This window comes from Aequorivita iocasae, from assembly GCF_016757735.1.
Classification (GTDB): domain Bacteria; phylum Bacteroidota; class Bacteroidia; order Flavobacteriales; family Flavobacteriaceae; genus Aequorivita; species Aequorivita iocasae.
The window spans coordinates 1,671,814-1,787,156 of record NZ_CP068439.1; the positions used below are offsets into that span (position 1 = coordinate 1,671,814).

General features: G+C 38.2%; 113 protein-coding genes (2 of these 113 only partly in view). 64 read left to right on the forward strand and 49 right to left on the reverse strand.

Annotated features, from left to right (window positions below):
- The 3 genes in view from JK629_RS07685 to JK629_RS07695 are tightly spaced (at most 12 nt apart) and all read left to right on the forward strand, a layout consistent with a single transcriptional unit that may run on beyond the window.
- A protein-coding gene (locus tag JK629_RS07685) for a DUF1572 domain-containing protein (RefSeq protein WP_202337944.1) crosses the window boundary here: on the forward strand, positions 1-62 show its 3' portion. Its footprint begins 490 nt before the window's first position; 62 of the gene's 552 nt are visible here — the last part of the coding sequence; the start codon falls outside the window, past its left edge; its stop codon occupies positions 60-62.
- Positions 63-74: 12 nt separating this feature from the next.
- On the forward strand, positions 75-611 hold the full coding sequence (locus JK629_RS07690) for a YfiT family bacillithiol transferase (RefSeq protein WP_202337945.1): 537 nt from the start codon (positions 75-77) through the stop codon (positions 609-611).
- Positions 608-1,351 carry an SDR family oxidoreductase gene (locus JK629_RS07695; RefSeq protein ID WP_202337946.1) on the forward strand — a complete coding sequence of 248 codons (744 nt, stop codon included), beginning with the start codon at positions 608-610 and terminating at the stop codon, positions 1,349-1,351. Before JK629_RS07690 ends, JK629_RS07695 begins: the two co-directional genes overlap by 4 nt.
- Before the next feature lie 291 nt (positions 1,352-1,642).
- Here JK629_RS07695 and JK629_RS07700 read toward each other — a convergent pair whose 3' ends face one another.
- The 5 genes from JK629_RS07700 to JK629_RS07720 form a co-directional block, all read right to left on the reverse strand.
- On the reverse strand, positions 1,643-2,347 hold the full coding sequence (locus JK629_RS07700; protein ID WP_202337947.1) for a hypothetical protein: 705 nt from the start codon (positions 2,345-2,347) through the stop codon (positions 1,643-1,645).
- Positions 2,348-2,745: 398 nt separating this feature from the next.
- Positions 2,746-5,193: a DUF5916 domain-containing protein gene (locus tag JK629_RS07705; protein WP_202337948.1), complete on the reverse strand. Its 2,448-nt coding sequence runs from the start codon at positions 5,191-5,193 to the stop codon at positions 2,746-2,748.
- Positions 5,194-5,300: 107 nt separating this feature from the next.
- Positions 5,301-7,166, reverse strand: a complete 1,866-nt coding sequence (locus tag JK629_RS07710) for a M61 family metallopeptidase (RefSeq protein WP_202335085.1) — start codon at positions 7,164-7,166, stop codon at positions 5,301-5,303.
- A 27-nt stretch (positions 7,167-7,193) separates the two neighbouring features.
- Positions 7,194-8,360, reverse strand: a complete 1,167-nt coding sequence (locus JK629_RS07715; RefSeq protein WP_202335086.1) for a serine hydrolase domain-containing protein — start codon at positions 8,358-8,360, stop codon at positions 7,194-7,196.
- Between the two features lie 105 nt (positions 8,361-8,465).
- Complete coding sequence (locus tag JK629_RS07720) at positions 8,466-9,662, reverse strand: C45 family autoproteolytic acyltransferase/hydolase (RefSeq protein WP_202335087.1); 1,197 nt, start codon at positions 9,660-9,662, stop codon at positions 8,466-8,468.
- 169 nt (positions 9,663-9,831) lie between these two features.
- Here JK629_RS07720 and JK629_RS07725 point away from each other — a divergent pair, with 169 nt between their 5' ends.
- Positions 9,832-10,590: a LytR/AlgR family response regulator transcription factor gene (locus JK629_RS07725; RefSeq protein ID WP_202335088.1), complete on the forward strand. Its 759-nt coding sequence runs from the start codon at positions 9,832-9,834 to the stop codon at positions 10,588-10,590.
- Positions 10,591-11,685, forward strand: a complete 1,095-nt coding sequence (locus tag JK629_RS07730; protein WP_202335089.1) for a sensor histidine kinase — start codon at positions 10,591-10,593, stop codon at positions 11,683-11,685.
- A gap of 26 nt (positions 11,686-11,711) precedes the next feature.
- On the opposite strand, the gene JK629_RS07735 is transcribed toward JK629_RS07730, so the two are convergent.
- Entirely contained in the window at positions 11,712-12,905 is a 1,194-nt protein-coding gene (locus JK629_RS07735) for an alpha/beta hydrolase family protein (protein WP_202335090.1), read from the reverse strand.
- Between the two features lie 26 nt (positions 12,906-12,931).
- Positions 12,932-14,404, reverse strand: a complete 1,473-nt coding sequence (locus JK629_RS07740; protein ID WP_202335091.1) for an aminopeptidase P family protein — start codon at positions 14,402-14,404, stop codon at positions 12,932-12,934.
- 399 nt (positions 14,405-14,803) lie between these two features.
- On the opposite strand from JK629_RS07740, the gene JK629_RS07745 reads away from it, so the two are divergent.
- From JK629_RS07745 to JK629_RS07755, 3 genes are all read left to right on the forward strand, one after another.
- Entirely contained in the window at positions 14,804-15,886 is a 1,083-nt protein-coding gene (locus JK629_RS07745) for a tetratricopeptide repeat protein (protein WP_202335092.1), read from the forward strand.
- Positions 15,870-16,250 (forward strand): helix-turn-helix transcriptional regulator, encoded by a 381-nt coding sequence (locus JK629_RS07750; protein ID WP_202335093.1) that lies wholly within the window; start codon positions 15,870-15,872, stop codon positions 16,248-16,250. Before JK629_RS07745 ends, JK629_RS07750 begins: the two co-directional genes overlap by 17 nt.
- A 105-nt stretch (positions 16,251-16,355) precedes the next feature.
- A complete protein-coding gene (locus JK629_RS07755; RefSeq protein WP_202335094.1) occupies positions 16,356-18,635 on the forward strand; it encodes a T9SS type A sorting domain-containing protein in 2,280 nt (759 codons plus the stop codon).
- A gap of 457 nt (positions 18,636-19,092) precedes the next feature.
- On the opposite strand, the gene JK629_RS07760 is transcribed toward JK629_RS07755, so the two are convergent.
- The gene (locus JK629_RS07760) at positions 19,093-19,998 is read right to left on the reverse strand and encodes an Abi family protein (RefSeq protein ID WP_202335095.1); all 906 of its coding nucleotides are present in this window, start codon (positions 19,996-19,998) and stop codon (positions 19,093-19,095) included.
- Between the two features lie 777 nt (positions 19,999-20,775).
- Between JK629_RS07760 and JK629_RS07765 the strand changes: the two genes are divergently transcribed.
- The 5 genes from JK629_RS07765 to JK629_RS07785 all read left to right on the forward strand — a co-directional run bounded on the left by JK629_RS07765 (position 20,776) and on the right by JK629_RS07785 (position 24,039).
- Positions 20,776-21,540 carry a TrkA C-terminal domain-containing protein gene (locus JK629_RS07765; protein WP_202335096.1) on the forward strand — a complete coding sequence of 255 codons (765 nt, stop codon included), beginning with the start codon at positions 20,776-20,778 and terminating at the stop codon, positions 21,538-21,540.
- A gap of 527 nt (positions 21,541-22,067) precedes the next feature.
- Positions 22,068-22,517 carry a hypothetical protein gene (locus tag JK629_RS07770; protein WP_202335097.1) on the forward strand — a complete coding sequence of 150 codons (450 nt, stop codon included), beginning with the start codon at positions 22,068-22,070 and terminating at the stop codon, positions 22,515-22,517.
- A gap of 30 nt (positions 22,518-22,547) precedes the next feature.
- Positions 22,548-23,246, forward strand: a complete 699-nt coding sequence (locus tag JK629_RS07775) for a hypothetical protein (RefSeq protein WP_202335098.1) — start codon at positions 22,548-22,550, stop codon at positions 23,244-23,246.
- Between the two features lie 249 nt (positions 23,247-23,495).
- Positions 23,496-23,747 (forward strand): type II toxin-antitoxin system ParD family antitoxin, encoded by a 252-nt coding sequence (locus tag JK629_RS07780; protein WP_202335099.1) that lies wholly within the window; start codon positions 23,496-23,498, stop codon positions 23,745-23,747.
- Positions 23,740-24,039, forward strand: coding sequence for a type II toxin-antitoxin system RelE/ParE family toxin (locus tag JK629_RS07785; RefSeq protein WP_202335100.1), 300 nt, complete (start codon positions 23,740-23,742; stop codon positions 24,037-24,039). Before JK629_RS07780 ends, JK629_RS07785 begins: the two co-directional genes overlap by 8 nt.
- A gap of 336 nt (positions 24,040-24,375) precedes the next feature.
- Here the strand turns inward: JK629_RS07785 and JK629_RS07790 are convergent, their stop codons facing one another.
- Positions 24,376-25,431 (reverse strand): IS110 family RNA-guided transposase, encoded by a 1,056-nt coding sequence (locus tag JK629_RS07790; RefSeq protein ID WP_202335101.1) that lies wholly within the window; start codon positions 25,429-25,431, stop codon positions 24,376-24,378.
- Between the two features lie 199 nt (positions 25,432-25,630).
- On the opposite strand from JK629_RS07790, the gene JK629_RS07795 reads away from it, so the two are divergent.
- The 13 genes from JK629_RS07795 (at position 25,631) to JK629_RS07855 (ending at position 35,248) form a co-directional block, all read left to right on the forward strand.
- On the forward strand, positions 25,631-27,031 hold the full coding sequence (locus tag JK629_RS07795) for a hypothetical protein (RefSeq protein WP_202335102.1): 1,401 nt from the start codon (positions 25,631-25,633) through the stop codon (positions 27,029-27,031).
- A 188-nt stretch (positions 27,032-27,219) separates the two neighbouring features.
- Positions 27,220-27,591: a transposase gene (locus JK629_RS07800; RefSeq protein ID WP_202335103.1), complete on the forward strand. Its 372-nt coding sequence runs from the start codon at positions 27,220-27,222 to the stop codon at positions 27,589-27,591.
- A gap of 193 nt (positions 27,592-27,784) precedes the next feature.
- Positions 27,785-28,432, forward strand: coding sequence for an IS3 family transposase (locus JK629_RS07805; RefSeq protein ID WP_202338021.1), 648 nt, complete (start codon positions 27,785-27,787; stop codon positions 28,430-28,432).
- Between the two features lie 64 nt (positions 28,433-28,496).
- Entirely contained in the window at positions 28,497-29,231 is a 735-nt protein-coding gene (locus tag JK629_RS07810) for a helix-turn-helix transcriptional regulator (protein WP_202335104.1), read from the forward strand.
- Positions 29,232-29,303: 72 nt separating this feature from the next.
- Positions 29,304-29,837 carry a dihydrofolate reductase family protein gene (locus JK629_RS07815; protein WP_202335105.1) on the forward strand — a complete coding sequence of 178 codons (534 nt, stop codon included), beginning with the start codon at positions 29,304-29,306 and terminating at the stop codon, positions 29,835-29,837.
- A gap of 433 nt (positions 29,838-30,270) precedes the next feature.
- Positions 30,271-30,738, forward strand: coding sequence for a DinB family protein (locus JK629_RS07820; protein ID WP_202335106.1), 468 nt, complete (start codon positions 30,271-30,273; stop codon positions 30,736-30,738).
- A gap of 290 nt (positions 30,739-31,028) precedes the next feature.
- A complete protein-coding gene (locus tag JK629_RS07825; RefSeq protein WP_394369415.1) occupies positions 31,029-31,649 on the forward strand; it encodes a Crp/Fnr family transcriptional regulator in 621 nt (206 codons plus the stop codon).
- Positions 31,650-31,725: 76 nt separating this feature from the next.
- Positions 31,726-32,346 carry a hypothetical protein gene (locus JK629_RS07830; protein ID WP_202335107.1) on the forward strand — a complete coding sequence of 207 codons (621 nt, stop codon included), beginning with the start codon at positions 31,726-31,728 and terminating at the stop codon, positions 32,344-32,346.
- A gap of 11 nt (positions 32,347-32,357) precedes the next feature.
- Entirely contained in the window at positions 32,358-32,759 is a 402-nt protein-coding gene (locus JK629_RS07835; RefSeq protein WP_202335108.1) for a DoxX family protein, read from the forward strand.
- A gap of 9 nt (positions 32,760-32,768) precedes the next feature.
- Positions 32,769-33,215, forward strand: a complete 447-nt coding sequence (locus tag JK629_RS07840) for a DMT family transporter (RefSeq protein ID WP_202335109.1) — start codon at positions 32,769-32,771, stop codon at positions 33,213-33,215.
- 6 nt (positions 33,216-33,221) lie between these two features.
- Positions 33,222-33,953, forward strand: coding sequence for a GNAT family N-acetyltransferase (locus JK629_RS07845; protein ID WP_202335110.1), 732 nt, complete (start codon positions 33,222-33,224; stop codon positions 33,951-33,953).
- Position 33,954: 1 nt separating this feature from the next.
- The gene (locus JK629_RS07850; RefSeq protein ID WP_068762494.1) at positions 33,955-34,584 is read left to right on the forward strand and encodes an NAD(P)H-dependent oxidoreductase; all 630 of its coding nucleotides are present in this window, start codon (positions 33,955-33,957) and stop codon (positions 34,582-34,584) included.
- An 88-nt stretch (positions 34,585-34,672) separates the two neighbouring features.
- The gene (locus tag JK629_RS07855) at positions 34,673-35,248 is read left to right on the forward strand and encodes a Crp/Fnr family transcriptional regulator (protein WP_202335111.1); all 576 of its coding nucleotides are present in this window, start codon (positions 34,673-34,675) and stop codon (positions 35,246-35,248) included.
- A 75-nt stretch (positions 35,249-35,323) separates the two neighbouring features.
- Here JK629_RS07855 and JK629_RS07860 read toward each other — a convergent pair whose 3' ends face one another.
- The 18 genes from JK629_RS07860 to JK629_RS07945 form a co-directional block, all read right to left on the reverse strand.
- On the reverse strand, positions 35,324-35,653 hold the full coding sequence (locus JK629_RS07860; RefSeq protein WP_202335112.1) for a hypothetical protein: 330 nt from the start codon (positions 35,651-35,653) through the stop codon (positions 35,324-35,326).
- A 189-nt stretch (positions 35,654-35,842) separates the two neighbouring features.
- The gene (locus tag JK629_RS07865; RefSeq protein ID WP_202335113.1) at positions 35,843-38,149 is read right to left on the reverse strand and encodes a VPS10 domain-containing protein; all 2,307 of its coding nucleotides are present in this window, start codon (positions 38,147-38,149) and stop codon (positions 35,843-35,845) included.
- A 114-nt stretch (positions 38,150-38,263) separates the two neighbouring features.
- Positions 38,264-39,814, reverse strand: a complete 1,551-nt coding sequence (locus JK629_RS07870; RefSeq protein ID WP_202335114.1) for a tetratricopeptide repeat protein — start codon at positions 39,812-39,814, stop codon at positions 38,264-38,266.
- A gap of 16 nt (positions 39,815-39,830) precedes the next feature.
- Positions 39,831-40,490: an SDR family NAD(P)-dependent oxidoreductase gene (locus JK629_RS07875; RefSeq protein WP_202335115.1), complete on the reverse strand. Its 660-nt coding sequence runs from the start codon at positions 40,488-40,490 to the stop codon at positions 39,831-39,833.
- Complete coding sequence (locus JK629_RS07880) at positions 40,487-41,032, reverse strand: DUF7010 family protein (protein ID WP_202335116.1); 546 nt, start codon at positions 41,030-41,032, stop codon at positions 40,487-40,489. The genes JK629_RS07875 and JK629_RS07880 overlap by 4 nt, the downstream gene beginning before the upstream one ends.
- Positions 41,033-41,057: 25 nt before the next feature.
- On the reverse strand, positions 41,058-41,519 hold the full coding sequence (locus tag JK629_RS07885; protein ID WP_202335117.1) for a DUF4440 domain-containing protein: 462 nt from the start codon (positions 41,517-41,519) through the stop codon (positions 41,058-41,060).
- Between the two features lie 5 nt (positions 41,520-41,524).
- Positions 41,525-41,968 carry a GNAT family N-acetyltransferase gene (locus tag JK629_RS07890; RefSeq protein ID WP_202335118.1) on the reverse strand — a complete coding sequence of 148 codons (444 nt, stop codon included), beginning with the start codon at positions 41,966-41,968 and terminating at the stop codon, positions 41,525-41,527.
- 59 nt (positions 41,969-42,027) lie between these two features.
- Positions 42,028-43,125 carry a type 1 glutamine amidotransferase domain-containing protein gene (locus JK629_RS07895; RefSeq protein WP_202335119.1) on the reverse strand — a complete coding sequence of 366 codons (1,098 nt, stop codon included), beginning with the start codon at positions 43,123-43,125 and terminating at the stop codon, positions 42,028-42,030.
- A 32-nt stretch (positions 43,126-43,157) separates the two neighbouring features.
- A complete protein-coding gene (locus tag JK629_RS07900) occupies positions 43,158-46,328 on the reverse strand; it encodes an ABC transporter permease/M1 family aminopeptidase (protein WP_225625974.1) in 3,171 nt (1,056 codons plus the stop codon).
- 2 nt (positions 46,329-46,330) lie between these two features.
- Complete coding sequence (locus tag JK629_RS07905; RefSeq protein ID WP_202335120.1) at positions 46,331-47,203, reverse strand: ABC transporter ATP-binding protein; 873 nt, start codon at positions 47,201-47,203, stop codon at positions 46,331-46,333.
- A gap of 65 nt (positions 47,204-47,268) precedes the next feature.
- Positions 47,269-47,613 (reverse strand): 5-carboxymethyl-2-hydroxymuconate Delta-isomerase, encoded by a 345-nt coding sequence (locus JK629_RS07910; RefSeq protein ID WP_202335121.1) that lies wholly within the window; start codon positions 47,611-47,613, stop codon positions 47,269-47,271.
- A gap of 251 nt (positions 47,614-47,864) precedes the next feature.
- Positions 47,865-48,557, reverse strand: a complete 693-nt coding sequence (locus JK629_RS07915) for a DUF4386 domain-containing protein (RefSeq protein ID WP_202335122.1) — start codon at positions 48,555-48,557, stop codon at positions 47,865-47,867.
- 320 nt (positions 48,558-48,877) lie between these two features.
- A complete protein-coding gene (locus JK629_RS07920; RefSeq protein WP_202335123.1) occupies positions 48,878-50,878 on the reverse strand; it encodes a T9SS type A sorting domain-containing protein in 2,001 nt (666 codons plus the stop codon).
- 86 nt (positions 50,879-50,964) lie between these two features.
- Positions 50,965-51,726, reverse strand: a complete 762-nt coding sequence (locus JK629_RS07925; protein ID WP_202335124.1) for a LytR/AlgR family response regulator transcription factor — start codon at positions 51,724-51,726, stop codon at positions 50,965-50,967.
- Positions 51,727-51,748: 22 nt separating this feature from the next.
- A complete protein-coding gene (locus JK629_RS07930; protein ID WP_202335125.1) occupies positions 51,749-53,710 on the reverse strand; it encodes a tetratricopeptide repeat-containing sensor histidine kinase in 1,962 nt (653 codons plus the stop codon).
- A gap of 573 nt (positions 53,711-54,283) precedes the next feature.
- Positions 54,284-54,613, reverse strand: coding sequence for a hypothetical protein (locus JK629_RS07935; RefSeq protein WP_202335126.1), 330 nt, complete (start codon positions 54,611-54,613; stop codon positions 54,284-54,286).
- Complete coding sequence (locus JK629_RS07940; RefSeq protein ID WP_202335127.1) at positions 54,567-54,746, reverse strand: hypothetical protein; 180 nt, start codon at positions 54,744-54,746, stop codon at positions 54,567-54,569. Before JK629_RS07940 ends, JK629_RS07935 begins: the two co-directional genes overlap by 47 nt.
- A 69-nt stretch (positions 54,747-54,815) precedes the next feature.
- Positions 54,816-55,373 carry a response regulator gene (locus tag JK629_RS07945; protein WP_202335128.1) on the reverse strand — a complete coding sequence of 186 codons (558 nt, stop codon included), beginning with the start codon at positions 55,371-55,373 and terminating at the stop codon, positions 54,816-54,818.
- 156 nt (positions 55,374-55,529) lie between these two features.
- Here JK629_RS07945 and JK629_RS07950 point away from each other — a divergent pair, with 156 nt between their 5' ends.
- Together JK629_RS07950 and JK629_RS07955 are read left to right on the forward strand one after the other, a co-directional pair.
- Positions 55,530-56,966 carry a sensor histidine kinase gene (locus JK629_RS07950; protein ID WP_202335129.1) on the forward strand — a complete coding sequence of 479 codons (1,437 nt, stop codon included), beginning with the start codon at positions 55,530-55,532 and terminating at the stop codon, positions 56,964-56,966.
- Between the two features lie 2 nt (positions 56,967-56,968).
- Positions 56,969-57,385 (forward strand): response regulator, encoded by a 417-nt coding sequence (locus JK629_RS07955; RefSeq protein ID WP_202335130.1) that lies wholly within the window; start codon positions 56,969-56,971, stop codon positions 57,383-57,385.
- A 107-nt stretch (positions 57,386-57,492) separates the two neighbouring features.
- Here JK629_RS07955 and JK629_RS07960 read toward each other — a convergent pair whose 3' ends face one another.
- From JK629_RS07960 to JK629_RS07970, 3 genes are all read right to left on the reverse strand, one after another.
- On the reverse strand, positions 57,493-58,086 hold the full coding sequence (locus JK629_RS07960) for a DinB family protein (protein ID WP_202335131.1): 594 nt from the start codon (positions 58,084-58,086) through the stop codon (positions 57,493-57,495).
- A gap of 232 nt (positions 58,087-58,318) precedes the next feature.
- Positions 58,319-58,564, reverse strand: a complete 246-nt coding sequence (locus JK629_RS07965) for a Kazal-type serine protease inhibitor family protein (RefSeq protein ID WP_202335132.1) — start codon at positions 58,562-58,564, stop codon at positions 58,319-58,321.
- A gap of 151 nt (positions 58,565-58,715) precedes the next feature.
- On the reverse strand, positions 58,716-59,165 hold the full coding sequence (locus tag JK629_RS07970) for a VOC family protein (RefSeq protein ID WP_202335133.1): 450 nt from the start codon (positions 59,163-59,165) through the stop codon (positions 58,716-58,718).
- 287 nt (positions 59,166-59,452) lie between these two features.
- Between JK629_RS07970 and JK629_RS07975 the strand changes: the two genes are divergently transcribed.
- Positions 59,453-60,439, forward strand: a complete 987-nt coding sequence (locus JK629_RS07975; protein WP_202335134.1) for a GlxA family transcriptional regulator — start codon at positions 59,453-59,455, stop codon at positions 60,437-60,439.
- Between the two features lie 95 nt (positions 60,440-60,534).
- On the opposite strand, the gene JK629_RS07980 is transcribed toward JK629_RS07975, so the two are convergent.
- Together JK629_RS07980 and JK629_RS07985 are read right to left on the reverse strand one after the other, a co-directional pair.
- A complete protein-coding gene (locus JK629_RS07980) occupies positions 60,535-60,759 on the reverse strand; it encodes a hypothetical protein (protein ID WP_202335135.1) in 225 nt (74 codons plus the stop codon).
- Positions 60,749-61,237, reverse strand: coding sequence for a DinB family protein (locus JK629_RS07985; protein WP_202335136.1), 489 nt, complete (start codon positions 61,235-61,237; stop codon positions 60,749-60,751). Before JK629_RS07985 ends, JK629_RS07980 begins: the two co-directional genes overlap by 11 nt.
- A gap of 231 nt (positions 61,238-61,468) precedes the next feature.
- Here JK629_RS07985 and JK629_RS07990 point away from each other — a divergent pair, with 231 nt between their 5' ends.
- The 6 genes from JK629_RS07990 (at position 61,469) to JK629_RS08015 (ending at position 69,499) form a co-directional block, all read left to right on the forward strand.
- Positions 61,469-62,431: a helix-turn-helix transcriptional regulator gene (locus tag JK629_RS07990; protein ID WP_202335137.1), complete on the forward strand. Its 963-nt coding sequence runs from the start codon at positions 61,469-61,471 to the stop codon at positions 62,429-62,431.
- 83 nt (positions 62,432-62,514) lie between these two features.
- Entirely contained in the window at positions 62,515-63,915 is a 1,401-nt protein-coding gene (locus JK629_RS07995; protein ID WP_202335138.1) for an MATE family efflux transporter, read from the forward strand.
- Positions 63,916-63,976: 61 nt separating this feature from the next.
- The gene (locus tag JK629_RS08000; RefSeq protein ID WP_202335139.1) at positions 63,977-64,489 is read left to right on the forward strand and encodes an inorganic diphosphatase; all 513 of its coding nucleotides are present in this window, start codon (positions 63,977-63,979) and stop codon (positions 64,487-64,489) included.
- Between the two features lie 169 nt (positions 64,490-64,658).
- The gene (locus JK629_RS08005) at positions 64,659-67,151 is read left to right on the forward strand and encodes a sodium-translocating pyrophosphatase (RefSeq protein ID WP_202335140.1); all 2,493 of its coding nucleotides are present in this window, start codon (positions 64,659-64,661) and stop codon (positions 67,149-67,151) included.
- 77 nt (positions 67,152-67,228) lie between these two features.
- Entirely contained in the window at positions 67,229-68,494 is a 1,266-nt protein-coding gene (locus JK629_RS08010) for an MgtC/SapB family protein (RefSeq protein WP_202335141.1), read from the forward strand.
- A gap of 6 nt (positions 68,495-68,500) precedes the next feature.
- Positions 68,501-69,499, forward strand: coding sequence for an App1 family protein (locus tag JK629_RS08015; RefSeq protein WP_202335142.1), 999 nt, complete (start codon positions 68,501-68,503; stop codon positions 69,497-69,499).
- On the opposite strand, the gene ppk1 is transcribed toward JK629_RS08015, so the two are convergent.
- The 3 genes from ppk1 to JK629_RS08030 are packed head-to-tail and all read right to left on the reverse strand — an operon-like array spanning position 69,489 to position 73,005.
- A complete protein-coding gene (ppk1, locus tag JK629_RS08020) occupies positions 69,489-71,528 on the reverse strand; it encodes a polyphosphate kinase 1 (protein ID WP_202335143.1) in 2,040 nt (679 codons plus the stop codon). The two genes, JK629_RS08015 and ppk1, sit on opposite strands and share 11 nt — an antisense overlap.
- A gap of 59 nt (positions 71,529-71,587) precedes the next feature.
- Positions 71,588-72,202, reverse strand: coding sequence for a deoxynucleoside kinase (locus JK629_RS08025; RefSeq protein ID WP_202335144.1), 615 nt, complete (start codon positions 72,200-72,202; stop codon positions 71,588-71,590).
- A gap of 2 nt (positions 72,203-72,204) precedes the next feature.
- Positions 72,205-73,005 (reverse strand): hypothetical protein, encoded by an 801-nt coding sequence (locus JK629_RS08030; RefSeq protein ID WP_202335145.1) that lies wholly within the window; start codon positions 73,003-73,005, stop codon positions 72,205-72,207.
- 261 nt (positions 73,006-73,266) lie between these two features.
- Here JK629_RS08030 and JK629_RS08035 point away from each other — a divergent pair, with 261 nt between their 5' ends.
- The 3 genes from JK629_RS08035 to JK629_RS08045 all read left to right on the forward strand — a co-directional run bounded on the left by JK629_RS08035 (position 73,267) and on the right by JK629_RS08045 (position 77,683).
- Complete coding sequence (locus JK629_RS08035) at positions 73,267-74,139, forward strand: GLPGLI family protein (protein ID WP_202335146.1); 873 nt, start codon at positions 73,267-73,269, stop codon at positions 74,137-74,139.
- Positions 74,140-74,227: 88 nt separating this feature from the next.
- Entirely contained in the window at positions 74,228-76,987 is a 2,760-nt protein-coding gene (locus JK629_RS08040; RefSeq protein WP_202335147.1) for a TonB-dependent receptor, read from the forward strand.
- An 81-nt stretch (positions 76,988-77,068) separates the two neighbouring features.
- Positions 77,069-77,683 carry a DUF4230 domain-containing protein gene (locus tag JK629_RS08045; RefSeq protein ID WP_202335148.1) on the forward strand — a complete coding sequence of 205 codons (615 nt, stop codon included), beginning with the start codon at positions 77,069-77,071 and terminating at the stop codon, positions 77,681-77,683.
- Here the strand turns inward: JK629_RS08045 and JK629_RS08050 are convergent.
- The 3 genes from JK629_RS08050 to JK629_RS08060 form a co-directional block, all read right to left on the reverse strand.
- Positions 77,678-78,004: a thermonuclease family protein gene (locus JK629_RS08050; protein WP_202335149.1), complete on the reverse strand. Its 327-nt coding sequence runs from the start codon at positions 78,002-78,004 to the stop codon at positions 77,678-77,680. The genes JK629_RS08045 and JK629_RS08050 overlap by 6 nt on opposite strands.
- A gap of 114 nt (positions 78,005-78,118) precedes the next feature.
- Positions 78,119-78,424: a rhodanese-like domain-containing protein gene (locus tag JK629_RS08055; RefSeq protein ID WP_202335150.1), complete on the reverse strand. Its 306-nt coding sequence runs from the start codon at positions 78,422-78,424 to the stop codon at positions 78,119-78,121.
- 35 nt (positions 78,425-78,459) lie between these two features.
- Positions 78,460-80,223, reverse strand: coding sequence for an aromatic amino acid hydroxylase (locus tag JK629_RS08060; protein ID WP_202335151.1), 1,764 nt, complete (start codon positions 80,221-80,223; stop codon positions 78,460-78,462).
- Between the two features lie 68 nt (positions 80,224-80,291).
- On the opposite strand from JK629_RS08060, the gene JK629_RS08065 reads away from it, so the two are divergent.
- The 21 genes from JK629_RS08065 (at position 80,292) to JK629_RS08165 (ending at position 100,402) form a co-directional block, all read left to right on the forward strand.
- The gene (locus JK629_RS08065; RefSeq protein ID WP_202335152.1) at positions 80,292-80,861 is read left to right on the forward strand and encodes a TetR/AcrR family transcriptional regulator; all 570 of its coding nucleotides are present in this window, start codon (positions 80,292-80,294) and stop codon (positions 80,859-80,861) included.
- Positions 80,862-80,944: 83 nt separating this feature from the next.
- On the forward strand, positions 80,945-82,018 hold the full coding sequence (locus JK629_RS08070; RefSeq protein ID WP_202335153.1) for a 2Fe-2S iron-sulfur cluster-binding protein: 1,074 nt from the start codon (positions 80,945-80,947) through the stop codon (positions 82,016-82,018).
- Between the two features lie 41 nt (positions 82,019-82,059).
- Positions 82,060-83,016 carry a 1,2-phenylacetyl-CoA epoxidase subunit PaaA gene (paaA, locus tag JK629_RS08075; protein ID WP_202335154.1) on the forward strand — a complete coding sequence of 319 codons (957 nt, stop codon included), beginning with the start codon at positions 82,060-82,062 and terminating at the stop codon, positions 83,014-83,016.
- A 45-nt stretch (positions 83,017-83,061) separates the two neighbouring features.
- Positions 83,062-83,415: a four helix bundle protein gene (locus JK629_RS08080; RefSeq protein ID WP_202335155.1), complete on the forward strand. Its 354-nt coding sequence runs from the start codon at positions 83,062-83,064 to the stop codon at positions 83,413-83,415.
- Between the two features lie 43 nt (positions 83,416-83,458).
- On the forward strand, positions 83,459-83,743 hold the full coding sequence (gene paaB, locus JK629_RS08085; protein ID WP_202335156.1) for a 1,2-phenylacetyl-CoA epoxidase subunit PaaB: 285 nt from the start codon (positions 83,459-83,461) through the stop codon (positions 83,741-83,743).
- A 34-nt stretch (positions 83,744-83,777) separates the two neighbouring features.
- Positions 83,778-84,152, forward strand: coding sequence for a four helix bundle protein (locus JK629_RS08090; protein WP_202335157.1), 375 nt, complete (start codon positions 83,778-83,780; stop codon positions 84,150-84,152).
- A gap of 13 nt (positions 84,153-84,165) precedes the next feature.
- Positions 84,166-84,921 (forward strand): 1,2-phenylacetyl-CoA epoxidase subunit PaaC, encoded by a 756-nt coding sequence (gene paaC, locus JK629_RS08095; RefSeq protein WP_202335158.1) that lies wholly within the window; start codon positions 84,166-84,168, stop codon positions 84,919-84,921.
- A 92-nt stretch (positions 84,922-85,013) separates the two neighbouring features.
- Positions 85,014-85,517 (forward strand): 1,2-phenylacetyl-CoA epoxidase subunit PaaD, encoded by a 504-nt coding sequence (gene paaD, locus JK629_RS08100; RefSeq protein WP_202338024.1) that lies wholly within the window; start codon positions 85,014-85,016, stop codon positions 85,515-85,517.
- 51 nt (positions 85,518-85,568) lie between these two features.
- Positions 85,569-86,351 carry an enoyl-CoA hydratase-related protein gene (locus tag JK629_RS08105; protein WP_202335159.1) on the forward strand — a complete coding sequence of 261 codons (783 nt, stop codon included), beginning with the start codon at positions 85,569-85,571 and terminating at the stop codon, positions 86,349-86,351.
- Positions 86,352-87,542, forward strand: a complete 1,191-nt coding sequence (locus JK629_RS08110) for a 3-hydroxyacyl-CoA dehydrogenase NAD-binding domain-containing protein (protein ID WP_202335160.1) — start codon at positions 86,352-86,354, stop codon at positions 87,540-87,542.
- A gap of 55 nt (positions 87,543-87,597) precedes the next feature.
- Positions 87,598-87,969 (forward strand): four helix bundle protein, encoded by a 372-nt coding sequence (locus JK629_RS08115; RefSeq protein WP_202335161.1) that lies wholly within the window; start codon positions 87,598-87,600, stop codon positions 87,967-87,969.
- A gap of 72 nt (positions 87,970-88,041) precedes the next feature.
- Positions 88,042-88,452: a PaaI family thioesterase gene (locus tag JK629_RS08120; RefSeq protein WP_202335162.1), complete on the forward strand. Its 411-nt coding sequence runs from the start codon at positions 88,042-88,044 to the stop codon at positions 88,450-88,452.
- A gap of 18 nt (positions 88,453-88,470) precedes the next feature.
- Positions 88,471-89,328: a KPN_02809 family neutral zinc metallopeptidase gene (ypfJ, locus tag JK629_RS08125; protein ID WP_202335163.1), complete on the forward strand. Its 858-nt coding sequence runs from the start codon at positions 88,471-88,473 to the stop codon at positions 89,326-89,328.
- An 80-nt stretch (positions 89,329-89,408) separates the two neighbouring features.
- Positions 89,409-90,620, forward strand: a complete 1,212-nt coding sequence (gene pcaF, locus JK629_RS08130) for a 3-oxoadipyl-CoA thiolase (RefSeq protein WP_202335164.1) — start codon at positions 89,409-89,411, stop codon at positions 90,618-90,620.
- A gap of 2 nt (positions 90,621-90,622) precedes the next feature.
- A complete protein-coding gene (gene paaZ, locus JK629_RS08135) occupies positions 90,623-93,154 on the forward strand; it encodes a phenylacetic acid degradation bifunctional protein PaaZ (RefSeq protein WP_202335165.1) in 2,532 nt (843 codons plus the stop codon).
- A gap of 71 nt (positions 93,155-93,225) precedes the next feature.
- Entirely contained in the window at positions 93,226-93,978 is a 753-nt protein-coding gene (locus JK629_RS08140; protein WP_202335166.1) for an enoyl-CoA hydratase/isomerase family protein, read from the forward strand.
- 138 nt (positions 93,979-94,116) lie between these two features.
- Entirely contained in the window at positions 94,117-94,449 is a 333-nt protein-coding gene (locus JK629_RS08145) for a four helix bundle protein (protein ID WP_237460056.1), read from the forward strand.
- A gap of 53 nt (positions 94,450-94,502) precedes the next feature.
- A complete protein-coding gene (locus JK629_RS08150) occupies positions 94,503-95,102 on the forward strand; it encodes an acyltransferase (protein WP_202335168.1) in 600 nt (199 codons plus the stop codon).
- A gap of 108 nt (positions 95,103-95,210) precedes the next feature.
- Positions 95,211-96,497, forward strand: a complete 1,287-nt coding sequence (locus tag JK629_RS08155; RefSeq protein WP_202335169.1) for a dihydrolipoamide acetyltransferase family protein — start codon at positions 95,211-95,213, stop codon at positions 96,495-96,497.
- A 78-nt stretch (positions 96,498-96,575) separates the two neighbouring features.
- Complete coding sequence (locus tag JK629_RS08160) at positions 96,576-98,654, forward strand: alpha-ketoacid dehydrogenase subunit alpha/beta (protein ID WP_202335170.1); 2,079 nt, start codon at positions 96,576-96,578, stop codon at positions 98,652-98,654.
- 146 nt (positions 98,655-98,800) lie between these two features.
- On the forward strand, positions 98,801-100,402 hold the full coding sequence (locus tag JK629_RS08165) for a T9SS type A sorting domain-containing protein (protein WP_202335171.1): 1,602 nt from the start codon (positions 98,801-98,803) through the stop codon (positions 100,400-100,402).
- Positions 100,403-100,453: 51 nt separating this feature from the next.
- Here the strand turns inward: JK629_RS08165 and JK629_RS08170 are convergent, their stop codons facing one another.
- The 4 genes from JK629_RS08170 to JK629_RS08185 all read right to left on the reverse strand — a co-directional run bounded on the left by JK629_RS08170 (position 100,454) and on the right by JK629_RS08185 (position 103,830).
- Positions 100,454-100,999: a hypothetical protein gene (locus JK629_RS08170; RefSeq protein ID WP_202335172.1), complete on the reverse strand. Its 546-nt coding sequence runs from the start codon at positions 100,997-100,999 to the stop codon at positions 100,454-100,456.
- 110 nt (positions 101,000-101,109) lie between these two features.
- A complete protein-coding gene (locus JK629_RS08175; RefSeq protein ID WP_202335173.1) occupies positions 101,110-101,649 on the reverse strand; it encodes a DUF4136 domain-containing protein in 540 nt (179 codons plus the stop codon).
- 12 nt (positions 101,650-101,661) lie between these two features.
- On the reverse strand, positions 101,662-103,644 hold the full coding sequence (locus JK629_RS08180) for a urocanate hydratase (RefSeq protein ID WP_202335174.1): 1,983 nt from the start codon (positions 103,642-103,644) through the stop codon (positions 101,662-101,664).
- Between the two features lie 15 nt (positions 103,645-103,659).
- Positions 103,660-103,830 carry a DUF5522 domain-containing protein gene (locus tag JK629_RS08185; protein ID WP_202335175.1) on the reverse strand — a complete coding sequence of 57 codons (171 nt, stop codon included), beginning with the start codon at positions 103,828-103,830 and terminating at the stop codon, positions 103,660-103,662.
- A 100-nt stretch (positions 103,831-103,930) separates the two neighbouring features.
- Here JK629_RS08185 and era point away from each other — a divergent pair, with 100 nt between their 5' ends.
- Complete coding sequence (gene era, locus JK629_RS08190; protein WP_202335176.1) at positions 103,931-104,818, forward strand: GTPase Era; 888 nt, start codon at positions 103,931-103,933, stop codon at positions 104,816-104,818.
- A 134-nt stretch (positions 104,819-104,952) separates the two neighbouring features.
- Here the strand turns inward: era and JK629_RS08195 are convergent, their stop codons facing one another.
- Positions 104,953-105,480, reverse strand: a complete 528-nt coding sequence (locus JK629_RS08195) for a GTP-binding protein (protein ID WP_202335177.1) — start codon at positions 105,478-105,480, stop codon at positions 104,953-104,955.
- Between the two features lie 81 nt (positions 105,481-105,561).
- Here JK629_RS08195 and der point away from each other — a divergent pair, with 81 nt between their 5' ends.
- On the forward strand, positions 105,562-106,869 hold the full coding sequence (gene der / locus JK629_RS08200; RefSeq protein ID WP_202338025.1) for a ribosome biogenesis GTPase Der: 1,308 nt from the start codon (positions 105,562-105,564) through the stop codon (positions 106,867-106,869).
- Positions 106,870-106,894: 25 nt separating this feature from the next.
- Here der and JK629_RS08205 read toward each other — a convergent pair whose 3' ends face one another.
- From JK629_RS08205 to JK629_RS08230, 6 genes are all read right to left on the reverse strand, one after another.
- Entirely contained in the window at positions 106,895-107,638 is a 744-nt protein-coding gene (locus JK629_RS08205) for a class I SAM-dependent methyltransferase (RefSeq protein WP_202335178.1), read from the reverse strand.
- Between the two features lie 57 nt (positions 107,639-107,695).
- Entirely contained in the window at positions 107,696-108,451 is a 756-nt protein-coding gene (locus tag JK629_RS08210) for a TPM domain-containing protein (RefSeq protein ID WP_225625976.1), read from the reverse strand.
- A gap of 111 nt (positions 108,452-108,562) precedes the next feature.
- Positions 108,563-109,024 carry a TPM domain-containing protein gene (locus JK629_RS08215; protein WP_202335179.1) on the reverse strand — a complete coding sequence of 154 codons (462 nt, stop codon included), beginning with the start codon at positions 109,022-109,024 and terminating at the stop codon, positions 108,563-108,565.
- Positions 109,024-109,635 (reverse strand): LemA family protein, encoded by a 612-nt coding sequence (locus tag JK629_RS08220; RefSeq protein WP_202335180.1) that lies wholly within the window; start codon positions 109,633-109,635, stop codon positions 109,024-109,026. Before JK629_RS08220 ends, JK629_RS08215 begins: the two co-directional genes overlap by 1 nt.
- A 13-nt stretch (positions 109,636-109,648) precedes the next feature.
- Positions 109,649-109,978 carry a MerR family transcriptional regulator gene (locus JK629_RS08225; protein ID WP_202335181.1) on the reverse strand — a complete coding sequence of 110 codons (330 nt, stop codon included), beginning with the start codon at positions 109,976-109,978 and terminating at the stop codon, positions 109,649-109,651.
- Positions 109,979-110,027: 49 nt separating this feature from the next.
- Complete coding sequence (locus tag JK629_RS08230; protein ID WP_202335182.1) at positions 110,028-111,005, reverse strand: M23 family metallopeptidase; 978 nt, start codon at positions 111,003-111,005, stop codon at positions 110,028-110,030.
- Between the two features lie 123 nt (positions 111,006-111,128).
- On the opposite strand from JK629_RS08230, the gene alaS reads away from it, so the two are divergent.
- From alaS to JK629_RS08245, 3 genes are all read left to right on the forward strand, one after another.
- The gene (gene alaS / locus JK629_RS08235; protein ID WP_202335183.1) at positions 111,129-113,741 is read left to right on the forward strand and encodes an alanine--tRNA ligase; all 2,613 of its coding nucleotides are present in this window, start codon (positions 111,129-111,131) and stop codon (positions 113,739-113,741) included.
- Position 113,742: 1 nt separating this feature from the next.
- Positions 113,743-114,705 carry a GSCFA domain-containing protein gene (locus JK629_RS08240; RefSeq protein ID WP_202335184.1) on the forward strand — a complete coding sequence of 321 codons (963 nt, stop codon included), beginning with the start codon at positions 113,743-113,745 and terminating at the stop codon, positions 114,703-114,705.
- A gap of 134 nt (positions 114,706-114,839) precedes the next feature.
- A protein-coding gene (locus tag JK629_RS08245) for a DUF6252 family protein (RefSeq protein ID WP_202335185.1) crosses the window boundary here: on the forward strand, positions 114,840-115,343 show its 5' portion. The gene runs 24 nt beyond the window's last position; 504 of the gene's 528 nt are visible here — the first part of the coding sequence; the start codon lies at positions 114,840-114,842; its stop codon lies beyond the right edge, outside the window.

Below are 115,343 nucleotides of genomic sequence, written 5' to 3' on the forward strand. Positions count from 1 at the left end.
ATTACAATTATCGTAAGTTTGCGCAGGAGAGGGACATTCGTCACTTTACAGATGATTTATAAGAATTAAATAATATGAGAGAGCATAATTTAAAATATCCGATTGGGCATTTTGTAAAGCCAGTGTTAATTTCCCGAGCGGAATTGGTAAACTGGATAGAAATTATTGAAACATTTCCTGAAGTATTACAAAGTGAAATTGAAACGTTAGCTGATAATCTTCTTGACACGCCCTATAGGGAAGGAGGTTGGACGGTAAGACAAGTAGTTCATCATTGTGCCGATAGTCATATAAATGCATTTATCCGTTTCAAACTTGCCTTAACAGAGGATAATCCCGTTATCAAACCATATAATGAAGCTTTATGGGCCGAAATTAGCGATAGTAAATCCTTACCAGTTGAATTTTCTTTATCCATTTTAAAAGGGTTGCATTATAGATGGTATTTTATTTTGAAAAATACGGATGATGACATGTTTAAAAGGAAATATACCCATCCCGAACACGGAACAGAATTTACTTTGGAAGAAGCTATTGGAATGTACGCTTGGCATTGTAGCCATCATTTGGCGCATATTAAATTAGTAAAACACCAAAGCGAAAGGCCATGAAAACCATATTGATAACAGGAGCCAGTAGAGGCATTGGGGCAGCTACAGCACGGCTTGCCGCTGAAAGAGGATTTTCGGTAGCAGTGAATTATAACAAAAGGAAAGAGGAGGCGGAAAAAGTTGTAGAGGCTATCAAACAAAAAGGAGGTCATGCAAAAGCTTTTCAGGCAGATGTTTCCAAGGAAGGAGATGTTTTACGGTTGTTTGAAGAAGTCGATACTGAATTTGGCAGTTTAACAACATTAGTGAATAATGCCGGAATACTTGAAAAACAATACCTATTGGAAAATATAACATCGCAAAGATGGCAACGAATATTTGAGGCAAATACATTGAGTGTATTTTTGTGTTGTAGGGAAGCCATCAAACGCATATCGCCAAAATACGGTGGGAGTGGGGGAACAATTGTAAATGTTTCATCGATAGCATCGAGGACCGGAGCCCCCTTCGAGTATATTGATTATGCCGCCTCAAAAGGGGCTGTTGATTCGCTGACCATTGGATTGTCAAGGGAATTGGCGGACGAAAATATACGTGTAAATGCCGTTCGTCCTGCATTCATTCATACTGACATTCACGCTTCTGGAGGCGAGCCAAACAGGATTGAACGGATAAAGGAAGCCATTCCGTTGAAAAGAGGAGGATTGTCAAGCGAAGTGGCAGAAGCTATTTTGTGGCTGGCAACAGAACAATCGTCTTATTCCACAGGAATATTTATTGATGTTTCTGGAGGCCGTTAAGTATATTTGAACTTACAATTAGCACTTAGATGGTTGGATCGTTGAATTGTTGGGTTTCGAGTTTTGGTATTTTAATTATTAGAACTTAATACACTCGACCCTTCCACAAGCTCAGGCCAGGCAGGCTCAGCACAGGCATTATTTAGTCCGCCTCGTTTTATAAAAAACACGCGGTCACCGTGATGATTTTGGCTTTTATTTTATGTGGTCAAGTTTTAAAGCTCCTAGGTTAGGACGCCTTTTGTTGGTGGTTGGTTGGGGTATTTATATAATGGATATTTGCTAAAACCATTAAGTATCACTATTTTCTTTTCTTATATTTTTGCGAACTGATTCAATTTTATTTTCAATATTGGAATAATAGGTAAGGATAAAACTTCTATTTTCTTTAATTTTAGAGAGATATACCAATAAGATTTTCTTTTTATGCTCACTAATATCCACTGGCAATTTAATCCCACTAACTATACCGTTTTCGTTAAATTGAAAATTTGGGGCTAATTCGTTGTTAATCTCTTTGAAGTAATTTACTTGAAACTGCATTTCAGAATATTCTTCTTCCAACTTTCTTAAGGCATTAAAATCATACTCATAAATGGAAATAATTTGTAATCTTAACGAATCATTGTCAATCAATCCGAGTCCTTGGGATTTTAAAGTTTCATAACCTGCAATATTTTGTATGGATATAAAATTTCTAGTGAGGTTGAAATAGTGAATCATTAACGAGTCTGTATCAACCGGTTTATCTAATAATAATTCTTTAAAGTAATTGGCAGCGGCTATTCCATTTTTATGTCCCAGTTTATTTAGCCGAATATCCTCAATATCTTTTTCCAACCCATTGGCAATTGCCACGAGTATGTTATTTTCGGAAGCTTGGGTTTTTTTGTTTTCGTTCCAATTGTTTAATGCGAAGGCTGATATTACGGCCGTGAAAATCAGGGAAAATTCAAATAGATATTTTTTCCAATTTGTAAGATTAATTCTTTTCATATTCCATTATGATAATGCAATATCTAAATAAGAGATCAGGATTAGTAAACAAGATTTAAATTGGTAATTGACCATAAATTTATAAAAAATTATCGTTTGATTTGCCATAAAAAAATATATGCCATCTTCTGGGTTATTAATTGTTGGGAGTATTGAATTGCAATTTAGAAATAAACAGTTGAAATTATTTTGATTGTGCTTAGATTATCCGCCGTGTTTTAATCGCGCAAGATGCTGTCTGACTTTTTTATTTTGTGGGTCAATGGTAATAAGCTTATTATAACTTTCTGCGGATATTTAAAGTATTGCAGATTTTATTTTCCATAATTAAAAAAAATAGTTTGGTGATAGTGTTACTGCTCTGGGTCATAATATTTACTTCTTCAGGTATAGAATTATTAAATACTTTTCAATTTGTTATAATCCAAGAAGTAAACTAACCGAACAGAAACAGTATGTTTAAAGGCTTGATTAAATAGATATTCTGTGCTGTTTAAGAAGGAGCTATCTTTTTGGGTGTCCAAGATAGAGACTGCGTTTCGATAGAGAATACTTAACTCACTGGCAGGGGCAAAGCGCCAATTATAGTGTAAGTCCAAGTTCCAAATGTTAAAGCGGGCATTGGGGTTATTTTCTTCGTTAACTTTATAATCATATGGCGTTAAAGAGCCATTCATTTTTAAGCTGCTGAATTGGTTTTCCGCAAACTGTGCTACTGTCCAAAAATTTCTAAAGCTTAGGGAAACTGCCTGCGCTATGGAAAAATTGTAAATTGCTTGAAAGGAGTTTTCCAAGCTTATTCTATCCCGATTTCCAAATATTATATGTTCGTTGAAATGTGCTGCATAAGTCTTTCGGTTCATTTCCTTTTCAAATTTAAAGGCATATTGCACAGAAATTTGATCTGTAAACCGGAAGGTGGGATTGGTTGTGAATGTAAATTTTTTAAAGTCTGAGTTTATAAATTGACTTATCAAAAAACGGGAATCTAAGACAAAACGCTTTCTGTTGTCGGTAGAAATCCACACATCGCCTATAAAATTTTCGTTATACTGAACAAAACGATCGATGGTTCGAGCCTCGAAGAAATCGCGATATTTCGTATTAAAATCCAAAAAACCTCCAAAGGAAAAGCGTTGTGTGGTTACCGCACTAAATTTGGTGCCAAAGCCTGTGCGCACAAAGGAACTGGGCCGGTACCTTCTTTGATGATTGCCATAGAATTCAATCTTATATTGGTTGAGCCTTCCCTGGGGCTCAAAAATTTGATAGGAAGTATTCCAAAAGAAGTTGTTATAATTATTTGTGAAGTTTACCCCTAAATCATTAATGTCGAACTTTCTGTCGGCAAATTCATGCGCTAGGCCATATCGAAATTTACCTTTGCTTCTCTGGATTGAGAGTTGAGAGGCGAAGCCCAATTGATTTCCTGAAGTCGTATGCAAATTACTGAATTTTGCCTCTCCTGCAATATTGAAGGCGCTACCCTTTGTGTAGAGATCGAAAAGACCCGCACTAACATTGGCATCCTTAAAATATCCATCGCGCAATACATTTGTATTGATTAAAGAAATGGAGGATTTATTTTTGAACTGTTGGTCCAAAACAAGAATGTTATAATTAGTGAGTGGGCTGGTTATCCTTTCCCGAATTTGGCCGGTTTCAAAATTTTGGTATCTTGCTTTCGCTACAGCCGTAATCGCATTGAAAAAACCTAAGCCTAAGCCTGAACTGGAGCGACCCGATATTTTAAATGCATTTAGTAGTGTGGTTTCTTCTGGATTTTCGAGTAGCTTTTCGCTTCTGTCCGTTTCCTCAATGGCGGTATTAAATTCGAGGGGAGCAGCGCCTATTCTACGTGAATAAAACAGATTTCCTTTGTTGAAGAGTTCAGTGCCTTCGGTAAAGAAGGCTCTTTTTTCTCCGAAAGTTTGTTCAAAGGGACCAAGATTTAATTCAATATTATCGTAAGCCGTTTGTCCGAAATCGGGTATTAAGGTTAGGTCTAGCGTAAATGCATCTGTAATGCCGTACTTTATATCCATTCCTGCATTGAAAAATCCGTTAAAGGTATTTTTATAATAATCTGTACCTCCAGAAATAAAAGGATAAAAGCCCAAGCGAAATGGGGGATTTATGTTTCTGATATTTCTAAGCAACCCATTATAATGAGGAATAATGCCAACGGATTTATCTACGGGGCTCCACATATAGGTTTCATTGAGGGAAGAAATTACACGTCCCAACTGAATACTCCAGATTTGCTCGTTTGCTTTTGGGAATCGAAGCGAAGCAAAAGGTATTTTGATTTCGGCATACCATCCTTGGTTATCAATACTGACAGCAGCATCCCAAATAACATTATATTCATAATCTTGATTATTGGCTTTCATTCGTGCATCTGCCATCCCTCCGGCTGTGGTAACTACAAATCTGGTCTGGTTCTCACCGTCGTTATAGGTATTAATGTCCAAAACAATATAATCAGTCTGAGGTACATTATCTCGCTGGGTATATTCCTTTCGAATGGAATTTCCCAAGGGATCATACATATATGCCGCCATATAAATGGCCTCATCGGTATATGCAATTTTAAATTTAGTGCTATGGGTATCTCTTTCGGAATCACCATTTCTTGGTGCGAGCATAGCGAAGTTTTCGCCAACGGGAATTTTCTTCCAAATTGAGTCATTCAGAACTCCATCTATTTCAGGTTCTCTTTCAATTTTGGTAGCATTGTAACTTTTTTTCAAGCTATCTATTTGCGGAATCTGGCCCCGAACAGTTAGGGTAATAAGGAATGTCCAAAAATACCAGTAGACAATACTAATTTTTCGTTTGCTCATCACTTATTTTTTTTAGAGGGTATACCACAAGAGAGAAAATACAGGGCTGTAAGAACAGCCCTGTGAAAGAGAGGCAGGTACTGCGCAACAATCAAACTATGAAAAAACTACCCTTTTAACCAAGATTTGCGCAATTGTGCCACCTTCCCATTTTCTGTAGCTTCAGATTTTACTATTTCCCATTCAGATACCGAGGGAGTATTTGTTTTACCTTTAAGTACTATTTCCTTTTCATCTCTTTTTATAAGGAATGTAACATCCATTCCCGGTTTCCATTGGCGAGTGGCCACTATAGGCTCCCGAAAATTTGTAATAGTGATTGGGGTTTCATTTATGCCCACCAAGATGTCTCCACTTTTAACTCCCATCTGCTCCAAGAAGCTGTTGAACTTAATTCTCTTGCGGAAGTAAATAGTTCCATTATCAGTATCTATATCCACATAGGGCACTTTCTCTTTAAAGAGATAGTCTGTTTTGATGGATTTTTCTCGGGCGGTCAAACCGACTTTTTCAAGAAATTCTGCATATGGAATAGGGGTTTCTCCATATACATATGTATTAAAAAACTTTTCGATATCAGGGTGTGTCAGCTTACCTATTTCCTTTACGATCTTGTTGTCATCAAAGGGTCTATCTTTACCATATTTTTTGCTTAATTCTTGCATTAAATCTAGAATACCTCGTTCGCCGTTGCTCAATTCCCGAAGTTGTATATCCAAACACATAGCTATAAGGGCTCCTTTTTGATAGACATTGTAAAAACTATTTTTATGGGTCTCGGTAAGTATATACTCACTCATTACGGTAAATGGCACTGTGTCGTCAAATTGTTTTGAAGTATTAATCTTATCGGCCATTCGCTCATAAAACTCAGTTTCATCACACAAACCTTGATTTACTTGAAAGAGTTGGGCGAAATATTCTGTAACTCCTTCATACATCCACAAGTGTTTTGACATTTTTGGGTTGTTAAAATCAAAATAGTGGATCTCTTCAGAATGTACGTTTAATGGAGTTAGGATATGGAAAAACTCATGGGATACCACATCAACGATGGATTGCTCCAGTGTTTCTAACTTAACGTCTTCAGAAAAAACCACTACAGTAGAGTTGTTGTGCTCTAGCGCTCCTGAACCACGGGCATCTAATTTTGAGGGATCTGACAGATATAGCAAAATTGCGTATTTATTGGTATTATCTATGTTGCCCAAAAAATTCTTTTGCGCGGTCATGGTCTTAACCAGGGCGGGCTTAATATCTTGTGCTTTGTATTTTCCAGTGGCCGAATAGAGCCCGAGAATGATTTCCATATTTCCGGTACGGAAGGAAAGGGTATCGGGAGCGGCATACATTATTGGGTTGTCAGTCAATTCAAAATAGCGATCTATTTTAAATAGGTCGTTAGAAGAAGCAAAATCATTTTTTTCAGAAATAAAGGGAAGGGCAGTAGTAGGATAGAAGGTAGCTGGTCTTTTTATTTCCAACTGATAAGGAACATTTTCCATACCTTCTATATATCCTACAAAGGCGTATAGGTTAAGCATGAAATTTCTACCGGTTTCAATATTGGTACCAGCAGGGGAAAAAACACCACCTTCTTTTTCAATATCATAAGTATCGTTTACCTCATAATTTACTTGTGCCAATTGACTTACAGCGGAAATTTCCCAGCGATTTTGATCCAACTGTTTCACGGCAATTGCCTCACCATCTTTGTCTGTAGCTTTAAAATTTTCAATGAATTGGCCATAGTTATTTGTAGAATAGGTGCCAGGTACGGTTTTAGGAATACAAAAAATGGTGTTTTTTTTATGGATTTTTGGAAATGTTAGAGTGACCTTTACTTTATCATTGGTCAGTTCCACTAAGTTAAGAGTTGCAGAAATACCTGAAAATTTATCAGTTTTAATTTGGTGTCCTTTACAACCTAGAAAAGCTATAATCGTGATTAATATATATAGTTTCGTTTTCATAATTGCTTATTATTAGTTTAATAATCGTTATTCTTGAATGTGGTTTGCCACCAGTTCCACAATAGTTAAAATATAGTCGTAGGGGGACATTTTTAATTGAGATAGGTCATCGGTATTGAATTGAATCGCAATTGCAATATCCTTTTTAGGGAAGTAAACCGCATCTGTTAAATACCCAGGAAACCAACCGCTATGGCCGTAGCTATCACCGTACTGCGTAGAAGGCCTAATCTGTATGCCGAGGCCATAACTGTGATCTTTGCCAGTTTTTGCAGGGACTTTAGTTCGCATTTCCGCCCGCATTGCCTCCCCTATTTTCCTAGAATTGTAAAGCTGTTTTGTCCAAGTGGCCAAATCTTTTACATTCGAAATAAAACCTCCCCCCATCCATTCAAATTGTGGGTTAAAAACAAGTAGCCCTTCCTTTACCATTTCCCCTTCAAAGGGAAACGGACTCCCCTTTCGGCTGTACCCTGTGGCGAGCTTACTCAAATATTGCGAGGTTGAAGGTTCGGTGAAAACCATTTTATTAGGTTTCAACAGGTGTTTTTCCACCAGGCTATACATGGTCTTGCCGCTTATCTTTTCCAAGATGTATCCCAAAAGGATAAAATTGGTATCGGCATAACCCCAGTCAGTGCCAGCGGGAAACAGTGGGGCTCTATCAAAAACATATTCCAATGTTTCAAGAGGTTCAAAACTGCGAGAAGGATTTTCTTTTACCAACTCCATAAAATTGCCCAATCCGTAATATTCTTCTATGCCCGAAGTATGATTCATTAACATCCTCATGGTAATGGTGTGGGCATTTGGAAGTCGGTAGAACCAAGGTTCATCCTTGAGAAATTTTTCAATTTTGTCGTCTAAATCATAGTATTCCTGGGAAGCAAGAATCAAAGCTGCAGCAATAAATAGAGTTTTGCCATTACTGCCTGATAGCATTCTATGGGTAGGTTCCATTGGCTTTAATGTTAATGAATCTGCAAGACCAGTGGCTAAGGTAAGTTGCTGTTTAGAGGGAAGAATTACCGAAAGCGTGAGGCCTGGCAAACCGTTTATTTGTTGTAGCGAATCAATTAAAACTTGCAAGTCTAGTTTTAACTTTGCCAGCTTCTGTGCGTTTTGGGCATGGGTGTCAGTTACCAATAAACAAACTAGAAAAGTCAGGGCAATGGAGGTAGTTTTGGTTCTCATAATATTGTATATGTTATTAATGCTTTTATTTGTAAAATTTATGGAGTTTAGAAAATAGACAGACTATGCTGGTTAAAGTCAGGTAGTTGGTTAGTATTATATGGGTCACCTCACATTTTCCAAAAAATATTTTTTATAGGTATTGGTGTCGGGTGGTCCCATTGTAATTTCGGCCATAGGCCTGTTGCCTAAGCTAAAAATTACCGAACTAAACGTAAATGCCACACCTTCTTCTCTATAACTAACACAAATTGGAGACTGAGAATTTTCTTTGGAACTGAGGATCTGCTTAATATTCCCAGCGTTTAGTGTTAGCGCCTGGGCGGCCAATTGCCGCTCCACACTTGAGAATCTGGTCTGGCTATTGGTCTGCTTCCCTTGCCCAGATAAAATTCTTTTGTGATATTCTTCCATCCAAGGCTTTACATCATGGTTGGTCAGGGAATGATTTGTATGATAAACCACATTGTTATCGCGGGGGTTAAATTGTACCACTTGATTTGCCGAAGCCTCAAAGGTGTAAACCTTATCTGGGGTACCTATTAAATAATTTTGACCTGTAGCATGTTTAACCTTCTGCACAAAATATAGGGCTTCATGGGGTGCCTTTTGCTGAAGAATACCTCTGGTAACAAAGGTTACAGGCAAACCTGTGATTGAATTATTCAAATCAGTAAGGGCATTAATGACTACTGCAACATTCTTGTTATTCATGCCTGCAAACCCTATAAAGCCAGCACAGCTCATAATAAATTGTTCGGGTGTTGCTTTTTCTTCTTTAATATGCAATAACACCTGATAGCCATTCATAAAGTTGTCAATATCGATGTTTTGGGCTACGAGGGTAGGGGTATTTCCATTACCTGCTATTCCAATTGCAGTACAATGGTCTTTATCTATGGAATTATGCTGAAGCCTATCTAAATAGCCCCAATATTCATCAATTAATTGAAAAGCAAACACATCGTTTATTGATTGTCCAGAACCCGCTGCCAGTCCTTCCACCTCTTCCCAAATTTCGGGAGTGTATTTTTTTATGGCCTGGCGATAATTTGAGGTTTTCAAAAAATGGGATATAATTGAATCTGGGTCGTGTTTTGTTTCCTTTTCAATGTTCTGTTTCCATTTTATATAAACTTGTTTAATTTGCTCTTTTAGCTTTTGACCGTGAGCTACCCCTCTCTCATAAGGAGTCCCGGACAAAGTAATTACAGGCAAACTATCTATTGGGGCTGCAATAGCCTTAACCTTGCCGATTAAAGTAAGGATAACCATTAAGAGATAAAAAGTGAATCTTACCATTTTTCAAATATTTTGGATTAGGGTACTGATTTGGTTTTTGATTATTGAATAAAATTATTTTAAATTGGATCCCCATTTAATGTATTTGTTCCGAAACCCTCTAAAAATGATTCAAACAACTAAACCGATAATTACTAGTAATTAATTAGACAAAATTGTATTTACTTAAATGAAAACTGTAATAGTTGACGATGAGATATTTGCGCGAAAACGCATATTAAATCTATTAAAAGACATCGCGGAAATTGAAGTAGTGGCGGAATGTAACAATGGAAGTTCGGCAATAGAGACCATTAACAATCTACAGCCGGAACTGCTTTTTCTCGACATCAACATCCGGGATATGGACGGCTTTCAAGTATTGGAAAATATTGTATCGGATAAAAAGCCGTTGGTGATTTTTGTTACAGCACATGATGATTTTGCCTTAAAAGCCTTTGAATTTGACGCTTTCGATTACTTGGTGAAACCCTTTAAGGAAGATAGGTTTTACAGAACGGTGAAGAAGGTATTGGCCCAACAACAGCTGCCAACAACTTCCGATTTTGAGGCCGAACTGCGACGTATCGTGGAAACATATGGCAAACGTTCCAACCATTATCTTCAAAAATTGGCCATAAAACAGGGTAACAAAACAAGCCTGATTGCTACCAACACCATTAAGTATATTATTGCTTCGGGGGTTTATGCCGAAATTTTCACGCCAGAGGGCAAGTACCTGCACCGGGATTCGCTCAGCAATTTGGAAACACAGTTGGACCCCGAGCATTTTTTTCGCGTGCATCGTTCCTCCATAGTAAATCTGGAGGCCGTAAAGGAAATAGTGCACAGCGATTTTTCAGAGATTGATGTGCGCATGGAGGACAATAGGTTAATAAGCGTAAGCAAACCGCTAAAAAAGGAGTTGATGGCGAAATTGGGTATTTAGATGAAATTACGAAATTATTTCAAAAAATATTTTGATGCCGAACTGGCCATCATTCTGGCCATTTTTTACCTTATTACAATTTGCCTTAATCTGATAAAAGTATTTTCCACGGCCTATCTTAAAGGTACGCCCATGTTGCAGGGAGAGAATTTTTTCTTTCAGATTTACGTTTTGGACGCCATTACCGTTGTAGGGATTATGTTTATAATTGCGATGCACACCAAACGGTTGATCCTGAAGCGTACCTCCTGGCGTAAAATCTTATTGTTCCACTTTTTTTTAGCTTTAATACTTGGGGTGGTTATCCAATTTATAACCGATGTGTACCGTCTCCAGGTGGGTTTATTGAATGCATTTGATTTCAAAAAGAGCCTCAACGTTTTTTTAAGTGTAATCGACATCAATTTCTTGGTATATTTTGCCATGCTTTTTATTATCTATACCTACTATTATTTCAGTATAATCCGGGCGAGTGAAAAACAACAGAGTCTTTTGGAAACGCAAGTGGTTACCGCACGTATGAATATGCTTACCTCCCAACTGCAGCCCCATTTTTTGTTTAACACCATTAACTGTATAATAGGGTTGATAGATGTGGATAAAAGAAAGGCGCAGGAAACCTTGGTAGATCTAAGCACATTTTTTAGGGAAGTTACAAAAAACAGCAATGTCCACTTTTTTACGGTAGCCAAGGAAATGGAAATCTTAAGCCATTATCTTGGGATTTTAAAAGTGCGTTTTCCTGAGAATCTAACTATTGTGGAACATATTGATCCCGAACTTTTGGAGGAAATGATTCCCGCGATGGTCCTTCAACCTCTGATCGAGAATTCCATAAACCACGGGTATGAAAACTCCACCCGCCCGTTGCTGATTGAAATAGCGATTTCAAAGGAAGGGGAATTTATTAATATAACGTTAAAAAACGACGGTCCTCCGATTACTGATTTTCAATCGGGCAAAAGTACAGGCGTAGGTATTTCAAATTTAAAATTGCGTTTAATTAATCTTTACGGGAATAGGGCTACCTTTACGCTAAGGAATAAGGCCGATGGATGTGGGGTAGAAAATATTCTAAAAATTCCGTTACGGTAGATTTTCTAAAGACTAGTTTTTTATAATTACCGATTTCGGTATATTTTGAGTGAAACCTCGGAATATGCCGAAACTAATTGGGTGAAGGAAATATTTTGTTGGGACCACACATTTTCCAAAAAAATATGGATTACTTCATTTATAAGTCGAAATCCGCGTTCGGCCTCAATAATCTTTCCTCCGAAGCGGGTTATCATATCGGGCAAAACAAAGGGTGCGTCTGAAAATGTCATATGAGCAGCGCCGGCAATTTTGAGTTCGTAACCGAGGGTTGCGTGCGACATTTCCGCGGCAAAAGCTTCGTCTATCTCTTGTCCCATCCTGTTCCAATCAGTTCTATTTCTCCCTCTACTTATTAATTCTTCATCAGTATATACAGGCTGGCTTCTCAAGGTAAGAATTGGAGCTTTGTAAGTGAAGTTTGTCTTGTCATCAAAAGTGCCACCATCCATATTGATAGCGGCTTTGATGCGGGTATCCTTTAGGGAGGCCAAAACTGCCGCATTTCCACCCAACGAATGACCGATGGCGGCAATGTATTGGGTACGGATGTAGGCAGCAAAAGCTTTTCCAGGTTTTGAGGTATTTGTGGTGACCATATCCAAGACTAGGGAAATGTCCATAGCCCATTGTTTTAAAATTTTCAGCAATGTACCCTTATCCTGACTGGCCAATTGCGGATCTTGACGTGAACTTGATAGTTGTCCATCCTCAAAAATGGTAAATCCGCCATAAGGGTGTTCGATAGCAATTACGATATATCCTTTGCTTGCCCATTCCTCAAAAAAAAGAAGGTAATTATTTTGGGAAACTCCGAGTCCGTGGGAAAACAAAAGCAGGGGATATTTTGAGGTTTTTGCAATTGCCGCATTTGGAATGGTTTGAGAAGTATATGCGGCCATAGCTAACAATGAGGTACTATCTTGGTGGTTATAGGCCTGTGCAATCATCTGTTTTAGCAATTCGGGATGAGCAATATAGGCTTTTTTGTTTTTTAGGTTTTCCGCAGTGGGATAATATATACTAATGGGGATACGATGCCTTTTACTTGAATCCAGCAAATCTTGGCGAAGGGGATCTTGTAGTTCAAAATGTTGTACTCCCACTGAATATTTTCCCGAATGGGAAGGCAGGATCTTTCTGGAAGATTGAGCGAAACTTGTGGGCAGTGCAAAAACAATGTTTGTAAGGAATAATATTAATAATATAAACTGTTTCATTCTATTTTAAAATTTATGGGATTTTATCAATTTGTGTTCAAATTTGGAAGTATTAATTGGTTCAAGACACTGGACTGTTTCATTAACTCCTCAATTTCCTCCACCGTTCTGGGCGCATCAACGGAAAGGTTTATAGGCCCCTTTTCGGTTATGTGTATGTCATCTTCGATACGCACGGCTATTCCGTGCCATTTTGGATCGCAATCGCTTCCTTCTGGAATATAAATGCCGGGTTCTACTGTAATGACCATATTGGGTTTAAATTTTCCCTTTAGGGAAACATCATGTACATCCAGCCCCAGATAATGCCCGACGGAATGGGGGTAATATTTTCGACCTTCTTCCTCCGATCTAATAATACCGAGCTCCATGAGGCCTTTGTTTATTATAGAACGGCTGGCATTCTCCAAGTTTGAAAAATCGTTTCCTACCACCGCGTCCGTAATGGCGGCATTTTGTGCCTTTAAGACCAGATTATAAATGGTACGCTGGGCCTCGGTAAACCTGCCGTTTGCCGGAATTGTGCGGGTCACATCGGCCGAATATCCGTGGTATTCTGCGCCTATGTCCATTAGCACCAAATCATTTCCAACGCGGGTCTTATTGTTCTCGATATAATGGAGTACGCAGCCGTTGGCGCCCGCGCCCACAATGCTGGGATATCCGACAGCTTCACTGCCATATTTTTTGTAGATGTATTCGTGTATGCCCTGAATTTCAGTTTCCGACATATTGGGGTGCATGGCTTTCATCACCTCGCATTGAGCTACGGCGGCAATTTTAATGGCTTTTCGCATAAGTTGCATTTCGTCTTCCGTTTTAATTTCCCTAAGACCGGCAACAATTTCCCAAATCACGTTTGTGTCCATTCTGGAATTCGAGTTCTGTGGTTGGTTCAGATCTGGATTGGAATCAGTTTTACGGATACTGTTAAGCGAATTCACCTTGGCTAGCAAATATTCAAACAAATCATAGGAATCGGCACTATCATTCACATTATCGGTATAGGCTCCTTTGGGTTTTGAGAGCAAGATTTTGTTATATTTTGAATAATCAATTTTATCCATCAAAAAGTCCTTATTGGTAAAAACTTCCTGAAATCCTAATTTTTTCTTTGCGTCTGCTGCCCCCAGTCTATATCCAGTCCATTGCTCCATTTTTGGATCGCGATCCTGTACGAATAGCACTTCATCAACTTCTTGATGACCAACGTACTGAGGTTCCGAAAACAGAATCAATACACCATTGGGTTCTTTATAGCCGGTGAAATAGTAAAGATTCGGGTCTTGATGAAATATATAATCCACATCATTTGATCGGTTTTGAACGGGGTTGGAAAAGAAAATAGCTATGCTGTTGGATGGCAGCAATTTTTTAAAAGCCTCGCGCCTCTCTCTATGAAATTGCGCCGAAAGATAATCGGTGGGCAAGTGGTCTTGAGAAAGAGCGAAATTTCCCCACAGCAAATAACTGAAGACAATAATGTATTTTAGGTTCATATATCAATTAGATTTAAGCATACCAAATTAATCACTTTGAAGTTCAGCTTCGGAAATATTGTTCTGAAACGCTTCAATAGCCTTGTGAAACAGTTGTTAATTTTTATTAAAATAAAATATGCTTCTAATTACTTTTTCAATTCGATAAATACGTAACATTTTTTTGTTTTTAAAACTAATTTTACTTTAATCAGTTTTAGATAAATGAGAACTTATATTTCAATATTTGTGATATGCTTACTGCCTTTTCTAACCTTGGCGCAGTTAAAAGTGGATTGTGATTCCCTTATTAAGATGGGTATCGTACAGCTTGGCAAAAAGGAACATAATGCCTCTCTGGAAAATCTTAATAAAGCTTATGTACTGGCCAAAGAAAATAGATAGCACGCCCAATCCTTTTTGGCGCTCAATAATATTGGCGCTAACTATTATGCGCTATTGAACTACGGAGAGGCGCTGCATTATTACCTTGACGCCTATCAAATTGACATACGTTATTTGGATGAGGAGCGTGAAATGATAGTTTTAAATAATATTGCAATACTTTATATGAGCGATAAGGAGTACAATAAGGCTGCCGAATATGGCCCACGCGCCTTAAGGTTGGCTACAAATATGGGGAATGCAAAACGCAGCGCACTATATGCAGTAAATTTGGGACTCATTTACAATAAACTGGGCGAATTGGAAAAGGCTTCCCACTATTTTGAGATTCTTGAGGGTGTGGCCATAACGGATTCCCATATTACATTTATCAATAAGGTTGGGAAAACGGAAAACGCTTATCTGTCTGGTGAGTATAATAAAGCAAGTGAATTGGCACGGACATTGCTAAGCGAAGCCGAAGAAAGAAAAGAATTTGATTTAGTTAACCATCTTTATTTATTGCTTTCCCAGATCGATCAACACCAGCAACGCTATTCAGAGGCTTTGGATTTCGGAAGAAAAGCCTTGGATTCCTCACCCGATTTGGAATCAAAAATTGCGGCGATGGAGCAAATGGCCAATATTCATTTTATACAGAAAAATTATAAAGATGCGCTGGTAATGAAAGAATCCATTTTAAAATATAGGGATTCCCTTCACCAAATAAAAAACGGAAAATACTTTGAAAGCCACAAGCTGAGCTTTGAAATAAAAAAGTCTCAACAAGATGTTGCCAACAGTATGCTACAACTTCAACAGGAACGAAAATTCCATTATAGCCTATTGAGTGCGTTGGGTGCTCTTTTTTTGGTTGTTCTATTGGGGTTTAGAAATATCCACTTAAAAAACAGACAAAAAAAAGTGATAGCAGAACGGGAACGGGCACAAGCCTTACTGGCCCTTAAGGAAAAGGAGGGTGAAAGATTAATCCTGGAAAAACAAATGTTGGAAAAGACCACACAACAACAATTGGAACACTCCAGATTAAAACACGAAATAGAAATTAAAAAACCGCAAGCTATCCACCAGGGCACTCTATGTGACAGAGCGCAATGAAATACTTCAAAATATTTTAAAAAAAATAGCTACTGAAACATTTGCCACAAAAAACCCGAAAGTAAAACAGGGATTGAAAAAGTTAAACGATTTAATAAAAGGCGATGAAAGTTGGAAAGATTTTACACAACATTTTGAAGCTGTAAACCACGGATTTTTGGAAAAATTAAAAAACAAGCATCCTACGCTCAACAGTAATGATCTTCGATTTATATCTTATTTGTATATGAATTTAAGCCAAAAGGAAATTGCAGCCATTCTCAATATCTCACCTGATGCCTGCCGTAAAAGAAAGGAACGTATAGCAAAGAAGATTGGACTTGCGGAAAGAACAGAAATTCACGATTATCTCTACAGCATATAGGCTATCACAAAATTTCCCGAAAACGGTCACATTATTTCCGTTTCTTAGTTTGCGTAGGCTCAGTGTATTTTGAAATATTTGAGAAATTTTAAAAACAACTTATTTATGAGAAAAATTATTTCACTATTACTGCTCACCTTATTATCATTCAAAAGTAATGGACAAATACAATTCCAAGGAGCAAAGGAATACGGAAGGTTATACAATATAACATTCGATCCCACAACTGAAAATACTTTATATGCCTTGAGTATAGGCAACCATTTAATGGTATCACATGATAAAGGCCAAGAGTGGCAAGTGCTTTACTCTTTTCCCAATAGTATCGTGATGCTAAAGGACTTGAAATACAGGACAGACCATAGTCTAACTTTTATTGTTGATGGCACTGCAGATGAAGATGGTGTATATTATTACAACCTTAGTACTGAAAGTATTGAGCAGCAATTTATAGCCCCCATCCCTTCAAATTCGTACCGAGACTGGATAAGCAGTTATAGTATTTATGAAGGTGACTCGAATATCGCTTTGGTGCATCAATCATTTATGGATCAATCCTTTAATGCTTTTTCCAAAGTATATTACACTATCGATGGCGGCAGCACCTGGCAGGAAATTTATTACAATGTCAATTATGATGGGGTACATCCAAATAACGTAGCAATCGCTCCTAATAATCCTAATAAACTCTATGTGGCTCGAGGGGCTGGCCCCAACAGCACCCAAGGAGGTTTACTAATTTCGGATGATTCTGGAAATAATTGGAGAGAAAAGATGGCTGACATAACCTTTAACCCAATCACATTTCACCCTGTCAATGCTGATATTATGTGGATGGGAACCGCCATAGGTGATGAAAGTCAAAACGAAGCTCTGTATAAAAGTTTGGATGGCGGAGAAAATTGGGAGGAAGTAAATATAAATTGGACCGCTGCCTCTCTAGATTGTATTAATTTTATTACCTATAATCCAAATAACCACGACAATATAATAGTCTTGGAGGAAAATGAAATATCAATCTCTGAAGATGCCGGGAACACGTGGACCAATTATGTTTATCCCGAAAATGAACCCGAAACCTATACCTTTGGATTCAATGCCTCTTTTAATCCATTTTCTTCAAATGAAGTATTCATCACAGCAGATTGGTATCCCATGTTTTCCTTTGATGGGGGAGCAAACTTGGATATTTTTCCTGTACCATTCCATAAGAATTCTATGGTAGGATTAGCACCTGGCCTAGAATCCCACTTGTATTATAGTTTACAGGATGGCATAGTCCACAGGGATTTTACTGCCAACCAAACCGAAAGCCATTATATTTCTCCAATAGATATATTTTCACTTTCTAATCCTACGAGGTATTTTGTGGACCCTATTACGTTTGGTCGTATTTATTCATTTTCAGATACTTTTTCAGGAGCTTTCCTTGAGGTAAGTAATAACCACGGTGCCTCCCGCGAGCTGCTATATCAAACTTTTTTTGACGACGTTAGGGCACTGAGTCCAAATCCAAACAGCCAAGATGTAGTATGGGTTTCCATGCGTGATGCCGGGTTATTCTCTTTCGATTTTTCAAACTTAAATCAAATAATCGAAACGCCTATCCAAACCCCTGGGAATGGAATTGTATATGAAATCTATTTTAGCCCCTTCCAAAATAATGAGGTATGGATATCGATTAATAATAGCCTCTATAGAAGTCTAGACGGAGGTTCGGTTTGGGAAGTACGGGATAATAGCTTAACCTTGGGTACAGATGAAATTGTTTATGATATTACCCAAAATCCAAACAATACGGATGAATATATTGCAGCTAGTAGCAATGGTATTTACAAAACCATAAATGGGGGAGATGTTTGGGAGAAGGTATATACTGCATCAAATATACAAAAGGTTGCTTATTCGCCAATATCTACTGGACAATTGGTTGCATCAATTTATTCCAGTGATGTTACGGTGGCTCAAATTATATATTCGGTTGATAACGGAGAGGAGTGGCAGGCCGTTCCTTTGGAAAATATAGTTCATTCCCTATCTTTCTCAATGGACTACTTTTTCGATCAGGATGCTGTGGATGTATATCTAGCGACCAATGACCTTGGGGTGATAAAATTAAATGTAGCATTGGACCAATTGGATAGCCCTGAATATACAACTTCAAACGAAATTATTATTTATCCAAATCCTACAAATGATGAGATAAATGTGCAAGCAGGCGACCATACGATTAAAGAACTTGTATTATATAACAATTTGGGTGGTGAGGTAAATAGGTATTCAGTTATAAAGAGAATTTCTTTATCCAATCTACAAAAGGGCATTTACTATTTAAAAATCACCACAGAAAAGGGGATTTATATTAAGCGGGTCATCAAGGATTAATTATTTATTTTTAGTTTAGTAAATATAGAAGGGCTGACTTTAGGGTTGGTCCTTTTTATTCACTTTAGATCGTGGGACTGTGAAATGGTAAGATTTTTATATACTTCCGATTAGTGACTGAAAGTTCAGAAACCATTTTTTTGATGGTTATTCTTTTTATTACTGATTATTGGATTGATTAATTTTTATTTTGTTCAGTATAGAATGCCCAGTAGCATGGAATCAATGAACAATTAGCAAAGAACAATTAGCTAATTGGATTGTTAGATTATTGGCTTATTGGATTATTGGATTGTTGGATTGTTGGACTCTTGCTTAAAGCCTAAAGCTTACTGCCTAAAGCAAAAATTATTATATTTGGTATTCTCCTTGGTTTTCAATGGACAATTAGCAATTAGATAATTGGACTGTCGGATTGCTGGATGGTTGGACTCTTGCTTACAGCGATGACTTAAAATTATTCCTTTGTTTTCCATGCAGGCTCTTCTCGCCAGTTATCTGGAAATCCCATAAAACGTGTCTTTATCAAAGGATATTCATCAATTAAGCAGACCAATTTTTCCAAGAATTTGTTGCTTGGATTTATATTATATAGTAATCTATCTAACATAGCAGTAACACCGTAGAAACTTCTATTAAAATCATTTGGTAAATTACCATGAAAACTATACTTTTTTCTGGAAGGAATGGTTGGTCTATCTGCGGTAATCCCCCTGTTCCACAAGCGGCCATGATGCGCACAAATATTTCTTACATTATTTAAATAAACAAGCCAGCTTGATAAAACGGTACTTGGAAGGCCAAAATCATTTGCAATTGCGATTTTTTCGGCATCATTACTTAATCCCTTGTATAACCGTGCTAGTTTGCCCAAACTTAAAACTTCCAAAGCCATGTTCGAGGGAGGAATACTTTCTGAGGTGTATTTTTCTTTAAACGATTTTAAAAATAGTTCTTGCGGATTTTCAAATCTCTCTGCAATTTCAGCATTTATTAGGGTGTAAATACCTTTGTCATCATATAAATCATTCTGACTGAACCAAAAGAAGCCATAATTAACGGCAAAATAATCGGTTAGCCGTGCGCGCAATGCTACTTCTATACGCTCAAGATATTCAATAGTTAGGGCTCTAAGCTTTTTATCGAACTGATAGTGAAGAATAATATCATTGAAAGATACTTTATCTTTAAATTCGTGTGAACCATCTTTTTCCTGCAAATGATACATATATCCGGATAATCGATAATAACCTATGTTTCTAAGATATTGTTTGGCGCGTTCAAAATCAGTAATATTCAGACCTCGATGGATTAAAACTTCAATATGTTCTTCGACCGTTTTGGGCGGTTTTTCATATTTCATTTTATGTTGAGTTTATTGCAAAAAAAAGCCCCGCAAATTGCGCTTGAAGCAGAGGCGTGCGGGGGATTGATGATGCAAATATAAGATGAAATTTGGTTTAAACCAACATATTTTAGCTATAATTATTTAATTACGCTCTATGGCTTATGGCTTGAAGCCTAAAGCAAAGAAGATATATTTGGTATTCTCCCCGATTTTCAATGAACAATTAGCAATGACCAATTAGCAATGAGCAATTAAAATGTTGAATTGTTTAATTGTGGAAATGTTTAATCGTTTAGTTGTTGGACTCTAGCTTACAGCATACAGCAAAAAAGATTTTTATTTGGTATTCTCCCGGTTTTCAATGAACAATAAACAATTATCAATTAGCAATGAACAATTAGCAATTAGATAATTGGATTGTTGGATTGTTGGATGGTTGGACTATATCTTAAAGTCTAAAGCAAAAAGATTTATATTTGATATTCTTACCAGTTAAAATGTACGCTGTTACGGTTTTCCGTGAATTAATAATGTATTGACTTATATTTGAGGTTATAAAAAAAATACTTGCGTACATGTGGGGGATAGCAGCAATAGTTCATGGTGTATATGCATGTTGTAGCAAATTTTGATCTGATTATTCTGCCGTTCGCAGTTATGCTCACGCAAAATCGTTATATTTATAGGAGGTTTGATTTAATAAGTTCTTAAAATCTGACGAGTGATAGACTGTAAATTTGCAGCCTGTTATATAGTTATGCTTTGAGGTCTTGTTCCAAAAAAGTAGCTGCTATGATTTCAGTCGTTTCTCTTCTCATTGTATTAGCACTTTCTATGCTGGTAATCCGGATAGGCGCCGTTGCTTTTTTGATGACAGGTCTATCGGAGGAAGTAGCACAATTCCAAGCGCTCTCAGCTTTCTCAGGTGCAGGATTCACAACCGGCGAAGCAGAGAATATCGTGAAACATCCAGCACGGCGTCGGATTGCTTCCTTGCTCATTCGGCTCGGCTCCGTCGGTGTAGTGTCTTCCATTGCAACGCTGCTGCTCTCGTTCGTTGGAGCCGGACAGGCGACACCCGAGCGTTTGCTGGTACTGGTGCTAGGAATATTCGTGCTCTTAGGACCGGCTCGAAGTCGGATCTTTAACCGAATGCTTACGCCTCTTATTGAGCGGTTACTGGCCCGCTACACCACGCTTGATTTGAGAGATTATGCTGCATTGCTGCACCTTCGAGAGGATTATCGCATCGTTGAGATTGAAATTGGAGAGTATACGTGGTTAGCGAACCACACGATTGGGGAACTTAACCTGGGAGACGAGGGTATTCTTGTACTCGGAGTGAAGCGCACTGACGAAGATTACATTGGGGCTCCTCCAAATCAACTTTGCCTTCGGCCCGGAGATCTGCTTGTCCTGTATGGTCGAAAGCATCGCCTGAATGAACTTTCTACCCGGGCGTTAAGCAATCAGGCGGCCCATCGCGAAGCAAAAGCCGAGCATAAGCGTGATCTTGATGAACAGCGGAAGCAACTTGAACGAATGAATACGGCCTAACAAGCTGTTTCACCCTCTTTGGAAACAAATTAACATATACAGTCAAGTCTATCAATCAATCCAGACCATCTTATTTATGTGATGCCTTCTGAATTTCTGTGACGTCCTTTTATCTCTTGTACTAATCACCGAAATGGCTAATGGAAGGAATGTCTGTTCATGCATTTTGTAGGCTTCCATAGATGTTCCAGCAAACAAAATGGCTTCCTTTTTTTGATATTTTTGGAACACCCATGTTTTTTCTGTCGGACCAAAAGCATGCTACAACAATATATAAAAACAATGCTTAAATTAATCTTGAATCGAAGCTCCGTGCTCCTTGCAACGCCTGATTGTCCGCAGGACAATCAAGCTCGCCAGCTCGCACTGTTTTTATACGGAACGTTGTGGTGCATTTAAAACATACGTTATGTAACAAAAATGTATTTTACCGAAGTTATTATTCATTTTATAGAAAAGTAATAATAGCTTGAGGCTTGTACTGTTGACTTTTCTTACATTTAAAACTTTTAAAAAAAATAATTTTCATGAAACAGATCATAGTTCTTTGTATTTTTTCCATAACATCTATTCATATAATTAATGCGCAAGTTGGTATCAATACTACATCACCTAGTCCCGATTCAGCATTAGATATTGATAGTGATGATAAAGGTATTTTAATACCACGTGTGGATATAACCGATCTATCAACAATTGCTCCCATTAATGGAGGTTCTACAGAAGGCTTATTGGTATATAATACCAATACGACTACCGGAAAAGGGTTTTATTATTGGGATGGTAGCCAATGGCAAATTATAGGAGAGGCTGGATGGGGTCTTTCAGGAAATGCAGGAACCAATACTACAACGGACTTTCTAGGGACAACAGATGCTACTAATTTAATAGTAAAAACTAATGATGCTACTGCGCTCACTGTAGGAAGCACCGGTAATATTGGAATACCCAATGTAATAGGTTTGGCTCGTCTTTAAATAAATGAAAATGGTACTAATAAAAATGCCATGTATATTGAAAATTCAAATACTTCCAATACGTATGGGGTAGCTCAATTTGTAAATAAAGGAAGTGGGGGCGTTATATATGCTAGATCTACAAATAATGCCATAACCGGTGTTATTAGTGTAGGAGACTTTTCATATCAAGGAGGCGATGTAGATGACCATATAGGAGTTGAAGGAAGTTCAAGGCCAGCTGCCGGCTGGGGTATTGGTGTTTTAGGTATAGGAAATTACTACGGGGTATATTCTGATGGAGATTTTGGCGCTAGCGGCACTAAAACGTTTATTGCAGATCATCCTTTAGAACCAGATACCAAGTTATTACGTCATTTTTGTATAGAATCTAATGAAGTAACCAATATGTATCGAGGCACTATAGTACTAGATTCTAATGGACGGGCGGTGGTCCACTTACCGGACTATTTTGAAAAAATAAACACCAATGTAAGTTATCAATTAACAGCTATCGGGACACCTACTCAACCCTATGTAGCAAAAGAAATACTTGATAATCAATTTACAGTAGCCGGCGCGCCTAATACAAAAGTATCCTGGACGGTATATGCAGAACGTAATGACGCATATATGCAATTACATCCGAAAAGTAAAAAAGCTGTGATAGAGAAAAAAGGATCTCGAAAAGGAAAATATATTACTCCAACTTTCTATGGAAAATCAAATAAACAAAAGATGTTTGATTAATAGGAGTATATAGACACCTGACAAGGAGGAATACTGATAATTTATAAAGAAACAATAGTAGGCTAAAAGATACTTCGCTGTGCTCGTGTCAGCATGGTGTGTACTTGCAAAGTTAAGTAGCTCTGCCTTCCTCTCGCTTCGCTCGTCGGAGGCACGACGAAAATACTCATAGCCAGGGCCGTTGTGTGCAATTTGAGAAATTTTATTTTTATACCAAATTTTGGTATATTTGATAAAATTAGTACTCAAATGAACAAAAACACATCAATATCACTAGGAAATTATTTTGACCAATTCGTTCAAAACCGAATAAGCGAAGGAAGATTTAAAAACGTTAGCGAAGTTATTCGTGCTGGATTAAGACTTTTGGAAGAAGAAGAAAGTAAAGTGATTGCTTTGAAAAAAGCAATTCAAGAAGGAATTGACAGTGGAATAGCTCACGACTTTGACCCAAAAAAGCACCTTGAATCGCTAAAAGCGAAAAAACACTCAAATGGCTAAATATAAATTAACCAATAAAGCTGTTGAGGATTTATCAAAAATTTGGGATTACACTTTTGAGGTTTGTTCTGAACAGCAAGCGGACAAATATTACGACGGACTAATATCCGCTTGTAAAGAAATCGCTGAAAATCCAGAATTAGGAAAAAATTACAATGGAATTTCAAAACAACTTTTCGGAATGAAAGCAAATCGACATATAATTTTCTACAGAACTCTGAATGAAAACTATGTTGAGATAACGAGAATATTACACGAAAGAATGGACTTAAAGACAAGAATAGCAGAATAAAAACTGCACACAACACAGCATCCTATGAAAAGCACTAATCCCGTTCTTCAAAAATAATATTTTTATTTTAATCAGCTTTTAATGATGATTTTGGGGTGTTTAACTGTTGGCAATCCTCTCCTTTTTGCTGATTGATTGTCAACAGTTAAATACTTATAACTTGCTCCGCATCCTATGTGTGATCAACTCGTATTGGTCGTCACCAGCATCTGTATGATTATAAGTTATAATAAACCTGGCCACTTGCTATAAAATGTGATTCCAATTGCTTGGATCACCCACGGTGTTTTGTGATACAGGTAAATCTACTTCTTTGTGAGCTTAGTTATCTGTTTATTATTCAATGACCCCTATTTCATAAGGAGTTTCTGTTTTTATGACTGCTAAAGTTCTGCTCAATAATTTACGGGCGACCTTGATTATTATTGATTTGACGTTTTTTCCCAAATGCCTGCGATAATAGGTCTGCATTATCGGGTCTGTCCTGATGGCCTGCCAGGAGGCTTCTATAAAATAACTGCGCATCAATCTATGTGCCCGCATGGTTATTCCCGTGCTCTTTTGGTTGTCGCCACTCTGGTGGATTCCCGGTGCCAGCCCGACATAGCCGGCCAGATGTTTTATGCTGTTAAAACGCCTGAGATCTCCAAGCTCGCAGAGGATGCCGCAGGCTACTATACCACCTATGCCCGGAACACTTTTCAGTAAATAATAATCTTTCTTGTAATGCTTGCGGCAATAGGCACGCATCTTTGTGGAGACATCTCGCAGCTCCTGGTCTATGAACCTGAAGCTGCGCATCCTGCTGTCCAGTGTCTCACGTGCCGATGGATATGCAAAGGCCACTTCGTCCACCCAATTGCGGAACTTGTGACTCCAGTGGTCATTGTCAAACTCCTCGGGAATAGCAATGCCAAAATACAGCAACTGCATTTTTATAAGGCTCTTGATGCGCCTATAGTCCTTGACAAGATCGTTTCTTCTTCTGAAGAGACTGCGCAGCTGCTCCCGCTCCACATCGGGAACGTGGATGCCTTCAAACCTGCCATCCTTTAGCTCCCTGCTTATCAGTTGGGCATCTATTCTATCTGTCTTGGTAAAACGTTCCTTTCCCTTGCGGTGGATATCGGCAGGATTGACCACTAGGGAATTCCAGCCATAGGTTTTAAAACTGCGGTGGGCGTAATACCCGCAACAGCCAGCTTCATAAGCGGTGGTAACCTGATGGTCGGGAAAATGCTTGGCTACATACTCGTATAATACTTCAGGTTTTGGGGGCATAGCAAATGACTTGCCGCCAAACAGGTCGGTGGCACAATGAACTTTCCAGCTCCGCTTGTGAATGTCGATGCCAATGTATAACTTTGGTTGGGCAGTGGGTTCTAATTTCATATCTTATTGTTTTGGTGAACTTTAAAGATACGAGACTCGCTGCTTTTTCATAAATGCTAAAAATAATTGCTTGGCTCTAGCCTACTCGGAAAATCCTACGGATTTTCCTCTGGTTTGTTCCATTTTTAGTAAGTTAGTTGCTTGCACACGCAACTATCCTTACACAAACCGTTGTGTGCCATATAAAGAAACCCGATTAATGAGAATAACAATACTTCTGACTTTACTTTTTCTAACTCAATTAGGCTTTGGACAAGAAAGCAGAAAAGAATTGGCTGAATCGAAAATCTATGTTCGAGCGACCTACTTTGACCAAAAAAATGAGTTTATCGGACTTCAAGTAAGAACGGACTTAAAAGACACATTGATAGAAAACGGACATTTTCTAAAATTCAAAACGGAAGACTTTGTTGACTACACGAACATTGAAAAGAACGAAATATATTTCGAATCCTTTAATGACGGCAATTATAGACTTCTGAACAGAAACCTTGAAACGGTTCATAATATTGACTACAACGAAACGGAAGAACAAATAGCAACACTTTTTGGAAACCAAGTAAAAACTTCACTGGAATACATTGACACAAGAAGGAGCTACCCAAGAGATAGTTTAATTGCAACCGACAAAACTCCAAGAAAATATTACAGAACTGACAATTCAGAAATTTATACTGTAATTATTCCTGACTTGAAAACATTAGCGGTTTCAAGTAATGGACAGTTTTATACAAAACAACTTTACGGAGACAATTACAATGACATTTCGGAAGGAATTAAAAACGACTTTAGAACCAGCAATCGATTTGACATTGAACCAGGAGATGAAATCCAATTGTTTTATCGCAGAAAATGGTACAACGACTCAACAGGATTAGCTGAATACGAAGACAAACAATTTAAAAACGTCAGGTACATTGGAGATACAATAGTTAACGGAAAGAAGTCTCTTAAAATGGAGATTGAAGGCTACAACTATCTAAGCGGTTCAAAAGATGGACCAGAAGAATTTTTAATGCAGGTAGCAGACAGCGGTTACTATTACGGAAATCAGTTCATTCCGTTTAAAGAATACTCAACAGAACTAAAACTTATTGAGCAAGGTGGACAAAAAGGGTTTTTCCTTCAAGGAGTGAGTAAGGACACAATCAATGGATTTACCTATGAAAAAATAGTGCAAGCTACACCTGACCCTTACCGCTATTTTATTCTTCCGTTTTTTCCAATGCCATTTGTAGAGTTTGGAAACGTTCAAGGAATAATTACCTATTCGAAGATTAAAGGAATAGAAAAAGGGACAAAACGGGAAAGAACTTACATAATAGACGAAAACAACATTAGAGATATTTACAGCATTTCGAATAATAAAGTAAAAATAGAAATCTACTTTTTAGACAAATTCGATATTGAGATTGAAATCAAAGACTATGAAAATGATGAAGTAATCGGTTCATTAAAAACAAAGTCTAAAAAAGGAATAAACTCATTCATAGTAAAGACAGAAAAGTTAGAAAAAGTAAAATCATACAGCGTTCAGATAAACTTCAAAGGAGACAGTAATTCGGGAAGTTTCTCGAACGGATTTAAATCAAAACATTAAAAAAATACGGCACACAACAATGGGTATAAAACATAGGGCGGACATTGGTTTCCGTAAGTTTTGGGTTCTTAACAAGCTTAGTCTCGGTGGACAAGTACGCAGCTCCGAAATGCCCTACGTTTCATACCCGAAACCGTTGTGTGTAATTATGACCCGTCCTGAATAAAGGCTACATAATTTTAAACATTATGTACAAAAATGACAAAGTGATCAGACGGTATTCAGAACCATTTAAACTGAAAATTCTGGACGAACTTACCACCGGAAAACTAAACAAGAACCAATTAGGAAAACTCTACGGGATCAACCCCACCACCATCAATGAATGGATCAGGAAGTACAACCGCAAGGACCTAATGAACACCAGAGTAAAAGTGGAGACAAAGGATGAGATAACAAGAATAAAAGAACTGCAGAAAGAGATAGCACAGCTCAAGAAACTTCTTTTGAAAAAGGATATGGATGCCTTGATAGAGGATTCCTATCTAGAAGTGGCAGCCGAGAAACTGGGTTACAAATCGGTACTTGAACTTAAAAAAAAACTAAGTATCAAGCCCTGATAAAGGCCAAGGAAAAATCTAAGGGATTTGCCTCTCTAAGCACTATAACAGCCTGTTTCGGACTAAAACGTGATGCTTTCTACAAATACAAACGTAGAGCAAATGAACGTTTAGAAGTTGAGAAAAAGGTAGTGGCCATAGTGAAACAAAGACGCAGATCCCTTCCTCGGGAAGGCGTGAGGAAACTTGAAAGATCACTGATGAGTTTGGCAAAGCCAACCTGAAAATTGGCAGGGATACATTGTTCAGTATCCTTAGAAAGCACGGTATGCTGACACTTAGAAAAAAATACAGCTCCAGGACAACAAACTCCTTGCACAGGTTCAGGAAATACAAAAACATCATAAAGGATGTAAAGGTCACAAGACCCAACCAAGTCTGGGCCAGTGATATTACCTATATCAGAACCATAAAAGGCTTTTGCTATCTGGCACTCATAACAGATATGCATTCCCGAAAAATCATTGGTTATGACCTTAGCAACAGTCTGGAGCTTAAAGGGTGCGTTAGGGCTAAAGCGCTGTACCAAGCTAAGGACATTGATGGGCTCGTTCACCATTCAGACAGAGGCATACAATACTGTAGCAATGTTTACACCCAAATACTTAAAAGAAACAGGATAGATATTAGTATGACCGAAGAAAATCATTGTTACGAAAATGCCCTGGCAGAAGGCGTAAACGGTATATTGAAAGATGAATTCTATCTCGACCAGACCTTTACGGACATGGCCCACCCCAAAAGAGCGACAAAAAATGCAATTAAATTATACAATGAAATAAGATTACATTTATCTTTAAATTTCAAAACACCAAATATGGTATATTTAAAAACAGCGTAAAATCAATTTTAACCTGTAGCCATATTTCAGGACAAGACATTGTAACAAAGGACACTTCTTAACAATGAAGTACAAAAAAATAAAACCTTACAAAGAATTAGAACCCTATATTCATTTCTATTGGGAGTTGAGAGGAAACGAAGTTGAAAGACAATGGGAACGGGTTTTTCCAGATGGCTGTGCCGGTATTGTAATGAATTTGGGAGATTCTTGTTTGACTGACAACGGATCGACTAATATGGAATTTGGGAAAACCTATGTGGTTGGAGCAATGACTTCATTTAAAGATAGCTTAATTGATAAGGATACACACCTAATAGGTGTTTGTTTAAAACCTGCAACTTTTTCAAATTTCTACAGCTACACTTCACAAAATGAGCTGACAAACGACACCGTAGAATTTGAAAAATCTAATTCATTTAATCTTGATAAAACAATAGAAAATCCATTTAATTATTTTGACCATTTTTACTCCGAAAGAATAATTACCAAATTCAACCAATTACAAAAGGTTATTGGGGATATTCATTTCACAAACGGGCAAATGAGTATTTACGAACTTTCTAGAAGACATTTCATAACGACGAGACAATTGGAGCGAAATTTCAAAAAATTCATTGGACTGTCACCGAAAGAATATTCAAACATAATTCGTTTTCAAAATGCTTTGAACATAATTAAAAACTCGAGTGAAAATCGCAGTTTATTGGATATTGCATTTGAGTGCGGTTATTATGACCATTCACATCTTAATTATGAAATCAAGCGAAATACAGGACTCTCACCATCACAGCTTTAAATGTCGGATTTATACAAAGTGTAAATGGTTTTCTAAAATTAATTTTGCCAAAACATTAAAAGTTTAGAACAGATGCGAAAAATATCACTTTTCATTGCCACAAGTTTAGACGGCTACATTGCAAAACCTAACGATGATTTGAGTTTCTTAAAACTCGTAGAAAAAGAAGGTGAAGATTATGGTTATGCAGCATTTACGGACACAATTGACACTTTGATTATTGGTAGAAAAACTTATGATTATGTCCTTAAGGAAATTGGCTCATCATTTTATGACAATGGACAACGAGACGTATATGTCATAACAAGAACCCCAAGACCAAGTGTTGGTAGAACAACTTTTTACACAGGAAAATTGACCGATTTGGTAGCGCAACTCAAATCTGAAAACGGAAAAAACATCTATTGTGATGGTGGTGCAGAAGTAATTAATGAATTATTAAAAAATGATTTAATTGATGAATTTATTATCTCGGTCATTCCTGTTTTGCTAGGGAGTGGTACAAGGTTATTTAAAGACGGGCGACCTGAACAAATACTCGAATTTGTAAAAGTAAAAACATTTGAAACAGGCTTAACGCAACTGCATTACAAACGGAAAAAATAAAAACGAACCGACAACAAAGAACTGAGGTAAAATACAACACTTTTCTTCATTAAATTTTGACATTATTGTGCTGTTGTCTGTTGTCTGTTGTCTGTTGTCTGTTGTCTGTTGCCTGTTGTGGTTTGTGGGTTGTTGGTTGTTGGTTGTTGGTTGTCTGTTGTGGAATGGTTGGATGGTTGGACTATAGCTTAAGGCCTAAAGCTTACAGCCTATAGCAAAAAAGATTTATATTTGGTATTCTCCCTGGTTTTAATTTGCCACTTAGGGTTTGCTATAGAAGAAGGTTTTATGTTTGTTTTATATTTGTAAAATAGGCGAAAAAAGTTATTAAATTTTGGGCTAAACCAAACTTATTGGGGGGCTAAACCTAATACAGTCGGAATTATAAACAACTTGGTTATAATTTAGAAGGGCCTTCTATAAAACAAAGAAAATGACCCAATCTGAACTCATAATTTTAAATTTTTCGGAAATAAGGCGACGAAGCATCAAACTTTGGAATGGACTTCCTGAGAGCCATTATCATTGGAAACCTGATGAAAATGCAATGACTGCCATAGAAATGGTTAGACATGTCTTGGAAGCAGATTATGGATGGAATATTATAATCAATCAAGGGGATATGAAGAATTATAAAACACCGTGGAAGAATAGACCATACGTTAGCGTTACTGACGAACTTGAATTTGCCAACCCTTACAGAGATACATTTTTAGAAAGTATTCGGAAGTTTTCGGATACAGATTTGAACAAAACTGAAATTGTTCACCCAGGCAATGGAGACAAGAAAATACTTGCGAAATATTTATTGCGAATTGGATATCATGAATCTGTTCATGCAGGACAATTTCTTTCGTATTTAAGAGCAATGAAATTAGAGCGTCCAGAGATATGGGACTGAAGAAATTAAAAATTACTATATTTTATATGCATTCCAATTAAAAAACCCCTCATTTGGTTTTCCGTTTACTGTTGTGGGTTGTCTGTTGTGGGGTTGTCTGTTGTGGGTTGTCTGTTGTCCCCACCTACGCTAAAAGCTTCGGTGGACAAGTGTTGTGGGTTGTCTGTTGTGGGTTGTCGGTTGTGGGTTGTGGGTTGTTTGTTGGTTAGTTCAAAAAAAAATCTCTTAAATTTGTGAATATTAATTGGAGCGGGTACTGCATAGTAATTGTATGTATATTTTAGTATTCTTTGAAAACTATTTTCAAAAATGTTGAATTTATAGTGGATTCCAATCAGCACATAAAATCACTCATCCATCACATCCGCCAAGATGTAACTCTTGATGAATATGCCATTGACAAACTTTCTTCTGTACTTGTAATTAAGGAGTTGAATAAAAAAGAGTTTTTACTTGAACCCGGTGAAACGGCCAATACAATGAACTTTATTGCACAAGGCTGTATGCGCAGTTATTATTTAGATGAAAATGCACAAGAACACACATTGCAATTAGGTATTGAACAGTGGTGGATAAATGATCTATACAGTTATTTGAGCAGGAAAAAATCGCGGATGTATGTTCAGGCTTTAGAGAAAACATTACTTATACAATTACCTAGAGTAGAATTAGAAAAACTCTATATTGAAGTGCCCGAGATCTCTAATTTCTTTCGTATAAAAATTCAAAGTGCTTATGTTGCCGTTCAAGAGCGCGTTATCGATAGTATGAGTGATGATGCCTATGAACGATACGATACCTTCAGAAGATCGTATCGCGATATTGAACAACGCGTGCCGCAATACATCATCGCATCTTACCTTGGGGTAACTCCAGAATTTTTAAGTTATTTACGAAAAAAGCATTCCTAAGTTTGCTTCTTAATATACCTTAAGTTTTTTCTACTAACAGCACTCTAATTTTGACCCATATACTAATTACTGGGTCATGTTACGATTGATAAACTTTATAATATTTACCATAATTGGAACTTCAGTATCCGTTGGTCAAGCTATTAGTTTCACTCCCGAAATATTTTTAGGAAATCGCGCTACAGCATATCAACATTTTATTGGATATAAATTTAATGACACTTGGTCTATTAATAATGTATCCCTTTATGATACAGAATACATTAATGATAAGAACAACATCTTTTTTATTAGAAATATGTTGTCCTATAATTTCACCCCACGGTTTAAAACCAATTTCGCTGCAGGTATAAAGAATCCTGGAAAATTTGCTACAATATCGACCCAATACGAGTATGCCACATCAAACTTTAGACTAAGTTATGCTATTGGCAGCACCTATCAAAGTGGCTTCACTTTAGAACAAAATTTAAGACTTAATTACACCCCAAGATTAAGCAAAAATATCCAGGGCTACATAAACCTCTTCGTTGTAGTCAATACCAATTTAAAGGTTTTGGATAGAGGCATTCAGCAATTACGTGTAGGGATAAAGAACAAACAGCTTATTACGGGAATAGGGGCAAATTTAGATCAGTTTACAAAAGCAGAAAAAACACTTGAAAACTTCGGAGCATTTATAAAATATAACTTTTAAACATTTTAATTATGAACACAAAACAACACATTGGATTATTATTGCTAAGAGTGAGTATTGCTTTTACCATGTTAATTTACGGGATAAGCAAATTAAACTTTGGGATTGAATACATTAATGGTTTGCTCGAACACTACGGACTTCCAACATTTTTGGGCTATGGGGTTTTTGTTGGTGAAATCATTGCGCCTCTTCTTATTATTATTGGCTTTAGAACCAAACTTGCAGGACTTGTTTTCGCTATTAATTGCTTTGTGGCAATTTTAATGGATCGGCTTCCAGACGTGTTAAGCTTAAATGAGCACGGGGGCTGGTCTATTGGGTTAATCTTTATCTATATGATGTTCGGCCTCGCTATGTTCAATACAGGCTCTGGGAAGTATGCTTTATCAACAAATAACAAATGGGACTAACTACTAGTTATGAAACTTTTGTTATACATATTAGCATTAACTGGAGGTGTATTTTTAGCTGTCCAAGCCGGATTTAACTCCCAATTGGGAGGAATTTTAAAGCAGCCTATTGCGGCTGTAATAGCTTCGTCTTTAAGTAGTGTTGTTTTCGGATTCATTATGCTGCTGCTATTGGGAAAAGGCAGTATTCAACCGATTACAACAACGTCTGTGCCTTGGTACTTATGGTTTATGGGAGGGTTATTCAGTGTTATTGGTATCTCCATTTACTTCTACGCCATTCCCAAAATGGGCATTTCAAAAATGATTGCGCTTGGACTTTGCGGGCAGCTTATTTTTTCAATAGTAGCAGGAAAATATGGTTGGCTTAATCTACCAGTAGAACCACTCACCACAAAAAGGCTTATTGGAACAATAGCTATGCTAATAGGCATTATACTTATTAATACTAAATAATTTAAAATGGAACATATTGAATACAATATCCATAACTTATTAAATCTTTACGCAACCGTTGGTAAACCATTTAATGGATATGCAAGTGACAGTGCAATAGGTTATAGCCGGATACAGGCTTCTGAATGGCCTAATAAAATTTGGTCTAACCAAAAGCTCACGCCGGATGTTCTTCAAAACATCAAAATCCTTATTGAATCGTCACAAATTAAAATGCATTTTATTGACTTTGAATTTGATGGCAAAGCAAATCATACACTTATTGAACAACTGGGATTTGAACTTAGCAGTTCCATGCCAGGTATGCATTTAAAGCTTACAAAACCTTTTGAAACCTCTAACAGATTAAGCTTCAGAATGGTGGCTGAAATAACAGAAGCTAAAATTTGGACCGCTGTTTTTAAGCAATCCTTCGGGTATGTGATAAGTGAAGACCTGGTATTAAAGAACTTGAATAAAATACATTTCTATATAGCTTTTGAGGATAGTAAGCCTATTGGAGTTGTTAAATTACATCTCACCAATAATATAGCTGGTATCTATAGTCTAGGTGTTCCCGTTGCTTTTAGAGAGAATGGTTTTGCTAAAGAAATCATGCACTTTGTATTAAATAAAGCAATACAGCAAGGAGCAACTGTTGCGACCTTACAAGCTTCTAAACTAGGGCAGGGGATGTATGAAAGGATGGGATTTAAAAATGATTTTACAATGCATAGTTATAAATTAAAAACACAATAAAATGGAATTACTTAAAAACTTAAACTGGCGTTATGCCACGAAAAAATTTGATACATCGAAGAAAGTGTCGGATGTTAATCTTAATAAACTAAAAGAGGCTATACAACTATCGGTGTCTTCCTATGGATTGCAGCTGTATAAAGTTTTAATTATTGAAGACCCAGCGATTAGAGAAAAGCTAAAACCGGTGTCTTGGAACCAAAGTCAGATTACTGATGCATCCCACTTGTTTGTTTTTTGCAATTATACAGATGCTACTCCTGAAGCCATTGACGCTTTTATTAAGCAAACGGCTGAAACGCGAGATCTCGATTTGGACAGACTGAACGGCTATGGTGATTTTATAAAAGAAAAATTGCAAGAAAAAACACCTGAAGAAAAAACAAGTTGGTTAAAGGCCCAAACCTATCTAGCCCTTGGAAATTTATTGAACGCTTGTGCTGAGCTAAAAATAGACGCTTGCCCTATGGAAGGGTTTGAACCAGAAGCTTATAATAAAATTTTAGGACTTAATGAACAAGGCTTAAATGCTACGGTAATTGCGCCCATAGGGTATAGACATAAGGATGACCACACTATTGGACAATTAAAAGTGCGGAGGCCTAAGGAAGCGCTTTTTGAAACAATATAATATTATGACCGCTTTTTGATCTAAAGGTTTGGGCTAGTTCCCAAACCTTTTTTAATTTAGTGTCTTCATTATTAAAGAAGCTTCCCTTATGGAAAATGAAATTGTAAGGTTAATTTCCAGATACCTTGAACTTACCAATGAAGAAGCTTCAGCTTTTGCGGAATGTATTCCAATTAAGTCTTTTAAAAAAGGGGATATACTTTTAAGGGAAGGTCAGGTATGCAGGGATTCCTATTTTGTAATTGAAGGCTGCGTTAGAAAATACTATATTATCGATGGTGATGAACGCACCACTGCATTTTATGTTGAAGATGAATCCATCGCGTCCTTACAAAGCTATACAAACAAAACTCCAGCCAATCATTATTTTGAATGTGTGGAGGATTGTAGGTTAGCTGTTTTAAATTATGAAAAAGAACAGGAGTTGTTTAAACGTGTTCCCAAGTATGAAGCTTTGTGCCGTATGTCTATGGAGGATGACTTTGGTGAGCAACAGGAAGCTTTGGCCAAATTCATAACTTCGAGCCCGGAAGAAAGGTATAAAAACCTTTTGGAAACTAGACCCGATTTAATACAACGTGTTCCTCAGTACCATTTGGCCAGTTATTTGGGTGTTAAGCCAGAATCTTTAAGTCGCATAAGGAAACGAATAGCTAAGAAATAAATTTTGATTGCAAAAAAAAAATGCCCTAGAATAAATCCTAGAGCATCTAAATAATACCTATTAAACAAGGAGGTGCTATCCTTTTCTTTTAATAACTTTTACGGTTTTATGATCAACCGTACCTAATGAAAGTATTCGAAGCCACAAACTGGATTTTGTTTCAATGGTGTACTTTTCGGCTTCCAATTCGCTAACGAGTGCTTGCACATTATTTTCTTTTACATTGATGCCCAGAATGTGCAAATCACTTGTTTTTTTAAAGGTTAGTTCTTTTGTCTTTTCCCCAAATACTTTTCCTACATTTTCAAAGGGTTTTGTTTCTGTATTCACCGCAAATTGTTGCACGGAACAGGAGGATATTGATAAACATACCAACATTCCCAATAATACTTTTTTTATACTCATACTATTAATTTATTATATGAAACAAAAGTATTCTAGATTTAAACCTTGTTCATTGACTTTGGTTAAGAAGGAAGAATTACTAAAACGCAATAAATAAGAAGCCAGACATACAGTCTGGCTTCTCCATTTTAACCTAATCAATTATAACTAATCAAAAAAAATAACTAGTTTCTTTCAATCCCTAAAATATTAATTTTTAACTACTTTTTTGATTGTAATTTTTCCAGATTCTGCAGTTATCTGTAGAATATATAAACCTGGTGAGAGTTGAGATAAATTCATTTCTGAACTATTAATAGTTTCAATTATTTTTTTGCCTGTTGCATCAAACAAAATAAGATTTTTTGGCATTTCACCACCAACCGATACATTTATTAACTCTTTTGTGGGATTAGGAAAAACCAAAACGTTGTCGGCTGCAAGCAGGTTTTCATTAGTCCCCAATATGTTCAGGTCAATAGTATATTTTAATAAACCCAGGTCTATACTACCTATATAGACATCAGCATTTTCTTCATTAAATTTAACGGTGGATGCTACTGAACCTATAGATAACAAATCATCATTTTCTATGGTCTCCCAGGTTTGTCCTTCATCGGTTGAATAAATTAATGTAAATTCAGAAATACGAGAATTGTGGGCCATCCCAACTAAATGGCCGGCTGTAGCGGTAGAATGAAAAATTTGATGTACAAGTTCATCATAAATTCTATTCCAGGTTTCCCCATTATCTAATGAGGTAAAAACACCTATATTGGTGGCAATAGTTAGCTGCTGATCATTTAGAGGATTTGCGTTTAAACTTAATATGAGATCTGAGCGATTATCCAATAATTCTAAGCCGGAATTTGACAGCGTCCAATTTGCTCCATAATCCTCGGATTTGTACACGGTTGTTCCAATGGTGATTAAAACATGACCTTGATTTAATGGGTCAAAATGAATTCCTTTAATTATTCCGCTTTCCGGTAAGGTAATGTCATTTGTTACTATAGCGTTTAGATCACTAATATCTGCTCGTTTAAGTTCTACATTTCCGTTGGTATCTGATAAGGAAAACCAAATAACACTTGAATCAAAAGGATCTGTTCCTGCAGCATCGAAGAAGTTCATGAAGGTATTAAGTATTGGATGCTTATTTTGCCCATGGTCTATACTCACTTCAAGATCAGACCCAAACCATCCAGAACTAAATGTAAATATTCTGCCTTCGACAAATTTATCTGTAAATAACGTGGGTGCGTCTCCTTGGGTATACCAATCAATGGGTAGAATATCAAAGTCTTCTTCATTTTCTGTAGTTAAATTTCTATTGATGTACCCGTATTGAACACCATAATACAAATGTCCATCCCCTTCCGGAAATAAACCTATTGAACCTGTAGATAAGTAGAAATTGTTTTTTGCCCAAGTTAAAGTGGCTCCTCCATCATTTGAAAACTGTGGATGGTAATTGCTGGTTATAAAAATTTCCTCCTCATTAAAGGGGTTAAATGAAAGATAGGTGCCGTAGTAATAGCCGTGGACATCACTAGTGTCGTGAACATAATTTTCCCAGGTTATTCCGTTATCGGTGGAAATTATTATTTCATTTTCTTCCAAAACGATAATGCTATTTTCAACCTGCGGATTGAAGGAAATGTAAGTAATATCATTGAGTTGTTCATCCGTAAAAGTGATGGGTACTATATTCCAATTTTCACCTCCGTCGACCGAACGGTATAAGTTTTCGTCCGTACTGCCAAAACTAATTCCTGTCCCCGCATAAATAACATTCGTATTGTGAGGGTTAAACACTACTGGAGCTAAAACAACCCCTTGTAATTTTTCTTCCCAAGTTTGACCCCCGTCGTATGATTGAAATAAGCTGCCTTCAACATTGTTAGGTCCTAGTCCTCTGGTTAAGATTAGGTGATTTGGATTGCTGGGGTTTATCGCAACGCTATTAATGGCTACGTCGTCATGCTCAGATTTTGTATAGACTAAATCCCAATTTTGGCCACCATCCGTGGTATAATATGTGTTTTCTAAGGTGCCAAAATCTATTTTAGTATTCATCAAGATTACATTAGGGTCTGCATCATACAAGCTGTACGACTCTATATATTTATCTCCAGAACTATAAGGAATTTCTATTTCATCGATAACTGTATTGGAATTTAAATCTAAAATTATGATGGTGTTATTTGCAGACCCTTGATTGTACTTAATAAAACTCAAGGCCGAATTGTTTCTCGCCAACTTTAAATCTTTAAAAGTTGTAACATCTTGCACTGACATTGAAAATAATACTTCCCAATTTTGGCCATTATCATTTGAAACCAAAATATGGTTATAGAGCGATGTGGCATATAATTTATTTTCTACTGAAGGGTCATAGGTAATATTAAAGATTCTACCGTAGTCTGACGAACCTACAGCTTCCAATTGTGCAAATCCTTTCTGGTATAGGGAGAGGGCCAAAACCAGAATAAGCCATGTAAACTTGTTTTTCATTGTTGTTTGTTTTTAATAATTAAGTGGCGAAAATGAAGAATTGAATATTTTTTGAAGAATTTCTGACACGAATTACTAGGACATACGGCAAGAGAAAATAGGACATGCCCAATTTTACTGTAGTTCCGAGAGGTATGGATATAAGCTAGAAGTATCGGGTAATCCTATCTTTTTAGCAATACGTTCCTTTCTTTTTCTGCAGGCATCCTGAGTTATGTTGAAAAGAGAAGCAATTTCTTTAATAGAAAGATTCATGTATAAATAAGAAATGAATCGAATGTCATTTGTATTTAATGATGGGTGTTTTTCTTTTAAATTTTTCAAAAACCCATAGTTTGCTTCTTCAAAATGAACCAAGAAATCGTTCCAGCTGGCATCATTTCTTAAATGTGATTTTAATTGAAGTACTAATTTTTTTAGATCGCTGTTACTGTCCAGATCTTTATATGATTTGATGGCTTGTAAGACTTCTTGAAGCAATTCGTTTCTGCTTGCTATTTTCAACGCTTTTACCGTTAGTTTTCTATTTTTGGATTCCAGCTCGTTTTCGAGTTCCAACATTTTAATCTTCTGATCACTTTCAGAAATGATCTTCTTTTGTTTGAATTTTGAGATATGCATTCTCCATGCCCAAATGGAAAGTAAAAGCAATAGGGCAATAGCGCTGATAAGTATATAAAATACTTTACGTTCTGCATTGAATTCTAGGGTATTATCTTCTAACTCTTTTTCGAAACGTTTGATATCGAATTTTACCTTATTGCCTTCAAACTGATTTCTACTTTTAACCCTAAACAGGCTATCTTTTAAAATAATTACCGAATCCCTATAGGTTCGTGAGCTTTTGAAGTCTTTTGAATTATAGGAGAGCAAGGAGAGTTGCTCGTATATTTTAATTTGAATATCAAGACTGCCCTTAATATAGTTAGCCTCTTTAGCAAACTGTTTCGCCCGTGACCAGTCATCTTTTGTTTGGTATATTTTTGAGAGTAGTAGATATGCTTCCGATTGGTGTTCTATGAGTTCAGCATTTTTTAATTGTGGAATAAGGGCGTTAATTAAATTTTCGGCATCTTTTAAATCTCCTTTTAAAAAGTGATTCTCTGCTAGTGCATATTTACCTTGAAGTAAAATATTTTTTTCATTTTTCAGGAGGGGAAATGCAATTTTTAAATATTGGTTCGCTTTATCTAAATGGTTGAGTTTATTATAAACAAGACCCAAATTTATGGCATAGATTCCTATTTTAACTTTCTCATTATGTTCATTTGCTATAGTGTACGCCTTTAAAAAATAATTTTCAGCCTCTTTATACTTTTTTTCCTCAAAGTATAAAATACCAACATTATTTAAAACAACCATTTCCCTTTGGGGGTTTAGATGGGATACTGCAACATTATATGCAGCCAAGTAGTTCTCTAGGGCCTCACCAAATTCTGATAGTTGATAATAATTATTGGCTATATTATTGAGGGCTAAAAACTGCTCTTCATGCCATTGGTGCGAACTGGCAATATTCTGGGCATTTATAAGTAGTTCTAAGGATTTAGGGTACTCTTTTTTGTGCAATGCCTCAATGGCCGTTTGAATTAATTCTTGGCATTGCTCCTTCGAATTTTGAAGAGGGCTAACTATTAATAAGAAGACAATAAAAAATAACTTCATTTAATCTATATTATATCTACCAGCTTCTAATCTTTCCCTTATGCCAAAACTGTCCGCTTTCAACGTCATTATTTAATAAGTTAAAAATATCTCCAGCCACATCTTTGGGTAGTCGTGGGGCTACTTTTCCTCCCATATCGGTCTGGGTCCAACCTGGATCTAGAGACGATACTGTTATACTTTGACTTTCCAATCGCTTTGCCAACAACTTAGTGTACATATTTAAAGCTGCTTTAGACATTTTGTAATGAGGCTGAAATTCATCAAAATTCAATTCACTAAAAGAGCCCCAATCTGATGTAATATTTATGATATGCGCTTTGGCATTTAATCTAGGCAGGAGTTTTTCAGTTAGTTCAATAGTGCCAAATACATTAATATTAAAGGTTTGTTTTAACTGTTCCATATTAATTACTGAAGCATCCCATTTTTCGAGTAATATTCCTGCATTGTTTATTAAAAAATCAAGTTTAAGATTCCCTAAACTCAGGATAAATTTATCGATAGAAAAGTTATTTGACAAATCGAGTTGTAAACATTGAAAATTAGGTTGGTTTAATGTATGATTTCCAGAAGTTGAACTTCCAATAACTTGCGTATTTGCATTTTTAGTTAACAACTCAACCGTTGCTAAGCCAATGCCTCTGCTGCTTCCTGTAACTATTCCGTATTTCATAATAATTCCTGTTTATTCCTTTTCGTCAAAAAAATAAGGGTAATAATATAAATGACTACAATTGTAAAAGGGATTACCACAAATCGTTGTTCTGGAAATAGATACCACAACAATACAATTAAAATGGTTCTTGTAAGTGAATGGAAAATACCCACCCAATGCTTAATAATCCATGAAAATGGTAACCACATGGTTCCTGTTAAAACTCCTACTGTTAATGGTAATGATGTATAATCTTTCAAAAAGAAAGGTATGGCAATCGCATACACCAACACAGCCTGAGCTACTGTATAAAGAAACAAACCATCAAATACATTTTTAGGTTTTGTTTTATCTAAAAAGTTTTCTCCTGTAAATTTTGATACAAAAAGTGCTAAATACACAATACTTCCCGTGGCAATAAATAATATCCACACAGTTATTCTATCAGGAAATAATAATCCTGAAAGACCAACCAAAAACCAAGCTATTAATCCGGAAAGTGGTGTTGCTAAAAATTTTCTGTTTGCAAATTCGATGCGTTGTTGTTCTAATGAAGCCATAAGTTATTATTACTCAATCAAAAGTTTACCAATATTCTTTAATTTTAGAAATCTTCCCATTCTTAAACTCAAAAAGGGCCATTTGCTCGTTACCTTCAACTCTTTTACCCTCGTGTTTTGTAATAAAACGTTTGCTTACTGTAATGGCGTTTAAACCATAAATAATGTTTTCGATTTTTATATCCATAACACTGCCGTCATAGCCTCCATTTTTTTGATTTCTTTTGTAACCATTGTAGAGGTCTTCACGAGAATAGATTCCGCCATACTTTGGATGCACATAAGTAAAATCATCTGTAAATAACTCAAAAATGTTATCGATATCTTTCAGGGTTGAGTTTTGCTGAAATACTTTTAGGTTGAGCTCATAATACTGATTTAAAGTATGGTTGAGCGAATCTTTATGGGTAAGATTACTTTGTTGGGCTTGGGCAAAATGAAGGACTCCAAATAATAGCGCAGTTAAAATGACAAATTTTAGTTTCATGTTTTTTATTTTATTAATTCCATGTGCAAAATCGGATAGGGTTTTCCTGAGGGATCCAATTCAGATCGCCCTATGGTCTCAAAGCCACAATGTTTGTAAAACCCAACAGCTTGTTGATTCTGCTCATTGACATCTACTTTGTTTACATTAAGGCTGTTAATTGCATATTCCAATAAAGTTTTTCCTATTCTTTTCCCTATATGTGTTGGGTGAATGAATAGCATTTCTAGACTACCATCTATGACGCCTACAAACCCATTTATTTTATAATTCTCATCTCTATAGCACCTTAATTCAACAGCGTCTAGATAGGTATTTAGAATTAAGGGTTTGAAATAGGCGATGTCTTCTTCTTTTAAAAAATGATGCGTTGCCCTTACAGATGCTTCCCACACATTTACAACCTCTTTATATTCGAATTTATCTATATAGTCTATTCTATGGTCCATTTTATATTGTCTTAAATAGGTGCTGTTGGAATCCTAAGGGATAGTGTTTCCATTAATTTTTATTTATTGGGTTCAATATCTTTTGTATAAGACGCTAAACGTAAAAGGTCATAAGATTTTTTTAAATGTCCCTGTATTACTGATACAGCACTATGATTAATTAGCAATGATCTAGAAACAGATTGTTTATTTTCTTCTACAATTTGTTTTATTACTGCTTTAGCATCTTCTTTGCCTTTTGTTTCATAGGCTAATAAGACTTTAACGGCATTTTCTTCCGCAGTTATTGCTCTTTGTTTCGGGGTGTATCCTATTTGCTTTACCATAGCTTCAGCCATTGCCCATACTGACCATGGATTTTGACCAGTAATTAAATTATTATCGTGACTTATTTTTTCAAGATACATGATGCCTTCGTTAAATACGGCTCCTTGAGATATCAGTTTATCTTGCAATAAAAAAGGAAATACAGATTCTGCATTTGGAATTAATAATAACTCTTCCTTATTGGTAAAGCTACTTACCTGCTTATTTTTTAAAAATGACTGCCCATCATTTAAGGTAACATTTACAAATGCTGCAGGGCCATGACAGACTGCCCCTATTACTTTGTTATTCTTATGGAAATCTTGTATTAGAGCATGTATAAATTTATTATTTGGAAAATCAAACATCGCTCCTTTCCCTCCGACAAAATAAACAGCATCATATATTTTAGGATTAATATCTTTTAATATAAGGCTGTTATTGGTTTTGGATTGCGCAATTGAATCATTCAAAAATGCATAATCGAATATTCCCATATCATCATCATCTAACACCACAGGTGGCTTCCCTCCTAAAGGACTTGCTATATCAACATCAAAACCATTAGCTTTAAAAACATAGTAAGCTCTTGCTAATTCCGTTAGTTCATATCCTGTGCCTTTACCACTTGTACCCATTGTAGCCGTGCTGGTTACAACAGCCAGTATTTTTCCACGATACGCTGGTACATCTTTAGTGATGTAATTGATATCACGCACTTGACTATTAACTAAGGTGCCATCTTCTACCGGTAATAGACTCGCGATATATATGCCAATAAAGATAAGGACAGCCACAATAAGGGTTAGCGCGGTTAGTATCCATTTAATAATTCGATATTTTTTAAACATATTTTTTTTATTGATTTATACCGTATTTTATTTCAGCTGGTTTGAAACAGCTCGTCAATTTTAGATTTAGCACTTTTATCTGGTGCGACTTTATAAAATTCCTCAAGCAAATCTAAAGTTGTAGGCTTTTTAGGATATTGATTATTGGCTAAAAAACTTCTTAATGCTTCATTGACTTTATCTTCGCCTATTAATTCAGATAATTCTACCATTGCTATTGCACCTTTTGAGTAAGCTATATGTGTTGCGCCATAAGGCACTCTGTATAAAGGTGGATTTCCGTAAAGTCCTTTTTCATTATCATAAATTTGTTGATGTATTTCAACGCGTTCCATCATGCGTTCTTTCCCATACATTTTTTTGTAAATCATCATTTCGGTATACATGGCTAAGGACTCGGTAAGCATTGAAGCGCCTTCTCTTTCATCTGGATTTATTTGACTATTTCCCCACCATATATGAGCCAACTCATGGCCTGCTAATTCATTTATAACATCTTTACTTGGATCACTATCTATATTGGCATGAAATATCATGTTTTCGGTCATAAAAATGGTTGCTGGATATGCTGTTGCCGCAAACCCACTCGTAAAAGATGAGACCTCTACAAAGCTTATTTTTTCAAATGGATACCCATTAAAATTATTTACACAATAATCTAAACTCAATACGGCATTTTTTAGCAGTCGCTCTACATTTTCAAAATGCATGTCATGATAAAGTACTTCAATTTCTATGTTACGATGCTTGATAGTTTGTTTTTGGTATTTAGCAGATGCAACTGCAAATCGAAATGGAATACCATAGACTTTGTATTGGGTATTTGTCCTATCGTTTTCAGTCCAGGTTTTAACAATATTGCCTATTCCCATAGGTATTTGATTGCTTTCAGTGGTAAGTACCATATTTAAATTTATAAAGTCATTTTTAAAGACTTTTGGTGCTTCAAGCTTCTTTAAACCTGTTGGATTACCGAGTCCGTATTCTTCTCGTTTTTGTTCGTCTTCTATCTCTTTATCTGATTGGTATCCCAACAAAGGATAATAATTACTAATCCTCATAAACGTACCATTATCAACGATAGCATTAAAAGATTGATGTCCATTGACAGCAAACCATTTGTATGATAAATTAAACTGCAGAGTCGCTGTATCACTTGGCATAAAAGGCTCATCAAGTTTTATCTCTGATACAATCTCATCAACTGAAATATCTTTATTATGGATTCTAAATGTTGCTTGATTTAATTCTAAGTCGGAATGAAAATTCAATAGAATCTTATTTATTGGTTCATCTGATAGATTTTGAATTCTATATTTTCCTTGAATTTTATAAGAATTTTCAGAAGGATACAAGTCTATTTTTGTGTCTACATCTATAATTGTAGGTTGGGGTATATTTTGATAATTACGGTAATTTTTTTCATAATTAACCGCTTCAACTAGTTTTGTGTCTTCATTTTTTGGTGAATAGCCATTCATGAAATTAAAGCCTCCAAAAACGCTAAATCCAAAGAAAACAATGGCAATAAAAGATTTCAATTTGGTCCATTGTTTAAATTTCAAAAATGAATTTAAAATCCATATTAAGCCCAGCAGGCAAATTCCAAAAAGCAATCTATTTGAAAAGGCTGACAGATATGCACCATAACCATTTAGGTCACTAAACACACCATTAAATCCTGAGAAAACATGTAATAATGGATATGGCAACAACATTTTTATTAATGGTGTTGTAAAAACTACAACCGCTACTATTGAAATACCTAAGGCTACATATTTGCTATTGATGATACTATTGATAAGAAGTAACAATGTGCCGAAAAGGAAAAGTGGAATTGTATTAAATATAATAACCCCAAAATAAGCCAACCAATCAATTTGTGTATATCCATAACTGATTTGAAACACTAATGCCAATACTATAAGTAACGTTGTTAAGAATACTAATAACAAAGCCAATGACATTAAGTGCCCTTTTAATTTTGCTTTTGAAAAAAATGTACTGTCTTCAATTAAATAAAAATGGGCTGCACTACTTCTCCAATACATGTCATTAATAAAATACACCAAAATGAACGCACCCAATAAGTGAAAGCTTTGCGAAATAGAAGTCGCCAAAAGACCAGAACTGGCATAATAATCTGGTAAACGTATGCCTTTATCAATATCTGAATACATTTCCATACCAACGAAGAACACCAATAGCATGGAAACAGCAACTATAGTTACGCTTTTAAAAAGGTAAATTAAATCAACCTTTGCAAAGGATATAATTGAGTTTAATTCTGACTTTAAACCAAAATTAAGAGCTGGTATTTTAACTTTTGTCAATCTTACTATTCCTGCTTTAACGTTATCCTTTTTACGCTTCAATTCCTTTTTACTTGTTGTTTTATTGAACACATAAAAACGATAAGAAATAGCCAAAAACAACATTGATAACACCACATAAACTATACGGTTGATGGCCAAAAAGCCTTTAAGTGGCACGATGAATTGATTTTTTTCAGAAACACTCAAGTCTCTAGCTTCAAAGAAATAGGCAGATGTTCCAAAAGGATCCAGCAATGATGATAGTTGCTGTACTTCAATAGATTGCGGGATGCTTCCTGCCATAAATGGCGAATTAGAAAACACTAATAATACCATGTAAAGAACATACAATAGTAAACCTCCAATAACCACTAATAACTTCTTACGCGTTGTATAGGCAACCATAAACAAGAAGCTACAAACGAAGAAGCAGTTTAAAACCCCAAAGATTAAAAACGGATAGAGATATGACCAAACACTAAATCCTAACAGCATTTCGCTACCTGTTCGTAAGTTCTGACCAATGACAAATCCTATAATTAAGATTAAAAAACTTAAAAATGCTTTTAACGTAAATGCTGAAAACTTCCCTTTTAAATAGTTTTTAAGGGAAATTGGATATGAGAATAACATTATATCAAATTTTGTGTCCCATTCCTTAAACAGAATCTCTAAGGCAAATAGAATAGCCATAAAAATTATTGACAGACTCAACAATGCCATCATAAAGCCAATGGTGTATGGGGAATTAAGATAAATTCCTTCACCAGCAGTTAAATTAAACTTATAACCGCAAAACCATCCTATAAATACTAATAGTAAAGCTGTTAAACCTAATACATACCGGTTACCGCTATGCTTTAATTGAAATTGAAGTATAGCATTCATAATTAATTGTTTTGGGAAAGCACATTAAAGTAAACGTGCTCCAATATTGGTTCAACTGGTGAAAATTCTTCAGGTTGTGTAGATGCAAACACTGTAATTTGAAGTTGACGCTCTATAAGTTGTTGACTAATAACTTTTAGATTTGATTGGTAAGTTTCCAGTTCATCATTAGCAATAAATTTTGACCAGATTTTACCTTCTAAATCTTCAATTAATTCTTTTGGCTTACCAATTTTAAGAATTCTACCTTTATTCATAATGGTCATTTCAGAACATAGGTTTTTCACATCTTCAACTAAATGAGTAGATAAAATCACAATTACTTCACTACTAATATCACTTAGAAGTGCATTAAAACGGTTACGCTCTTCTGGGTCCAGGCCGGCAGTAGGCTCATCCACAATGATAATTTTAGGACTTCCCAATAAAGCTTGAGCCACGCCAAAGCGTTGTTTCATTCCCCCAGAAAAAGTATGTACTTCTTTGTTCTTAAAATTCCAAAGGTTTACTTTCTCTAACAAATATTGAATCTGTTTCTGACGTTCAACTTTATTATTAACACCTTTTAAAATAGCTATATGGTTTAATAAATCGTATGCATTTACTTTAGGGTAAACTCCAAAATCCTGAGGTAAAAACCCTAAGTGCTTTTTAATTTCTTCAGGATTATTGACAATGTCGGCATTATTGAATAGGATTTTCCCGGAAGAAGGTTTTTGAAGCCCAACGATTGTTTTCATTAGGGAGGATTTTCCAGCACCATTTGGGCCTAATAACCCGAACATTCCATTCTTTATTTCCAAAGAAATATTTCTAATTGCTTGATGCCCGTTTTTATAGGTTAGCTCTAGATTGTTAATTTTTAGAGTGTTCATGATTTAATATTTTTAATGGTGTTAGTTGTCTTTAAAGTTGTTGCTTTTTATTAAAAAGATATTATTTACACCATTGATTTATTACAATAGGTAGCTCTTTCAAAATCCCGAATGTTTATTGAAATAATAGGCACTTCAGGAAACATCACTTTCAATTCTGAAACAATTCGTTTTGAAAGTTCTGCTTTTTGTTCTGTGGTTCTTCCTTCCATGATATTTCCAAAAACATGGATAAAGTGATCACTTGTATTTCCAGTGATATAATATTGAAATGGATTAATACGAACTTTAATTTCCTCAGGAATGAATAGTCCTGTTGACACCGCAGTATCGTATACTTTCTGATTAATCTCTTGTGGTGATTTTAATTTTACGATCTGCTCAGAGCAGTCTATTACAAAATGTGGCATGATTTATTGTTTTTTTGAACTTTATTTTTGATTTACATAGCTCCTGCAAATTAATTAGATGATCAAAACCAAACTTGTTTGAAAAGGATAACTATTAGTTGCTAAAACTATTTGCGTGTGGTTGCTATTGATTATATATTATTGATTTTATGATTGTTAGGTCAAAATTAGTTTATTGGTTAGTTGAAAATCTTAAGCTATCTTAAGAAAACCTAAGTGTTATAGAATACGTCTTAAATCGTGAGGTGGGGTTACACTATTTTTTCAACTTCTTGTTGTGATTGCTTTTTAAATCCCTTGATTAGTAGCCAAACGGTAAACGAGAACTCCCCAATTACTGAAGGAATTATAACGACCATTTCAAAAACATCTTTATAAACTATATAATTTGGCATGATCAGCTTTGCTGTACTATCTATTATATAACCTATTGCTGCAAGCATTAATAGTATGCCAATTGCGTTCGGGATCGTTATTGATTTTAAAGCTAGATAACCTAAAACAAGTAAGTGAACTCCAAAAAAAAGCAATCCAACAGTCCAAAGCGTATCAAAATCTAATAACAATTCTGATACCTGGTTCTGTAAGTTTGTTGAAATAGTTGCATTAAATGTTATTTGATAGGCCGCCCATAATTTAAATAATGCAACACCAAAGAAGAGCGCGTGCAATAATCGAAAAAAAGAAGCTAGATAAGACATTCTCTTACTTGTCGATTTTGTCAAACCAAAAAGCGACCAAACCAATAGCGCATCAAAGCACAACATCACCACAAACCCAAGTAATCCGTTACCTAGTTGTATATGATTATTAATGAAATTTGAAGCTGTAATTGCTGAGCTGTTCTTGTCTATTAGGCTTTCAAGCACCGCAAAATTGGCATAAAAACCTGCTAAAAAAATCATTAGATAGGCAATCCCTGATATTCTTGCTAATTGTTTCATAATCTACATATTAAATTTTATGCAAATTTATTGGCTGTAGAATGGTAATTCATTGACTTAAGTTAATATAGCAATATCCAGGATGTAACATTATGATTATAATGCATAAGCAGTAAGCTGTAGGCTTTTGTGAATTTGTCACTTTAAATGAACTTAGGGCAAAGAAAGAATTAGGTGATTTTATATTTGCAGTGTTCACTGATAAAAATGAAACATACCTTAAAAGCCTGAAATCGGTATGAAAAAAAGGGCAAGATGTTTCCTAGAAACATCTTGCCCTCACATTTACTCAACTTCTAATCAGTACATCAATTTACTAACTAATGCTTAATGAACTTTTTAAAGCCAGTACCGGTTTGTGTTTCGATAGATAGGAAATAGACTCCAGGTGTTAAGGCTGAAATATTCAATTCAGTATTTTGATTATTTATTGTGCTTGTGTCAATCAATCTTCCTTGAAGATCGTAGATGCCGATATTCTTTATACCAGAAGCAGCTTGAATGTTTATTAAACCATAGGCTGGATTTGGGTATATTGCAATTTTTAAGCTATTATACTCTTCTACACCCAGCACCCTGAATGAGGTTTCTGCTTCATTGGTCTCTACCGGGAAATTGTAATCAAAGTAAATATTTGCTTTTGCGCCCACGATATCTGATATGTTTAAGTCACTTTTGGTTTTCATTTTAAGAAGGATATTTCCGTGGCCCCCTGTGTCAAGATTGATGCTTTGGAAATGAAACTCTGCTATACCATTCCTTACTATTATTTGTACGTCGTGGGAAATATTAAGTATTTGAAGAGATGTTGGGTCGAAGTCGTCAGCATCTATTTCCATAGTTACTACAACATTCTCTGCGGGGGCAGTACCCGTATTTTCAAAATTTATAATATAATGAAGATAATCTCCAATATAGTTTGTGGGCACTTCATCTCCTTGCAAACACACAATATTATTAGGATCAAAAGAGCCAATTACTGTCTGGTTAAGGGTAAAAAGATTATCGTTTGGCATTTCATCTCCCGCCACAGGGTTTATTTGGGCGTTAAGTTGTAAGATATCGCCAATATTTACTGGAGGCGTATCCATTGGACCATTTACTGCAAGAACTATCTCAACGGTTTCGGTTTGGTACGGTTGCAAGTCGGTAAAATTAAAGGTCATTGTTCCATTTCCCTGCGAATCTGGAGTTGTACTTGAAGACACAAAATCCATGGTGTCTTCGGGATAATTAAATTGAACATCGCCCGAAAGGGGGTGGTTTCCTTTATTTTTATACACTAGCAAATAGGTCGCATCAAAGCCGGGTCTTGCGTGTACAGCCGTGGCGATTACTACTTCCAGATCTGGATGAACGCCATTTGCTTCTGCGCAGAAGTCTTGGGTTACACTGCTATTATCAATAACTGGGAAATTTATATCTACAGAGGAGGGGCTAATATTGAAATAATTTGGGTTTTCCAAATTTGGCAATAGGGTGTAGGTGCCCGCCTCGCCGGCATATACATTGTAAACTCCTGCGGCATTACTGTAAGCAATTGCATTGGAAGGATTGCCATTAAATTCTATATTGAAACTCGTGTATGGTATGGTGCTATCGCCTGAATCGCATCCGTTGCCTTCATCGTCTAATTTTGTTACTCCCGTAATGGTGTTTACATCACCCCCCGGAGGAAAGGTACAATATGAATTTACCGGATAATCGGTTCCTGCAAATTGTTGGATTTCGGTAGTTTGAAAATCATCGGCGCACACATATTGGAGGCTTGGGTTGTTTGCGGATAACCAATTTTCCATCCAGCTTCCGGGATCCATGTTTGAGCTTTCATCGCTACCGTTTTTAAGGAAGACGGTTTCCAACAATGGGTTTACTGCAATGTACAGGGAAGTAAGGTTAACATTTGAACTAAGATCCAATACGGCAATGGAGGATGAGGATACCAACAGGTTTTCCAGAGCAACACAGGAATCAATATTTATTGAAGTTAAGGGCCCCACATTTGGTGGAATGGCGGCTTGGATACTAATTGAAACTAAATTTACATTAGTTGAAAAGTCTATTGTTGCAACCTGGTTTGGGTCACTCTGAAAGCTCGTTAAATTTACAAAAGCTTCAATTCCCGTTATGTTTGCAATATTGGAAGATTGCAGCGATATTGAAGTAGTCGCCAACGCTTCGGAAACTTGGATTTCTCCATCGCTGTTTGTATCAACGCCATCACTAATCAATTCATTTTTAAATGATACGTCGGGAATGTTTACGATTTGTGCACTGGCTAAACCAGTAGTTAATAAGAGAAAGAGTAGTATTTTGTTCATAATGGTTAATTTTCAATAAATGTAATTAAGTGTTTTCAGTATTTAATAGGTGAATGAGCATATGCCAATTTTCAATTAGAATTCGCTTACATCGCTTTTAAAATGTTTTGCAAGCGTTCCCTTTTTCGTTGCGAAATGGGCAATCGACTTCCATCTTCCATTACCACATAGCCGCCATCTTTTTTTATATACGACCTTAAATAATTAAGATTTATTAAATGTGATTGATGGATGCGTTCAAAATTGTGTTGCGCCAAAAGCTCTTCGTATTCCTTCAAGGTTTTTGAAATCAATATGGGTTTATGATTGTTAATATAAAACTTGGTATAATTATCCTCACTTTCGCAACGTATTATATCGCTTATGTCAAAAAGATGTATTCCGTCCTGGGTTGACAGCGCTATGCGTTTAAAATTGTCCACATTTTTACGAATGTTTTCAAGCAACAAATCTATATGCGAAAAGTCGTTTTTCTTTACGACCACCGTTTCAATTTTTTCAATAACCTTTTGTAATTCTTCAGGATCTACGGGTTTCAGCAAAAAATCCAGCGCACTAAACCTAAAAGCTTTGATTGCATACTGTTCGTGGGCGGTAATGAATACGATATTTGAGGTGATGGTTTTGTTTTTTTCGGCTACTTTTTCCAAAATATCAAATCCGGTACCATCATTCAATTGTATGTCCAAAAAGACAACCTGTGGTTGCAAGCGGTCTATCGCCTCAACGCCAGTTGCTACGCTATCTGCTTCCCCAATTATTTTTATGTTGGGTGCAAATAGGGCGAGGAGTTTTTTCATTCCCTCCCTTAAATTTTTATCGTCGTCTATTAAAATTGCCTTAATCATAAATTGTTTCAAATGCGATTAGTTAACTGCCGGTATATTGTAAAGGCAGTTTTAATTTTATTTTTGTACCGGTTATTTCATCCCCGTTTTCCATTTCCTCAATGGCTATGCTGGCTTCTTTTGAGGTGGCCTCTGAGATCATTTCCAATCGTTTTTTAATGATTCCCAAGGCCATGGATTTATGTGCCAACACCAAATCTTTCTTGTTTTTTCTGGATTGGTTTATCCCTACGCCGTCATCAACAATAGTGCACTGTAAGGATGAATTTGAAATTGAAAAGCTGATGGAAATAGTACCGCTTTCTTGCTTCGGAATAACGCCATGAATGATTGCATTTTCAATAAAGGGCTGAATCAATAAAGGCGGAAGTGCCACATCGTCCTCAATGTTTGGATCTTTTGTGATGCTAAAACTGAACTTATCGTTGAACCGAAGTTGTTCCAATTCCAAATAATTTTGAAGACTTTCAATTTCCTTATCTATAGGAATAAGCGATTCCTTTGAATACTCTAAAGTCAACCGCATCAATTTTGAAAATTTTGAAAGGTATTTTATGGCGCTATCAGTTCCATTTTGAACAATAAAACTTGATATGGAGCCCAGACAATTAAATACAAAATGGGGGTTCATTTGCAGGTGTAGGGCCTTTTGCTCGTATTCTGCCAATTCTTTTTGAAGGGTGAGTGTTTTTTTTAATTGGTAACGGTTGTAGATCAAGAAACCCATCCCAAAAAGCAATAGGCCAATCAATGCCCCAAAAAGCAATTTTAAATTGTTGCTTTTTGCCTCTTCTTTTATCAATAATTCCCGTTTTTGGTTTTCTTCCTTTTGCAGTAGTTCCTTCTTTTCAAATTCATAGTTCATAGCGGCTTCAACTGCTTTTCGCACATCGTTTTTTTTATGAAGGCTGTCCTTGGCAGTGCTGTATCTTTTAAAATGAACCAGGGCTTGATCGGTATTTCCCGTTTTATAATAAATATCGCTCAGTACTTTTTCTGCTACCACCAGCTGTTCCAATACAGCAGTTTCCTTTGCCAAATTTAAAGCGTTGTTGGCGGCTTGCAGTGCTTTTGTATAGTTGTTTTGACTGTTGTGAAATTCAGCCAAGAGAAGGTAGGTATCTGCCAAGCCAAATTTATCATTCATGCCCTCAAAGGTAGTTATGGCATTTTGCCAGTTTTCCAGTGCCATTTCCGGATATGCGCGTGACTGGTAATAGGCGCCTATGCTATTGTACCATTCGCCCAATGCCCGGGTGTTGGGATAGGTATCCAAACTACTTTTTGCCGCGGTATAATATTGAAAGGCTTCATCCAATTTCCCCTCTTTATAATAAATATTTGCGATGTTGGTTTGGGTAATCCCCACGTTGGGTGCATTTAGCTCTTGCTGGATCAGCAATGCTTTTAGGAAATATTCTAAGGCTTTTTGATTGTCGGATTGTGCTTTGTAAACTACCCCAATATTATTGTAGATTTTGGCGGCTTGGCCTTTGTCCTCCAATTCTTCGTATACCCTCGCAGCCTTTAGGTAGTATTGAAGTGCCTTGGTATAATTGCTTTGTTCAGATAAAACTATACCCATGCTGCCATAGGTTCTGGCTATACCTTGGGCAATTTCATTGGAGGTTTGGGATGTTTTTGGGAGTTCTTCAAAAATAGATTTTCCCCATACAAAGTGATCCATCGCTTTTTGATAATCACCCAAAATAATATGGGCGGTACCCATATTTAGATAGGCATTTCCCATTTCTATCTTTAGCTGCTCCTGTTCCGATATTTTAAAGGCTTCTAGTGCAAACTGCAACATTTTATCGGGATCGGTGTACTTGTATTGTTGGGAAATGGCGTTATAGAGTTTTGCTTTTTCTAGATTGTTTTCCGCGGCAATAAGTTTGTTTTGCAGACTATCTATTATTCTATCCTGCGCAAGAAGATTTGTGATATTTAAAAATAGAATAACTACAATAATCAATAGCCGCATACTCGTGAATTTAATTAACGAATGTATACGAAACTAATTAATTCCCTCCAGATGATTTAGAATTTGCTTGTTTTGATTTAGAATTTGAGAGGTTGAGGAACAAACACCAGGATTTATTTAATTGAATTACTATATTTCTATTTTGTTGTATAATTCACGAATCCACCCCTCTCATCATTGATTTGACAGCCTAAAACCATTTCCAAAATTATATCAGATATTCTACCTAACAAAAATCTGTGGTGTTGCTGTCTTTTGAATAGGTAGGGTTTAATTTGAAAATTTGATTGGTAGACTTTTACAGGGTGGGTACAATCTCATTTAGTATTTTGCCTCATTTAGTCACAATATCGGTTAGTACCAGAATCATTCGGTATGAAAGTAATATTTGGATTTAGGGACTTGCCTATATTAGGAAGGTTGACCAGTTTTTTGGTCACCGTTCTTTTAAAGTGTGTTGGTAGGTTTGGGGAAAAATAGCGCTGGTGTAATTGATTGAAATGGCAAAAATAAGCAAGGTTTGTCCTAAAAAAAGGACAAATTGCCAATTACAATAAAACAACAATTCAACTACTAATCGGCTTCCAATACCAAGGTCACTTTATTAAAATCGGCAGCACTATTGATTACCGTTCTGTAATCTTCGTAAAATTCCTTGGAAATTTTAGTGATATTATAAAATTCATCAGCAGTAATTTTTAAGATATCCCCTTCAATTTCATAAAAAGACTTGAACATAAGTACTTTTTTTCCATCCTTCGAAAAGGAATGGTCAATATTAATATCATTGGCATTGGCCACGTGATATCCCTTGGGGATTTTAATATTGATTGTGCGATAGTAGGTACGGGTGTATTCATCTTCCAAGGGCAGTTTGCGCTCCGTTTCCTGATACAGTTGCATTTGGGGGGCCAATAAGTTCGCCCACTTTAAAAAGGTAGTGGTTTCCGGCTATTTCCACAAAAGCTTCCGATTCAAAATCAATAATAAACTCTATGGGCTTGACGCCAAAAAGCTCAGGTTTTGCATTGATCATTTCCACAGAATAATTCGCCCTAAGTGAAGAGAATGAATTAAATATGACTCTGGTTTGCCCCAGCGAAACTTATTTTTTTATAAAACTCAACATCTTTTGAAAAAATGAAGGAGTATTTATTTCCTCAATTTTATTTTCTTTCTCCCCAAAATTATATTCCCTTAAAAAATCGCTGTGCGATTTTGAGGAATCGTATTTACGCCTTTCGGTTTGAAGTTTGTCCAGTTTATCCTTTTGTGTGTCTATGATATTCACAAAGAGCGGAAGCATCCGCTCGTTCAATGTATTGATGGGTTCCTTTATAAAAAAACCCTCGGCGCCACTTTCAATTAGTTTTTCGCGGTCCGCTTCATATTTAAGGTTTCCGGTTATTACTACCACGGGTATTTTATTGTTATAATTTTTGGTGATTCTGATCACGTCAAAAGCATTCATGCCTATAAGATTGAAATCAGTAATAACCATATCGGGAATATAAGTTTTTAGCGCATTTATAAGGCTTATTTCGCTATCTACAAATCGTATTTCGGGATGGGCACAGATTTTCTTTATTTGTCGCTGCAACAAAAAGGAATCGGATACAAGATCTTCTACAATCAAGAAATTTAAAACATCGGGTAAGTTCATATTGGTTGGGTTGGTAATAACTGGGTAAAATTATAATCTGTTTGCCAGAAGTATTGACTTTATCCCCACAATTTTTAATCTTTTCAAGCCAAGAGTTTCATAATTACTTCTGGAAACTTAAATTTATAAAAAAATTCACATACTAACGCTACCATTATGAAGCGAATTCGAAAAGTAGGTCTCACCAACTTTATTCTGCTTATTTCCTCACTTATTTTAGTAATCATTCTCATTGGTTTTTCATTTATCAGAAATGCTACTTCTGCCAATGAAATAGCGCATACGTGGGAGGTAAAAAGCAATATCCGCCAAATGTCCGCAACCATTTCAAAGATGGAAAGTTATGGGCTTGCCTATGAGGCTACTGGGAAAATAAAATTTAAACAAGCTTTTTTCGACGCCCAGGATGAATACGACTCGCTATTGCTATCGTTGGAAAACCTGGTCGCGGACCACGACGCTCAACTACAGCGTATGAAAGGCATTTCAACAGATATGGATGGCAAAATTCAATTATTTCAAGAGCGGATAAATACAGGAAATTATCCAGCAAATGCGCAACAGGGGGAAATAGGGCTGCACTTTACGGCGGATATTGGGCACAAACTTGAGGCGCTAGTTGAAGTGGAAAATGCCTTATTGGAAGAACGCAACCACCGTTTTTTTATTTGGAAACTAATAATTTTAAGTGCTTTGGGAATAGCCACTGTGATTGTTTTTTTAAGCCTATTTAATCTTATAAAAAAAGTGAAGCCCCTTATTGAAGAGCTACTGTCCACCCAATTGGAATTGGAACAAACCAATAAAAATATGGAGGCTGCCTTGAAGGATTTAAAGAAAATAAATATTGAGAAGGAAGAAGAAATCAAGGCGAAAGAAACAGCGATAAGTGAAGCGGAAAAATTGAATGAATCCCTTTTGGCCAAAAACCAACAACTGGATCATTTTGCATATGTGGCCTCCCATGATCTTCAGGAGCCCCTGCGCACTGTTTCCAATTACCTAGAGATATTTCAGGAAGATTTTCCGGAACGCCTGGAAGGAGAGGCTACCCTGTACTTTCAATTTATCAATAAGGCCGTGGAGCGGATGCGCAATCTAATCAGTGGCTTGCTCTCATTTTCACGTTTGGGCACTAGTGGACAAATGGAAAATATTGACCTAAACCTAACCCTTCAGAAAATTAGGGAAGACTTGATGGGTGTAATTGAGGAAAGGAATATAACCATTGAATACGAAACCATGCCAACAGTTACTGGATACAGGATTGAGATAAAACAGTTGTTCCAAAACCTAATTTCAAATGCCATAAAGTTTACCGCCCCAGAAATTCAGCCCCATGTTTCGATCAGCTTTGAAGAAACGGCCAATTATTATAATTTTCATATAAAGGATAATGGAATAGGAATACCCGAAAAGGACTTTGCCAAAATTTTTGATATGTTCAGTAGGCTTCACAGTACAAAGGACTACGAAGGGCAGGGCATCGGCTTGGCATTTTGCAAGAAAATTGTGGAGCTCCATTTGGGAAATATATGGGTAAGTTCTAAATTTGGCGAAGGTACCACGGTTCACTTCACACTAAAAAAATGAATATGAAAAAATTAAAAAATGTACTCTTGATTGATGATTCGGAAAGTGATAATTTCTATCATGCCCGCAAAATAAAACAATTGGGGATTACCGATAACATCCATATTTGTTTTAGTGGAGAAGAAGCGCTGGAGTATCTTAAAAGTGAATTGGATGGCGTACATCCGCAACCCACTTTAATTTTTCTGGATATCAATATGCCCGGTATGAATGGGTGGGAGTTTTTGGAAGCGTATGAACAATTGGAAGTATCCCAAAAAGGTGAAGTAATCCTGACCATGCTCAGCAATTCCATTGACGAAAGGGACAGAATTCGGGCGCAGGAGTTTAGAAGTGTCCACGGATTTTACAGTAAACCCTTAAATGAGAAATATCTGAATAACATTTTGGAGACTCATTTTAAAGCGTATCTATCCTAAATTCTTTCAAAAAATATAGTGCCATTTACGCTATGCCATATTTGGAAAAAATTAAAGCCTAAATTTTTTTACCGGCACCTATTTTCTGAAGAAAAACGTAACAACACTTATGATTTCGGAAAAGCTGGATTAGCTTTTACTTCCTGTAGCTGTAAGGTATGACGTGCCGTATGCCCCGCTAAAAAGAGAAAATTTTGATAAGCATCCACAATGCCGGCAGGCGATTCGGAAACGTGGTCCCGAAGAGCGGCATCGGGAGTGTTATTCACTAGCTCCAAAATTGCTGCCCGACCTGCCTTTAGCTCTTCCATGGCGGCTTCGGGTGAAGTGTACTTTCCTTCTGGTGCCAGTTCTGCGGGAGCTTTAAATTTTGTGCTTCTGTCGGTAACCATTTCTACAATTTTTTCATCAGTATTTGTCGGCGCTCCCATTTCCTCAATATTTGAAGGAGCGGCCAATCCAGCTTGTATACGATCGTAAAGCATTTTTTCTGTCAATATAATATGCTCCAAACATTGGCTTACAGACCAGCTTTCGGGTGTGGCCTTAAAAGCCATTTGTGTTTCATTAAGCCCTGCAATGTCCTTTTGTAATTCGGCCTCTGTGGATGCATAATATTCTAGTAGATATTGCTTGTTATTTTGTGCTAATGCTATGGATGAGGCAAAAAGCAATAGGAAAAATGCGACTTGGTTTCTCATAGTTATATGATTGTTAGTGGTTTATAAAAAAATCTAAAGTAAATCTAAGAAATGTTTTCTGAATTTCTATGGGAGAAACACGACAAAATTGCGGGGAATTTTGACATACGTATTTTTCATTTCTCATTACCAATTACTCACTAAAATCCAGTATTGCTTAAATTTTAAACTTTATTTTACTTTCCTCTCATTTTGCCGTTTACTTTATCATGGTTAAAAGATTAAGCAAATATTACTTTGGCTCGCACTCGCCCTCTGCAAAGTACGTAAGTCCAGCCCGCCCAGCAGCACAGGGATTGCTATAGGTCTTGCCATCGCAGCCGCAAACGGGATTGTATTCCATGGTGCAAGGGCCATCGCTTATTTTGGATTCGTCTATACACGGAATAGTTTTTCCCGCGCCGCAGGAAGACAATGCCAGCATCCCCATTAAAAGCAGGGATGTGGCAAAAGAAGTTTTTTTATATAAAGGAGCCATAGTTGTAAGTTTTTTATAGCTACTAAAATACGCTAAACTTGCATAACATAGAGAAGTGAGTTGCTTAATTGTTTCACTGTTATAAAGTACTTATCTTTTGGTTTCTGCTGAATTGTGAATTCACCGATTACACAATTCAACAACTCCACAATTAAACGTTTTCCTCATTAGAAAAATTAACCATCCAATTAATCCCAAACCTATCGCGGAGGGAACCGAAATAATCGCCCCAAAACTGGTCTGCCATCGGCATTTCTATTTCGCCACCTTCCGAGAGTTCCTTAAAGAGACGGTCTGCTTCTTCCCTGCTATCTGGGTGGATGCTTACGTAGGTGTTATCACCAATCTTAAAAGGCCCATTGCCGAACCCCGGCATAATATCGGAGCCCATTAATAGTTCGCTGCCGATGGGAAGTGAAACGTGCATTACACGGTTTTTGTGCTCCTCTGCAAGCGGAGGCATTTCATCACATCCCGGCATATCGCCAAAGCGCATCACGCCTTGCCCAGCAAATTCGCCACCAAATACTTTTTTGTAATGATTGAATGCTGCTTCACAATTTCCGTCAAAGTTTAGATACGGATTTAATTTTGTTGCCATAATTTTTTCTTTTTAAAAGTTTATTATTGATAAATAAGTATTGAAAATTGAACATTTAGAATTTATTCCTAGTTCTTGAATCTATGCTCGTCGTTCGCCCCTCAACAATGTAAAGATAAATAGGAATTTGCTTAATAAGAAGGTGCATTTGCGTCAATGTAATGGGTTGATTGCGACACACCTTTGAATTATATTTGTGATATCATTTAAAACCCCTCCCCTTTAAATGGGAGGCTGGGAGGGGATGTATTCCTAAATCTAATAATCCATTAATACAACAATCCAAAATGAAACACATATCAATCCTAGTCCCCGAAGGCAACTCCAGCCTTAGCAATTTGGAAGCAACGCATAAAATGTTCAATATGGCGAATGATTTTCTTGTGGGAATGGGAAAGGAGCCAGCATTTAAGACCCAGCTCGTGGCCACACATAAGGACGCGCGATTAAGTAACGGAATATTCACTATTATTCCGGACGCTACCATTGCTGAAGTAAAACACACCGATTTGGTAATCATTCCAGCGATTCATGGCAATTACGAAAAGGTAGTTGAAAGCAATAAGGAATTCATCCCTTGGATAGTGAAACAGTATAAAAACGGCGCTGAGGTGGCCAGTCTGTGCATTGGTGCTTTTCTGCTTGCAAGCACGGGTTTGCTAAACGGAAAAAACTGCGCAACGCATTGGATTGCCGCAGATGAATTTAGAACGATGTTCCCAAAAGTGAATTTGGTGGATGATAAAATTATCACGGATGAGCACGGCCTTTATACCAGCGGCGGGGCCTATTCGTCCTTAAACCTAAATCTTTATTTGGTTGAAAAGTTCGCGAGTAGGGAAATGGCGGTGCTTTCTTCCAAAGTATTTGAAATAGACATCAGCAGAAATAGTCAAAGTCCTTTTATAATATTTAAAGGCCAAAAAGGCCACGACGATGATGAAATATTAAAAGTACAGGAATTCATCGAAAAGAATTTCCAGGAAAAACTAAATGTGGACGACCTTTGTGCCGATATGGCGCTGAGCAGAAGAACGTTTGAAAGACGCTTCAAAAAAGCAACCAGCAATACGGTAGTAGAATATATGCAGCGCGTAAAGGTAGAAGCCGCCAAAAAAGAATTGGAGAGTGGACGTAAAAATGTAAACGAAGTAATGTATGATGTAGGTTATAACGACCCTAAAGCCTTCCGCGATGTATTTCGAAAAATAACAGATATGACGCCGCTGGATTATATGAATAGATACAGCAAAATTACAGAAACACAAATTTAACAGGTTTTCCCTCTTCGCTAAAGAGCTTCTGTTTAAAGTTAAAATCTGTTAGGATTGGATAATATTGTTGCTTCAAATGATTAAAAAAATGTTAGTTACTGAAGTTCCTCGCAATAAAAACCCTGATTGTGCAATGTAGTGCTAATAGTTTCAGCCTTCAACAAATGGGTTTCCACCCGGAGAATGTTGTCGCAATCCTCCAGGTCGAAATTCCAATCGCCGTTTTGGCGAATCAATTTGTTCAGCAATGGCCGAAGTTGTTTTACCTCCTCATTTGCTGAAACCGATGTTTTAAAAACCAGTACCATATTATCTTTCATAAAAAGCGGGTGGTTCAATGCCCAATGAACGCAAATAAACAAAGCCTTGCCCACGGTGGTGGATCTCATTGTCGATAAAGTAAAAGATGGAAGAGATAACCGTGCCTTCATACATTTCAAAAAGCAAAATGTTTTCCTGAAAACGTTCTGTCGTGATCTGTGGCCACAGTGTGTTGATCTGTTCTGTAGCCCCGTCCCAAAGCTGAAGTATTTTTTCTTTGCTGTTTCCGTGTTCCACGTGTTCCTCCAGAGGCGCTGATTTTCCCGATACTATTTCCTGTATTCCCGGTCCTGCGATTCCCAAAAGTTCCATTGTCATTTCGGCAAAAGTACGCATCCCGCCAATTGAATGACTGAAAAATTCCTTTTCGGGAAAGGCTTCAATAGTTCTTCTTGTTAAGTTTCTGTGGCCTTGTAAATGTTTAAGTAACTCTTCCGAAGAAATTACCTGCGCGGTTTTGTTTGCTGTTGCATTCATAATTATTGTTTTTAAGTGATTATTGTTTCTGAAACCAAAATTAATTGGGGCGGGTGACAGCCGTTTGTCAGTAGGAAAAAATATTTTAATTTATTATTAGAAGAGTCTTCGACTGCGCTCAGACTGACATTGTCTTCGACAGGTTCAAACTGTCCCCTAAAAATTAATCAGCTTTATGATTGGTCTGTCATGCTGAGCTTGTCGAAGCATTTGAAATACTATCTTTGAGCTATGAGCGATGCCCCCCTAAACCGTTTTGATAGAATCGTTGCGATTCTTATACAGCTTCAGTCCAAAAAGATTGTAAAGGCACAAGAATTGGCTGATAGGTTTGATGTTAGCTTGCGCACTATATATCGCGACGTTCGCTCTTTGGAAACATCTGGTGTGCCCATTATTAGTGAGGCCGGCGTGGGCTATTCCATTATGGATGGCTACCGTTTGCCGCCCGTAATGTTTACCCGCGAAGAGGCTAGCAGCTTTGTGGCAGCGGAAAAACTGATGCAGAAATTCACTGATAAATCTTTTGGTGCTTATTATGAATCTGCGATGTTTAAAGTGAAATCGGTTTTACGCGGAAAGGAAAAGGATTGGATTGATGCGCTTCAGGCGCAAATAATTATAAATCCTACGGAAACGCTTTTTAATGAAAACATTCCGAATGCCTTGGAAATTCTTTTTGAAAGCATAGCGGAAAAGAAACAGGTTTTTGTGAAATATCAATCTATGGCTTCCGAAAAACCTTCGGAAAGACATTTGGAACCCGTTAGCATTTTTCACGAAAACAATTATTGGTATATTCTGGCCTATTGCCATTTTAGAAATGATTACCGGCAGTTTAGGACGGATAGATTGCTTCAAATTCAACGGACGGTGCTTCCTTTTAAATTGGAGCACGGTACTTTAGATGATTTTCGCCAAAAGGAAAGTGACGCACATAAAACAAAGGTTAGGATCCTTGTAGATAAAAGTATTGTTCGATACATTAAAAGCGAGCGAAATCACTATGGTTTTGTTTCCGAAGAAATTAAGAACGAAGGTGTTGAAATGACTTTTTTCACCCAAAGCGTAGAGCACGGTTTTGCGCGCTGGTATTTAATGTTTGGTGATTATGCCCAAATATTGGAACCTGAAAGTTTGAAACAGCGTCTTCTGGAAATTGTTGAAAACACGAAAGCCCGACTTCAAGAATAGTGTGAGTATCACCCTTAAAATGTCGCAATACCCCACTATTCCGAAATCTTTTTTTCTAAATTAGCCGCCAATTTATTTAAAAGATGGCAACACAATCCATAAAATCCTTTTTCAGTCTTTTAAGGGAGGCCATAGCAGGCAAGGAAATTGACCTTACGCAAGCAAGTATCAAAAAGGCCATCTTTCTGCTTGCCGTTCCAATGATTTTGGAAATGAGCATGGAGTCCATTTTTGCCTTGGTCGACATTTTTTATGTGTCCCAAGTAAGCACAAATGCCGTGGCTACAATTGGTTTGACAGAATCGGTCATTACACTTGTGTATGCCTTGGCCGTTGGTTTGAGTATGGCCGCTACCGCTATCGTAGCGAGAAGAATAGGTGAGAAAGACCCAGAAGGCGCAAAACGGGTGACGGTGCAAGTTATTTTCTTGGGAGTCCTGGTTTCTTTAATTGTTGGCGTGATAGGCATTGTGTTCCCGAAGGAAATTTTAGGCTTGATGGGAGGAGACCAATCCTTAATTGAGGAAGGGTATCGCTATACGCAAATCCTTATAGGTGGAAATTGCACTATTGTATTATTGTTTCTCATCAATGCGGTTTATAGGGGAGCTGGCAATGCCTCCATGGCCATGTGGACGCTCATTCTCTCTAACGGTATTAATATCATACTAGATCCAATTTTCATTTTTGGATGGGGCCCAATTCCCGAATATGGAGTTGCGGGTGCTGCAATTGCAACAACAATTGGTCGTGGGACTGCAGTGCTTTTTCAACTTTATATTTTATTCTATGGAAGTACTCGTGTCAGGTTGGCATTAAAGGATTTTGTGGTAAACATAGGGGTAATGATCAATCTAATTCGTGTTTCAGTTGGCGGAATTGGCCAGTTTATAATTGGCACTAGTAGTTGGATTTTCTTAATGCGCATTATCAGTGAATTTGGCAGCGAAGTGCTGGCCGGTTATACCATTGCAATACGGGTAATTATGTTTACAATGATGCCTGCTTGGGGTTTAAGCAATGCGGCTGCAACTTTGGTTGGCCAAAATTTAGGTGCCAATCAACCTGAACGCGCCGAAACTTCCGTCTGGAAAACCGCCAAGTACAACGCCTTTTTTATGGTTTCGGTTTCTGTAATTTACCTTTTGTTTGCAAAAACAATTGTTGGCTGGTTCAGTGTGGATCCCGAAGTTTTAAAATATGGAGCGCTTAGTTTACAAATTGTAACTATAGCATATTTTCTTTTTGCCTATGGAATGACGGTAACCATGGCTTTTAATGGCGCTGGCGATACTAGAACCCCAACAATCATTAATTTCTTCTGCTTTTGGGTTTTTCAGTTGCCTTTTGCTTATTTCACTGCGCTTGTTCTGGATTGGGGGCCGACTGGTGTCTTTCTGGCTATAGCCTTAGCGGAGTCTCTTATCGCAATTATTGCTATTATTTGGTTTAAAAAAGGGAAGTGGAAACTGATAAAGGTTTAGCTTTATAAGGCTTTATCGGCTTAATGGATTATTTTTGCACTCCCTTAAACAATTCAATATAATGAAAAAGACTTTTGACGTACTGATAGAAATTCCCAAAGGCAGCCGCAACAAATACGAATACGACTTCAAATTGAAGAAAATCCGTTTTGATAGGATGCTTTTCAGCAGTATGATGTATCCAGCAGATTATGGTTTTATCCCTGAAACTTTGGCACTTGACGGCGATCCGCTGGATGTTTTGGTAATGGGTGGCGAACCCACTTTTCCAATGTGTGTAGTTGAAGTTAAACCTATTGGTGTTTTCCATATGGCAGATGAGAAGGGACCAGATGAAAAAGTAATTTGCGTACCTGTTTCTGACCCAATCTGGAGTCGTTTAAACGATTTAAGCGATATGAACCAGCACACCTTAAAAGAAATTGAACACTTTTTTCAAGTGTATAAAGATCTTGAAAAAAAACGTGTAGATGTTGGTGGTTGGGGTGACGCCGCTGAAGCTATTGAAATATACAACCTATGCGTAAAGCGTTATAAGGAAACGCCAGAGGTACAGGGGCATTTCAGTATATAATTAAAATACATAAGACGCTAGGACGTAAGACCTAGGGCGGAAATAGTACGTATTCTTTGGTCGTATGCCATAGGTCTTATCGTCCTACGTCATTTTCTTGTTTCGTATCCCAAACCATTTCCCTATTTTTGCAGTCGCAAATTTGAAACCAATCTAAATTAATTAAATAATGGAACAGAACATTATATTTATTCCTATTGCACTTGCCGTACTAGGCCTTTTGTTTATGCTCGTTAAAATGAGTTGGGTGAAAAAGCAACCCGCTGGTAGCGACCGTATGCAGTTCATTTCAAAAAGTATCAAAGAAGGCGCCTTGGCATTTCTAAATGCAGAATATCGTCTGCTAGTTGTATTTGCAGTGATTGCCGCAGTACTATTGTTTGTGGTTTCCCAATTAGTCCCATCCACCAGTTGGATGATTGTGCCCGCCTTTATATGTGGTGCTATCTTTTCTGCATTGGCCGGAAATATCGGAATGCGTATTGCAACAGATGCAAACGCACGTACAGCTGAAGCTGCAAAAACCAGCCTTCCGCAAGCCCTTAAAGTTTCCTTTGGCGGTGGTACCGTTATGGGTCTTGGTGTTGCAGGTCTTGCAGTATTGGGATTGAGCTTGTTTTTCCTATTCTTTATCGGCCAATTTATTGGTACCGATCCTTTGAATTTTTATGATGAAATGACCATCGTTCTTGAAGCCCTTGCCGGTTTCTCCCTAGGAGCGGAGAGTATTGCCCTGTTTGCCCGTGTGGGTGGGGGTATTTACACAAAAGCTGCCGACGTGGGTGCTGACCTTGTAGGTAAGGTGGAAGCTGGGATTCCTGAGGATGATCCTCGTAACCCTGCAACCATTGCCGATAACGTAGGTGATAACGTAGGGGACGTAGCCGGTATGGGCGCTGACCTTTTCGGAAGTTATGTAGCTACTGTGCTTGCCGCAATGGTGTTGGGTAATTACGTAATTCGCGATATGTCTTTGGATATGCCGTTTACAGATGGTTTTAACAATATGGGGCCTATCCTTTTGCCTATTGTAATTGCAGGTGTAGGTATTCTTGCCTCAATAATAGGTACGTTTTTCGTGAGTATTAAAAACAACGAAGCAAAAGAATCCCAAGTTCAAAAGGCTTTGGATACTGGTAACTGGGCAGCGATTATCTTAACGCTTATCGCTAGCTGGTTCTTAATAGACTGGATGCTTCCAGAAACTATGAATATGAAATTTTTCGGCGAAGGCTATAAAACCATCGCTTCCATTAATGTGTTCTGGGCTGCCTGTATCGGTCTAGCTGTTGGGGCACTTATTTCTTTCGTAACTGCATACTATACAAGTCTTGGTAAAAAACCAGTACTCGATATCGTAAAGAATTCTTCTACTGGAGCAGCTACCAATATTATTGCTGGTCTTGCAGTAGGAATGAAATCTACCTTTGCTTCTGTAATTCTTTTTGCAGCTGCAATTTACGGTTCGTACGAACTTGCAGGTTTCTACGGGGTTGCCTTGGCCGCTTCAGCAATGATGGCTACCACGGCTATGCAGCTTGCTATTGATGCTTTCGGACCTATAGCAGATAATGCAGGTGGGGTTGCTGAAATGAGCGAACTGGATCCACAAGTACGTGAGCGTACCGATGTATTGGATTCCGTTGGAAATACTACTGCAGCCGTTGGTAAAGGTTTCGCAATCGCTTCTGCTGCATTGACAGCTTTGGCTCTGTTTGCCGCATATGTAACCTTTACGGGTATTGACGGTATAAACATTTTCCGTGCAGATGTACTTGCAATGTTGTTTGTGGGTGGGATGATTCCGGTGGTATTCTCTGCAATGGCAATGAAATCTGTGGGTAAGGCCGCTATGGAAATGGTTCAGGAAGTACGTCGCCAGTTCCGTGAAATTCCAGGTATTATGGAAGGTACCGGAACCCCGGAATATGCAAAATGTGTTGATATTTCTACAAAAGCTGCTTTGAAGGAAATGCTCCTTCCAGGTTTGCTTACTATTATTACTCCAGTTATTATCGGTCTTGTATTTGGTGCCGAGCCGCTTGGAGGATATATGGCCGGAGTTTGTGTGAGTGGCGTAATGTGGGCTATTTTCCAAAATAATGCCGGCGGTGCTTGGGACAACGCTAAGAAGTCTTTTGAAGCAGGTGTAATGATTAATGGTGAAATGACCTATAAAGGAAGTGATGCTCACAAAGCTGCTGTAACTGGTGATACTGTGGGAGATCCGTTTAAGGATACTTCTGGACCTTCAATGAATATATTGATTAAGCTTACCTGTTTGGTTGGTTTGGTAATTGCTCCAATCCTCGGAAACCACGGTAATGTGGAAATGGCTACTGAAACCTCTGCTGAAGAAGTATATTTTATTGATGCCGAAGGAAATAAAACCATTCTTACCGAAAAGCAGGTTGAATACCTTGAAAATGGTGAAAGTAGCACTATTGAAGGTGGAGAAAACCTAAAAAACAAAACTGAAACTGTTGTTGAAATGTTAAAGAACGATAACAACGATCAAGTAACTGCCAACGTAACCATCATAAGAACAGTTGACGGTGTTGAAACTACCGAAACTAAAACTTTCACTGGTACCGAAGAAGAAGTTCGTGCCCAATTGAAAGATGTAGAGGGGATGAAAATCAAAATAAAGGATAAAGAATAATTTCTTTTCTTAAATAAAAAAACCCTGCCTATAGGCGGGGTTTTTTTATTTAAGAAATTTACTATCTTGGTGCTGCTATGAATTATCACGACATTGTTACTTTGGCTATTGCCTTTGGGCTGGGAATGCTCGTAGGGCTCCAGAGGCAGAAAAGCGACCACGAAATGGCCGGTGTGCGTACCTTTACCCTCATCTCGGTTATGGGGGTTATTTCGGCTTTTTTGGCCCGTGACTTTGATAATCCCTATCTACTTCCCGTTCTAGGAATGTGTATAACTGCCCTGTTAGTTACTGCGAATGTCATAAAACTCAACAAATTGAACGATACCGATGTCGGTCAAACCACTGAGGTAGCCGCCTTGCTTATGTTTGCCGTGGGCGCTTATTTGGTTATGGGTGATAGGATTGTGGCAGTTATAGTGGGAGGGTCTATGGCCATTCTGCTATACGTAAAGGAACGTCTCCACAATTTTATTGAAAACCTCAAGGAAAAAGACCTAGCTGCCATTATGACCTTTGCGGGGATTTCCTTGGTAATTCTACCGCTCTTGCCCAATAAAACCTATGGACCCTTCGATGTGTTGAATCCACAAAATATTTGGCTAATGGTAACATTGATTGTAGGCATAAGCGTTGTGGGTTATTTCATATATAAATTTGTTGGCAAGAAGGTGGGTATTATTTCTAACGGAATTTTGGGTGGTCTTATTAGCAGCACTGCTACTACCGTAAGCTATGCCCGAAAAACCAAGGATGCGGAAGCTATTAATAAAATGGCGGCATTTGTTATTACCGCTGCCTCTGCGGTTGCCTTGATAAGGGTTTTGGTTGAGGTAGGCGTGGTAATTCCAGAAAAATTGCCAGAAATAGTATTACCGCTTATAACGGTCTTTGTACTTATGGCGCTGCTGTGTGTTGGCTTGTTTTATATTATATCCAAAAATGGCGGGAACGAAAAAATGCCCGAACCCAAAAATCCGGCGCAATTCAAAAGTGCCTTGATCTTTGGACTTTTATATGGCGGTATTTTATTGGCAGTGGCTTTTACGAAGGAGGAATTTGGAAATGAGGCACTATATGTAGTCGCAATTATCAGCGGGCTAACCGATGTGGACGCCATTACACTTTCCCTTTCACAATTGATGAAAGGTGGTGGGCTTAATACTTCCACTGGTTGGCGTCTTATTTTACTTGCTACACTTTCCAATCTACTCTTTAAAGGAATTATGGCAGCCGTTCTTGGCACGCGTCAATTAGCCAAGTGGATTGGTATTTCTTTCGGGATAACCATCACGTTTGGATTATTGTTAATGTGGCTTTGGCCAGAAGCTTGGCACCTATAATTGCGTATGTTCAAAAAAGACCCGATTCAAATTGTTACCTTTCACAGTTACGGCACTGCGAGCCATCTGTATATAAAAGGCAGGGCAATACAGGATGAAGGTATCGATCTTTCCAAGACTGGCTTTTTCAATCTGCTTTGGAACAGTTGGAAACGTTTTGAAACCGATAAGGTAAAAAATGCCAAACTCATCCTTTCACTCGCAGATGGAAGGACACTGGAAACAGTTACAGATTCCCAGGGGTATTTTTTAATTGATGCAACTATTAAAAACTTACTTCCTTTAACGGATGCCGAAGGTTGGCTTCATTACTCTATTTCATTCGCAGAAGAAATTAAGGGAAGAAAAATTCAACAGAATAATAGTTTTAAAGGTGAAATCTTAATCCCTTCCCAAGAAGCAAAATTTGGTGTTATCAGTGATATTGACGATACCATTCTCCACACGGGGCTCACTTCATTTTTTAAATGGGCGGTGGTTAAAAACACTTTTTTTAAAAGAGCCGAAAAGCGAATTCCCTTGGAAGGGGCAGCAGCATTTTACCATCAATTACACGATGGAAAATCGGGAAGCGAGTGCAATCCGGTTTTCTATGTAAGCCACAGCCCGTGGAATCTGTACCGTTATTTGGAAGTATTTCTTCAGAAGAACAATTTTCCGAAAGGCCCCATTTTGCTCCGTGATTTTGTAAATCCCTTTGCCAAAAAGTACAAACCGGAAAAGCCGCAAAAACAAAAGGAAATTATAAACATCCTTAAAACGTATCCCAAATTGCCATTTGTATTGATAGGTGACAGCGGCGAACACGACCCTGATATTTATATTGAAATTGCCGAAGCGCATCCAGAACGTATTCTGGCCATTTATTTGCGAAACGTTAATCACAAAAAGAAAATGCTTCGCGTAAAGGGTCTTTTTGAAAAGTATGAAACCGTGCCCGTACTATTGGTTGAAAACAGCAAAGCAGCCATTGCGCATGCTAGAGAATTTGGTTTTATTCAGTAAGGCTTTTAAAGTAATCATAAATAGCAAGTTGCGACTGCACTTCATTTTCTGAATTTTTTACATATTCATTCTTTTGTTCGGCATCAATAATTCGGGCTTTTACATTGTCGTTCAACTCTAAATTTATAATGTCCCGAATGGTCTTTTGATGGTCTTCATCCAGTATGGGCGTTACTACCTCAATGCGGTGGGTCAAGTTGCGGGTCATCCAATCTGCCGAACCAATGTAAACTTGTTCGTCGCCATCGTTTCCGAAAATATAGATTCTTCCGTGTTCCAGAAAACGGTCAACAATACTGGTAATGTAAATATTTTCACTCTGGCCTTCAATTCCAGAAACCAATGAACACATTCCGCGTATTAATAATCGCACTTCTACCCCTGCATTACTGGCTTTGTACAGTTCTTTTATCATGCCCTCATCTTGTAGGCTGTTCATCTTTAAAATAATCAAGCCTTTTTTTCCCGAATTTGCAAGGGCAATTTCCTTTTCCACAAGTGCGGTAAACCTTTCCCGCGTTGTAAATGGCGAAACCAATAATTGTTTGGTTTTAGGTACAATCATGTCTCGTTCCAAGACCATGAATACTTTTTTAAGGTCTTTGGTTATTTTCTTATGCGCGGTCATCAACCCAAAATCTGTGTAAAGGGTAGCGGTATTTTCGTTGAAATTGCCAGTGGCAATGTAGGCGTAGCGTTTGGTTTTTTCACCTACTTCCCTTTCCATATAGAGTATTTTGGAATGCACCTTTATATCTGGATAACTATATATAACACGGGCACCATTTTTTCTGAAAATTGCGCCCCATTTTAAATTGTTGTGTTCGTCAAAGCGCGCCTTCACTTCTATAAAAACCGTTACGTCCTTTCCGTTTTTGGCGGCTAGGGCAATGGCATCGTTCAAATCAGACTCGTCCGCGGCACGGTAAATGGTAATTTTTATGGTTTTAACTTGTGGATCATTTGCCGCTTCCTGCATTAGTTTGATTACCGGTTTAAAACTTTGATATGGGTAATGCAGCAATTGATCTTTTTTATCGATTGCTTCAAACATAGAATCGCAGTTTGCCAAAACAGGATGGGGGAGCGGTGGGAGCTTTTCGTTGGATAGTTTCTTCTGTGTTGGGTTGGGAAACTGCATAAAATCCTTAAAGTTATGGTAGCGACCGCCCAAGACTACATCAGTATGGTTTACATCTAAAGCTTTTTTCAATATTTCCCTAAAGTCTTCTGGCATTTCGGGATCTATTAATACCCGGGTAGCCTGCCCAGTATCACGCTTGGGAAGTGCTTCCTTTATTTTTTCCATCAAATTGCCGGAGAATTCATCTTCAATATAAAGTTCAGCATCACGGGAAATTTTAAGGGAATGGAATGCCGAATCCCTTTCTTCTGAAAACTCTTTTTGAAGGTTGTATTTGAGAATGTCATCAATAAAAGTGATATTAAACTCTTTATCGTTTTCCGAAGGAAATACAAAAAAACGTGGCTCTGTATCCGGAATTTCCACCATTAAAAATTTGTCTTCCGCGGTTTGGGCAGCCAAGTAAAGCCTTTCGTTTTTAACAAATACAGATTGCGTTTCCGTACAGGGATTGCAACTTATTTCGGTAATCTGTTTAAGACTTTCCTCATAGTATTCGGTTGCAATTTTTTGTTGTTCTTCAGAAAAATCCTCGTGACGGATGATGTGAATTCCCTCGGAAGCCAATTGCGGAATTATTTCTTCATTGAAAATTCTGCCGAATTCATTTTGTTGAATATCTACCTGCGCTTTGATTTCCTTTAAAACCTTATTGGGTTTGGTGATCAACTTTTTCCGAAGCGGTTTTTCAATGTTTTTTATTTGTCGGATGTCTGAAACCCGAACCCGGAAAAATTCATCCAGATTGGATGAAAATATTGCCAAAAATTTGATGCGTTCGTAAAGCGGATTGCGCGCGTCTGCCGCTTCCTGTAAAACACGGTGATTAAAGCGAAGCCACGAAAGGTCGCGGTGGTAAAATTTATTGTTGTAGAGTGATGCCATAGTATATATGGCAAAATAATGGTTTTACAGATAGGATACTGTAAGGGAAACGTTAAGGTTTAAAACAGCCCGTGAAGTTCCGCATCTATCTTGTTGATTACCTGGCCTAAATGCTCGGGGTCGTCCACAAAATTTATGTTATCCACATCAAAAATAATAAGGTTTCCTTTGTCATAATTATGAATCCACGCTTCGTAACGTTCGTTCAAGCGACTTAAATAGTCAATGCTAATAGAATTCTCATAATCGCGCCCACGCTTGTGTATTTGATTTACCAAATTCGGAATGCTGCTGCGTAAATAGATAAGGAGGTCTGGCCCTTCCGTAACACTTTCCATTAAATCGAAAAGCGAACGATAGTTTTCAAAATCGCGATTGGTCATCAAGCCCATGGCGTGTAGGTTTGGAGCAAAAATATAGGCATCTTCGTAAATAGTGCGATCTTGAATTACGTTCTTACCTTTTTCACGAATTTCGAGAATTTGACGAAAGCGGCTGTTCAAAAAGTAGATTTGCAGGTTGAATGACCACCGCTCCATTTGGTTGTAAAAATCGTCCAAATAGGGGTTGTCTTCCACATCTTCATAATGGGCCTGCCATTTGTAATGTTTTGCCAATAAACGGGTAAGTGTGGTTTTTCCGGAACCTATATTTCCTGCAATTGCAACGTGCATAGCTATTTTTTAGTTGGGGTGGTTAGTTTAAAAGTTTGCAAATTTTTGCCGTCATAAATATACAGGAAATCATTGGTAAGCTGCAAGTCCTTAATTGTTATTTCGGGTAATTTCAGCTGAACGGTTGTGTGGGTTATTGTTTCATTTCGTCTAGCAAAATCAGGGAGGTAATACAGTGAATTTTCTTTTAAAGCAATTAGGTTTTCATTCTGCTGAATAATTTTCTCGTAACCATCTGAAGGTATTTCATTGAGAATACTTCCATAGATATTGAAGGCGCGCAGTTTTTTTTCAGTCAGTGTAAAACAGTAATTAAAGTTGCTTGCCTGCGAAAGCAATTTTCCCGGAAAGGGTTGTGAAACTACGGTCTGCAATTTAGAGCCGTAATTATACATTTCCAATTGCTGCGTATCTACATTGAAAAGCCAAAGGCTGTTGTTTCCGGCATTGGTAGCTGTGCTTACGTTTAAAAACTGGGGCAGGTTGTTAAAATTGATGCGCTCTATTTCATTAAGTTTATTGTCCAGCATCACCACCGTGTTTGTATCTTGAAAAAAGGCAATTACTTTGAGTGGATTAATGATATCTACTGAAGTTATTCGTCCCAACTGCAGATCATTAAAAAGAAAAAGGCCATCGGGACCTTGCTTGTGCAGTACACGGTCTTTAATAAAATAAGCGTTCTTGTAATTGTCAAAACCAATAAACCTATCGGCAACAAAAGGAACTTTGCTCTCAAGAGTAACGCTTTGGGCAATGCCAAGTTGGCAAAAGAGCAGAAAAAGAAAGACAAGCTGTTTCATCTGTATTAGATATTTAAGAAATAGGAAGATGGAATGCCCCAACATACATCTTCGTTCGGGATTTACAATCTGTTAATGGCATTTCATAAAGTTGGCAAGTTACAAAATGAAGGTTTTATTTAAACGGAAAATAATGTAACAGATTATAACTTGGTTCGTCTTAGTGGTAATGGACAGCAATTTGTTCAAACAAATTAAACTAATTTTAAACATTTTAATCAAAGTGTCTTAACTTTGACATTTACCATCAAAACCTTCTTTATGATACGATATATTTTAATAGCTCTATTATTTTTCTCCTTTACCGCCAATGCCCAAAACATTAGCGGCCAAGCCTATTATGAATCTAAAACCACGGTAGATATGGATGCTCTTGGCGGAGGTAGTGAAATGAGCGAGGAGATGAAAAAAACCGTCGCCCAAATGATGAAAAGTGCTTTGGAGAAAACCTACATTTTAACTTTCAATAAAGAAGAATCAATATATAAAGAACAGGAAAAGCTGGATGCCGCATCTATGAATCCCGGATTTAAGATGATGATGAGCAGCTACACACCGGGTGCTCAGTATAAAAATCTTAAAACAGGGCAGATTGTGGAAGAGAACGAATTTTTCGGAAAACAATTTTTAGTGACAGATTCCATTAAGCATTTAGATTGGCAAATAACCAAGGAGTCCAAAACCATTGGGCAATACATCGCTTTTAAAGCCACGGCTGTTAAAAAAGTAGATCCCAATGATTACAGCATGGCGCGCCCAAAAAAGAAGGACGAAAAAGAAAATGCTGAAGTAAAAAAAGATTCTACGCAACCACAAGACCCGATGGATATGATTGAAATTCCAGAGGAAATTGAAGTTACGGCTTGGTTTACCCCACAAATTCCCGTGAGCAACGGCCCCGGGGAATATGCCGGACTGCCCGGACTTATTTTGGAACTGAACGTTTATAGAACCACACTTTTATGTTCCAAAATAGTGATGAACCCAAAAGAAGCTGAAAAAATTGAACCTCCCAAAAAAGGAAAAGAAGTAACCCGCGAGGAATATGTAAAAATCGTAAAAGAGAAAACAGACGAGCTTCGTGAAAACTTTCAAAATCGTGGGGGCAATGGACGTCGCGGTGGAGGATTTTAATTAGAAATGCCACTTTGTGCATTTAGTGAAAACTTCCGTTTTGTATGTTTAAACCATTCCCTTTCCCATTAAATCGAATGAAATTTCAATGAATAAATTCATTACAATTTTTTATTTGCTTTTCTCCTTTTCACTTTCAGCCCAAAGCATAAAAGTAAAAGGAACCATAAAAGACAGCATTGGGAATCCGCTGGAATTTGCCAATGTTATTGCGTCCATAAAATCTTCGGGAGCCACAGAATCCTACGGAATCACAAACTACCAAGGGCGTTATCAACTCGATCTTCCGAAAGGAAATACGTATATTTTAAGAACAAGCTTTCTGGGATATGAAACAAAGGAGCAAACCGTTAATGTTACCGCTAATTCGGAAAATATTGATTTGGATTTCATTTTAAATCCACAGGAAAACCAATTGGACGATGTGGAAATTGTCTACGAAATGCCGGTAACCGTAAAAGGTGACACCATTGTTTACAATGCTGATAGTTTCACAAACGGAGATGAAAGAAAGCTGGGCGATGTAATGAAGAAACTTCCCGGTGTTGAGGTAAATGATGAAGGTGAAATTCAAGTAGAGGGCAAAACCGTGAGTAAAGTAATGGTAGAGGGAAAGGATTTTTTTGATGGCGATAGTAAACTTGCAACAAAAAATATTCCCGCCGATGCCGTTGATAAAGTGGAGGTTTTAAGAAATTATAACGAAGTAGACCAAATGCGCGGCCTTGGCAACGATCGCGACAATGTGGCCATAAACATTAAACTGAAAGAAGGGAAGAAAAATTTTTGGTTTGGAGAAGTTACTGCCGGCGCAGGAATTGCCGATGAATACGGTGACGATAACGGACGCTATTTGGTGCATCCGAAGCTCTTCTATTACAGCCCAAAATACAGTATAAACGTAATTACGGATTTCAACAATATTGGGGAGGTGCCGTTTACGTTTCGGGATTATTTCAACTTTACAGGTGGTTTTAAAAACTTCAATAAAGGCGGTGGAACCAGTTTTAGAATTAGCGATAGCGACCTCGGTTTTGCTGTTTCACAGAACGATCGTGCAAAAAGTATCGATGCAAAATTTGTTGCTGGAAATTTCAGTTATGCGGTAAACGACAAACTGGATATTAGCGGCTTTGGAATTTTGAGCGACAACAAAACAAACATTGTAAACAATTCCATTCGGCAGTTTATTGAAGAAGGAATCACTGAAAACACCAGTACTAATAACGACCAACGCAACCAATTGGCGATGCTGAAATTGAGCAGTACCTATAAACCAAACACAAATTTTCAGTTGGATTACGACGCACTTATCAAAACTTCAAAGCAAACGGAGGACGACGCCACCATTTCTATAGTGGGCGGTAATGAAAACGACATTGAAGAAGTGAAGGAAAACAAGCCTTTTTCCATCAATCAAACGGCAAATGCTTACTATACTTTAAACGATAAAAACATTTTTGCAGCAGAAGTTCAGCATCTCTATCAAAACGAAGATCCGTTTTATCAAGCTGTGCAGGATTCCATTCCGTTTCGTGGCGTTTTTACGCAAATAAATCCGTTGGATCCTTTTAATAGTGATGCTGATACTTTTGATCCTTTGGAACAAGCTGATCGATATAATGTGAATCAAAACAAAACGGTAAATAGCAACAAGCTGGACGCAAAGGTAGATTATTACTATGTTCTCAACAATGTGTGCAATTTAAATTTTACGGTTGGAACTACCTATAGCCACCAAAAATTCAATTCTTCAATTTTCCAGGTTTTGGATAATGCCAACCAAAATGATTTTACCGATAATGATTTCAATAATGATGTAACCTATACTTTTACCGATGCTTTTTTTGGACTTCATTATAAGTTGAAAAGCGGGAAATTTATCTTTAATCCGGGCGTTACGCTTCACAATTATAATCTGAAAAACGAGCAATTGGGCGCCACTTCCACTCAAAACGATTGGAGGGTTCTGCCCGATGTGAATGTAGTTTTGGAATTGAAGAAAAGTGAAAATTTGCGTTTTAACTATGCAATCACTTCAGAATACAGCGATGTTAATAATTATGCCGAAGCCTACGTTTTCAATAATTACAACCGTCTATTCCGCGGAAATCGGGGACTGGAAAATTCGCTTTCGCACAGTTATAATTTAACCTATTTCAGTTTTAATCTTTTCAACTACACCAACATCGGCGGAAATTTAAGTTATACCCGACGCATCGATGCAATCAAGACGGATACAGATTTGGTGGGAATAAGCCAAGTGAGCAGAGCCATTAATTTTGACAGCAATTTTCCCGACGAAACGTTTTCAGCTGTGGGACGGTTTAGCAAAACAATTAAGAAGGTACAGTTCAAGCTTGATGCGGCCGTTTTCTTGAGCAAGACTAACAATATCATTAACAGGGAAATCCGCGCAAGTGAAAGTTTTACGCAGAATTATAACGCCAGTGTCTTAAGTAATTTCAAGAGTTTTCCAAATTTTGAAGTGGGCTATCGCTTTATGAAAAATGATTACGACAACGGCGGTTCCACCCAGATATTTTTTACAAATCGCCCCTATGCCAATGTAAATATTCGGTTTTTGAAAAACTTCAATCTTTTTGCGGAGTGGGATTATTACAATTATACGAATCAGGCCAAAACGATAGAGAACAGCTACTCTTTCTTTAACGCAAATCTCTATTACCAAAACGGCGAAAGTCCGTGGGAATTTTCCGTGCAGGCAACAAATATTCTCGATACCGAATCCATTAATAACGATAGTTTTAATGATCAATTCAACACAACTTCGCAGTATTTTGTGATGCCCCGTATTGTGATGTTCGTTATAAAATATGATTTGTAGAATATAATATTCCGTTAAACTGGAAACCGCCACTGCTAACTGCAGCTCAAATTTCATATCTTTCCATAAAAAATTCTCGCTATGCGAAATATCCTTCTCGGAATTGTAATCGCCTTTGTTATCGTCTTCGGTCTTCGTTATTGTGAAAACCGAAAAGACAATCGCGAACAATTGGAAGCCAACACGGCACTGATTCAAAAAGAACTGAAAAACGTGGGCAAGTTAATTGTTACTGAAGGGAGTTATGCGCAGGTTTTTAGTTATAGCGACAGCAAGGATTTGATGTACGGCCTATTCGACGCGCGAAAAAGGGCATTGATTGTGGTCAATGCCAAGGCAACAATTGCCTATGATTTAAGTGAAGTGAAAACTGATATTGATGAAACTACAAAGACGGTGACCATTACAAATATTCCCGAACCGGAGCTTTCCATAAATCCAAACATACAGTATTACGATGTTACACAAGATTACTTAAACCAGTTCACCGCAACAGATTACAACAAAATAAAAAGCCGGGTTGAAAAGTCGCTACGAAAAAAGATTGAAGCTTCAGAATTGCGCACGAATGCCGAAAACAGGTTAATTTCTGAACTTCAGAAAATTTATATTCTCACCAACTCAATGGGGTGGACGCTTAAATACAATTCCACAATAGTCGAAAACGAAGCGGAGCTGCAAAAGCTGAAACTATAGCATATATTCCTTTGCATGCCCGTTCTGCACTAGCCATTGGTTCAAATCAACGCCGTCTATAATAATGTTTGCGAGATAGCGACCGTACTTTTCCTGCTTGTCCTTATAAGAGTTTATGGTAACCTCCTTATCCAGAATCATAGCCCGCACAATATCGCGAACCACTAATCCCTTTTCTCTTTCCTCTCCTCTAATTTCTGGAGTGTCTATTCCATAGAGTCGAAATTTCATTTGCTGAAAATGGTAAAACCCTAAATCTACCATCGCGGTAATGGTATCTCCATCATAAACGTCTATAACCTTTGCTTTGTATTGATACATAATTTCATTTTTTCGTTAGTTATTATAAAACTACAAAAAACTGAAATTCAACACTTTAAAATAATAAAGAAATTTTCTCGCTTCTTTCAGGAGGGTCGGGGAATATTATAGGGCTTATAATTTCTGGCTCAAACTAAACCATCCACCGCCGTTCATGGCCTCTATGCCGTTACTTTTTAGAATTCCCGCCGCACTCGCACTGCGCATACCACTGGCACAGCAGGCAATTACGGGTTTATTCAATTTTTTTAATTCGCCAATTTTTGACGAAAGATGCTGTAGTGGAATGTTTTTAGACCCGGGAATGGCGCCGCTTTCATATTCGCCTTTGCTACGAACATCTACGATTATAGCGCCGCGGCTTTTAAAATCCTGTATTTTCTTTGTTTTGTTTCCGAATAAAAAATCAAATAGTCCCATATAATATATTTTGTCACCCTGAGCTTGTCGAAGTGTTAATTAATAATTTCTTTTGTTTCTAAAAGTGCCAATCCACCTTCAATCAAATGAGCAACTTTTGGTCGCGGTTGTTTCAAATTTAAAAGATGCTTTAAAACTTCTTCGGAAAAATTTGAATGAGATTGTGCGACCAATTCATAAATTTCCAGTGGAAGCAGCCAATCGGTTTGATGATTTTCTTTTAAAATTTTAAAGAATTGCTGAAGTTTTGTCGCGTCTATTTCTTCAGAATTACGAATTTCCCGAACCCCTTTGTAAAGGGAATTCAGTTCACTTTCCTTTTCAGAAAGTTGGGGTCTGATGGTTTCGCTGGTAGCATTGTGCGTCACTAAATTAAAAGAATGATAATCTGCAGCGCCCGCAAAGGCGGAAACAATTTCTTTGCCCACGGCCATATCGAAATCGCCCATTTCTGGAGAAAACAACACTTCGTCTTTATATTTTACAGTGCAGTCCGTAAATTGAATGAGCATCAGTTCCCCGCGAAGGTTTCGAATTCCGGTGACGTTCAAACCTGCAACGGTTATTCCGCTTTCAAACTCGAAGGAAATCGGTTTTCCATCATAAAAATTATATGCCTGCAAATCGCGCGGCCCCATGTTTTCAATGGCTAGATTGATTCCCTTTAATTTCCCCAATGGCGAACGAAACCCTCTTTTATGCCGAACTATTCCGTGACCGATTACTTCTTTTTCACGGTATGAGAGTGCGGTCTCGCCTTCAGTTTCAAAATAGACAACTTCGTTATCGTCGTTTTTGATCATTCGTGAAAAGTGACCGCTAATTTGAAGTCCCGTGCTAATTTCAATCGTGCCGAGCTGTTTCGATTTTATAAGTTTTTTCAAGCCACGCCAACCGCCTTTCCGAACGGCCATGGTATTCGCAAACTCTTCCAAAACTTCCTGCAAATAGGCAAAATCTGGCGTTACGTAAAGTTGTGGCTGTGGTTTCGTAATGTCGAAATCTTGATAAGCCGCCTCAATAGAGTAGGGAATTTTCTTCACTTCTTCTTTCATGCACCAAACGCTTTCGCCAATGGAAGATAGCAATCCTGCACCATAAATCTTTGGGTTTTCAACCGTGCCAACCATTCCGTATTCAACAGTCCACCAATGCAAATTTCGGATCAAGGATATTTCTGAAGGTTTTACTTTTTTGTTTTGAAGTTCCTCCACACGGGCTTCGGCCGCATTTATCAATTCCTGAGAGATACCTTCTGCTTCCTTTAAAATCGAAAGCTCACGAACAGCTTCATACATATCAATATCGTGCGCACTGGAAATTGCCTTTGCGCCCACTTCCCCAAAACGCCGCAGATATTCGGCATAATCGGGACTTGCAATAATGGGGGCATGGCCCGCGCCTTCGTGAATAATATCGGGGGCTGGAGTGTATTCTATGTTTTCCAGCTGGCGGATGTCGCTGGCAATTACAAGAACTTTATACCCCTGAAATTCCATAAAAGCATTGGGCGGAATAAATCCGTCAACAGCAACGGCAGCCCAACCTATTTCTTTCAAAATACGATTCATCCCATACATCGATGGAATTTCATCTATGGAAATCCCGGTCTTTTTCAAACCCTCCACGTAACTTTCGTGTGCAACCTTGGCCAGATAATCCACGTTTTTTCGCATTACATAGCGCCACACTGCTTGGTTTATGGGCGTGTATTGCTCATAATTCTGTGGTTTTATATATTGTTTTAAGTGTGGCGGTAACCGGTCCAGCAGGTCGTTGGTTTCAATCTTGCTTTCCATAGTCCAAAAGTACTGTGTTTACTTTTAAAATTAATGGGAAACCTTAAAATTCCTATATTGCATCATCTATGAAAACAATCTCCCGAAAAGAGGAAATAATTGCGGTAGCCTCCCGTCTTTTTAAGGACAAAGGCTACAAAACTGTTTCTATGAGAGACATCGCAAAAGCAATGGACATAAAGGCTGCGAGTCTTTACAATCATATTAACAGGAAGCAGGAAATTCTTTCCGAAATCATTTTAAAGGTATCTGAAGAATTTACGGTAGGAATGAAAAAAGTGGTTTCGGAGGACATTACTGCAATTGATAAGGTTGAAAAGGTTATTGAAATGCACATTGATATTACGGTAAATCATTCCGAAGCACTTGCGGCCTTGAACAACGATTGGATGCATTTGGAAAGTGAAGATTTAAAAGCTTTCGTGAAAATGCGGGAAGACTATGAAGAAAATTTCCGAAGCATTATAAAACAAGGAATTGAAGCTGGAGAAATAAAGCCATATCATCCCGAAGTGATTCTATTCTCGATACTTTCCACATTGCGAACGCTGTATTTATGGTATCAAAAACGCGGAAAATTGGACGTGAATATTTTGAAAAAAGATATGGTTTCGGTGTTGATAAAGGGAATAATTTAATAGGTATAGATTTGAAAATTACAGAGATTTGCAATTCTAACTAACAAGCGTTAGTTTTGTTAGCTTAATTCGACAAAAAACAGGTGGCAAAATTTCATAAAATAAAAGTAAAGGCCGTTTACAAAGAGACCGACGATTGCTCGGTGATCACTTTTGACGTGCCTTCAGATTTGGCTGAAAATTTCAATTTTAGACAAGGGCAACATTTAACCTTAAAAGCCGATATTGACGGGGAAGATACTCGTAGGTCCTACAGTTTGTGTTCCAGCCCGATTGATAAGCAATGGCAGGTTGCCGTAAAAATGATTCCTGGGGGTAAATTTTCAACTTTTGTAAATTCAAAATTGCAGGCTGGGGATACGTTGGAAATTATGGAGCCAAGCGGGATGTTTGGGGTGGAAATTGAAGCTGAAAAAGCCAAAAACTATCTGTTTTTTGCCGCCGGAAGTGGGATTACTCCCTTGCTTTCAATGATAAAGACCCATTTGGCGCTTGAACCGAATTCCACTTGCAAGCTGTTTTATGTGAATAGAACGGCGAAATCCATTATCTTTAAAGAAGCTTTGGAGCAGCTTCGAAATGAATATTTCGGAAGACTGGAAATCTATTATTTCCTTACAAAGGAACGTCGAGATATCGAGCTTTTCAACGGGCGTTTTGACGATGAAAAGATGAAAGTGCTGATTAAGAATTTCATCGATATTCCGGATACAAACGAAGTATTTTTGTGCGGTCCCGAAGAAATGGTTAGCTATGTGAGCAATTATTTGATTGATGCAGGTTTACCGAAGGAATTGATTCATTTTGAATTGTTCGTAACCGGATTGACCGAAGAAGATAAAAAACGCGCCGAACGTTTGTCGCAGCAAAATGTGGAAGGGGTGGAAGTGACCATTGTAGATGCAGGAAAAGAATTTCAATTCACAATGACTAAAGATTTTGATAATATCCTCGATGCCGCTCTTGCTGCAGGTGCTGATTTGCCCTTTGCCTGCAAAGGTGGGGTTTGCAGCACTTGCAAATGCCAAATTTTGGAAGGCAGCGTAGAGATGAAAATAAATTATGCTTTGGAAGAAAAGGAAGTGGCGCAAAACTTTGTACTGAGTTGCCAAGCTGTGCCCACTTCGGAAAAAGTAAAAGTTGATTTTGATGTATAATTAGCTTATGGTATATAGCCTAAAGCTTAAAGCATATTAGTATGACTGAAAAAGATATAAAAAATTTAGAGGAAATTTTCGAAGCCCGCATTGCGCGCGACGAAAAGATAGAGCCGAAGGATTGGATGCCTGAGAAATACAGGCAAACCCATATTCGGCAGATAAGCCAACACGCGCATTCCGAAATCATTGGGATGCTTCCTGAAGGAAATTGGATTACCCGTGCCCCATCATTGCGCAGAAAGGCTGCATTACTTGCAAAAGTACAGGATGAAGCTGGTCACGGATTGTATCTGTATTCCGCCTGTGAAACCTTGGGTATTTCGCGGGATGAACTTTACGAGCAATTACATTCCGGCAAGGCGAAATATTCTTCCATATTCAACTACCCAACAATCACTTGGGCCGATATGGGCGCCATTGGTTGGCTGGTTGACGGTGCTGCTATTATAAACCAAGTGCCACTTTGCAATACTTCTTTTGGTCCCTACGCTCGTGCAATGGTTCGTGTGTGTAAGGAAGAAAGTTTCCACCAACGACAAGGTTATGAAATTATGCTTACCCTTTGCCGTGGCACCGAGGAGCAAAAAGCTATGGCGCAGGATGCCCTGAACCGTTGGTGGTGGCCAAGTTTGATGATGTTGGGCCCAACGGATGCGGAGTCGGTTCATACAGAGCAATCCATGAAATGGAAACTGAAACGTAAAAGTAATGACGAACTTCGTCAGCAGTTTATAGACCAGACTGTACCTCAAGCTGATCTTTTGGGACTTACAATTCCAGATCCAGACTTAAAATTTAATGAAGAAACCGGCCATTATGATTTCGGCGAAATTGATTGGGATGAATTTTGGCAAGTGGTGAAAGGCCACGGCCCGTGCAATAAAGAACGTATGAACGCCCGTATTAATGCTTGGGAAAATGGAGAATGGGTTCGTGATGCGGCAATGGCGTATGCTGAAAAGAATGAAAATAAAAAAGTAGCAAAAGCGAGTTGATTTAGTATTTAGTAGTGAGTAATTAGTAATAAGAAACTTATAAATATGAATGTTTTAAATGATTTAAAAGTTTGGAAAAAGGCAATGGATATTGCGGTTGAAACTTATAAGTTATCTTCACAATTTCCTAAAGAGGAAAAATACGGACTTACAAGTCAAATAAGAAGAAGTGCTGTTTCTGTTCCGTCAAATATTGCTGAAGGTGCAGGAAGAAATTCTAAAGGTGAATTTAAAAATTTTATAGGTATTGCAAATGGATCGGCCTATGAGCTCTTTACTCAATTAATACTTTCCCATAAACTTAATTTAGTTTCAGAGACTTTGGTGGAACCAATACTCAAGGAAGTGATAGAAGTACAGAAAATGAATTATTCATTAATTAAATCCTTAGAAAAATAATGAAAAGCTCAATACACAATACTAACTACTCAATACTATAATTATGAAGAAAAATTGGCCCCTATGGGAAATATTTGTCCGCAGTAAAAATGGCCTGGAGCACCGTCATTTTGGTAGTCTTCATGCGGCTGATGCAGAAATGGCACTGGAGAATGCACGTGATGTTTACACCCGCAGAAATGAGGGCGTGAGTATTTGGGTGGTAGAAAGTAAACATATTACTGCCTCAAATCCCGCAGATAACGGGGAATTGTTTGAACCCGCACAGGACAAAGTATATCGCCATCCCACTTTTTATGATTTGCCGGATGAGGTGAAACACATGTAGTCATGGCATTAGGGATTTGGCATTAGGAAATAGTATGAAAAGTAACTATCATTTTAAATTTGAAGGATTACAAGTTTATCAAAAAGCTATGGATTTCGGTGAGGTTATTAATACTTTAGTAATGAAATTTCCTAATCATGAACTATATGCCCTTTCTTCACAGTTTAGAAGAGCTGCCGATTCAATTGCACTAAATATTTCAGAAGGATATCCAGGAAGTGATGCGCAATTTATCAAACATATTAACTATTCAATTTATAATTGTAATGAATGTGTCTCTTGTAGCACAAAAGCCAAAAGAAGGAACTACATTTCTCAGAAAGAAGACGAAGAAAACAGAATGTACCTGTCTGAATTAACAAAAATGCTTTCATCGCTTAGAAAAAAAATTCAAGAACGAAACCAATAATTCCTAATCCCAAATGCCTAATTCCTTTATTTTTAATTACATTCTCACAATAGCCGACAATTCCCTAATCCTCGCACAACGATTGGGCGAACTTTGCGGCCACGGACCAAGTTTGGAAACCGACATTGCGCTTACAAATATTTCTTTGGATTTGCTCGGACAAACACGTAGTTACTATCAATACGCCGCAAAAATTTCCGGAGAAAATAAGACCGAGGACGATATCGCTTTCCTAAGAATTGAAAGGGAATATAACAATTGCTTGCTCGTGGAGCAGCCCAATACCCATTTTGGATATACTCTGGGGCGCCAATTTTTATTTGATGTCTATCACTTATTGTTGATGGAAAAATTGCAGCACAGTCCCGATGAAACCTTGGCTGCAATCGCCAAAAAAGGAATAAAGGAAGTTAGCTATCACAAACGTTTTTCATCGGATTGGGTGAAGCGTTTGGGCGATGGAACTGAGGAAAGTAAAGCAAAAATGCAGGAAGCAATTGATGATCTTTGGCGATTTACCGATGAACTTTTCTATATGACAGAAGCTGAAAAGCAGGCTGTAAAAGAAGGAATTGGCATTGATGTTTCAACTTTTAAAGAAAAATATTACGAGGAAGTTTCCGAAGTTTTAAAGGAAGCAACCCTAACAGTTCCCGAAAATAAATATTTTACCAAAGGCGGAAAAGAAGGAATCCACACAGAGCAAATGGGCTATTTGTTGGCAGATTTGCAATATATGCAACGAACGTACCCGAATATGCAATGGTAAAAAATTAGTGATTGCTGATTTCTGATTTTTGATTGATGAAAGAATAAAACCTTCAAAAATCTGTAATCAAAAATCGACAATCTTCAATAATGATGACACTTACAGAAAAACCGAACATACAAGAAAATTTGATTCCAGTTCTGAAAACCGTTTCAGATCCAGAGATTCCCGTGCTTTCTGTTTTGGATTTGGGTGTAATTCGCGAAGCGGTTGAAGAAAATGGAATTGTAAAAATTAAACTTACACCCACATATTCTGGATGCCCGGCAATGGACGTAATTGGCGATGATTTAAAAAAGGCTTTTTCGGAAATAGGGAAAAAAGCCGAGGTGGAATTAATTCTTTCCCCTGCCTGGTCAACAGATTGGATTTCAGAAGAAGGGCTTCAAAAAATGGAGAAATACGGTATTGCCCGACCGCTTTCTGAATCGCATGACAAAGACGTTTTACTTGGCGAAAAAAAACTGGTGAAATGTCCGCAATGCGGAAGCACAAATACCCATTTGGTCAGCCAATTTGGTTCCACGGCTTGCAAAGCGCTTTTTAAATGTGATGATTGCCAGGAACCGTTCGATTACTTTAAATGTTTAAAATAATAACGAAATGTCACCCTGAGCACAGTCGAAGGGTCTTTTAAAATATAAAATTTGAATAAAAGTATAACCACCCAAATAGAAAATAAAGTAGCAACGCTAACACTAAACCGGCCGGAGGTTTTTAACAGCTTCAATCGCGAGATGGCGCTTCTGCTCCAAAATGAATTGGATGCGTGTGAAAAAAATCCAGAAGTTCGCGCGATTGTTATCACAGGAAGTGGAAAAGCTTTCTGTGCGGGGCAGGATTTAAAGGAAGTCACATCGCCGGAACTGAATCCCGGTTTCAAAAAAATTCTCGAAGAACATTACAATCCCATTATTCAAAGAATTCGAAATATTGAAAAACCGGTAATTGCCGCCGTAAATGGCGTTGCGGCAGGAGCAGGGGCAAATATTGCTTTAGCTTGCGATGTGGTTGTTTCTTCAGAAAACGCGAGTTTTATTCAAGCCTTCAGCAAAATTGGATTGGTTCCGGATAGCGCAGGAACCTTCTTTTTGCCACGGTTGATTGGGTTTCAAAAAGCATCGGCTTTAATGATGTTGGGCGATAAAGTCTCTGCGGCAGAAGCTGAAAAGTTGGGGATGGTTTATAAAGTGGTTTCTTCAGAAATTTTTTCGGAAGAAGTAAATAATATTGCGGATACACTTGCAAATATGCCAACAAAAGCATTGGGATTAACGAAGCGTTTGTTGAACAATTCAATGCAGAATTCCTTGGAGGAACAATTGAATTTGGAAAGCAAACTCCAGATAGAATCTGCCCAAAGTGAGGACTATGCGGAAGGAGTTGATGCGTTTGTTAACAAAAGAAAACCAAATTTTAAAGGAAATTAAATGATCAAAAACGTTGGGATTATTGGCGCAGGAACAATGGGCAGCGGCATCGCGCAAGTGGCCGCAACCGCCGGATGTTCAGTAAAATTATACGATACCAAAACGGATGCGCTTGAAAAGGCCAGGACAGATCTCGTAAAAATAATGGATCGTTTGGTGGAAAAGGGAAAAATCATTCAGGAAGAAAAAGATCGTATTCAGAGTAACATTCAATATGTGAGTTCCTTAAAGGATTTATCAAATTCTGATTTGACGATTGAAGCCATTGTAGAAAATCTCGATATAAAGAAAAACGTTTTTTCCACTTTGGAAAAATTTGTGGGCGCCGATTGTATTATTGCGTCAAATACATCGTCGCTTTCTATTGCGTCCATAGCATCTTCGCTGCAAAAACCTGAGCGTTGCATCGGTATTCACTTTTTCAATCCCGCGCCTTTGATGAAATTGGTTGAGGTTATCCCTTCTATCCAAACTTCCGAAGAAACATTAAATATTTCAGTAAAGACAATTAAGGACTGGGGCAAAACCGTTGCTGTGGCAAAGGATACTCCGGGATTTATTGTAAATCGTGTTGCCCGTCCATTTTACGGTGAAGCACTTCGCATTTATGAGGAAGGAATCGCATCTGTTGCTGAAATAGATTCCGCAATGAAAGAAATCGGTAATTTCAGGATGGGGCCTTTCGAATTGATGGATTTTATTGGTAACGATGTAAATTACACCGTTACCGAAACTGTTTTTGAGGCCTTTTATTACGATCCGCGCTACAAACCTTCATTTACCCAAAAGCGATTTGCGGAAGCAGGTTATTTGGGAAGAAAGAGTGGAAAGGGGTATTATAATTATTCTGAAAATGGACAAATGTCAGTCGGAGCGCAATCAATCACTAATTCTGAAAATGAATTATCAAAAGAAGCTATTTTCGACAGAATCCTGATAATGCTAATAAACGAAGCTGCCGACGCGCTTTTTTGGAACATCGCTTCGGCAGATGATATTGATAATGCAATGACCAAAGGTGTAAACTATCCGAAAGGATTGCTGGCTTGGGCCGATGAAAAGGGAATGGATTGGTGTGTTGATAAAATGGACGAACTTTACGAAAAATATCACGAAGATAGATATCGTTGTTCGCCCTTGTTGCGGAAAATGAAGGAAACAGGTAGTAGGTTTTTTAGCTATGAGCTATGAGCTATGAGCTATGAGTTGTGAGTTATGGTTGGATGAATTTATAAAACATTGAAATATGTTTGAAAGTGAATACCATTTTAGTTTTGAAAATTTATTGGTTTATCAGAAAGCCATGGTTTTTGGTGAAGTAGTGGATAAATTAGTGGAATCATTTCCAAAAAAAGAAATGTATCGTTTATCTTCTCAGTTTTGTCGGGCTGCAGATTCAATCGCCGCGAATATTTCAGAAGGTTCTGGAAGTTCAGACCCTAATTTTAATCGATATTTAAAAATGGCCTGGGATTCAAGCCACGAGTGTGTAACTTGGAATTCAAAAGCATATTTAAGAAAATATATTTCTCATGAAGAATTTGAAAACAATAGGAAATCTTTAACAGAATTAGGAAAAATGATTTCATCGCTAAGACGAAAATTAAATTCTAAATAAAATAGGTAATCTTTAACTCAAGGCTCAAGGCTCAAGGCTCAAGGCCCAAGACTCACAGCTCAAGGCTAAATTATGAAGCAAGAACTAATTCCATATAAAATGCTCAGTCAGGATGCCTTCAGCCAATGGCTCGGCATCGAAATATTGGAAGTGGAAAAGGGAAGGTGCAAAGTTGCGATGACCGTTCGTAAAGAAATGCTGAACAGTATGAACAAAGCCCATGGGGGAATAAGTTACAGTTTGGCGGACACCGCTTTCGGTTTTGCCGCAAACACCCACGGAAAATACGCAGTTTCCATTGAAACTTCCATAAACCATATTGAAGCCTTGAATGAAGGCGATTATTTAACGGCTGAATCAGTGATTGAAAAAGTAGGAAATAAATTGGGTTTTAATGTCGTGGAAGTAAAAAGAGGCGAGGAATTGGTAGCTTTGTTTAAAGGAGTGGTATATAGAACTTCAAAAGATTGGGCTGAAAACTAACAATTAATTTATAAGACTATGAAATGGCAAGGCAGAAGACAAAGTGGCAACGTCGATGACCGACGTGGAATGAGCAAGGGCAAATTGGCGGCGGGCGGCGGAATAGTGGTGACGTTGGTGGTGCTTGCGCTTAACTTTTTCGGTGGGGAAACGGCTCAACAGTTGGCGCCAATCGTGGAACAATTGGGCAATAGCCAATCCGTGCAGAATACCGAACAGCGCGAGCTAACTGCCGAGGAAAAGAAAATGGGCGATTTTATGGCCACCGTTCTGGCCGATACCGAGGATGTTTGGAGCGAGGTTTTTGCTGAAAATAATTTAGGTAATTACGAAAAGCCCACAATGGTGCTTTTTACCGACGCCGTGAGCACCGGCTGTGGAAATGCGAGTTCGGCCACGGGACCATTTTACTGTCCGGCGGACCACAAACTCTATATGGATTTGGCTTTTTTTGATGAGCTTCAAACCCGTTTTGGCGCTAAAGGTGGCGATTTCGCGATTGCTTATGTAACCGCTCATGAAATTGGGCATCACGTGCAGACGTTGCTCGGAACTTCGCAACAAGTCACCAAGCTACAGCAACAAAATAGGAGTGAAGCCAATAGGCTTTCAGTAGCATTGGAACTTCAGGCAGATTTTTACGCAGGTGTTTTTGCCCATTATAACAAACAATATTTAGAAGAAGGCGATATAGATGAAGCCTTAAGTGCAGCAAATGCTGTTGGTGACGATGCCATCCAAAAACGAATGCAGGGAAGTGTGCAGCCTGATAGTTTTACCCACGGAACTTCAGAACAACGAAAAAGATGGTTTATGAAAGGGTATAATACCGGAGATATTCGGCAGGGAGATACCTTTTCGGAAATTTTAAATTAATACAAAATAGCAACTAATTTATTCCCCCTTTGAAGGGGGTTAGGGGGATGTTTTTCCTCAGAATTGATTATATTAAAAAAATGAAAGAAGCTTATATAGTAGACGGAATTAGAACACCAATAGGCAGTTATCAAGGAACGCTAAGCGCGGTAAGAACAGACGATTTGGCCGCTTTGGTAATTGCCGAAATTGTAAAAAGAAACCCAAACATTCCCAAAGAAGCATACGATGATGTAATTCTAGGCTGCGCAAATCAAGCGGGGGAAGATAATAGAAATGTTGCGCGAATGGCTTCACTTTTGGCGGGTCTTCCAGTAACAGTTCCAGGCGAAACCGTAAACAGACTTTGCAGTAGCGGACTTTCAGCAATAATTCACGCAAATCGGGCGATAAAAGCTGGCGACGGCGATTTGTTTATTTCCGGCGGGGTGGAGAATATGACGCGCGGACCCTACGTGGTCGCAAAACCATCTTCCGCTTTTGGAACCGATGCCAAAATGTACGATTCCAGTTTTGGGTGGCGTTTTGTAAATCCTAAAATGGCCGAAATGTATGGCACGGATGGCATGGGAAATACTGCGGAAAATTTGGTCGAAAAGCACAACATTAATCGTGAAGACCAAGACATCTTTGCCTACCATTCACAAATGAAAGCTGCAAAAGCCCAGCAAAATGGACGTTTGGCGGAAGAAATAGTTCCGGTGGAAATTCCGCAGCGAAAAAAAGATCCAATAATTTTTAAGGACGATGAATTCATTCGTCCCGATACCACCAAAGAAGTTTTGGCAAAATTGCGACCCGCCTTCAAAAAAGATGGAAGCGTAACTGCAGGTAATTCTTCAGGTTTAAACGATGGCGCGGCGGCAACCATTATTGCTTCGGAAGATGCCGTAAAAAAATATAATTTGAAACCCATTGCAAGAATTGTAAGTTCCGCCGTTGTGGGGGTAGAGCCACGAATTATGGGTATCGGTCCCGTTGAAGCTTCCAACAAAGCACTTGAAAAAGCAGGTTTGAAAATGGAAGATATGGACGTAATTGAATTAAATGAAGCCTTTGCTTCACAAGCATTGGCGTGCATCCGTGAGTGGGGATTGAAAGACGATGACCTGCGAATCAACCCAAATGGGGGTTCCATTGCAATCGGCCATCCGCTTGGAGTTACGGGAACTAGAATAGCTTATTCCGCAGCCTTGGAACTTCAACTTCAAAATAAAAAATATGCGCTAATCACAATGTGCGTGGGCGTTGGGCAAGGCTATGCCGCTATAATTGAAAATGTGAATATATAAGTATGCAAAAAACACAACACTACATATTAGGAAATTGGGCCGAAGGCAAGGGCGAAGGCTCGCCAATTCTCGATTCAGTTACGGGCGAACATTTTACAAGCGTAACCACCGAAGGACTCGATATTCCTGAAATCCTGCAATACGGTCGTGACAAAGGTGAAACCCTTCGGAAGATGACGTTTCAGGAGCGCGGATTGATGCTGAAGAAACTCGCGATGCATCTTACCAAGAAGAAACAGCAGTTTTATGAAATAAGTTATAGAACTGGTGCAACAAAAGTTGACAGTTGGATAGATATTGAAGGCGGTTTCGGCAATTTGTTTGCGAATGCTTCCCTTCGGAAATTATTTCCCAATCAGCCATATCACGTGGAAGGCGATCCTATCGACCTTTCCCGCGGTGGCCGTTTTATGGCGCACCACATTATGGTGCCGCGCGAAGGCGTAGCCGTTCACATAAACGCGTTTAATTTTCCCGTTTGGGGAATGTTGGAAAAATGTGCTGTAAACTGGATGGCGGGTATGCCAGCCGTAGTTTTGCCCGCACCACAGACTGCTTATTTGGCCGAAGCGGTTGTAAAGGAAATCATCGCTTCTGGAATTTTGCCTGAAGGTTCTTTGCAACTCATTTCAGGAACCGCAAAAAATATTCTCGATACCGTGGAATCGCAGGATGTTGTTACGTTCACGGGTTCGGCGAGCACTGGGAAAATTCTGAAAAAACATCCACGGTTGATTGAAGAATCGGTTCCTTTTACGATGGAAGCTGATAGTCTCAATGCTTCTATTTTAGGCGAAGATGCCGTTCCCGGAACTCCGGAATTCGATCTGTTTATCAAAGAGGTTCGCAATGAAATGACCGTGAAATGCGGACAAAAATGTACCGCAATTCGAAGAATAATCGTTCCAGAAAATTTGGTGGAAGATGTACAGATTGCCCTTGGAAAACAACTTGAAAAAGTAACCATCGGCGATCCGCGTTTAAAAGAAGTGCGAATGGGTGCTTTAGTGAGTGATGCCCAGCGCAATACAGTTAAGGAACAAATTCAAAAAATAACACAAACTGCAAAAATAGTTTACGGCGACTTTGAGGATTTTGAAGTGATGGGAGCCGATTCAAAAAAGGGTGCTTATTTAAAACCCATTTTACTTCGCGAAGACAATCCGCTTCAAAATGAAGCAGCACATATTACCGAGGCTTTCGGGCCGGTGAGCACGATTATGCCCTATAAAAATTTGCAGGAAGCGATAAAACTTTCAAAAATGGGCAAAGGTTCCTTGGTAAGTTCCATTGTTACAAACGACGATAAAATTGCGAAGGAATATACCGTTTCCACAGCAACGCACCACGGAAGGATTTTAGTTTTAAATCGCGAAAGTGCCAAACAGAGCACGGGTCACGGTTCGCCATTGCCAAATTTAATCCACGGCGGCCCAGGTCGCGCAGGTGGCGGCGAGGAAATGGGCGGTGTTCGCGGCGTAAAACATTATTTGCAGCGTTGCGCTATTCAAGGTTCACCTTCAACATTGACGGAAATCACTGGAATTTATCAGCCAAAAGCTGATTATAAAGAGGCTGAAAAGCATCCGTTTGCTTATCATTGGGAAGATATCGAGCCGGGAATGTCCATCAGAACACACAATCGCACGATTACGGATACCGATATTATCAATTTTGCCAATCTCACTTGGGATCATTTTTACGCGCATACCGATATTACTTCGCTCGACGGAAGTATTTTTGAAAAGCGCACTGCCCACGGCTATTTCATTTTGGCTGCCGCTGCGGGACTTTTCGTTTACCCAAATAAAGGCCCGGTTGCCGCGAATTATGGTTTGGAGGAATGCAGGTTTCTTCGGCCCATTTATCACAACGACACGGTTTATGTTCGGTTGACTTGCAAGCAAAAAATTGACCGCGAGCAAAAAGGGACTGAATTGCCTTCCGGTATCGTAAAATGGTACGTTGAGGTTTTTGATGCAAATATTGACGAAAGTTCTTCGGAAGAAGAAAAGCAGGGCGAATTGCTGGCCGTGGCAACCATTTTGACTATGGTTCAGAAAAAGCAGACGGTTTTCGAAGAAATGACTTCAGAAAAAATTCAGAAATATTTGAATAATCTTTCTGAAGATTCAAAACCGAAATGGGGCACGATGACACCCCAGCAAATGTTGGAACATTTGGAATATACCTACCGAATTGCTTCGGGAGAAATTCAGGATTTTGAAATTGCAACCCCCGAACAATACTTGGAAAAAGTTCATTCTACCTTATACAATTACGAAAAAATGCCGCGCGAATACGATTTTCCGCTGGCCAAGGAATCAAAAATCACTGAAACTAAGCATCCCGATTTGGAGACGGCAAAAAAGAAATTGTTGGAGGCACGAGCAGATTATTTAAAATATTTCAAACAAAACCCGGATGCCAAAACCAAAAATGTGGTTTTTGGCGAATTGAACAAATTTGAATGGTATCTTTTGGAACGAAAGCATTTGAATCATCATTTTGAGCAATTCAATCTTTTAGACTAATTGAACCAAGAGCCAAGAAACAGGACAATATAAGTCTTGGTTCTTGATTCTTGATTCTTGAAACAATTTTTATGAACAAACCCTACGTAAAACAAGAGATTAACAACAACATTGCAACCATAGAATTTTTCCATCCGGCCCATAATAGTTTGCCGGGAGATTTGCTGGCAAAACTTGCAAAAACAATCACCGAAGCTGGAAATAATGACGAAGTAAAAGTGATTATTTTGAAAAGTGGAGGAGACCGTACTTTTTGCGCCGGCGCGAGTTTTAATGAGTTAATCAATATTAACGATGCCGAAACCGGAAAGGTTTTTTTCAGCGGATTTGCAATCGTGATTAACGCAATGCGAAAATGCCCAAAATTCATTATTGGAAGAATTCAAGGAAAAACCGTGGGCGGCGGTGTTGGCGTGGCTTCAGCGACTGATTATTGCATGGCTACGAAGTTTGCCGCAATCAAATTAAGCGAGTTGAATGTGGGAATCGGCCCATTTGTGGTTGGTCCCGCCGTTGAACGAAAACTTGGTTTGAGCGCGATGAGCCAAATAGCCATTGACGCAAATTCTTTTTACGAGGCAGAGTGGGCACGTCAAAAAGGCTTGTACAATCAGGTTTTTGATTCTTTGGAAGCATTGGACGAGGCCGTTCAAAAATTCGCTGAAAATCTTTGTAATTACAACCCCGAAGCAATGAAGGAGATGAAAAAAGTATTTTGGAGCGGGACGGAAGATTGGGATAAACTTTTGGCGGAAAGAGCTGTGATTTCAGGGAGGTTGGTTCTTTCGGAATTTACCAAGGAGAAATTAAAAAGTTTTAGTTGATTTTATAAAAAGACAAAAAGACAAAAAGACAAAAAGACAAAAAGACAAAAAGACAAAAAGACGAAAAGACGAAAGGACAAAAGGACGAAAGGACAAAGGGACAGAAGTGATATGGCGTTAAAGCATAATTTTAGAAAATTGGCAATTTGGCAGGAAGCAAGAAAGCTTGTCAGTGAAACTTATATGATAACTTCAAAAGTTCCAAAATCTGAAATTTATGGACTTTCAAATCAGTTGCAACGATGCGCCGTTTCAATTGCCTCCAATATTGCAGAAGGTTCAGCAAGACATTCTGATAAACATTTTATTCAATATTTGGAAACGGCACTGGGATCGACTTTTGAGTGGGAAACACAGTTGATTTGTGCTAATGATTTAAAATATATTGATGATTTGTTATTTGATAGAAATCTGCAAACAATCCAAAAATTGCAAGCAATGATATCAAATTTCAAAAACACATTAAACTAAATATCCTTTAATCCTTTTTGTCAATTTATCTTTTTGTCATATAATTTAATAGAATGATTTACAGTTTCAAAGGCCATATTCCAGTAATTCACGAAAGCAGTTTCGTTCATCCTTTGGCGGCGGTAACAGGTAATGTGATTATTGGAAAAAACTGCTATATCGGTCCCGGTGCGGCAATTCGCGGCGATTGGGGTGAAATCATTTTGGAGGATGGCGTGAATGTGCAGGAAAACTGTACCGTACATATGTTTCCGGGGAAAAGTATTGTGCTGAAAGAAAGTGCTCACGTGGGCCACGGCGCGATCATTCACGGAGCGAATTTGGGCAGAAATTGCCTAATCGGGATGAACAGCGTAATAATGGATGATGCCGAAATTGGCGATGAATGCATCGTTGGCGCAATGAGCTTTGTAAAAGCGGAAGAGAAATTTCCAAACCGAAAATTGATTGTTGGCAATCCAGCAAAAGCGATAAAGGATATTTCAGATGAAATGATTGCTTGGAAAACTGCCGGAACGAAATTGTATCAGCAATTGCCAACGGATTGTCACGAAAGTTTGAGAGAAGTGGAGCCGTTGCGGGAAATTCCAAAGAATAGACCGATTCAAGAAGATTTTTATAAAACTTTGGAAGAATTTAGAGCAAAGAACTAAGAATAAAGATTGATGTCTCCCGAGCGCAGTCGAGGGGTCATTTGAAAGATATATTTTGATTAGTACACAAAAGCACTTCGACTGCGCTCAGTGTGACATTTATACAAAATGCAAAAAACAGAATTCAAAATGCCCAAAATGGGCGAAAGTATAACAGAAGGAACGATTATCAATTGGTTGGTAAACGAAGGCGATTCATTTGAGGAAGGTGATATTCTTTTGGAAGTTGCCACTGATAAAGTGGATAATGAAGTGTCCGCGCCGGCTTCCGGAAAAATGCTTGAGCATAAATTTAAAGCAAAGGATGTGGTGCCCGTTGGGGAAGTAATCGCAATTTTAGAGCTTTCCGGGGAAAAAGGAATTTCAAAATCTATCGGCAAAACTTCAGAAAAAAAAGTTTCCAAAACCGAAACTCCTGAAAAACCAAAAGCGCAAAAACAACTTTCGAGGCCAGCATCCTTTAAAGTAAACGAAAACGTTTTTATTTCACCTTTGGTAGATGCAATTGCACGTAAACATCACATTTCATACGAAGAACTTGCCCGAATTCCCGGAACAGGAAAAGAGGGCCGTTTACGAAAAAGCGATGTTTCAAATTATTTGGAAAGTGGGCGTCCATTTCAGTTTGCACAGGCGGTATCTGAATCTTCGGGATTTCAGATTCCCGATTTAAAATTCGATAAAGGAACAGGCAAAATCGTGGAAATGGACCGTATGCGGCAAATGATTGCAGACCATATGGTTTTCAGCAAGCATACTTCGCCGCACGTAACGGCTTACGTAGAGGCAGACTTGACCGAAATGGTTAATTGGCGAAATAAAAATAAAGAAGCTTTTCAGAAAAAATACAATGAAAAACTTACGTTCACACCGCTATTTATAGAATGTGTAGCGCAAGCGATTACAGATTTCCCAATGATAAATTCCACATTAGACGGAAAAAATATCATTGTAAAAGAAGAAATAAATATCGGGATGGCAACGGCGCTCCCTTCGGGAAATTTGATAGTTCCCGTGGTAAAAAATGCTAATAAAAAGAATTTGAAAGAATTAGCTGAAACCACAAACGAACTTGTTGTAAAAGCACGTGACAATAAGTTGAAAGGTGATGACACAAAAGGAAGCACATTTACAATAAGTAACGTTGGAACCTTCGGAAGTTTGATGGGAACACCTATAATAAATCAGCCCGAAGCCGCAATTCTCGCAACTGGAATAATAAAAAAACGCGCTGAAGTAATGGAGCGAAAAGAAGGCGATACTATTGAAATCAGACAAATGATGTACCTATCCCTTTCTTTCGATCATCGTATTGTTGATGGGTATTTGGCGGGTTCTTTCTTAAGAAGAATTGCCGATTATATGGAAAAATTTGATACTGGAAGAAAAATATAAAATTTTAGAATCAAGAGCCAAGAAGCAAGACGGATAAATCTTGGTTCTTGATTCTTGACTCTTGTTTCACAAAACAAAATGTCAAAAAAAATCGATAATAATATTTTAAAAAAAGCCTTCAAAAATCTAGTAACCGCAAAAGCGATGACCGAGATTTATGAGGAAAATTTTAAAGTAGTTTCAAAATATGTTCACGCAACTTCTCGTGGGCATGAAGTAATTCAGACAGCAGTGGGAATGCAGCTTTTGCCACAGGACTATGTATATCCGTATTATCGCGATGATTCCATTTTGCTATCCATCGGGATGAAACCTTATGAATTGATGTTACAGGTTTTGGCAAAAAAGGACGATCCCTTTTCCGGAGGAAGAACCTATTATTCGCACCCTAGTTTGAAGGACGCTGACAAACCTAAAATCCCACACCAAAGTTCAGCTACTGGAATGCAGGCAATTCCGGCGACTGGCGCGGCGATGGGTTTTTGGTATAAAGAATCTTTTAATTCAGAATTTAAGAATGAAACTTCGGCACAGAATTCAGAATTGCCCATCGTGATTTGTTCGTTAGGTGATGCCTCGGTAACCGAAGGGGAAATTGCCGAAGCTTTTCAAATGGCAGCTTTGAAGCAATTGCCAATTTTATATTTAGTGCAGGATAACGGTTGGGATATTTCAGCAAACGCTGCCGAAACCCGCGCACAGAACGCTTTTGAATATGCAAAAGGTTTTCACGGTTTGGAAGCTATTTCAATTGATGGAACCGATTTCGAGGAAAGCTACAACACCATTCAAGAGGTAATTTCAAAAATAAGGAAAGAACGTCGTCCGTTTTTGGTGCACGCCAAAGTTCCGCTTTTGAACCATCATACTTCCGGGGTTCGCATGGAGTTTTATAGGGATGATCTGGATGAAGCTAAAAGTCGGGATCCGTATCCAAAAATGAAGAAATTATTACTGGAAAATGGTTTTTCTGAAAAAGATTTAAATGAGATTGAGACTTCCGCCTACGCGGAAGTGACAAAAGCCCTTGAAAAAGCACTGAAAGCTGAAGATCCAAAGCCGGAAGATTTATTTACACACGATTTTGCACCAACGGAAATTACTGAAGAAGTTGGCGAGCGTTCCCCAAAAGGCGGTGAAAAAGTGGTAATGGTAGATTGCGCCCTTTTTGCCATTGAGGAATTGATGGCAAAACACAAAGAGTGTCTACTTTATGGACAGGATGTGGGCGGACGCTTGGGCGGCGTGTTTCGCGAAGCGGCGACTTTGGCCCAGAAATTTGGGGACAATCGCGTTTTTAATACGCCAATTCAAGAGGCGTTTATTGTGGGAAGTACTGTTGGAATGAGTGCGGTTGGGCTGAAACCCATTGTGGAGGTTCAATTTGCCGATTATATTTGGCCCGGGCTGAACCAACTTTTTACTGAAGTTTCCCGAAGCTGTTATCTTTCCAATGGAAAATGGCCGGTTTCAATGATTTTACGTGTGCCGATTGGAGCCTACGGGAGCGGTGGACCGTATCATTCATCTTCCGTGGAAAGTGTGGTTACAAACATTCGCGGATTGAAAATTGCCTACCCGAGCAACGGTGCAGATTTAAAAGGATTGCTAAAAGCAGCATATTACGATCCAAATCCGGTGGTGATTTTTGAGCACAAAGGTTTGTATTGGAGCAAAGTGAAAGGAACCAAAGGCGCAACTTCGCTGATGCCGGCTGAAGATTACATCTTACCATTCGGAAAAGCCTGGGTCTTGCAGGAAATTTGGAAACAGGAAGATGAGGAAACCCTTTCAATTATTACGTATGGAATGGGCGTGCATTGGGCGATGAACGCTTCCGAGGAATTGGGAATGCAGGATAAAATTGAAGTTGTTGACCTTCGGACGCTGCACCCTTTGGATTATGAAACGGTTTTCAAAAGTGTAAAAAAATGCGGAAAATGTTTGGTTGTAACGGAAGAACCTTCAGAAAATGGCTTCAGCAGAGGGATTCAGGGTAAGATTCAAGAAGAATGTTTTCAGCAATTGGATGCACCGGTGATGTTGATTGGTTCTGAAAATATGCCGGCAATCCCGCTAAATTCCACTTTGGAGGAAACAATGATTCCTTCTACAGAAAAAGTAAAGAAAAAGATTTTAGAAGTTTTGAACTATTGATTTTCCGTATCTTTTGTTTGTAAAATTTAACCCTAGTAAATCAGACTTTATTATAAATTGTAAAAACGATCTGGCCCTAATCTATCGTCGAACCTACAATAAGGATATTGCTCTCAATATAAAAAATAATTCAAAATCAAACTGACATGAAAACACTTATTACAATTTCTTGTTTTTTAACAATGTTTGTTGCCACTGCCCAGTGGACTACAGATACGGATGCCAATACGCTGGTTGCAGAATCTGGCGAACTCGATGTTCAGGCGCGCGGAACATCTGACGGACAGACCTATGTGGTATATTGGAAAAACGTTGGAGCACCGACCAATATTGAACTTAGAATGCAGGTTATGGATGCAGATGGCAACCGAAAGTTTGGCGAGGATGGATTGCTTGTAAGCGATCAACTATCAATGAGCACATTTACGGTTATTATGAATACTGTTGTTGATGCCGATAATAATTTATATATAGGAGTTACTGGAACTACAGATTTTTCGGCCCATGCTTTTAAAATGGATAGTGACGGAAACCACCTTTGGGGTGCTAACGGTATTAATTTAGGAACTGGAGTACCGGTGACCATATTGCCATTATCTTCTGGAGATGCCATTATTTCTTGGCATGATTCCGGTGAGGCAGTGATGCAAAAATACGATTCCGGCGGAAATGCAGTTTGGCCTGGCACTAAAACAATTGGGTCTGGAAATACAACGGCTGCCAATTTATTTGAACTCTCCAATAATGATTTTGTAGTGGTTTATCATTCCATTTTAAGCGGAATAAATTCATTTTTATATGCTCAACGATACGATTCCGATGGGAATCCGGTTTGGTCAAATGCTGTTCAAATTGCAGATGGAGCTACTGCCTTTAACCGCGCTTATACAGGTGTACAGGATGGAGATGTGGTTTATATGGGCTATTTTTCTTCTACCGGTACCCGTTTTGATTCTTATTTACAGCGAATAAACCCGGATGGATCACTTCCCTGGGGAATTAATGGTTCAGATTTCGATATAAATCAAACCGATTATGAAATGGAAACTGAAATTGCTTTTCAGCCAGGGTCACAGTATGTGTGGTCTATTTCTACCTATCGCAATGCTACCCAAAGTGAGCGTGGGGAATACGTACAGAAATTTGATAAAGATTCCGGAGCGCGTGAATTCACAGATAATGCAAAGGTTTTATTTCCTTTGGGAAATGATAAGTCACATCAAGGGTCACTTCGGCTAAGAGATGGCAGTCCTCTTTTCTTGATGGAAGAAGGAGAAAACAATGGAGCTACGCCAACCACTCTGAACGTGGTTTATCTGGATGAAAATGGAAACTTTGCCTGGCCGGAAGAAACAAGGCCGGTCGCCACCTTTGCGGCCGCTAAGAGCAGGGTGAATTTCACTGAAGAAGGCAATATGCAAAATGTGGCTGTTTTTGTTGAGGACAAAGGCAACGGAAAAGAAATTTACGCACAAAACGTAGTTGATGAGACTGCTGAAATTGAAGATTTTTCAAATGTTTCCGTCTTTTTCAAAAACCCCGTGGAAGATGAAATGGTTTTGAAAAGTAATTCAGATATTGCAGAAATTAAAATATTTAATATTCGGGGGCAACAGTTATTTGGCAAAAAATATAAAGGTGAAAACGAAATAAAAATCAACACACAAAAGTGGAATACTGGAATTTATTTTATGAACATTTCTACGAATAAAGGAGGCGTAAAGAGAATGAAAATAATTAAAAAATAAGGCATATATGCTTATTTGAAAAAAGTCTTTCTGTTCTATGGGAAGACTTTTTTATCCTTCCTCTTTATCTTTATTATCTTCATGAAAAACAAGGGGATGATCTTTTTCACCCAGCCCAACGATTTTTATCATATTGATAACAGTGTTATAAAGCATTAAAATAACCGAAACCATACCACCGCTGAGCAATGAGGAAAGAAACAGCGTTGCCCAATAAATGGTTGAATACCAAGAGGTAGGTAGCTCCTCTGATTCCGTAATGGGAATATTAAAAATCTGGAAAAGTATAATGGCTATAATAAAAAGTATGGTATCTAACTTAGCAATAGTCATTACTTGTGTATAATGGGCTTGCTTTAATTTTGATTTGGATCCTGAACTTATTCCCAAAAGAGTTAACAAAAGTGCCAAAATAGTTGCAGAAGCCAACACAATGGTGTTGCAGAGCATGTTTATTCCAGGTAATGAAGAAGTAATCAATTTTTTTGCTTCATATCCTGAAATATTTCCCAAAAGAAAAACTCCGGTTCCGGTGATAATTGCAGCAATTAATCCGCCATATAATGATCGCTGGTTGTATTTTGAAAGTTTTATCATTTTCTTTCTTGGTTATTTTTTACGTTACTGCCCTTCTGAAAGAGTCCAAAAAATTATTTATAAAGATAAAAAAAAGGCTTTTATACATTTGCATAAAAGCCTTTTTAAAATTATTTCTTCAACGTTCCTGGCGGATATTCTGCTAAAATTTTCATTACAATTTCACGAATACGTTCTTCTTTTCGTTCCATATCACTGGTAACCAAATCTGCGCTGCCCATACCTTGCCAAACCAAATTATTGGTTTTAGCGTCAATTAGGTCAATGTAAAGTGTGCCTTCGGTAGAACGGGAAACGTGGCTTCCGCCGTAATAGCCACCATAATACCAAGGATTCCAGCCCCAGCCATAGCCAAAATTATTATTGTAAACATCTACACGCTCACGCTCTTTGGTGAAAATGCTAACGAGTAAATCTGGAGTGGTAGATTTTGACATTCCTTTTACGGTAAGATTTTCTTCAATGGCTCGAAGAATACGTTTTTTATCGAGGTCGCTGATCTGGGCTTTGTCAATTCCAGGCTTAAAAAAAGCGAAGGAGTTGTACTGATTAAAATTTACTTCTTTGTCAAAATCCGTTGCCACACGAACAGTGGAGCAGGATGCGAAAACAAAAAGAAACAACAGCGGTAAAAATTTAAGTGCTTTCATAAGATTAATTTTTTATTTGAATAATTTATCATCAACGAAATTTGGAAGCGTAACCTTTAATTGCGGATTATTTTGCATTGCTCGTTTTATTGCGAAAACAGCTTCATTATTCCGTGACCAACTGCGTCTGGCTATTCCGTTATTTACATCCCAAAACAGCATATTTTCAAGTCGCCGTTGCGCATCTGTACTACCATCAAGAACCATTCCGAAACCGCCGTTTATTACTTCGCCCCAACCTACACCACCACCGTTGTGGATACTCACCCAAGTTGCCCCGCGGAAGCTATCGCCGATTACATTTTGGATGGCCATATCGGCCGTAAACCTGCTTCCGTCGTATATGTTAGAAGTTTCGCGATACGGCGAATCGGTCCCCGAAACATCGTGATGGTCACGCCCCAAAACCACTGGACCAATTTTTCCATCGGAAATTGCTTTGTTGAAAGCCGAAGCAATCTGCACACGCCCGTCAGAATCTGCATATAGGATACGCGCCTGCGATCCGACCACCAATTTGTTTTCCTGCGCGCCTTTAATCCAAGTGATGTTATCCTGCATTTGTTGCTGGATTTCCTTTGGCGAATTTTTCATCAATGCCTCCAAAACCTCACAAGCTATTTCATCAGTTTTTTGTAGATCTTCAGGTTTTCCCGAAGCGCATACCCAACGGAACGGTCCAAAACCGTAATCGAAACACATGGGGCCCATAATATCTTGCACATAAGATGGATATTTGAATTCCTTATTTTTTTCTTCGGAAACTACGTCGGCACCTGCGCGAGAGGCTTCCAAAAGGAATGCATTTCCATAGTCGAAGAAATACGTGCCTTTTGCAGTGTGCTTATTAATAGCTTCCACTTGGCGGCGCAAACTTTTTTGTACTTCCTTTTTGAAATTTTCAGGATTATTGGCCATCATTTCGTTGGCTTCCTCATACGTCAAACCAACGGGATAATATCCTCCCGCCCACGGATTGTGAAGCGAGGTTTGATCACTTCCCAAATCGATATAAATGTTTTCCTCGGCAAATTTTTCCCAGACTTCCACCACATTTCCGTCGTAAGCTATCGAAACGGTTTCCTTATTCGCCAATGCTTCTTTTACGCGTTGTGAAAGTGCATCCAAATCTGAAATCACTTCATCTACCCAACCTTGGCTGTGTCTGGTTTCAGTTGCTTTTTTATTCACTTCGGCGCAGACCGTAACACAGCCTGCAATATTCCCGGCTTTGGGTTGCGCGCCGCTCATTCCGCCAAGACCGGAAGTTACGAACAAACCGCCCTTTAGCTCTTTTTTAATTTTTCTGAAACCGTTCAAAACCGTAATCGTGGTGCCGTGTACAATTCCCTGTGGGCCGATGTACATATAGCTTCCCGCGGTCATTTGACCGTATTGGGTTACGCCAAGCGCATTGAATTTTTCCCAATCGTCAGGTTTTGAATAATTCGGAATCATCATTCCATTTGTAACCACCACTCGGGGCGCGTCTTTATGTGAAGGAAACAAACCCATTGGATGCCCTGAATAAACTGCCAAAGTCTGCTCGTCGGTCATTTCCGAAAGGTATTTCATCACCAAAAGATACTGCGCCCAGTTTTGAAATACCGCGCCATTCCCTCCGTAAGTAATCAGCTCATGTGGATGTTGCGCCACGGCATAATCCAAATTGTTTTGAATCATTAGCATAATCGCCTTTGCCTGCTCACATTTTCCGGGATATTCCTCAATTGGTCGTGCGTACATTTTATAATCGGGACGAAAACGGTACATATAAATGCGCCCGTATTTTTCCAGCTCCTCGCGAAATTCGGGTAGAAGCGTGGCGTGGTGTTTTGGCTCAAAATAGCGAAGGGCGTTGCGCAGGGCAAGTTCCTTTTCTTCCTTTGAAAGAATTTCCTTCCGCTTTGGCGCGTGGTTTATGGATGGATCGTAAGATTTCTTTTCAGGTAAAACTGATGGAATGCCTTGTTGAATTTGTTCTTTAAAAGTCATTTTCTAAAAATATTTTTATTGATGCTTCCCAGTTTTCTTATTGAACCCATATGGACAATGACGGCAGCCACTTTCGCAGCAATATCCGCGTTTTAAGTGGTACTGTTCCGTAAAACACTTGTAGCCTTCGGGCGTAAGGTAATAATCGCCTTCTTCGAGCTCTATTTTTTTCTTTGGAAAAAGCATGTCACAAAAGTAAGGATTTCAAGGCTGAAAGTTTTAAAATTGAACCAAATCCATTGTTTCGGGATTTAAGCCTTAAATTTGCAATATCAATTCCAAAGAAATGACAAAACACAAGGCCGGATTCGTAAATATTATTGGAAACCCAAACGTGGGCAAAAGCACGTTGATGAACGCTTTTGTGGGTGAACGGCTTTCCATTATTACTTCCAAGGCGCAGACCACGCGCCACCGAATTTTGGGAATTGTGAACGGCGATGACTTTCAAGTGCTTTTGAGCGATACACCCGGAATCATAAAACCTGCCTACCAACTGCAGGAAAGTATGATGGATTTTGTGAAATCTGCCTTTGAGGATGCCGATATTCTGCTGTATTTGGTGGAATTGGGCGAAAAGGAGCTGAAAGATGAGGCGTTTTTCAACAAAATAACAAATTCAAAAATTCCAGTTTTATTGCTGATAAATAAAATTGACAAAGGCAACGAGGAGCTGCTTTCCGAAGCCTTAAAGCTTTGGCAGGAAAAAGTTCCTAATGCTGAAATTTTTGCGATTTCTGCGCTACAAAATTTTGGGGTTCCCGAAGTTTTTAATCGAATTATTGAATTGCTTCCCGAATCGCCGCCCTTTTATCCAAAAGACCAACTCACCGATAAGCCCGAACGATTTTTCGTAAACGAAGCCATTCGCGAAAAAATATTGATGCACTACAAAAAGGAGATTCCCTATTCCGTTGAAATTGATACCGAGGAATTTTTTGAGGACGAAAATATCATCCGAATCCGCAGTATAATTATGGTGGAGCGCGAAACGCAAAAAGGGATTATCATCGGTCACAAAGGTTCAGCTTTAAAGCGCGTGGGCACTGAAGCCCGAAAGGATTTGGAGAAATTCTTTGGAAAGCAAATTCATTTGGAACTTTATGTGAAGGTGAATAAAGATTGGAGAAGTAACGAAAAGCAGCTACGGCGATTTGGGTACAACCAGAAATAAATTCCAAATTTCAAGCACCAAATTCCAAATAAATCTCAAATTCCGAATAAATTCCAAAATCCAAGACTTGCAATTCGGTGAATAAAAGAGTCCCGGCTCTCATTTAGGGAGGGCGATTCACCCTTTGAAGGGGGTTAGGGGGATGTTTTGGAATTTGGAATTTGAAATTTGGAATTTTCAACAATCTCATTCATAAAATCATACAGTTCGCGCATTCCGGGTTTTCCTTTTTTCTTTCCCATGGCTCCGGCGAAATACAGTAAAATCCAAGCCAATACCAAAACAACTGCAATAATGATTTGAATGGTTATCGGGTTTCCCAAATTGTAATTGGAGTACAACCAAGTCAAATCTACCATAAATAGAATTCCAACCGCAACATGCAGAAACATAAACATGGTCCACACAGTTGGATTTGGCCCGAAAAAACCGTTGAGGGAACAGGAGTTTTCATCTTTTTCCGTTATTTCCAAATGCAGTTGCGGCGACCAAAAGTGCTGTTCCCTTTTCGGTAATTTTATAAAAATATGATCGTCCACGCAGGAAATTATAAATCTATTTTGTATTTCTTTAACTTCCGAAAATTTCATAACCAATTGTGAACAAGGTTCTTCAAGTTCCATTTGGAAACGTGGACGCAATACAATTTCATTGGAAAGCATTCTTTAATTATTTATTTTTAAAGCCGTTAAAATAGTATTTTTTCTGCCAACTAAAAGCTATTTTTGCACCCTAAAATTAAGATTATGAGCATTGTTGCCGTCGTAGGAAGACCAAATGTGGGAAAATCCACTTTTTTCAATAGATTGATTCAGCGTAGGGAAGCCATTGTGGATGCTGTGAGCGGCGTTACGCGTGACCGCCATTACGGAAAAAGTGACTGGAACGGAAAGGAATTTTCGTTAATTGACACTGGAGGTTATGTAAAGGGAAGCGACGATATTTTTGAAGCTGAAATAGACAAACAAGTGGAACTAGCTATTGATGAAGCAGATGCCATAATCTTTATGGTTGACGTGGAAAGCGGCGTTACCGGAATGGACCAAGAGGTAGCGAAACTGCTTCGCCGTTCAAAAAAACCCATCTTTTTGGCCATCAATAAAGTGGATGCTGCTTCAAGAGTTAATGATGCTTTGGAGTTTTATTCACTTGGTTTTGAAAACCAATACAATCTTTCAAGTATAAACGGAAGTGGAACTGGTGAATTGCTCGATGATTTGGTGAAGGCATTGCCGGATAGGGAAGAGCCGGATGATAGCGAGTTACCACGTTTTGCAGTTGTGGGTCGTCCGAACGCGGGAAAATCTTCTTTCATCAATGCGTTGATTGGCAAGGACAGATATATTGTTACCGATATTGCGGGAACTACGCGTGATAGTATTGATACAAAGTATGACCGTTTCGGGTTTGAGTTCATTTTGGTTGATACTGCCGGAATCCGCAAAAAAAGCAAGGTAAAGGAAGATCTCGAATTTTATTCCGTAATGCGAAGCGTCCGTGCTATAGAACACTGCGATGTTATCATCCTTATTTTTGATGCTACCCGGGGTTTTGACGGACAGGTGGAGAACATTTTTTGGCTGGCACAACGCAATAATAAAGGAATTGTGATACTTGCCAATAAGTGGGATTTGGTGGAAGACAAAGAAAGCAGTAGTGTTAAGGATTATGAAAAATACATCCGTCAGCAAATTGAGCCTTTTGTGGACGTGCCCATTGTTTTTGTTTCCGTACTTACAAAGCAACGTATTTATAAAGCCATTGAAACAGCGGTACAGGTTTACCAAAACCGAAGCAAAAAAGTTAAGACCAGTGAGCTGAACGAAGTAATGCTCCCTATTATCCAAGCATATCCGCCGCCGGCTTACAAAGCGAAATATGTAAAAATAAAATTCTGTACGCAGTTGCCAACTCCGTATCCAAGTTTTGCGTTTTTCTGTAATCTTCCGCAGTATGTGAAAGATCCGTATAAGCGTTTTATTGAGAATAAACTAAGGGAAAACTTCGATTTTTCGGGAGTTCCTATTACGGTTTATTTTAGGAAGAAGTAAAGGCAATAGTCGGTTAGTTATTCAACTACTTACCTGCTTTTAAAAAAATGTCCCAAGTAGCAAGTTGGGTTACGTCCAGTTTTTTCCAAAGATTATCTAGTTCTTTTTCAATTTGTATTATTGGATCAGTCCTATTTTTGTCTTTGTATCTTTGGGTAGCAGACCAGCTAATGAGTAACCCTTTTAAATCTTCCAATGTTATTTCTTTTTGAAATTTAAAGGAAGGCGTTTCTATTTCGTTGAAGGGGAAGGGAATGGTTTTATATTCTTCAGCAACAAGTTGACTTTCCTTTTGCCAAAATTCACCAACAATGTTGTCGTGAAAATGAAGAATTAATTTATCTATTTCTGAAGATACTCTTGGCAAACTGTAAGTCCAAACAGCAATAATTCCTTCCGGTTTCAAAACACGTTTTACTTCAGAATAAAATTTTTCGAAATTAAACCAATGAAGTGCTTGGGCCACTGTTATTAAGTCGACAGAATTATTCGCTAAGCTACAACTTTCAGCTTTTTCAACTTTATAAGTAATTTTTGGATGTGATTGTGCATTTGAAATTTGTTGCCCACTCGGATCGGTGGCATAAACTTTTTCAAAATAATTGGCCAAACCTATAGCCGATTGTCCGTTGCCAGTACCACAATCCCAAGCTAAATCGTAATTTTTGGTTAGAGTGCTCAAATAGTCAAATAATTCTTTGGGATAGGAGGGCCTGTACTTTTGGTAAGCAGTAGATTGTTTTGAAAAATTATCTTTAAATTTTTCCATGTTCTTTATTTTTTGAACTCCCTCCCTTTGAAAGGAGGGTTGGAAAGGGATGTGTTTTTACCAACCACCGCTAGCTCCGCCACCACCGAAACCGCCACCACCGAAACCGCCGCCAAAGCCGCCACCGCCACCGAAACTTCCGCCACCGCCGAAGCTTCCGCCGCCACCGCCAAAACCACCACGACCAAGGCTACTCAGCACAATAATGTCCAGCAAGCTTCCGCCGCCTCCACCTTTACCGCCGCGCCCTCCTTTTCGCATAAGCGCAATAATGATAATGATAAAGATGAATATGATGAAAAAAGGGATGGGTGTTCCGTCCTTTTTTCCGAAATCGCGGTCTTCTTTGAATTCGCCTTTCAATGCTGCAAAAATGGCATCACTTCCTTTATCAAGACCTTCGTAATAATTTTCTGCTTTAAATTCAGGAATCATAATTCGGTTTATGATGCGTTCGGCCATTAAATCGGTGATTCGGTATTCAATGCCGTAACCCGTGTTTATATCAACTTTGCGGTCTTCTTTTGCAAGCGTGATTACAATTCCATTGTCTTCGCCATCTTGGCCAATGCCCCATTTTTGGCCCCATTCTGCACCGAGCATGGAAATGTCTTCGCCGTTTGTAGAGCCGATAATAATACAAACAATTTGTGTGGAAGTAGAATCGGCATAACGAATCAACTTATTTTCCAATGCAGTTTTTTGTGAAGGTGTAAGCAGGTTTATATAATCGTAAAGTGAAGTTTGCTTTTCGGGCTTTGGCGGAATTTCATATTGGGCCGAAACATTTTTAGGGAAAATAAAAATTCCCAAAAATGAAAATAAAATACAATATTTAGATAGAAAGTTGATGAGTTTATAGGTTTAAAAAGTTTAAAATTGGAGCCATTAAAAGTATCTCTATTCCCTTTGGGAGCAGGTGCTTTACCCTACCGAAATATCGTTTGATAATTCATTTTTATCATCCTTTTGATAAGGGAAATGTTTTTTCAATTGTTCGCCAGCTTTTAAGATACCTTCTACCAAACCTTGTTTCATATCGCCATTTTTAAAATGATTGATAATGATGTCTTTAGTGCTTTCCCAAAAATTCTGGCCCACAATGTCGTTTATGCCTTTGTCGCCCATAATTACAAGCGTTCTATCCTGTACAGCAACATATATAAGCACGCCATTGCCTTCCTTGGTGTTGTCCATATTCAGCATATCAAATACTTCCGCGGCACGGTCAAAGGCGTCAATGTGCTCGTTTGGCTCTTCAGCAGAGGTGGAAGTGGGTTCCAAATGTACCCGTATTTCGCCCGAGGTGTTTTTTTCGGCAATGCGAATGGCTTCAATTATTGCGGCTTCTTCTTCAGAAGTAAGAAAATCTTCAACTTTAGACATTACTCTTTATCATTTCCTAAGTCATCAAAATTCACTTTTGGCGCATTTTCGCTGCCGGCATCAGCTTTGAAGTATGCTTTTTCGTGGAAGCCCAACATACCTGCAAATATTTTTGTTGGGAATTGATTTATTTCAGTGTTGAACATTCGCGCATCTTCATTAAACCTGTTTCGCTCCACGTTTATACGGTTTTCGGTGCGTTCCAGTTCGTTTATCAATTCCTTAAAGTTTTCATTCGCTTTTAAATCAGGATACCTTTCAAAAACAGCTAACAATCTTGAAAGTGCAGAGGTTACACCTGCCTGTGCTTCTTGATATTGTGCCAGTTTTTCCGGGGTAATGTTTGAAGGATCGATGTTTATGGATGTAGCTTTACTTCTGGCTTCTGTAACGGCAACCAACGTTTCCTGTTCAAATTCGGCATAGCCTTTTGCTGTGCTTACAATATTTGGTATGAGGTCAGCGCGGCGTTGATAGGAGCTTTCCACATTTGCCCATTGTGCAGTGGCTTTTTCGTCCAAAACGACCAATTTGTTATTGAGACTGGCCAAATAGCCTCCAATAATTAAAATTAGGCCTAAAATAATAATGATGGGTAACCATTTTTTCATGATGATGGTGAATTTAGAGTTGTTCTTTGATTTTTAAAAGTTCTGCTTTTACCGATTCCAGTTTTCGAATAATCTCAAACTGGTCCAGTGTTTTTTGTTTGTTTTCCTTTAAATGTATTTTAGCGCCTTCCAACGTAAAACCGCGTTCTTTTACTAAATGATAAATAAGCTCTAGGTTTTTTATGTCTTGGGGGGTAAACTTTCGGTTGCCCTTGGCATTTTTTTTTGGTTTTAGCACATCAAATTCCTTCTCCCAAAAACGTATAAGCGATGTATTCACTCCGAAAGCATCGGCTACTTCGCCAATATTGTAATATAATCTTTCGGGTAGGTCTATGTGCATTAATTTTAGTTATGAGTTATGAGTTTTCTTTTCTTTGGAATTTAGAATTTTAGTCTAAAGATTGGTTTTCTTCTTGAGATTTTCTCAAAATTTCAGCAAATTCTTCCGAAGTCAAACTTCCATAGTAAAAATTAATCGGGTTAATGCGTTCGCCATCTTTAAATACTTCGTAATGACAATGAGGCGCCTCGCTTCTTCCAGTACTTCCTACAAAACCTATAATGTCGCCGCGCTGTACCTTTTGTCCTGGACGAACATTGTATTTGTAAAGGTGCGCATAGAGACTTTCATACCCATATCCGTGATCTATCACCACGTGGTTTCCATAGCCCGTGGCAGTATTGTCAGCACGTGTAACTTTGCCGTCTCCGGTGGCATATACGGGTGTTCCTCGCGGAGCGGTAAAATCCATTCCGTAATGAAACTTTCTCGCTTTTGTAAATGGATCTGTACGGTAACCGTAGCCAGAAGCCATTCGTGTAAGGTCTTCGTTTTTTACAGGCTGAATGGCAGGAATGGCGGCCAATAGTTTTTCCTTTTCTTCTGCAAGTCTTACTATTTCGTCTAATGATTTGGACTGTACAACAATCTGTTTCGTCAAAATATCCAAATTGCGGGTTGTGTTTATGATTAATTTTGAATTATTAAATCCTTCTAAATCCTTGTAACGGTTTATACCTCCAAAACCCGCTTTACGCTGCTCCTCCGGAATTGGATTTGATTCAAAATATACACGATACAGATTGTTGTCCCTATCCTCAACTTCAGCAAGTACTGCCTGTGCTTGCTCTATTTTTTTGTTTAAAAGTTCAAATTGAAGCTGCATATTGTTCAGCTCACGCTGTAGCGCCAACTCCTTGGGGGTTTGAACTGATGGTAGGTTTATATAGACTAAAAGCAGCAAAAAACCACTTAGAAACATACCCAACAGACTCAGAACGAAAATCTTTAGTTTTCGGCCTTTTTTCTTTTCTATTTTTCGGTACGAAAGCGTTTCGCTATCGTAGTAATATTTAACCTTAGACATGCGTTAAAAAATTGCTATTTTTGCGCGTTGCTTATTCGCGCGAAGTAAAGGTAACGTTTTTACAAATATAGAAATTGTTTGCCACTGCGCCCAACCCTTAATTTTAGCATAATTTTATAAGAAATGAACTCGAAGGAAACCCGTTCCAAATTTTTAGAATTTTTCAAGTCCAAACAGCACCTCATTGTTCCATCTGCGCCAATGGTTGTAAAAAACGATCCAACGCTGATGTTTACCAATAGCGGGATGGCTCCGTTCAAGGAATATTTCCTTGGAAACGGAAAACCAAAAAGCAACCGCATTGCCGATACACAGAAATGTCTGCGCGTAAGCGGTAAGCACAACGATTTGGAAGAGGTGGGAATGGATACCTACCACCACACAATGTTTGAAATGCTGGGCAACTGGAGTTTTGGCGATTATTTTAAAAAAGAAGCTATCGAATGGGCGTGGGAGCTTTTGACCGAAGTTTATAAAATTGATAAGGAAATTCTATACGTGACCATTTTTGAAGGCGATGAAAGTGAAGGTTTGGAGCGCGATACCGAAGCCTACAATTTTTGGAAACAATTTGTTCCCGAAGACCGAATTTTAAACGGAAATAAGAAGGATAATTTTTGGGAAATGGGCGATCAAGGTCCGTGCGGTCCCTGTAGCGAAATACACGTGGATATTCGCTCTGCGGAAGAAAAAGCAAAAATTCCCGGAAAGGATTTGGTGAACAACGACCATCCACAAGTGGTTGAAATCTGGAACTTAGTTTTTATGCAATTCAACCGAAAAGCAAACGGCAGTCTTGAAAAATTGCCCGCACAGCACGTAGATACGGGTATGGGCTTTGAAAGGTTGTGTATGGTGTTGCAGGGTAAACAAAGCAACTATGACACCGATGTTTTTATGCCACTGATTCGCGAAATAGAAACAATTACAGATTCTAAATACGGAAAAAACGAAAAGAAAGACATCGCAACCCGTGTTATTGCAGACCACGTTCGCGCGGTTGCATTTTCAATTGCAGATGGACAACTTCCGAGCAATACGGGAGCGGGTTACGTGATCCGAAGAATTTTAAGAAGGGCAATCCGCTACGGATTTACGTTTTTGGACAAAAAAGAACCTTTCATTTATAAATTGATTGACACATTAAGCGCGCAAATGGGCGATGCTTTCCCAGAATTGATTAATGAAAAGAACCTGATCACAAACGTAATTCGTGAAGAAGAACAATCGTTTTTGCGTACCCTTGATCAAGGTTTGGTTTTGCTTGAAAATGTTATTGAAACTGCTGATTCAAAGGAAATTTCAGGCAAAAAAGCATTTGAACTTTACGATACTTTCGGTTTTCCGATAGATTTAACGGCCTTGATTCTTCGCGAACGCGGTTATTCACTAAACGAAAAAGAATTTGACGCTGAACTTCAGCAACAAAAAGATCGTTCCCGCGCCGCAACAAAAGTGGAAACTGGTGATTGGGTAGTTTTGGAGAAAGATGACGTGGAGGAATTTGTGGGCTACGATACCTTGGAAACACAGGTGCGGATTACAAAATATCGCAAAGTGGAAAGTAAAAAGGAAGGCGAAATGTACCAATTGGTTTTCAACCTAACGCCTTTTTATCCCGAAGGTGGAGGCCAAGTGGGCGATAAAGGGTATTTGGAAGCTGCCGATGGTGGGGTAACTTATATTTTGGATACCAAAAAAGAGAACAATTTAATAATCCATTTCACAAAAACACTTCCGCGAAATGTTGAAACTACTTTTAAAGCGGTGGTTGATGAAAAACAACGAAACCGAACTGCATCAAACCACACCGCAACGCACTTGCTGCACCAAGGATTGCGAAATATTCTTGGCGAGCACGTTGCGCAAAAGGGAAGTATGGTCCACAGCCGGAATCTGCGTTTTGATTTTTCGCATTTTGCAAAAGTTAGCGATGAGGAATTGAAACAGGTTGAAGATTTTGTAAATGCAAGAATCCGCGAGGGAATTGCGTTGGAAGAAAGACGAAATATCCCGTACCAACAAGCTATTGACGAAGGTGCCATAGCACTTTTCGGTGAAAAATATGGCGATAGTGTGCGTGCAATAAAATTTGGAAAGTCGATGGAACTTTGCGGAGGTACACACGTGCCGAATACAAATGATATTTGGCATTTTATAATTACTTCCGAAGGGGCGGTTGCATCTGGAATTAGAAGGATTGAAGCAATTACTGGCGATGCTGCAAAACAATATTTTATTGATAGGAGTGAATCATTCGCATTGCTTCAAAAAGCGTTGAACAATGCACAAGATCCTGTGAAAGCTGTGGAAAGTTTACAGGAAGAAAATAGCAATTTGCAAAAACAAATTCAGCAATTGTTAAAGGATAAAGCGAAGAATCTAAAAGGCGAATTAAAAGCTGAAATTGCGCAAATAAACGGTGTGAATTTCCTTGCAAAAAAAATTGATTTGGATGCTGGCGGAATGAAGGATTTGGCTTTTGAAATGGGCGGCGAAACTGAAAATCTGTTTTTGGTTTTTGGTGCCGAACACGACGGAAAAGCGTTGTTGGCTTGCTATATTTCAAAGGAATTGGCTACTGGAAAAAAGCTGGATGCCGGAAAAATCGTCCGCGAACTTGGGAAATGTATCCAAGGCGGCGGAGGCGGACAACCCTTCTTTGCCACGGCTGGCGGAAAAAATCCTGCAGGGATTGAAGAAGCTCTGGAAAAAGCAAAGGATTTTTTGAAATAATTTGAAATTACAAACCGAAATACCATTAAAACCCGAAGAAAATCAAATAGATTATTCATCGAAGATTCTTTTATTGGGAAGTTGTTTTTCGGAAAATATTGGAGGGAAGTTTGATTATTACAAATTCCAAAATCTGCAGAATCCTTTTGGAGTAATCTTCAATCCTGTTTCCAATGAAAAATTCATTGTTCGCGCAATTGATAACGTTTCTTTTTCCGAAGAGGATATTTTTCAGCACAACGAAGTTTGGAAATGTTTTGAAAGCCATTCCGAGCTTTCCGCTTTGGATAAAAACGAATTTTTAGAAAATCTTAATTCAGCGCTACAAAAACTTCGCGAAGCACTTTTTTCTTCAACCCATATTATTTTCACATTTGGAACTGCGTGGGTTTACAGGGAAATAGAAAGGAACGAAATAGTGGCCAATTGCCATAAACTTCCACAGAAAAATTTTACGAAAGAGTTACTTTCAATCGAGGAAATTTCAGAAAGTCTACAAAACATTTACAGTAAAATTTCAGAAATAAATCCGGAAGCAACGATAATAAATACCGTTTCTCCAGTGCGTCATATTAAAGATGGTTTCGCGGAAAACTCCCTTAGTAAAGCACATTTACTTTCTGCAATCCACAACTTCAAAAATCAGCAATCAAAAACCAGCAATCAACATTCCCATTATTTTCCTTCTTTTGAAATTATGATGGACGAGCTGCGCGATTATCGTTTTTATGCCGAAGATATGCTTCACCCAAACAAAACGGCCATAGAAATCATTTGGCAAAAATTTTCAAAGGTTTGGATTTCTTCAGAAACAGAAACGCTTCAAAAAGAAATTGCCTCCATTCAAAATGGTTTAAAACATAGACCTTTGAACCCGGAAAGCACTGAACATCTTCAATTTTCGGAAAAGCTGCAACAGAAAATTTCTTCAGTTAAGAAACAATTTCCGCACATAAACTTTTAATTCTGGATTCATAATTCCGCATTCATAATTGTATAATACGTCAATTGCCCTATTGTAAAAACTTTCGGTTTGGGTCAATTTTGCTTCAACAATAATCACGTATTCGCATAAAGCGGAATATTAAACCAAACATTATGAAAACATTTAAAAAATCTATTTTAGTATTAATGGCAATTGTTGCCGTAAGTTTAACTTCTTGTAAAAAAGACGACGATGGCGGCGATGACCCACAAGGTGGTTCAGGGACTTTTACCGCAAAAGTTGATGGAAACAACTTTTCAGGAATGCAAGGAACAGTAGTTGCGAGAGTAACAAACTCTGGTGCTGGACAGGCGATTGCCATTAGTGGTGGAACTGAACAGTCTGAAAACCTACAAATTATTCTCACAAGTTTTGACGGTGAGGGTAGCTACGATTTGAATTTTGTTAATATAGGCACCTATAGTTATTTGCCAGATCCAAGTAATCCAGATCCTAATACAGTAGTTGTTTATTCAACTGTTGGAACCGGACAAGGAAACAATGGTACGATAAACATTTCCAGTTACGACGGAAATACAATTAAGGGTACGTTTAATTTTACTGGTTATAATTTGAACAACACCAGCGAGAGTGTTTCAGTAACCGATGGACAGTTT

Excerpts from the sequence above, each read along its gene's own strand:
- JK629_RS07690 (WP_202337945.1), top strand. The coding sequence starts at position 75 with ATGAGAGAGCATAATTTAAAATATCCGATTGGGCATTTTGTAAAGCCA.
- JK629_RS07695 (WP_202337946.1), top strand. The coding sequence starts at position 608 with ATGAAAACCATATTGATAACAGGAGCCAGTAGAGGCATTGGGGCAGCT.
- JK629_RS07700 (WP_202337947.1), bottom strand. The coding sequence starts at position 2,347 with ATGAAAAGAATTAATCTTACAAATTGGAAAAAATATCTATTTGAATTT.
- JK629_RS07705 (WP_202337948.1), bottom strand. The coding sequence starts at position 5,193 with ATGAGCAAACGAAAAATTAGTATTGTCTACTGGTATTTTTGGACATTC.
- JK629_RS07710 (WP_202335085.1), bottom strand. The coding sequence starts at position 7,166 with ATGAAAACGAAACTATATATATTAATCACGATTATAGCTTTTCTAGGT.
- JK629_RS07715 (WP_202335086.1), bottom strand. The coding sequence starts at position 8,360 with ATGAGAACCAAAACTACCTCCATTGCCCTGACTTTTCTAGTTTGTTTA.
- JK629_RS07720 (WP_202335087.1), bottom strand. The coding sequence starts at position 9,662 with ATGGTAAGATTCACTTTTTATCTCTTAATGGTTATCCTTACTTTAATC.
- JK629_RS07725 (WP_202335088.1), top strand. The coding sequence starts at position 9,832 with ATGAAAACTGTAATAGTTGACGATGAGATATTTGCGCGAAAACGCATA.
- JK629_RS07730 (WP_202335089.1), top strand. The coding sequence starts at position 10,591 with ATGAAATTACGAAATTATTTCAAAAAATATTTTGATGCCGAACTGGCC.
- JK629_RS07735 (WP_202335090.1), bottom strand. The coding sequence starts at position 12,905 with ATGAAACAGTTTATATTATTAATATTATTCCTTACAAACATTGTTTTT.
- JK629_RS07740 (WP_202335091.1), bottom strand. The coding sequence starts at position 14,404 with ATGAACCTAAAATACATTATTGTCTTCAGTTATTTGCTGTGGGGAAAT.
- JK629_RS07755 (WP_202335094.1), top strand. The coding sequence starts at position 16,356 with ATGAGAAAAATTATTTCACTATTACTGCTCACCTTATTATCATTCAAA.
- JK629_RS07760 (WP_202335095.1), bottom strand. The coding sequence starts at position 19,998 with ATGAAATATGAAAAACCGCCCAAAACGGTCGAAGAACATATTGAAGTT.
- JK629_RS07765 (WP_202335096.1), top strand. The coding sequence starts at position 20,776 with ATGATTTCAGTCGTTTCTCTTCTCATTGTATTAGCACTTTCTATGCTG.
- JK629_RS07770 (WP_202335097.1), top strand. The coding sequence starts at position 22,068 with ATGAAACAGATCATAGTTCTTTGTATTTTTTCCATAACATCTATTCAT.
- JK629_RS07775 (WP_202335098.1), top strand. The coding sequence starts at position 22,548 with ATGTATATTGAAAATTCAAATACTTCCAATACGTATGGGGTAGCTCAA.
- JK629_RS07780 (WP_202335099.1), top strand. The coding sequence starts at position 23,496 with ATGAACAAAAACACATCAATATCACTAGGAAATTATTTTGACCAATTC.
- JK629_RS07785 (WP_202335100.1), top strand. The coding sequence starts at position 23,740 with ATGGCTAAATATAAATTAACCAATAAAGCTGTTGAGGATTTATCAAAA.
- JK629_RS07790 (WP_202335101.1), bottom strand. The coding sequence starts at position 25,431 with ATGAAATTAGAACCCACTGCCCAACCAAAGTTATACATTGGCATCGAC.
- JK629_RS07795 (WP_202335102.1), top strand. The coding sequence starts at position 25,631 with ATGAGAATAACAATACTTCTGACTTTACTTTTTCTAACTCAATTAGGC.
- JK629_RS07800 (WP_202335103.1), top strand. The coding sequence starts at position 27,220 with ATGTACAAAAATGACAAAGTGATCAGACGGTATTCAGAACCATTTAAA.
- JK629_RS07810 (WP_202335104.1), top strand. The coding sequence starts at position 28,497 with ATGAAGTACAAAAAAATAAAACCTTACAAAGAATTAGAACCCTATATT.
- JK629_RS07815 (WP_202335105.1), top strand. The coding sequence starts at position 29,304 with ATGCGAAAAATATCACTTTTCATTGCCACAAGTTTAGACGGCTACATT.
- JK629_RS07820 (WP_202335106.1), top strand. The coding sequence starts at position 30,271 with ATGACCCAATCTGAACTCATAATTTTAAATTTTTCGGAAATAAGGCGA.
- JK629_RS07830 (WP_202335107.1), top strand. The coding sequence starts at position 31,726 with ATGTTACGATTGATAAACTTTATAATATTTACCATAATTGGAACTTCA.
- JK629_RS07835 (WP_202335108.1), top strand. The coding sequence starts at position 32,358 with ATGAACACAAAACAACACATTGGATTATTATTGCTAAGAGTGAGTATT.
- JK629_RS07840 (WP_202335109.1), top strand. The coding sequence starts at position 32,769 with ATGAAACTTTTGTTATACATATTAGCATTAACTGGAGGTGTATTTTTA.
- JK629_RS07845 (WP_202335110.1), top strand. The coding sequence starts at position 33,222 with ATGGAACATATTGAATACAATATCCATAACTTATTAAATCTTTACGCA.
- JK629_RS07850 (WP_068762494.1), top strand. The coding sequence starts at position 33,955 with ATGGAATTACTTAAAAACTTAAACTGGCGTTATGCCACGAAAAAATTT.
- JK629_RS07855 (WP_202335111.1), top strand. The coding sequence starts at position 34,673 with ATGGAAAATGAAATTGTAAGGTTAATTTCCAGATACCTTGAACTTACC.
- JK629_RS07860 (WP_202335112.1), bottom strand. The coding sequence starts at position 35,653 with ATGAGTATAAAAAAAGTATTATTGGGAATGTTGGTATGTTTATCAATA.
- JK629_RS07865 (WP_202335113.1), bottom strand. The coding sequence starts at position 38,149 with ATGAAAAACAAGTTTACATGGCTTATTCTGGTTTTGGCCCTCTCCCTA.
- JK629_RS07870 (WP_202335114.1), bottom strand. The coding sequence starts at position 39,814 with ATGAAGTTATTTTTTATTGTCTTCTTATTAATAGTTAGCCCTCTTCAA.
- JK629_RS07875 (WP_202335115.1), bottom strand. The coding sequence starts at position 40,490 with ATGAAATACGGAATAGTTACAGGAAGCAGCAGAGGCATTGGCTTAGCA.
- JK629_RS07880 (WP_202335116.1), bottom strand. The coding sequence starts at position 41,032 with ATGGCTTCATTAGAACAACAACGCATCGAATTTGCAAACAGAAAATTT.
- JK629_RS07885 (WP_202335117.1), bottom strand. The coding sequence starts at position 41,519 with ATGAAACTAAAATTTGTCATTTTAACTGCGCTATTATTTGGAGTCCTT.
- JK629_RS07890 (WP_202335118.1), bottom strand. The coding sequence starts at position 41,968 with ATGGACCATAGAATAGACTATATAGATAAATTCGAATATAAAGAGGTT.
- JK629_RS07895 (WP_202335119.1), bottom strand. The coding sequence starts at position 43,125 with ATGTTTAAAAAATATCGAATTATTAAATGGATACTAACCGCGCTAACC.
- JK629_RS07900 (WP_225625974.1), bottom strand. The coding sequence starts at position 46,328 with ATGAATGCTATACTTCAATTTCAATTAAAGCATAGCGGTAACCGGTAT.
- JK629_RS07905 (WP_202335120.1), bottom strand. The coding sequence starts at position 47,203 with ATGAACACTCTAAAAATTAACAATCTAGAGCTAACCTATAAAAACGGG.
- JK629_RS07910 (WP_202335121.1), bottom strand. The coding sequence starts at position 47,613 with ATGCCACATTTTGTAATAGACTGCTCTGAGCAGATCGTAAAATTAAAA.
- JK629_RS07915 (WP_202335122.1), bottom strand. The coding sequence starts at position 48,557 with ATGAAACAATTAGCAAGAATATCAGGGATTGCCTATCTAATGATTTTT.
- JK629_RS07920 (WP_202335123.1), bottom strand. The coding sequence starts at position 50,878 with ATGAACAAAATACTACTCTTTCTCTTATTAACTACTGGTTTAGCCAGT.
- JK629_RS07925 (WP_202335124.1), bottom strand. The coding sequence starts at position 51,726 with ATGATTAAGGCAATTTTAATAGACGACGATAAAAATTTAAGGGAGGGA.
- JK629_RS07930 (WP_202335125.1), bottom strand. The coding sequence starts at position 53,710 with ATGCGGCTATTGATTATTGTAGTTATTCTATTTTTAAATATCACAAAT.
- JK629_RS07935 (WP_202335126.1), bottom strand. The coding sequence starts at position 54,613 with ATGCAACTGTATCAGGAAACGGAGCGCAAACTGCCCTTGGAAGATGAA.
- JK629_RS07940 (WP_202335127.1), bottom strand. The coding sequence starts at position 54,746 with ATGATCAATGCAAAACCTGAGCTTTTTGGCGTCAAGCCCATAGAGTTT.
- JK629_RS07945 (WP_202335128.1), bottom strand. The coding sequence starts at position 55,373 with ATGAACTTACCCGATGTTTTAAATTTCTTGATTGTAGAAGATCTTGTA.
- JK629_RS07950 (WP_202335129.1), top strand. The coding sequence starts at position 55,530 with ATGAAGCGAATTCGAAAAGTAGGTCTCACCAACTTTATTCTGCTTATT.
- JK629_RS07955 (WP_202335130.1), top strand. The coding sequence starts at position 56,969 with ATGAAAAAATTAAAAAATGTACTCTTGATTGATGATTCGGAAAGTGAT.
- JK629_RS07960 (WP_202335131.1), bottom strand. The coding sequence starts at position 58,086 with ATGAGAAACCAAGTCGCATTTTTCCTATTGCTTTTTGCCTCATCCATA.
- JK629_RS07965 (WP_202335132.1), bottom strand. The coding sequence starts at position 58,564 with ATGGCTCCTTTATATAAAAAAACTTCTTTTGCCACATCCCTGCTTTTA.
- JK629_RS07970 (WP_202335133.1), bottom strand. The coding sequence starts at position 59,165 with ATGGCAACAAAATTAAATCCGTATCTAAACTTTGACGGAAATTGTGAA.
- JK629_RS07975 (WP_202335134.1), top strand. The coding sequence starts at position 59,453 with ATGAAACACATATCAATCCTAGTCCCCGAAGGCAACTCCAGCCTTAGC.
- JK629_RS07980 (WP_202335135.1), bottom strand. The coding sequence starts at position 60,759 with ATGAAAGATAATATGGTACTGGTTTTTAAAACATCGGTTTCAGCAAAT.
- JK629_RS07985 (WP_202335136.1), bottom strand. The coding sequence starts at position 61,237 with ATGAATGCAACAGCAAACAAAACCGCGCAGGTAATTTCTTCGGAAGAG.
- JK629_RS07990 (WP_202335137.1), top strand. The coding sequence starts at position 61,469 with ATGAGCGATGCCCCCCTAAACCGTTTTGATAGAATCGTTGCGATTCTT.
- JK629_RS07995 (WP_202335138.1), top strand. The coding sequence starts at position 62,515 with ATGGCAACACAATCCATAAAATCCTTTTTCAGTCTTTTAAGGGAGGCC.
- JK629_RS08000 (WP_202335139.1), top strand. The coding sequence starts at position 63,977 with ATGAAAAAGACTTTTGACGTACTGATAGAAATTCCCAAAGGCAGCCGC.
- JK629_RS08005 (WP_202335140.1), top strand. The coding sequence starts at position 64,659 with ATGGAACAGAACATTATATTTATTCCTATTGCACTTGCCGTACTAGGC.
- JK629_RS08010 (WP_202335141.1), top strand. The coding sequence starts at position 67,229 with ATGAATTATCACGACATTGTTACTTTGGCTATTGCCTTTGGGCTGGGA.
- JK629_RS08015 (WP_202335142.1), top strand. The coding sequence starts at position 68,501 with ATGTTCAAAAAAGACCCGATTCAAATTGTTACCTTTCACAGTTACGGC.
- ppk1 (WP_202335143.1), bottom strand. The coding sequence starts at position 71,528 with ATGGCATCACTCTACAACAATAAATTTTACCACCGCGACCTTTCGTGG.
- JK629_RS08025 (WP_202335144.1), bottom strand. The coding sequence starts at position 72,202 with ATGCACGTTGCAATTGCAGGAAATATAGGTTCCGGAAAAACCACACTT.
- JK629_RS08030 (WP_202335145.1), bottom strand. The coding sequence starts at position 73,005 with ATGAAACAGCTTGTCTTTCTTTTTCTGCTCTTTTGCCAACTTGGCATT.
- JK629_RS08035 (WP_202335146.1), top strand. The coding sequence starts at position 73,267 with ATGATACGATATATTTTAATAGCTCTATTATTTTTCTCCTTTACCGCC.
- JK629_RS08040 (WP_202335147.1), top strand. The coding sequence starts at position 74,228 with ATGAATAAATTCATTACAATTTTTTATTTGCTTTTCTCCTTTTCACTT.
- JK629_RS08045 (WP_202335148.1), top strand. The coding sequence starts at position 77,069 with ATGCGAAATATCCTTCTCGGAATTGTAATCGCCTTTGTTATCGTCTTC.
- JK629_RS08050 (WP_202335149.1), bottom strand. The coding sequence starts at position 78,004 with ATGTATCAATACAAAGCAAAGGTTATAGACGTTTATGATGGAGATACC.
- JK629_RS08055 (WP_202335150.1), bottom strand. The coding sequence starts at position 78,424 with ATGGGACTATTTGATTTTTTATTCGGAAACAAAACAAAGAAAATACAG.
- JK629_RS08060 (WP_202335151.1), bottom strand. The coding sequence starts at position 80,223 with ATGGAAAGCAAGATTGAAACCAACGACCTGCTGGACCGGTTACCGCCA.
- JK629_RS08065 (WP_202335152.1), top strand. The coding sequence starts at position 80,292 with ATGAAAACAATCTCCCGAAAAGAGGAAATAATTGCGGTAGCCTCCCGT.
- paaA (WP_202335154.1), top strand. The coding sequence starts at position 82,060 with ATGACTGAAAAAGATATAAAAAATTTAGAGGAAATTTTCGAAGCCCGC.
- JK629_RS08080 (WP_202335155.1), top strand. The coding sequence starts at position 83,062 with ATGAATGTTTTAAATGATTTAAAAGTTTGGAAAAAGGCAATGGATATT.
- paaB (WP_202335156.1), top strand. The coding sequence starts at position 83,459 with ATGAAGAAAAATTGGCCCCTATGGGAAATATTTGTCCGCAGTAAAAAT.
- JK629_RS08090 (WP_202335157.1), top strand. The coding sequence starts at position 83,778 with ATGAAAAGTAACTATCATTTTAAATTTGAAGGATTACAAGTTTATCAA.
- paaC (WP_202335158.1), top strand. The coding sequence starts at position 84,166 with ATGCCTAATTCCTTTATTTTTAATTACATTCTCACAATAGCCGACAAT.
- paaD (WP_202338024.1), top strand. The coding sequence starts at position 85,014 with ATGACACTTACAGAAAAACCGAACATACAAGAAAATTTGATTCCAGTT.
- JK629_RS08110 (WP_202335160.1), top strand. The coding sequence starts at position 86,352 with ATGATCAAAAACGTTGGGATTATTGGCGCAGGAACAATGGGCAGCGGC.
- JK629_RS08115 (WP_202335161.1), top strand. The coding sequence starts at position 87,598 with ATGTTTGAAAGTGAATACCATTTTAGTTTTGAAAATTTATTGGTTTAT.
- JK629_RS08120 (WP_202335162.1), top strand. The coding sequence starts at position 88,042 with ATGAAGCAAGAACTAATTCCATATAAAATGCTCAGTCAGGATGCCTTC.
- ypfJ (WP_202335163.1), top strand. The coding sequence starts at position 88,471 with ATGAAATGGCAAGGCAGAAGACAAAGTGGCAACGTCGATGACCGACGT.
- pcaF (WP_202335164.1), top strand. The coding sequence starts at position 89,409 with ATGAAAGAAGCTTATATAGTAGACGGAATTAGAACACCAATAGGCAGT.
- paaZ (WP_202335165.1), top strand. The coding sequence starts at position 90,623 with ATGCAAAAAACACAACACTACATATTAGGAAATTGGGCCGAAGGCAAG.
- JK629_RS08140 (WP_202335166.1), top strand. The coding sequence starts at position 93,226 with ATGAACAAACCCTACGTAAAACAAGAGATTAACAACAACATTGCAACC.
- JK629_RS08150 (WP_202335168.1), top strand. The coding sequence starts at position 94,503 with ATGATTTACAGTTTCAAAGGCCATATTCCAGTAATTCACGAAAGCAGT.
- JK629_RS08155 (WP_202335169.1), top strand. The coding sequence starts at position 95,211 with ATGCAAAAAACAGAATTCAAAATGCCCAAAATGGGCGAAAGTATAACA.
- JK629_RS08160 (WP_202335170.1), top strand. The coding sequence starts at position 96,576 with ATGTCAAAAAAAATCGATAATAATATTTTAAAAAAAGCCTTCAAAAAT.
- JK629_RS08165 (WP_202335171.1), top strand. The coding sequence starts at position 98,801 with ATGAAAACACTTATTACAATTTCTTGTTTTTTAACAATGTTTGTTGCC.
- JK629_RS08170 (WP_202335172.1), bottom strand. The coding sequence starts at position 100,999 with ATGATAAAACTTTCAAAATACAACCAGCGATCATTATATGGCGGATTA.
- JK629_RS08175 (WP_202335173.1), bottom strand. The coding sequence starts at position 101,649 with ATGAAAGCACTTAAATTTTTACCGCTGTTGTTTCTTTTTGTTTTCGCA.
- JK629_RS08180 (WP_202335174.1), bottom strand. The coding sequence starts at position 103,644 with ATGACTTTTAAAGAACAAATTCAACAAGGCATTCCATCAGTTTTACCT.
- JK629_RS08185 (WP_202335175.1), bottom strand. The coding sequence starts at position 103,830 with ATGCTTTTTCCAAAGAAAAAAATAGAGCTCGAAGAAGGCGATTATTAC.
- era (WP_202335176.1), top strand. The coding sequence starts at position 103,931 with ATGACAAAACACAAGGCCGGATTCGTAAATATTATTGGAAACCCAAAC.
- JK629_RS08195 (WP_202335177.1), bottom strand. The coding sequence starts at position 105,480 with ATGCTTTCCAATGAAATTGTATTGCGTCCACGTTTCCAAATGGAACTT.
- JK629_RS08205 (WP_202335178.1), bottom strand. The coding sequence starts at position 107,638 with ATGGAAAAATTTAAAGATAATTTTTCAAAACAATCTACTGCTTACCAA.
- JK629_RS08215 (WP_202335179.1), bottom strand. The coding sequence starts at position 109,024 with ATGTCTAAAGTTGAAGATTTTCTTACTTCTGAAGAAGAAGCCGCAATA.
- JK629_RS08220 (WP_202335180.1), bottom strand. The coding sequence starts at position 109,635 with ATGAAAAAATGGTTACCCATCATTATTATTTTAGGCCTAATTTTAATT.
- JK629_RS08225 (WP_202335181.1), bottom strand. The coding sequence starts at position 109,978 with ATGCACATAGACCTACCCGAAAGATTATATTACAATATTGGCGAAGTA.
- JK629_RS08230 (WP_202335182.1), bottom strand. The coding sequence starts at position 111,005 with ATGTCTAAGGTTAAATATTACTACGATAGCGAAACGCTTTCGTACCGA.
- alaS (WP_202335183.1), top strand. The coding sequence starts at position 111,129 with ATGAACTCGAAGGAAACCCGTTCCAAATTTTTAGAATTTTTCAAGTCC.